Origin of the sequence: Cupriavidus sp. SZY C1 (assembly GCF_032190535.1) — a bacterium.
GTDB lineage: Bacteria > Pseudomonadota > Gammaproteobacteria > Burkholderiales > Burkholderiaceae > Cupriavidus > Cupriavidus pauculus_C.
Map to the genome: position 1 here is coordinate 451090 of NZ_JAUANU010000001.1, position 113548 is coordinate 564637.

Annotated in this window: 104 protein-coding genes, 2 tRNA genes and 1 riboswitch (2 of these 107 running past the window's edge); of the genes, 45 read left to right on the plus strand and 61 right to left on the minus strand. The window is 66.5% G+C overall.

Annotated features, from left to right (window positions below; all coding sequences use genetic code 11):
* The 12 genes from QTN24_RS02145 to ybgC all read right to left on the minus strand — a co-directional run.
* Positions 1–1789 carry the 5' portion of a diguanylate cyclase domain-containing protein gene (locus QTN24_RS02145; RefSeq protein ID WP_313835166.1) on the minus strand. The gene continues 224 nt to the left of window position 1, outside the view, so 1789 of the gene's 2013 nt are visible here — the first part of the coding sequence; its start codon is at positions 1787–1789; its stop codon lies off the left edge, out of view.
* Between the two features lie 121 nt (positions 1790–1910).
* Complete coding sequence (locus QTN24_RS02150; RefSeq protein ID WP_313835167.1) at positions 1911–2738, minus strand: hypothetical protein; 828 nt, start codon at positions 2736–2738, stop codon at positions 1911–1913.
* Positions 2739–2978: 240 nt separating this feature from the next.
* Positions 2979–3054: transfer RNA gene (locus QTN24_RS02155), tRNA-Lys, on the minus strand.
* Between the two features lie 60 nt (positions 3055–3114).
* Positions 3115–4230 (minus strand): YeeE/YedE family protein, encoded by a 1116-nt coding sequence (locus QTN24_RS02160; protein WP_313835168.1) that lies wholly within the window; start codon positions 4228–4230, stop codon positions 3115–3117.
* A gap of 96 nt (positions 4231–4326) precedes the next feature.
* Complete coding sequence (gene queC / locus QTN24_RS02165; RefSeq protein WP_313835169.1) at positions 4327–5010, minus strand: 7-cyano-7-deazaguanine synthase QueC; 684 nt, start codon at positions 5008–5010, stop codon at positions 4327–4329.
* A 226-nt stretch (positions 5011–5236) separates the two neighbouring features.
* Entirely contained in the window at positions 5237–5992 is a 756-nt protein-coding gene (ybgF, locus tag QTN24_RS02170; RefSeq protein ID WP_124683528.1) for a tol-pal system protein YbgF, read from the minus strand.
* Positions 5993–6010: 18 nt separating this feature from the next.
* Positions 6011–6520: a peptidoglycan-associated lipoprotein Pal gene (gene pal, locus QTN24_RS02175; protein WP_172966031.1), complete on the minus strand. Its 510-nt coding sequence runs from the start codon at positions 6518–6520 to the stop codon at positions 6011–6013.
* A gap of 20 nt (positions 6521–6540) precedes the next feature.
* Positions 6541–7881 (minus strand): Tol-Pal system beta propeller repeat protein TolB, encoded by a 1341-nt coding sequence (tolB, locus tag QTN24_RS02180; protein WP_124683527.1) that lies wholly within the window; start codon positions 7879–7881, stop codon positions 6541–6543.
* A gap of 212 nt (positions 7882–8093) precedes the next feature.
* Positions 8094–9137, minus strand: coding sequence for a cell envelope integrity protein TolA (gene tolA, locus QTN24_RS02185; RefSeq protein WP_313835385.1), 1044 nt, complete (start codon positions 9135–9137; stop codon positions 8094–8096).
* Between the two features lie 18 nt (positions 9138–9155).
* Positions 9156–9593: a protein TolR gene (gene tolR / locus QTN24_RS02190; RefSeq protein WP_124683526.1), complete on the minus strand. Its 438-nt coding sequence runs from the start codon at positions 9591–9593 to the stop codon at positions 9156–9158.
* A 20-nt stretch (positions 9594–9613) separates the two neighbouring features.
* Positions 9614–10297, minus strand: a complete 684-nt coding sequence (gene tolQ / locus QTN24_RS02195) for a protein TolQ (RefSeq protein ID WP_061956800.1) — start codon at positions 10295–10297, stop codon at positions 9614–9616.
* On the minus strand, positions 10294–10698 hold the full coding sequence (gene ybgC / locus QTN24_RS02200; RefSeq protein WP_313835170.1) for a tol-pal system-associated acyl-CoA thioesterase: 405 nt from the start codon (positions 10696–10698) through the stop codon (positions 10294–10296). The genes tolQ and ybgC overlap by 4 nt, the downstream gene beginning before the upstream one ends.
* A 168-nt stretch (positions 10699–10866) precedes the next feature.
* Positions 10867–10969: riboswitch (ZMP/ZTP riboswitch) on the plus strand.
* Positions 10970–11148: 179 nt separating this feature from the next.
* Between ybgC and glyA the strand changes: the two genes are divergently transcribed.
* The 16 genes from glyA to QTN24_RS02280 all read left to right on the plus strand — a co-directional run bounded on the left by glyA (position 11149) and on the right by QTN24_RS02280 (position 27258).
* Positions 11149–12396 (plus strand): serine hydroxymethyltransferase, encoded by a 1248-nt coding sequence (glyA, locus tag QTN24_RS02205; protein ID WP_124683524.1) that lies wholly within the window; start codon positions 11149–11151, stop codon positions 12394–12396.
* Positions 12397–12566: 170 nt separating this feature from the next.
* Positions 12567–13034: a transcriptional regulator NrdR gene (gene nrdR / locus QTN24_RS02210; protein ID WP_124683523.1), complete on the plus strand. Its 468-nt coding sequence runs from the start codon at positions 12567–12569 to the stop codon at positions 13032–13034.
* Between the two features lie 238 nt (positions 13035–13272).
* The gene (gene pilV / locus QTN24_RS02215; RefSeq protein ID WP_313835171.1) at positions 13273–13899 is read left to right on the plus strand and encodes a type IV pilus modification protein PilV; all 627 of its coding nucleotides are present in this window, start codon (positions 13273–13275) and stop codon (positions 13897–13899) included.
* A complete protein-coding gene (locus tag QTN24_RS02220) occupies positions 13899–14852 on the plus strand; it encodes a PilW family protein (protein WP_313835172.1) in 954 nt (317 codons plus the stop codon). The genes pilV and QTN24_RS02220 overlap by 1 nt, the downstream gene beginning before the upstream one ends.
* Positions 14843–15484, plus strand: coding sequence for a PilX N-terminal domain-containing pilus assembly protein (locus QTN24_RS02225; protein ID WP_124683520.1), 642 nt, complete (start codon positions 14843–14845; stop codon positions 15482–15484). The genes QTN24_RS02220 and QTN24_RS02225 overlap by 10 nt, the downstream gene beginning before the upstream one ends.
* A 64-nt stretch (positions 15485–15548) precedes the next feature.
* Entirely contained in the window at positions 15549–19427 is a 3879-nt protein-coding gene (locus tag QTN24_RS02230; RefSeq protein ID WP_313835173.1) for a pilus assembly protein, read from the plus strand.
* Positions 19428–19438: 11 nt separating this feature from the next.
* On the plus strand, positions 19439–19903 hold the full coding sequence (locus tag QTN24_RS02235; protein ID WP_124683518.1) for a type IV pilin protein: 465 nt from the start codon (positions 19439–19441) through the stop codon (positions 19901–19903).
* Between the two features lie 5 nt (positions 19904–19908).
* Positions 19909–20466 carry a GspH/FimT family pseudopilin gene (locus QTN24_RS02240; RefSeq protein ID WP_124683517.1) on the plus strand — a complete coding sequence of 186 codons (558 nt, stop codon included), beginning with the start codon at positions 19909–19911 and terminating at the stop codon, positions 20464–20466.
* 227 nt (positions 20467–20693) lie between these two features.
* Positions 20694–21029: a hypothetical protein gene (locus tag QTN24_RS02245; protein ID WP_313835174.1), complete on the plus strand. Its 336-nt coding sequence runs from the start codon at positions 20694–20696 to the stop codon at positions 21027–21029.
* Positions 21026–21955, plus strand: a complete 930-nt coding sequence (locus QTN24_RS02250; protein WP_313835175.1) for a PilW family protein — start codon at positions 21026–21028, stop codon at positions 21953–21955. Before QTN24_RS02245 ends, QTN24_RS02250 begins: the two co-directional genes overlap by 4 nt.
* Positions 21949–22500, plus strand: coding sequence for a pilus assembly protein PilX (locus tag QTN24_RS02255; protein WP_313835176.1), 552 nt, complete (start codon positions 21949–21951; stop codon positions 22498–22500). The genes QTN24_RS02250 and QTN24_RS02255 overlap by 7 nt, the downstream gene beginning before the upstream one ends.
* A complete protein-coding gene (locus tag QTN24_RS02260; RefSeq protein ID WP_313835177.1) occupies positions 22497–24335 on the plus strand; it encodes a PilC/PilY family type IV pilus protein in 1839 nt (612 codons plus the stop codon). Before QTN24_RS02255 ends, QTN24_RS02260 begins: the two co-directional genes overlap by 4 nt.
* The gene (locus QTN24_RS02265; RefSeq protein ID WP_313835178.1) at positions 24332–24793 is read left to right on the plus strand and encodes a type IV pilin protein; all 462 of its coding nucleotides are present in this window, start codon (positions 24332–24334) and stop codon (positions 24791–24793) included. The genes QTN24_RS02260 and QTN24_RS02265 overlap by 4 nt, the downstream gene beginning before the upstream one ends.
* Before the next feature lie 37 nt (positions 24794–24830).
* On the plus strand, positions 24831–25340 hold the full coding sequence (locus QTN24_RS02270; protein WP_313835179.1) for a GspH/FimT family protein: 510 nt from the start codon (positions 24831–24833) through the stop codon (positions 25338–25340).
* A 103-nt stretch (positions 25341–25443) separates the two neighbouring features.
* The gene (gene ribD / locus QTN24_RS02275) at positions 25444–26565 is read left to right on the plus strand and encodes a bifunctional diaminohydroxyphosphoribosylaminopyrimidine deaminase/5-amino-6-(5-phosphoribosylamino)uracil reductase RibD (RefSeq protein WP_313835180.1); all 1122 of its coding nucleotides are present in this window, start codon (positions 25444–25446) and stop codon (positions 26563–26565) included.
* A 66-nt stretch (positions 26566–26631) separates the two neighbouring features.
* A complete protein-coding gene (locus QTN24_RS02280; protein WP_313835181.1) occupies positions 26632–27258 on the plus strand; it encodes a riboflavin synthase in 627 nt (208 codons plus the stop codon).
* Here QTN24_RS02280 and QTN24_RS02285 read toward each other — a convergent pair whose 3' ends face one another.
* Positions 27259–28299: a CaiB/BaiF CoA-transferase family protein gene (locus QTN24_RS02285; RefSeq protein ID WP_313835182.1), complete on the minus strand. Its 1041-nt coding sequence runs from the start codon at positions 28297–28299 to the stop codon at positions 27259–27261.
* A 266-nt stretch (positions 28300–28565) separates the two neighbouring features.
* On the opposite strand from QTN24_RS02285, the gene ribBA reads away from it, so the two are divergent.
* The 4 genes from ribBA to QTN24_RS02305 all read left to right on the plus strand — a co-directional run bounded on the left by ribBA (position 28566) and on the right by QTN24_RS02305 (position 32156).
* Complete coding sequence (ribBA, locus tag QTN24_RS02290) at positions 28566–29681, plus strand: bifunctional 3,4-dihydroxy-2-butanone-4-phosphate synthase/GTP cyclohydrolase II (protein WP_313835183.1); 1116 nt, start codon at positions 28566–28568, stop codon at positions 29679–29681.
* Between the two features lie 104 nt (positions 29682–29785).
* Entirely contained in the window at positions 29786–30295 is a 510-nt protein-coding gene (ribH, locus tag QTN24_RS02295) for a 6,7-dimethyl-8-ribityllumazine synthase (RefSeq protein WP_124685052.1), read from the plus strand.
* A complete protein-coding gene (gene nusB / locus QTN24_RS02300; RefSeq protein ID WP_124685053.1) occupies positions 30288–30803 on the plus strand; it encodes a transcription antitermination factor NusB in 516 nt (171 codons plus the stop codon). Before ribH ends, nusB begins: the two co-directional genes overlap by 8 nt.
* Positions 30804–30974: 171 nt before the next feature.
* Entirely contained in the window at positions 30975–32156 is a 1182-nt protein-coding gene (locus QTN24_RS02305) for a pyridoxal phosphate-dependent aminotransferase (RefSeq protein ID WP_124683507.1), read from the plus strand.
* A gap of 135 nt (positions 32157–32291) precedes the next feature.
* Here QTN24_RS02305 and QTN24_RS02310 read toward each other — a convergent pair whose 3' ends face one another.
* Positions 32292–33389: a lytic transglycosylase domain-containing protein gene (locus QTN24_RS02310; protein ID WP_124683506.1), complete on the minus strand. Its 1098-nt coding sequence runs from the start codon at positions 33387–33389 to the stop codon at positions 32292–32294.
* A 645-nt stretch (positions 33390–34034) separates the two neighbouring features.
* Here QTN24_RS02310 and ubiD point away from each other — a divergent pair.
* A complete protein-coding gene (ubiD, locus tag QTN24_RS02315) occupies positions 34035–35552 on the plus strand; it encodes a 4-hydroxy-3-polyprenylbenzoate decarboxylase (protein ID WP_313835184.1) in 1518 nt (505 codons plus the stop codon).
* Between the two features lie 87 nt (positions 35553–35639).
* The gene (locus tag QTN24_RS02320; RefSeq protein WP_313835185.1) at positions 35640–37640 is read left to right on the plus strand and encodes an acetoacetate--CoA ligase; all 2001 of its coding nucleotides are present in this window, start codon (positions 35640–35642) and stop codon (positions 37638–37640) included.
* A 33-nt stretch (positions 37641–37673) separates the two neighbouring features.
* On the opposite strand, the gene QTN24_RS02325 is transcribed toward QTN24_RS02320, so the two are convergent.
* Positions 37674–38330 carry a glutathione S-transferase family protein gene (locus QTN24_RS02325; protein ID WP_313835186.1) on the minus strand — a complete coding sequence of 219 codons (657 nt, stop codon included), beginning with the start codon at positions 38328–38330 and terminating at the stop codon, positions 37674–37676.
* Positions 38331–38587: 257 nt separating this feature from the next.
* Between QTN24_RS02325 and QTN24_RS02330 the strand changes: the two genes are divergently transcribed.
* The 4 genes from QTN24_RS02330 to trmB all read left to right on the plus strand — a co-directional run bounded on the left by QTN24_RS02330 (position 38588) and on the right by trmB (position 40960).
* A complete protein-coding gene (locus QTN24_RS02330; protein ID WP_313835187.1) occupies positions 38588–39481 on the plus strand; it encodes an aldose epimerase in 894 nt (297 codons plus the stop codon).
* A 101-nt stretch (positions 39482–39582) separates the two neighbouring features.
* The gene (locus QTN24_RS02335; RefSeq protein WP_313835188.1) at positions 39583–39942 is read left to right on the plus strand and encodes a hypothetical protein; all 360 of its coding nucleotides are present in this window, start codon (positions 39583–39585) and stop codon (positions 39940–39942) included.
* An 80-nt stretch (positions 39943–40022) separates the two neighbouring features.
* Positions 40023–40097, plus strand: a tRNA-Gly gene (locus QTN24_RS02340).
* 74 nt (positions 40098–40171) lie between these two features.
* Positions 40172–40960 carry a tRNA (guanosine(46)-N7)-methyltransferase TrmB gene (gene trmB / locus QTN24_RS02345; protein ID WP_313835189.1) on the plus strand — a complete coding sequence of 263 codons (789 nt, stop codon included), beginning with the start codon at positions 40172–40174 and terminating at the stop codon, positions 40958–40960.
* A 52-nt stretch (positions 40961–41012) separates the two neighbouring features.
* On the opposite strand, the gene QTN24_RS02350 is transcribed toward trmB, so the two are convergent.
* The 3 genes from QTN24_RS02350 to QTN24_RS02360 all read right to left on the minus strand — a co-directional run bounded on the left by QTN24_RS02350 (position 41013) and on the right by QTN24_RS02360 (position 42854).
* Positions 41013–41894 (minus strand): undecaprenyl-diphosphate phosphatase, encoded by an 882-nt coding sequence (locus QTN24_RS02350; protein WP_124683499.1) that lies wholly within the window; start codon positions 41892–41894, stop codon positions 41013–41015.
* A 78-nt stretch (positions 41895–41972) separates the two neighbouring features.
* On the minus strand, positions 41973–42539 hold the full coding sequence (locus tag QTN24_RS02355) for a DUF1439 domain-containing protein (protein ID WP_313835190.1): 567 nt from the start codon (positions 42537–42539) through the stop codon (positions 41973–41975).
* A gap of 27 nt (positions 42540–42566) precedes the next feature.
* On the minus strand, positions 42567–42854 hold the full coding sequence (locus tag QTN24_RS02360; protein ID WP_124683497.1) for a YkgJ family cysteine cluster protein: 288 nt from the start codon (positions 42852–42854) through the stop codon (positions 42567–42569).
* 226 nt (positions 42855–43080) lie between these two features.
* On the opposite strand from QTN24_RS02360, the gene QTN24_RS02365 reads away from it, so the two are divergent.
* The 4 genes from QTN24_RS02365 to QTN24_RS02380 all read left to right on the plus strand — a co-directional run bounded on the left by QTN24_RS02365 (position 43081) and on the right by QTN24_RS02380 (position 46752).
* Positions 43081–43863 carry a TetR/AcrR family transcriptional regulator gene (locus tag QTN24_RS02365; RefSeq protein ID WP_313835191.1) on the plus strand — a complete coding sequence of 261 codons (783 nt, stop codon included), beginning with the start codon at positions 43081–43083 and terminating at the stop codon, positions 43861–43863.
* A gap of 236 nt (positions 43864–44099) precedes the next feature.
* The gene (locus tag QTN24_RS02370; RefSeq protein WP_124683495.1) at positions 44100–44753 is read left to right on the plus strand and encodes a protein-L-isoaspartate O-methyltransferase family protein; all 654 of its coding nucleotides are present in this window, start codon (positions 44100–44102) and stop codon (positions 44751–44753) included.
* A gap of 13 nt (positions 44754–44766) precedes the next feature.
* Positions 44767–45090, plus strand: coding sequence for a rhodanese-like domain-containing protein (locus QTN24_RS02375; RefSeq protein ID WP_124683494.1), 324 nt, complete (start codon positions 44767–44769; stop codon positions 45088–45090).
* A 180-nt stretch (positions 45091–45270) separates the two neighbouring features.
* The gene (locus QTN24_RS02380; protein ID WP_313835192.1) at positions 45271–46752 is read left to right on the plus strand and encodes a TolC family outer membrane protein; all 1482 of its coding nucleotides are present in this window, start codon (positions 45271–45273) and stop codon (positions 46750–46752) included.
* Between the two features lie 10 nt (positions 46753–46762).
* Here the strand turns inward: QTN24_RS02380 and QTN24_RS02385 are convergent, their stop codons facing one another.
* From QTN24_RS02385 to QTN24_RS02405, 5 genes are all read right to left on the minus strand, one after another.
* Entirely contained in the window at positions 46763–48070 is a 1308-nt protein-coding gene (locus QTN24_RS02385) for an O-antigen ligase family protein (protein WP_253700010.1), read from the minus strand.
* Between the two features lie 83 nt (positions 48071–48153).
* Positions 48154–48942: an META and DUF4377 domain-containing protein gene (locus QTN24_RS02390; RefSeq protein WP_313835193.1), complete on the minus strand. Its 789-nt coding sequence runs from the start codon at positions 48940–48942 to the stop codon at positions 48154–48156.
* A 172-nt stretch (positions 48943–49114) separates the two neighbouring features.
* Complete coding sequence (gene waaA, locus QTN24_RS02395) at positions 49115–50389, minus strand: lipid IV(A) 3-deoxy-D-manno-octulosonic acid transferase (RefSeq protein WP_313835194.1); 1275 nt, start codon at positions 50387–50389, stop codon at positions 49115–49117.
* Positions 50389–51480 carry a lipopolysaccharide heptosyltransferase I gene (gene waaC / locus QTN24_RS02400; protein WP_313835195.1) on the minus strand — a complete coding sequence of 364 codons (1092 nt, stop codon included), beginning with the start codon at positions 51478–51480 and terminating at the stop codon, positions 50389–50391. Before waaC ends, waaA begins: the two co-directional genes overlap by 1 nt.
* Positions 51461–52846: a phosphomannomutase/phosphoglucomutase gene (locus tag QTN24_RS02405; RefSeq protein ID WP_124683490.1), complete on the minus strand. Its 1386-nt coding sequence runs from the start codon at positions 52844–52846 to the stop codon at positions 51461–51463. Before QTN24_RS02405 ends, waaC begins: the two co-directional genes overlap by 20 nt.
* Positions 52847–53149: 303 nt before the next feature.
* Between QTN24_RS02405 and QTN24_RS02410 the strand changes: the two genes are divergently transcribed.
* The 6 genes from QTN24_RS02410 to QTN24_RS02435 are packed head-to-tail and all read left to right on the plus strand — an operon-like array spanning position 53150 to position 60004.
* A complete protein-coding gene (locus QTN24_RS02410) occupies positions 53150–54277 on the plus strand; it encodes a glycosyltransferase family 4 protein (RefSeq protein ID WP_409558965.1) in 1128 nt (375 codons plus the stop codon).
* On the plus strand, positions 54274–55593 hold the full coding sequence (locus tag QTN24_RS02415) for an exopolysaccharide biosynthesis polyprenyl glycosylphosphotransferase (RefSeq protein ID WP_124683488.1): 1320 nt from the start codon (positions 54274–54276) through the stop codon (positions 55591–55593). The genes QTN24_RS02410 and QTN24_RS02415 overlap by 4 nt, the downstream gene beginning before the upstream one ends.
* A complete protein-coding gene (locus tag QTN24_RS02420; protein ID WP_313835197.1) occupies positions 55593–56747 on the plus strand; it encodes a glycosyltransferase in 1155 nt (384 codons plus the stop codon). Before QTN24_RS02415 ends, QTN24_RS02420 begins: the two co-directional genes overlap by 1 nt.
* The gene (locus tag QTN24_RS02425) at positions 56747–57997 is read left to right on the plus strand and encodes a lipopolysaccharide biosynthesis protein (RefSeq protein WP_313835198.1); all 1251 of its coding nucleotides are present in this window, start codon (positions 56747–56749) and stop codon (positions 57995–57997) included. The genes QTN24_RS02420 and QTN24_RS02425 overlap by 1 nt, the downstream gene beginning before the upstream one ends.
* On the plus strand, positions 57994–59115 hold the full coding sequence (locus QTN24_RS02430; RefSeq protein WP_313835199.1) for a glycosyltransferase family 4 protein: 1122 nt from the start codon (positions 57994–57996) through the stop codon (positions 59113–59115). Before QTN24_RS02425 ends, QTN24_RS02430 begins: the two co-directional genes overlap by 4 nt.
* A gap of 46 nt (positions 59116–59161) precedes the next feature.
* Positions 59162–60004, plus strand: a complete 843-nt coding sequence (locus QTN24_RS02435) for a hypothetical protein (RefSeq protein ID WP_124683485.1) — start codon at positions 59162–59164, stop codon at positions 60002–60004.
* 74 nt (positions 60005–60078) lie between these two features.
* On the opposite strand, the gene QTN24_RS02440 is transcribed toward QTN24_RS02435, so the two are convergent.
* From QTN24_RS02440 to rfbB, 17 genes are all read right to left on the minus strand, one after another.
* Positions 60079–60753, minus strand: a complete 675-nt coding sequence (locus QTN24_RS02440) for an aspartyl/asparaginyl beta-hydroxylase domain-containing protein (protein WP_124683484.1) — start codon at positions 60751–60753, stop codon at positions 60079–60081.
* 55 nt (positions 60754–60808) lie between these two features.
* Entirely contained in the window at positions 60809–62746 is a 1938-nt protein-coding gene (locus QTN24_RS02445) for a nucleoside-diphosphate sugar epimerase/dehydratase (protein WP_313835386.1), read from the minus strand.
* 5 nt (positions 62747–62751) lie between these two features.
* Positions 62752–63927, minus strand: coding sequence for a DegT/DnrJ/EryC1/StrS aminotransferase family protein (locus tag QTN24_RS02450; RefSeq protein ID WP_313835200.1), 1176 nt, complete (start codon positions 63925–63927; stop codon positions 62752–62754).
* A 19-nt stretch (positions 63928–63946) separates the two neighbouring features.
* Positions 63947–64606: an acetyltransferase gene (locus tag QTN24_RS02455; protein ID WP_124683482.1), complete on the minus strand. Its 660-nt coding sequence runs from the start codon at positions 64604–64606 to the stop codon at positions 63947–63949.
* A 16-nt stretch (positions 64607–64622) separates the two neighbouring features.
* Complete coding sequence (locus tag QTN24_RS02460) at positions 64623–65216, minus strand: sugar transferase (RefSeq protein ID WP_313835201.1); 594 nt, start codon at positions 65214–65216, stop codon at positions 64623–64625.
* On the minus strand, positions 65213–66442 hold the full coding sequence (locus QTN24_RS02465; RefSeq protein ID WP_313835202.1) for a glycosyltransferase family 4 protein: 1230 nt from the start codon (positions 66440–66442) through the stop codon (positions 65213–65215). The genes QTN24_RS02460 and QTN24_RS02465 overlap by 4 nt, the downstream gene beginning before the upstream one ends.
* Before the next feature lie 3 nt (positions 66443–66445).
* A complete protein-coding gene (gene wecB / locus QTN24_RS02470; protein ID WP_124683479.1) occupies positions 66446–67576 on the minus strand; it encodes a non-hydrolyzing UDP-N-acetylglucosamine 2-epimerase in 1131 nt (376 codons plus the stop codon).
* A 29-nt stretch (positions 67577–67605) separates the two neighbouring features.
* Positions 67606–68733, minus strand: a complete 1128-nt coding sequence (gene wbjC, locus QTN24_RS02475; RefSeq protein WP_313835203.1) for a UDP-2-acetamido-2,6-beta-L-arabino-hexul-4-ose reductase — start codon at positions 68731–68733, stop codon at positions 67606–67608.
* Positions 68734–68740: 7 nt separating this feature from the next.
* Positions 68741–69784: a polysaccharide biosynthesis protein gene (locus QTN24_RS02480; RefSeq protein WP_124683477.1), complete on the minus strand. Its 1044-nt coding sequence runs from the start codon at positions 69782–69784 to the stop codon at positions 68741–68743.
* Positions 69732–71108 (minus strand): hypothetical protein, encoded by a 1377-nt coding sequence (locus tag QTN24_RS02485; RefSeq protein ID WP_313835204.1) that lies wholly within the window; start codon positions 71106–71108, stop codon positions 69732–69734. Before QTN24_RS02485 ends, QTN24_RS02480 begins: the two co-directional genes overlap by 53 nt.
* A complete protein-coding gene (locus QTN24_RS02490) occupies positions 71109–72317 on the minus strand; it encodes a glycosyltransferase family 4 protein (protein WP_313835205.1) in 1209 nt (402 codons plus the stop codon).
* Entirely contained in the window at positions 72314–73564 is a 1251-nt protein-coding gene (locus QTN24_RS02495; RefSeq protein ID WP_313835206.1) for an O-antigen translocase, read from the minus strand. The genes QTN24_RS02490 and QTN24_RS02495 overlap by 4 nt, the downstream gene beginning before the upstream one ends.
* 384 nt (positions 73565–73948) lie before the next feature.
* Positions 73949–75628: a hypothetical protein gene (locus QTN24_RS02500; RefSeq protein ID WP_313835207.1), complete on the minus strand. Its 1680-nt coding sequence runs from the start codon at positions 75626–75628 to the stop codon at positions 73949–73951.
* Positions 75629–75642: 14 nt separating this feature from the next.
* Positions 75643–76191, minus strand: coding sequence for a dTDP-4-dehydrorhamnose 3,5-epimerase (gene rfbC / locus QTN24_RS02505; protein ID WP_409558966.1), 549 nt, complete (start codon positions 76189–76191; stop codon positions 75643–75645).
* Positions 76188–77078 (minus strand): glucose-1-phosphate thymidylyltransferase RfbA, encoded by an 891-nt coding sequence (gene rfbA / locus QTN24_RS02510; protein ID WP_124683472.1) that lies wholly within the window; start codon positions 77076–77078, stop codon positions 76188–76190. Before rfbA ends, rfbC begins: the two co-directional genes overlap by 4 nt.
* The gene (rfbD, locus tag QTN24_RS02515; RefSeq protein WP_313835208.1) at positions 77071–78003 is read right to left on the minus strand and encodes a dTDP-4-dehydrorhamnose reductase; all 933 of its coding nucleotides are present in this window, start codon (positions 78001–78003) and stop codon (positions 77071–77073) included. Before rfbD ends, rfbA begins: the two co-directional genes overlap by 8 nt.
* Positions 77993–79057: a dTDP-glucose 4,6-dehydratase gene (gene rfbB / locus QTN24_RS02520; protein ID WP_313835209.1), complete on the minus strand. Its 1065-nt coding sequence runs from the start codon at positions 79055–79057 to the stop codon at positions 77993–77995. The genes rfbD and rfbB overlap by 11 nt, the downstream gene beginning before the upstream one ends.
* A gap of 260 nt (positions 79058–79317) precedes the next feature.
* On the opposite strand from rfbB, the gene QTN24_RS02525 reads away from it, so the two are divergent.
* Together QTN24_RS02525 and QTN24_RS02530 are read left to right on the plus strand one after the other, a co-directional pair.
* Positions 79318–80169 (plus strand): symmetrical bis(5'-nucleosyl)-tetraphosphatase, encoded by an 852-nt coding sequence (locus tag QTN24_RS02525; RefSeq protein WP_409558967.1) that lies wholly within the window; start codon positions 79318–79320, stop codon positions 80167–80169.
* A 117-nt stretch (positions 80170–80286) separates the two neighbouring features.
* Positions 80287–81945 carry a hypothetical protein gene (locus QTN24_RS02530; RefSeq protein WP_313835210.1) on the plus strand — a complete coding sequence of 553 codons (1659 nt, stop codon included), beginning with the start codon at positions 80287–80289 and terminating at the stop codon, positions 81943–81945.
* 38 nt (positions 81946–81983) lie between these two features.
* Here the strand turns inward: QTN24_RS02530 and QTN24_RS02535 are convergent, their stop codons facing one another.
* The 14 genes from QTN24_RS02535 to QTN24_RS02600 form a co-directional block, all read right to left on the minus strand.
* Positions 81984–82634: a class I SAM-dependent methyltransferase gene (locus QTN24_RS02535; protein ID WP_313835211.1), complete on the minus strand. Its 651-nt coding sequence runs from the start codon at positions 82632–82634 to the stop codon at positions 81984–81986.
* Positions 82631–83803, minus strand: coding sequence for a dTDP-4-amino-4,6-dideoxygalactose transaminase (gene rffA, locus QTN24_RS02540; RefSeq protein WP_313835212.1), 1173 nt, complete (start codon positions 83801–83803; stop codon positions 82631–82633). The genes QTN24_RS02535 and rffA overlap by 4 nt, the downstream gene beginning before the upstream one ends.
* 5 nt (positions 83804–83808) lie before the next feature.
* Positions 83809–84183 (minus strand): EamA family transporter, encoded by a 375-nt coding sequence (locus QTN24_RS02545; RefSeq protein ID WP_124683466.1) that lies wholly within the window; start codon positions 84181–84183, stop codon positions 83809–83811.
* A 4-nt stretch (positions 84184–84187) separates the two neighbouring features.
* On the minus strand, positions 84188–85036 hold the full coding sequence (locus QTN24_RS02550) for a hypothetical protein (protein WP_253700002.1): 849 nt from the start codon (positions 85034–85036) through the stop codon (positions 84188–84190).
* A 62-nt stretch (positions 85037–85098) separates the two neighbouring features.
* A complete protein-coding gene (locus QTN24_RS02555; RefSeq protein ID WP_313835213.1) occupies positions 85099–85764 on the minus strand; it encodes an acetyltransferase in 666 nt (221 codons plus the stop codon).
* Positions 85761–86747: a glycosyltransferase family 2 protein gene (locus QTN24_RS02560; protein WP_313835214.1), complete on the minus strand. Its 987-nt coding sequence runs from the start codon at positions 86745–86747 to the stop codon at positions 85761–85763. Before QTN24_RS02560 ends, QTN24_RS02555 begins: the two co-directional genes overlap by 4 nt.
* Positions 86744–87442 (minus strand): WbqC family protein, encoded by a 699-nt coding sequence (locus tag QTN24_RS02565; protein WP_313835215.1) that lies wholly within the window; start codon positions 87440–87442, stop codon positions 86744–86746. The genes QTN24_RS02560 and QTN24_RS02565 overlap by 4 nt, the downstream gene beginning before the upstream one ends.
* A gap of 171 nt (positions 87443–87613) precedes the next feature.
* On the minus strand, positions 87614–88429 hold the full coding sequence (locus tag QTN24_RS02570) for a lysophospholipid acyltransferase family protein (protein ID WP_313835389.1): 816 nt from the start codon (positions 88427–88429) through the stop codon (positions 87614–87616).
* Between the two features lie 33 nt (positions 88430–88462).
* Positions 88463–89737, minus strand: coding sequence for a dihydroorotase (locus QTN24_RS02575; protein WP_313835216.1), 1275 nt, complete (start codon positions 89735–89737; stop codon positions 88463–88465).
* A 41-nt stretch (positions 89738–89778) separates the two neighbouring features.
* Entirely contained in the window at positions 89779–90750 is a 972-nt protein-coding gene (locus QTN24_RS02580) for an aspartate carbamoyltransferase catalytic subunit (protein WP_124683460.1), read from the minus strand.
* Between the two features lie 105 nt (positions 90751–90855).
* A complete protein-coding gene (gene pyrR, locus QTN24_RS02585; RefSeq protein ID WP_124683459.1) occupies positions 90856–91380 on the minus strand; it encodes a bifunctional pyr operon transcriptional regulator/uracil phosphoribosyltransferase PyrR in 525 nt (174 codons plus the stop codon).
* Entirely contained in the window at positions 91377–91814 is a 438-nt protein-coding gene (ruvX, locus tag QTN24_RS02590) for a Holliday junction resolvase RuvX (protein ID WP_124683458.1), read from the minus strand. Before ruvX ends, pyrR begins: the two co-directional genes overlap by 4 nt.
* The gene (locus QTN24_RS02595) at positions 91807–92379 is read right to left on the minus strand and encodes a YqgE/AlgH family protein (RefSeq protein WP_092601787.1); all 573 of its coding nucleotides are present in this window, start codon (positions 92377–92379) and stop codon (positions 91807–91809) included. The genes ruvX and QTN24_RS02595 overlap by 8 nt, the downstream gene beginning before the upstream one ends.
* An 84-nt stretch (positions 92380–92463) precedes the next feature.
* Positions 92464–93180, minus strand: coding sequence for a 16S rRNA pseudouridine(516) synthase (locus QTN24_RS02600; RefSeq protein WP_313835217.1), 717 nt, complete (start codon positions 93178–93180; stop codon positions 92464–92466).
* A gap of 56 nt (positions 93181–93236) precedes the next feature.
* Between QTN24_RS02600 and QTN24_RS02605 the strand changes: the two genes are divergently transcribed.
* Positions 93237–94790, plus strand: a complete 1554-nt coding sequence (locus QTN24_RS02605) for a deoxyribodipyrimidine photo-lyase (protein WP_313835218.1) — start codon at positions 93237–93239, stop codon at positions 94788–94790.
* Positions 94791–94816: 26 nt separating this feature from the next.
* On the opposite strand, the gene QTN24_RS02610 is transcribed toward QTN24_RS02605, so the two are convergent.
* Genes QTN24_RS02610 through hemC form a run of 3 tightly spaced genes read right to left on the minus strand, consistent with a single transcriptional unit; the run spans position 94817 to position 99132 of the window.
* Complete coding sequence (locus tag QTN24_RS02610) at positions 94817–96007, minus strand: heme biosynthesis protein HemY (protein ID WP_124683455.1); 1191 nt, start codon at positions 96005–96007, stop codon at positions 94817–94819.
* 4 nt (positions 96008–96011) lie between these two features.
* Complete coding sequence (hemDX, locus tag QTN24_RS02615) at positions 96012–98126, minus strand: fused uroporphyrinogen-III synthase HemD/membrane protein HemX (RefSeq protein WP_313835219.1); 2115 nt, start codon at positions 98124–98126, stop codon at positions 96012–96014.
* Positions 98127–98136: 10 nt separating this feature from the next.
* Positions 98137–99132 carry a hydroxymethylbilane synthase gene (gene hemC / locus QTN24_RS02620; RefSeq protein ID WP_124683453.1) on the minus strand — a complete coding sequence of 332 codons (996 nt, stop codon included), beginning with the start codon at positions 99130–99132 and terminating at the stop codon, positions 98137–98139.
* 150 nt (positions 99133–99282) lie between these two features.
* Here hemC and ppc point away from each other — a divergent pair, with 150 nt between their 5' ends.
* The 4 genes from ppc (at position 99283) to QTN24_RS02640 (ending at position 106482) form a co-directional block, all read left to right on the plus strand.
* Positions 99283–102309, plus strand: a complete 3027-nt coding sequence (gene ppc, locus QTN24_RS02625; protein WP_313835220.1) for a phosphoenolpyruvate carboxylase — start codon at positions 99283–99285, stop codon at positions 102307–102309.
* A gap of 136 nt (positions 102310–102445) precedes the next feature.
* Positions 102446–103861 (plus strand): argininosuccinate lyase, encoded by a 1416-nt coding sequence (gene argH, locus QTN24_RS02630; RefSeq protein ID WP_124683451.1) that lies wholly within the window; start codon positions 102446–102448, stop codon positions 103859–103861.
* A 286-nt stretch (positions 103862–104147) separates the two neighbouring features.
* Positions 104148–104747 (plus strand): TRAP transporter small permease subunit, encoded by a 600-nt coding sequence (locus QTN24_RS02635; RefSeq protein ID WP_124683450.1) that lies wholly within the window; start codon positions 104148–104150, stop codon positions 104745–104747.
* Between the two features lie 10 nt (positions 104748–104757).
* Complete coding sequence (locus QTN24_RS02640) at positions 104758–106482, plus strand: TRAP transporter large permease subunit (RefSeq protein ID WP_313835221.1); 1725 nt, start codon at positions 104758–104760, stop codon at positions 106480–106482.
* Between the two features lie 83 nt (positions 106483–106565).
* On the opposite strand, the gene QTN24_RS02645 is transcribed toward QTN24_RS02640, so the two are convergent.
* The 4 genes from QTN24_RS02645 to apbC form a co-directional block, all read right to left on the minus strand.
* A complete protein-coding gene (locus tag QTN24_RS02645; RefSeq protein WP_124683448.1) occupies positions 106566–108830 on the minus strand; it encodes an arginine/lysine/ornithine decarboxylase in 2265 nt (754 codons plus the stop codon).
* A gap of 175 nt (positions 108831–109005) precedes the next feature.
* The gene (gene dcd / locus QTN24_RS02650; protein ID WP_124683447.1) at positions 109006–109572 is read right to left on the minus strand and encodes a dCTP deaminase; all 567 of its coding nucleotides are present in this window, start codon (positions 109570–109572) and stop codon (positions 109006–109008) included.
* 150 nt (positions 109573–109722) lie between these two features.
* Positions 109723–110298: a superoxide dismutase family protein gene (locus tag QTN24_RS02655; protein ID WP_313835222.1), complete on the minus strand. Its 576-nt coding sequence runs from the start codon at positions 110296–110298 to the stop codon at positions 109723–109725.
* Positions 110299–110431: 133 nt separating this feature from the next.
* Positions 110432–111520, minus strand: coding sequence for an iron-sulfur cluster carrier protein ApbC (gene apbC, locus QTN24_RS02660; RefSeq protein WP_313835223.1), 1089 nt, complete (start codon positions 111518–111520; stop codon positions 110432–110434).
* A gap of 380 nt (positions 111521–111900) precedes the next feature.
* On the opposite strand from apbC, the gene QTN24_RS02665 reads away from it, so the two are divergent.
* Together QTN24_RS02665 and metG are read left to right on the plus strand one after the other, a co-directional pair.
* Positions 111901–112536, plus strand: a complete 636-nt coding sequence (locus QTN24_RS02665; protein ID WP_124683444.1) for an OmpA family protein — start codon at positions 111901–111903, stop codon at positions 112534–112536.
* Between the two features lie 306 nt (positions 112537–112842).
* Positions 112843–113548: the beginning of a methionine--tRNA ligase gene (metG, locus tag QTN24_RS02670; protein WP_313835224.1), read on the plus strand. Its footprint extends 1364 nt past the window's final position; only the first 706 of its 2070 coding nucleotides appear in the window; its start codon is at positions 112843–112845; the stop codon falls past the right edge of the window.

The following is a 113548-nucleotide window of genomic DNA, read 5'->3' on the forward strand; positions in this document are numbered from 1 at the left end:
CCAGCAGTACCGCGAATTCGTCGCCGCCCAGGCGCGCCAGCGTGTCGCTGCGCCGCAGTTGCTGGCGCATGACATCGGCAAGCTGGCAGATCAGCTCGTCGCCGGCCGCGTGGCCGCAGGTGTCGTTGACCACCTTGAACTGGTCCAGATCCAGGTACATCAGCGTGTGGACGCTGCCCGCGTGCTGCGCCCGCGACACTGCCGCATCGAGCCGCCGCTCGAATTCCAGCCGGTTGACCAGCCCGGTCAGCGGGTCATGGCTGGCCTGGTAGGCAAGCTGCGCCGCCTGCGCCCGCTCCAGGCTGACGTCGTGCAGCACCACGACGATGCCGATGGCCTGCCCCGCCTTGTCCCGGATCAGTGCGACCGACAGCTTGACCGCCGTGGTCGCCTCCTGCTCGGCCGCGTCGCGCCGGCGCAGCAGCATGACGACCTGACTGGGCCAGTTGCCGGCCAGCGCGCGCGGCACCAGGTCGTTGGCCGGCGCCTGCGTGGCTTCGTCGTGTAGCTGGCAGACCTGCTGCAGGAAACAGCCGGCGGCCTCGGCGTCGGTCCAGCCCGTCATCGTCTGGGCCACGGGGTTCAGCGACTGGATCCGGCCCCAGACGTCGGTCGTGATGACCGCGTCGGCGATGGCGTGCAGCGTGACCTGCGCGCGCTCCTTTTCGGCGAACAACTGCGCCTCGAAGCGCTTGCGCTCGGAAATGTCGCTCAGCGATCCGGCCATGCGCCGGGCCTTGCCCACGGCGCCGCGCACCATGCGGCCCCGCGCCCGCACCCACAGGTAGCCGCCGTGCTTGCGGCGCAGCCGCATCTCCACGTCGTACGGCATGCCCTTGCGCACATGGCCATCCAGCCGCCGCTCGAATTCCGGCACGTCGTCGGGATGCATCAGCGCCAGCAGCGTCTCGCGCGCGTGCGGCAGTTCGTCGGGCGCGTAGCCGAGCATTTCGGCGCAGCGCGGCGAGAAGTACAGCTCGCCGCGATGGGGATGCCAGTCCCAGAGGCCGTCGGTACTGCCCGCCACGGCAAGCTGCAGCCGCTCCTCGCTGACGGCCAGCGCCTGCTGCAGCAGCCGCTGGCGGCGCATCATCCGCGTCGACAGCCAGTATCCGCACACCAGCAGCAGCGCCGGCAGCGCGCCCGCGCACCAGATCAGCAGCACCCGCACCCGCCGCGACGCCTTGCCCAGCGCGTTCGAGAACGCTTCCTCCATCGGCGTGAGCAGCGCGTCGATGTCGGCGATATCGCGCTGCAGCGGCGCCACGCAGGCGGCGTCGCAGCCGGGCTCGTTCACGCGCGCGCGCAGGCGCCGCGCCAGCGCGTCGAGGCGCGCGATTTCGGCGTCGGCGGTGGTCCAGATCGAGATCGCCTCGTCGATCTCCGGCACCTGCCGGAAATAGCGATAGAGGCGGATCATGGCCGGAATGTCGTCGGGATGGTTGCCGCCCGTCAGCAGGCCCTGCACGGCCACGGCGCGGTCATAGTCGGGTTTTTCGAGTTCCAGGCGGGCGCGGTGATCGCCCAGCGGCACCGCGATGGCGGCCAGGTAGGCCTGGTAGTCGGCCTCGCGCCGGGTTTCGGCGTAGCGCAGCAGGTGCAGCACGGCCGCCTTCTGGCCCTTGGTCCAGAGGCTCTCGCCAGCCACGAAGCCCCGCGCCGCCGATAGCACGTCGACGCTGGCGATGCAGAACAGCGCCAACGCCACCACCACGGGGACAAACGGCCAGACGACACGCAGTACGTGCTCGTTGGCCGGCAGGCGACGCCCGCCACCAGCTTGCTGCATCCGAGACTTCCCGCGCCGGACGCTTTCCGGCTGTCGAAGATTTCACCCCGGTCGCCTGCTGGCGGCCGTGTCTGGTTGCATTGTCAATGAGGCGTTGCGGGGTGTCTCTAACTCAGACTGGTTAATTGATTCCGGGCACGTGTGGGCGCCATCCTCCCAGCAGGAAGACCAGCAGCGCGCCATTGAGCAGCGCCAGGCCGGTCAGGATGAACGCCAGCATCGGCAGGGTCTTGAGCCACGACAGGCCGCTGGCCGCCGACGCGAACGCGGCGTCCAGATAGCGCGACGCCTGCTTGCGGATGACCAGCCAGTAGAACGCGCCGCCGCCCGCCAGCAGCACCAGCACCCAGGCCATCCACGTGAAAGCCGATGCCGGGCCCGGCCGGTCGGGGCGTGGCCCGCGCGGCGGCAGCGGTGGCAGGGAATCGCGCAGCGACAGCGTGGCCGGCTCGAAACTCGGCGTCGCCGGGTCGGACGCCGACGCGGCCAGGTCGATCATCGCAAGGTCGGCATCGGTGTCGACAGCGGGCGTGACAACCGCGTCGCCGTGGACCGTGGCGGGATGGGGCGCCGGCATCGCACGCCGGGGCGCCGGGCGGGTGTCTGCCAGCGTCGGCGGCCTGGCCGGCGCGTCGCGCAGCGCCGGCCCGCGCCGGCCGCTGTGCCAGCTGGCGAACAACTGGTCCAGGCATCGCACCGTCGTGCACGCGTCGCGCTTGCGGCGCCAGGCGTCCAGTTCGGCGCGGCTCAGCGTACCGGCATGGCGGCCGCGCTGCTGGTCGGCGTAGATCGCCTCGTAGCTCTCGTGCAGCATCGCGTATTCGCAGATCAGTTGCCGCCCGTGCGGATGGATCCGCGCGGTGTCCTGGCAGGCCGTGCCGGCCGGCGCCGATACGTCGCAGCGCCCCCGGAACGTGGTCGGGCAGGCGATATCAGACGCCCACGCCACATTGACGCCCCACAGAACCAGGGCAACGAAGAGAGCCAGGCGGCTTGCCATCCGTTTCATGGGATCAACGCTTCGGCCTTTTTCGAACGGGAGCATCCATTCTAGGCAGCGGCGCCGCACGATGCCGGGTCTGTTACGTGCGGTAGCGCATGGACGCCCGGCACGCCACCAAGGCGCCATTTCGCGCGCCAAAAGCAAAAGGGCCCGTGACTTGCGCCACAGGCCCTTTTGAGGAAATGCTGGTGGGTCGTGCGTGACTCGAACACGCGACCAACGGATTAAAAGTCCGCTGCTCTACCGACTGAGCTAACGACCCGGAAAAACTGAATCCGCGATTATAGGGAGGCCCCCTGGGGGTGTCAAGACGCCGCCGGCGTCACGCCATACGCTCCAGGCGCCACATCTGGTACTTGAAGGCGAGCACGGCGCCCACCATGATCGTTGCGAACACGATGAACGAGCCGACCGCCAGCGTCGACACGCCCGACAGCCCCTGGCCGATGGTGCAGCCCAGCGCCGTGACGCCGCCGGCGCCCATCAGGATGCCGCCGACCATGTGGTTGGCCACGTCCTCGGCATTGCCGAAACCTTCCCAGCGGAACGTGCGCGACGCCAGCGCGTAGGCGGCGGCGCCGGCGATCACGCCGATCACGCTGACGATGCCGATGGTCAGCACCTTGCTCTTGTCGCTGAACAGCATCAGCCAGTCCAGCGTGTAGGCGTACGGCGCCACAAAGCTCAGGCTTTCCATGCGGCCGCTGTTGGTGCCGACGAACAGTTCCTCCAGCGTGTTCGGGTCTTCGGACACGTAGCCCAGATGGCCCGACACGTACCACATGCCGACGATGATCAGCCCCACGGCCAGCCCGCCCAGCAGGTTGTCGAACGTGCGGAAGCCGTTGCCGAGCAGCGCCCAGACCACCAGCACGGCGCCGATGGCCCCGCCCAGCACCAGTTGCAGCGTGCCACGCGCCATGCCGCTGGCCTGCGCCACCAGCGACGGCAGGTCCTGCGTCGACGGCAGCGCCACCGCCACCGCGTCGACGGTATTCACGCGCACCACGCCGAACAGGCCGCGCAGCGTCATGTAGGCCGACAGCCCCAGGAACACGAACACCACCAGCGACTTCAGGTTGCCGGCGCCAATGCGCACCAGCGTCTTGCTGCCGCAGCCCGACGCCAGCACCATGCCGAAGCCGAACATCAGCCCGCCCACGGCTGCCGACAGCCACGCCAGCTTCGCCGACGTGTAGATCGTCTTGGTCGGGTCGATCAGGCCGGCCCACGCCAGCACGCCCGTGCCGATCATCGCCACGCCGATGGCCAGAACCCACATCCGCATGCGGCTCCAGTCGCCAATGTTGACGATGTCCGAGATGGCGCCCATCGTGCAGAAATGCGTGCGCTGCAGGACGGCGCCGAACAGGAAGGTCAGGACGAAGGTGCTCAGCAGGACCGTGTGCGTGAGCGCGGGGATGTCGATGTCGGGCATGTCTCGGGGATGGCTCGTGGAACGTCTTGGTGTTCTGGGTACCGCGGTGTGCGGGGGCGCTCGGCGGCGCCCCTTCTTGTCTGGTCAGCCGGCCCGTCAGGCGGCGGTCTGGTAGCGCGTGGGGTCCGCCACGCCGGCCTGCTCGAAACCGGCCCGGCGGATGCGGCACGAATCGCACACGCCGCAGGCGCGGCCTTCGTCGTCGGCCTTGTAGCACGACACGGTCAGGCCGTAGTCGACGCCCAGCTTCACGCCGGCGCGGATGATGTCCGCCTTGGTCATGTCGATGATCGGCGCGTGAACGCGGAACCGGTCGCCCTCGACGCCGGCCTTGGTCGCCAGGTTCGCCAGCGTCTCGTAGGCCGACACGTATTCGGGGCGGCAGTCGGGATAGCCTGAGTAGTCCACGGCATTGGCGCCGAAGAACAGGTCGCGGCCGCCGATGGCCTCGGCCCAGCCGAGCGCCAGCGACAGCATGATCGTGTTGCGGGCCGGCACGTAGGTGATCGGGATGCCGCCCGTTTCGCCCGCGGTGGGCACGTCCAGCGCATCGTCGGTCAGCGCCGAGCCGCCAAAGCGGCGCAGGTCCAGGTCGATGATCTCGTGCCGCTTCGCGCCCAGCGCGGCCGCCACCTTGCGGGCGGCGTCCAGTTCGGACGAATGGCGCTGGCCGTAGCGCATCGACAGCGCGTAGGTTTCAAACCCGGCCGCATTGGCCATGGCGAGCACGGTGGCGGAGTCCAGGCCGCCGGATAACAGGACGATTGCGCGTTGGGTCATGATGTGCGGTGCGCGCGGAACAAGCGCGCTGTAGTCACGCCTCGATGGGCGAATCGCGTATTTTAGCGCGGTTGCCTGGCCTGACTGCTGCCTTGCTCCACTCTCCCGCATGCGGGAGAGGGAAGCCAGCCGCCGGCCGGTCTCCCACCTACCCACCACCCCCCCTAAAAAGAAAAAGCCCGCGAACGTCGCGGGCTTTTCCTGACTGCCTTGCTGCGGATACCGGTTACTTCAGCGTCTTCAGCCGGTTGCTGGCGGCCTGGGCGCCTTCGGTGCCGGGATACTTCGACACCACCGTCTCCAGCGTCTTGCGGGCCTGTGCCTTCTGGCCCGTTTCCAGCTGGTTGTTGGCGATGGCGATCATGGCGTCGGGTACCTTCGCATGCGTCGGGTACTGCTGCACCATGTTCTGCAGCACGAAAGTCGAACCCTTGTAGTCACGCTGCGCGTAGAGCGAATTGCCGAGCCAGAACTGGGCCAGCGGCAGGTACGGGCTCTGCGGATACTTCTTCGCAAACGCCGAGAAGGCGTTGCCCGCGCCCTTGAAATCGCCCGACTGGAACTGCTTCAGCGCGGCGTCGTACTCGGGTTTTTCGGTCGGCTGTGCAAGCCCTTCCTTGCCGTCGACGGTCACCTGCTGCGGCTCGAACTTCTTGAGGCGCGCGTCGAGGTCGGCGTAGTAATCCTTCTGCTGCTTCTGCAGCGTGTCCACCGTGTTCTGCAACACCTCGTTCTGGCCACGCAGCCGTGCCACTTCCTGACGCAGACCCTCAAGCTGGTTCTGCATGTCAAGCTGCTGACGGCTGTTCTGGTCGATCCGCTGCGATGCCGTGGCCTGGAAACCGTTGAACTGGTCCCGGAGCTGGATCACCGCCTTGCGCGCCTCGTCGTCGTCGAACACGCCGGCGTGGGCGGAACTGGCTGCCAGCAGGCCGCCAGATACAGCGGCCAGCCACAGCAGGGTGGAAACGCGAGCATTCATGAAGGATTATTCCGTGGATCAGTAGACGATGTCGGCGCGACGGTTCTCAGCCCACGAGGCTTCGTCGTGGCCGGTGGCCTTCGGCTTTTCCTTGCCTAGGCTCACAGCTTCCATCTGCGACTCGGGCACGCCCAGCGACGCCATCGAACGGCGCACGGCCTCGGCACGCTTCTGGCCCAGGGCCAGGTTGTACTCGCTGGTGCCGCGTTCGTCGGTGTTGCCCTGGATCAGGATCTTGCGGCTCTTGTTGGTGCCCAGGTACTGCGCGTGCGACTGCAGCACGCCCTGGTATTCCGACTTGACCGAGTAGCTGTCGAAGTCGAAGTACACGCTGCGCTTGGCCAGCGGGCTGTTCGGGTCGTTCAGCGGATCGGCGGCCACCACCGGCGCCACGGCGCGCGGATCGGTCTGGGCGCCGCCCGTGCCGGTGCCGGCCTTCGAAGCGTCGTCCAGCTTCACGCCGGAGCTGCAGGCGCCCAGGGCCAGCAGGGCAGCCAGGGCGAGCGATTTGGTCATCATTTGGGACATGGCGAGAGACTCCTCTTTTTCTACTGCATGAAAGGACCCCAGGACGGCTCGCGAACCTCGCCGGACTGGAGCGACAGAACCTGTTTCGTTCGGCCGTCCGTGGAGACCGCCGCCAGAACCGAGCGGCCGCCCACACGGGTGGCATACAGGATGTATTTGCCATTGGCGGCGAAGCTCGGGGCTTCGTCGTTGGACGTATCCGTGAGAGAAGTCACATCACCGTTGGACAGGTCCTGCAGTTGCAGGCGGAAGCCGCCCGAACGCGAGATGTAGGCCAGGTACTTGCCGTCCGGCGACACGCGCGGACTGACGTTGTAGTTGCCCTTGAACGTCACGCGTTGCGCGGCGCCGGATTCCTCGCCAGAGGCCGGCATCCGGTAGATCTGCGGCGCACCGCCGCGATCGCTGGTGAAATAGATGCTGCGGCCGTCCGGCGAGAACTGCGGCTCGGTATCGATCGCGCTGCTGCGCGTGATGCGGCGCAGGCCGGAGCCGTCGGCGTTGACCAGGTAGATCTGCGTGTTGCCGTCGCGCGACAGCGCCACGGCCAGCCGCTGGCCATCGGGCGACCACGACGGGGCGCTGTTGTTGCCCTTCTGGTTCGATACCAGCGTGCGCTTGCCGGTGGCCAGGTCATGCACGTACACCACCGGCTTCTTGGCCTCGAACGAGACGTAGGCCACGCGGCGGCCATCGGGCGACCACGACGGCGAGATGATCGGCTCGCTGCTGGACAGCGCCACCTGGGCGTTCTGGCCGTCCGAATCGGAGATCAGAAGCTGGTAGCGGCTGCCCACCTTCGACACGTACGACAGCCGCGTGGCAAACACGCCGCGCTCGCCCAGCAGCTTTTCGTAGATGTAGTCGGCAATCTTGTGCGCGGTCACGCGAAGCTGGCTCTGCGACACGTTGAACGCCAGGCCGCCAAGGCTCTGGCCCTTGACCGTGTCGTACAGGCGGAAGCGCACCTCGTACTGGCCATTGCCGCTCGGGGTGACGCTGCCGGCCACGAACGCATCGGCGCCCTTGGCCTTCCAGCTACCCAGGTCCACCTGGGCCGATTCGGGCACGGTGGCACCGGCGGGATCGATATTGCGGAAACGGCCGCTATTGACCAGGTCGGCGCGGATGACGGCGGTCAGGTTCTGCGCGCCCTGCCCTTCGCCCTGGAAGTTGGCCGTGGCCACGGGGAACTGGTTCGAACCAACGCCCGTGATTTCCACGTTCAGTTGCGCGTGCGCCGCGCCGGCCGACATCAGCGCCACCGCCAGCCACGCCATCAGCGCGTGGCGGCCCTGGTCGCGGGTGATCGTGGTGGTCTGGCGTCGGGACAGCCAGTTAGGGGCCCAAAGCTTTCGCATGCTGCTCCTCAGTCGATTTCAGGATTCATCGGTACGGCGGGCACAGCAAGCACGTCGGCACGGACGGCATGCAGCTTGGCGCATGTCCGTCGTGCGCGCGTGTTGCACGCTGCCGGCCGCGTCAGGCAACCGTTCATGGTAGCGATCGGACTGGCGGCCAACGATGAAGGTTGCATTATGTTGCAAATCATGGCACTCGACGCTCCGCCCTGTCAGTCCTTCGGACGGAACGTGATGGTGAACTCGAACGACGGCGCCTTGCCGTCTTCGTCGCGCGGCAGCGGGTCAGAGCGCTCCACGGCGCGCAGCACGGCGTTGTCCCAGTCGGTGTCGCCGCTGGACTTGGCCAGCCGCTTGGACAGGATCGACCCGTCCGGCGCCAGCCGCACCGCCACCACGGCGGCCGGATTGCCCTGCACGTCGCCGTTGAAGATGATGTTCGGCTTGACGCGGCGGCGCACGCGGTCCGAATAGCCCGGCGACGCCTTGCCGCCCGAACCCGCGCCCGAGCCCGTGGCGCTGCCGACACCGCCGCCGCTCGACGCGGCGCTGCCGCCGCCGGCCAGCGCCTGCAGCCGCGCCAGTTCCGACTTGCGCTGCGCATTGGCCGCGGCTTCGCGCTTGGCCTTGGCGTCCGCGTCGGCCTTGGTCTTGGCCTTGGCCTGCTTGTCGGCATCGGCGCGCGCCTTGGCCTCGGCGTCCTTGCGCTCCTGCTCGGCCTTTTCCTTCTCGCGCGCGGCCAGGGCGGCCTTGTCAGCCTTTTCCTTGTCAGCCTTCTTCTTCGCGTCTTCCTTGCGCTGCGCCTCCAGTTGCTGCTGGCGCTGTTCTTCCTTGCGCTGCGCTTCCTTCTGTTCCTGTTCCTTGCGCTCGCGCTCGCGGCGCGCGGCTTCCTCGCGGGCGGCGGCCTCCTCGGCCTGCTTGCGCTTCTTCTGTTCCAGCGCGATGTCGGCCTCTTCCTCGACCTTGCTGCGCACGGCCGGCTGCGGCGGCGCGGGCACCGGCTGCTCCACCGGACGCGGCGGCGGCGCCGGCGTGACGTCGGGAATTTCCTCCCACAGCTCGGCCTCGGCGCCGACCGGCGTGCTGCTCTGCCAGTGCACGCCGTAGTACAGCACGATGCCGAGCAACAGGTGCATCAGCAGCGCAAGCAGGAACGACCGCGTCGTGCCGCGTTCCTTGACCGGCTGATACGGATAGGCGGCGGCCTTCGCGCCCGAAGGGCTTGGCTGCGGATGACGTGACGGGATGCTGGCCACTTTGGGACGCAATGACGCTTACTTGGACTTGACCATCAGGCCGACGCGCTTGACGCCATCGGCCTTGAGCACGGACATGACGTCCAGCACGGCTTCGTACTTGACGGCCTTGTCGGCGGCGATCACCACCGGCTGGTCCGGATTCTCGTTCTGGCGCTGGTGCACGAAATCGATCAGGCCGCGCTTGTCGAGCTTGCGCTCGAACGACCCGCCCGAGCTTTCCTTGCCGCGCGCGGTGAGCTGGCCGTCCTCGTGCACGGTGACGATGATCGGCGGCGTCTGCTGCTGCGGCGTGGCGTTGGCCACCGACGGCAGGTCCACGACGGCCGGGTTCACGATCGGTGCCGCCACCATGAAGATGACGAGCAGCACGAGCATCACGTCGATATACGGCACGACATTGATGTCGGCGCTGGCCCGGCGGCGCGAACCGCCCCGGCGCTGGATGGCTGCCATGGCTGTGCTCCCCAGTCGGTTCAGCGGGTCTGCCGCTGCAGGATGTTCAGGAATTCTTCCATGAAGCTTTCGAACCGGATGGCCAGCCGGTCGATCTCGGTGGCATAGCGGTTATAGGCAATCACGGCCGGGATGGCGGCGAACAGGCCGATCGCGGTAGCGACCAGCGCCTCGGCGATGCCGGGGGCCACCGATGCAAGCGTCGCCTGCTGCACATTCGACAGGCCCCGGAACGCGTTCATGATCCCCCAGACGGTGCCGAACAGGCCGATGTACGGGCTGACCGAGCCAACCGACGCCAGGAACGGCAGGTGGGATTCGAGCACGTCCATCTCGCGCTGGTACGCGGCGCGCATGGCGCGGCGGGCGGCGTCGAGCAGCGCGCCGGCATCGTTGCTGCGCTCGCGGGCCTTCAGGAATTCACCCATGCCCGATTCGAAGATGCGTTCCAGCGCGCCGGTGTTGTGGCGGTTGTTGACGGCGCTGTTATAGAGCGCCTGCAGGTCGCCGCCGGCCCAGAAATCGCGCTCGAAGCCCTCGGTCTGGGTGCGCGCCGCGCGCAGCGCCAGATGTTTGCGGAAGATGTAGGTCCACGAGAACAGGGACATCACCAGCAGCAGGGCCATGACGGCCTGTGCCAGCAGGCTGGCGTGAAGGACCAGCGAAATGATCGACAGGTCTTGTGTGACGGTCACCGGATTCATCGAGCGTTTTTAATAGTGGCGAGAACAGGAGCAGGAATCGGGGCCGGACGGAATGTGACTTTATCGACACATCCCACACGGATTTTGCCGCTGGCCAGCATCACGTCCCCTCGCCAGGCTTCCTGGGTGAATTGGACCGATGCCGGCCCGACCCGTTCGACGAGCGTACGGATCTCCAGCTGGTCGTCCAGCCGGGCGGGCGCATTGTATTCCACCGCGGTACTGCGTACGACGAAGACCACGCCGGACGCATCGGCAAGGGTCTGTTGTTCAATGCCGAGCGAGCGCAGCCATTCGGTCCGCGCCCGCTCGAAGAACTTGAGATAGTTGGCGTAGAACACCACGCCGCCAGCGTCGGTGTCTTCCCAGTACACGCGCAGCGGCCACACGAAATTTGGCATGGCCCGCATTGTAACGGAGCGCACTGGTTAACCCGTACGCGACTTTGCAACAGCAAGTTGCGAGCCATGCGCCACAAGCCCTTGGCCGCGCAGGCCGCACGGCGGCCCCGGGCTTGACCTCGCGGGTTGCGGCAAGCGGCCCGTTCGCATAAACTCTGCGGCAACCATTCCACCTTGCGCGACTGGCGAAGTCAGTGGGTACTACCACGAGGAAGCGCAAGATCTTTGGGCGTGAAGTTGCAAGCGCCTGCCGCTCGCCTGGGCAGCGAATGGGAAGCAGGGTGCGCCCTGCATCGGTCAGCCGCGCGTTGCGGCTCACGATGCTGGACGCCAGTGCCTTCCCCGCGCGCCCTATCCGCGAAGTTTCCCGCTTCCATCCGAACGCCGATCCGCAACCGATCTTCATATCGACATTGCCGTCCGCTTTCCTTTTTACAGACGAGTCACGCCATGTTTGAACGCAGCCGTTTCACGATCGAACAGATCGATCCCGAAGTCTTCGCCGCCATCGAGAAAGAAAACCAGCGCCAGGAAGACCATATCGAACTGATTGCTTCCGAGAACTACACCTCGCCGGCCGTGATGGCCGCCCAGGGTTCGCAACTGACCAACAAGTACGCCGAAGGGTATCCGGGCAAGCGCTACTACGGCGGCTGCGAGTACGTGGACGTGGTGGAACAACTGGCCATCGACCGCGTGAAGCAGCTCTTCGGCGCCGAAGCCGCCAACGTGCAGCCCAATTCGGGCTCGCAGGCCAACCAGGGCGTGTTCTTCGCCATGCTCAAGCCGGGCGACACGATCATGGGCATGAGCCTGGCCGAAGGCGGCCACCTGACGCACGGCATGGCACTGAACATGAGCGGCAAGTGGTTCAACGTGGTCAGCTACGGCCTGAACGCCCAGGAAGACATCGACTACGACGCGCTGGAAAAGCAGGCCCACGAGACCAAGCCGAAGATGATCATCGCCGGCGCCTCGGCCTTTGCCCTGCGCATCGACTTCGAACGCATCGCCAAGGTTGCCAAGGCAGTTGGCGCCTACTTCATGGTCGACATGGCGCACTACGCCGGCCTGATCGCCGCGGGCGTCTACCCGAACCCGGTGCCGCACGCCGACTTCGTGACCACCACCACCCACAAGAGCCTGCGCGGCCCGCGCGGCGGCGTGATCCTGATGAAGGCCGAGCACGAGAAGGCCATCAACTCGGCCATCTTCCCGGGTATCCAGGGCGGCCCGCTGATGCACGTGATCGCCGGCAAGGCCGTCGCGTTCAAGGAAGCGCTGCAACCGGAATTCAAGACCTACCAGCAGCAAGTGGTGAAGAACGCCGCCGTGCTGGCCGAGACGCTGATCTCGCGCGGCCTGCGCATCGTGTCGGGCAAGACCGAAAGCCACGTGATGCTGGTGGACCTGCGCGCCAAGCAGATCACCGGCAAGGAAGCCGAGAAGATCCTGGGCGACGCGCATATCACGGTCAACAAGAACGCCATCCCGAACGACCCGGAAAAGCCGTTCGTGACCTCGGGCATCCGCCTGGGCTCGCCGGCCATGACCACGCGCGGCTTCAAGGAAGAAGAAGCACGCCAGGTGGCCAACCTGATCGCCGACGTGCTGGACAACCCGCACGACGCCGCCAACATCGCCCGCGTGCGCGAGCAGGTGTCGGCGCTGACGCGCCGCTTCCCGGTGTACGGCTGATCGGCCTGAACGGGCTGAACGGCCTGGACGGTCCTTCCGCGTACCGATAGTCAGTACGCACCAACAGCGCCGCCGCCTCCGGGCGGCGGCGCCGGTTGACCCGCCGCAATCCCGCAGCAGAATTCGAAGATGCAAAATGCGGGCTGGCACATTTCTTCAGGTGGTCAGGCATGAAATGCCCCTTTTGCGGTCATTCCAATACCCAGGTCCTCGATAGCCGCGTCTCGGAAGACGGCGAAACCGTACGCCGCCGCCGCCGCTGCGAAGCCTGCGACCGCCGCTTCACCACCTACGAACGCATCGAACTGTTCTTCCCGGCCATCGTCAAGAAAAACGGCTCCCGGGTGGACTACACACGCGCCAAGCTCAAGGATTCCATGCGCCTGGCGCTGCGCAAGCGGCCGGTATCGGCCGAGGCCATCGACGAAGCCATCCTGCGCATCGAGGAAAAACTGCTGGCGCTGGGCGAAAAGGAAATTTCGAGCAGCCAGGTGGGCGAGCTGGTCATGCGCGAACTGCGCAAGCTGGACAAGATTGCCTACATCCGCTTTGCCTCGGTCTACCGCAGCTTCGAAGATGTGTCGGAATTCCGCGACGTACTCGACGAGTTTTCAACCCCTACCCCACGAAAGGGGTAGCCACTTGGCCAAAAAAGCTGTCTAATCTGCACTAGCCTCCTTTGGGTAAGGAGGCGGGCGAGCGGGCGCGCGCTCCCGTCGGACCGGATCGGACCAAACCGAACCGGCACGAACGGCAGCGCGGCAACAAACAGCCGCCAGCGGAACCGGTCCCGTCAGAGGCCCGGACGCACACAGAATTCCAGCGCGCCGCGCAAAGAACAAAAAAGAACTGTCGTTTTTTGGACGGGAGTTACAAATGGGTCAATTCCGCTGCCGGGAGGCAGCCGGCTTCACCATGCTTGAAGCATTGGTTGCTATCGTCGTGCTCGCCTTCGGCGTGCTCGGCGTGGCCAACCTGCTCGTCAAGTCTTTCCGCTTCGCCCAGCAATCTTCCTACGACATCGTGGCGCTGCAGATCGCCAACGACATGGCAGATCGCATGCGCGCGAACGACGCGCTGACCCGGGCCGGGGCCTACGACAAGTTCGACACCAGCAATGGCGCGCCCGCCATCGCCGACAACGCCAATCCCTACGTCACGCCGTGCACCGGCGACGCCAAGACCTGCGCCCCCCTGACTGCGGCGTTCGACCAGGCCGAATGGGCTCGCATGATCGCCGCGAACCTGCCCAAGGGCCGCGCGGTGGTCTGCCGCGACGCCACGGCTTTCAACCTCGATACCGGTTACGACTGGGGCTGCGCCGTGGGACCCGGCGGCGCCACGGCTACGCCGCTGGTCGTCAAGATCGGCTGGGTCTCACGCTTTGCCGACACCGGCGGCACAGACGTGCCAGCCGGCTCGAAACTGGCCGATTCCCGCGACGCCAAGGGCGATGCCAAGCCCCAGATCGTGGTCACCATTCTCCCGGGGGTGGAGCAGTGATGCGCCGCACGATTCCAACCACCCGGCGCCGCTCCGGCGGCTACACGCTGGTCGAACTGATGGTCACGCTGGTGCTGTCGCTGCTGCTGCTGTCGGCCGGCCTGGCGTTCTACATGATGAGTCGCAACAGCTACGCGACCATCGATGACAGCGCCAACCTGCAAGAGCGTGGCAACTTCGCCATTTCGGTGGTCACCCGGATGCTGCGGCAAACCGCCTTCACCCCGCCTGCCAGCGGCGGCGGGGGCCTGATGACGGTCGACGACCCGATGATCGACGGCAAGGACCATTGCGCGGCGCCTCAGATCACGCCCGATGCAAACGGACTGCAGCGCGTGACCTGCGGCGGCGGCGTGGCGATCAACAACAGCGACGCAGTGATGATCCGCTTCTTCGGCATCTCGAATCCCGATGGTACGCCGGACGGCTCCGTCGTGGACTGCGCGGGCATAGCCGTCGGCGCTCTCGACGAGAAGAACAAGAACACCGCCGCCAAGCAACGCGGCCTGGCCCTGCTCTACGTCGACACGGGCAGCAACGGCAAGCCGGCGCTGATGTGCAAGTACCCCGAGCGCAAGAACGGCGCGGTGGTGCCAGACAGCTACGTCACTCAGGAACTGGTGCCCGGCGTGGAAGCGTTCCAGGTGCTGTACGGCATTGCTGTCAACGACGACGAAGTCCCGGACAAGTTCGTGACCGCGGACCAGATCGGCACGAACGAATGGGACATGGTCCTGACGGCCAAGGTGGCAATGGTCGTCAGGACCGACAACCTCAACGCCACCGGCACCGACGCCGGCACCTTCAATCTGTTTGGCACGCTGGGTTCGAGCCTGCCGGACGCCTCGTACGTACCGAAGGTCGATACGAAGGCCGCACGCAAGCTCTACACGGCCACTGTGCAGTTGCACAACTACCTCACCTGCTACAAGGGAGACGTCCTATGCTTCTGACGACCCGCGTCAACAGGCTGGCGCCCCGCCGGGAGCAGGGCATCGCACTGATCACGGCCGTGATCATGCTGCTGGTCATCACGATGCTCGCCATCGCCGGCGCCCGGGCCGCGCTCGACACCAAGCGCAGCTCGCGCAACCAGCGCGACTTCGAGATCGCCTTCCAGGCCGCCGAGGCAGCACTGCGCGACGCCGAGAAGGATATCGAATCCGGCAGCCGGGCCGACTCGTTCATCCCCACCGCGCCCAAAGGCTTCATGGTCGGTTGCGGCACGGGCACCAGCAAGGCCGACCCCACGCTGGGACTGTGCGACACCACGGACACCTGGACCACCACGAACATCTGGGACCAGGTCGACTGGACAACCAAGGTTGGCCAACGGACGGTGGAATATGGCACGTTCACCGGCCTGGCCTTCCCTACCGGCGCGGGCCTGACCCCGGCCCGCAAGCCCCGCTACCTGATCGAGATCTTCCAGGACACGGAATTGGGCGAGGATGCCACGGGCACGCAGTCGCCGCCGTCGTTCATCTATCGCGTCACCGCCGTGGGATTCGGGCCGAACGACACCACCCGCGCGGTGGTGCAGACCTACTATCGGCGGGGCCAGCTACAGCCGTCCGCCACGTGATGCGGGCCGCCGGCCCGATCTCCCAACCGCTTCGCTTCTGCCTACACGCAACGGGACCTACGTCATGAAGATCCTGAACCGATTGCTGCCGCTGGTTGCCCTGTGCTGGGCAACGCTCGCCGGCGCCGCCACGACCCCGACCGTCCCGACGGTCGATATCGCCAAGACGCCGCTCTATGGCAAGGTGCAGAACCTGCATCCGAACCTGATGCTGGCGCTGTCCGTGGAGTTTCCGACCACGGGCGCGGCGTACCGCGGCGCATACAGCGCCAACACCGAGTACGTCGGCTACTTCAACAGCGGCAAGTGCTACGCGTACGATGCCACGAACGGCTACTTCACGATCAGCGGCAATGCGTCGGCAACCCGCACCTGCTCTGGCCAGTTCAGCGGCAACTTCATGAACTGGGCGGCCTCGTCGGCCATCGACATGCTGCGCCTGGCCATGACCGGCGGCGACCGCGTGGTCGACACCCGCACCCAGACCGTGCTCCAGCGCGCCGTGCTGCAGGCAGACTTCTTCAAGAGCGGCAGCTATTTCCCGCTGAAGACACTGTCGAAGAATGCCAATGGCGTATCGCCCAGCGAAGTCACGCCATACACGTACTCCACCCTGTACATGGCGTCGTGTGGCAACCATATCTTCTTCGCCAACTCGGATAGCAACGGATTGAACTGCAGCAGCCTGGGCCAGTACGCAGACCAGGTCGACCGACGGGGGAACCTGACGGAACGCCGCTCGTACCGGGTGCAAGTGCAGGTCTGCGACAGCAACGAAGCCACGTCCCGGACCGATCTCTGCTACAGCTACGACGGCACCAACTACAAGCCGGTGGGCGAAATGCAGCGCAACGCCGAGCGCGTGCGCTTTGCGGCGTTCGGCTACCTGAACGACAACTACAACAACGGCAACCTGGCGCAGAACGAACGCTACGGCGGTGTGCTGCGTGCGCCGATGAAGTACCTGGGCAATTCGGCCGTCAACACCGACCTCAAGACCATCACGAACACCGCCAAGGAATGGGATGCCTACGGCGTCTTCGCGGCCAACCCGCTCGGCGACAGCACGGGCAACAGCGGCGTGGTCAATTACCTGAACAAATTTGGCCGAACGACGATTACCAGCCTTGGCAAGCCGACCGACAACCCGACTGGCTCGTACAAGACCTACGACCCGCTGAGCGAACTGTTTTACGAATCCATCCGCTACCTGCAGTTCCACAACAAGGGTCCCACACCGGAAGCGGTCAATAACCTGACCACGGCCAACACCGACAACTTCGCGGTCTACTCGTCCTGGAACGTCGACCCGATGCTGAACAAATGCCAGCGCAACTATGTGCTGACGATCGGCGACATCAACACCCACCAGGACAACTACGTGCCCGGCAACACCTACACCGGGCGCGGCGATCCGACGAGGGCCGTGGACAGCTACAGCGGCTTCGACGTTGTCGACTGGACCAAGCGCGTCCAGGCCATGGAAATGAACAGTCCCGACGTAGGCAACCCGTACGCGGATACCAGCACCACCATCGCCAACATGCTCTCGAGGGGGCACCCGACCTCGTCGAACTCGTCCTACTACATGGCGGGCGTGGCGTACTGGGCGCACACGGCCGCCTTCCGTCCCGACATGCCGGACGCCCGCGTCACCACTTTCGGCATCGACGTGAACGAGGCGGGCAACGGCACGGTAGGCGACGCGCAGCGCCGCAGCCAGATCTACCTGGCGGCCAAGTACGGCGGCTTCCTGAACGCCCTCAAGGACGGCGGCAACAACGATGGCAACCCGTTCCAGACACTGGTCAACGGCAAGCTGACCAAGACCAATACCGAATGGGAAACGGCCCCCGGTTCGAAACTGCCGACCAACTGGTTCCTGGCCAGCCAGCCGGCCGACATGATCCGGTCGATCCGCAAGGTGTTCGACGTGGTGGCCAGTTCCGGCGGCACACTGTCCGGCATCGCGCTGAGCAGCAACACCGTCTTCACCGACCAGACCGTCTACACCCCGGGCTTCGACAGCCAGTGGAACGGCAAGCTGATGGCCTTCCCGCTGGTGCGCGGCACCGACGGCACGGTGAGCGTGTCCGGCACCCAGAAGTGGGAAGCCGGTGCGAAGCTCGCGGGGCGCACTCCGGCCTCGCGCGTCATCTATACGCTGAACAGCCAGACCGGCACCGGCGCGCCGTTCCTGTGGGACAGCCTGTCGAAGGACCAGCAAACGGCGCTGAACCTGAATCCCGAAACCGGCAGCGCCGACGGCCTGGGCAGCAGGCGCGTGGACTACCTGCGCGGCGACCGCAGCCAGGAGAATGACGGCGCCGGCAACGGCGGCTTGTTCCGCCAGCGCCAGACCCGGCTCGGCGACATCATCAACTCGGGCCCCGTGTACGTTGGCGCCCCCGCCCCCCTGCGTCCGGGCACCGGCTACAGCACGTTCTACTCGACCTACCAGTCGCGCACACCGGTGGTCTACGTCGGCGCCAATGACGGCATGCTGCACGGCTTCAATGCCGAGACCGGCGACGAAGTGCTGGCCTACGTGCCCAACGCGCTGTACGGCACCCTGAACCAGCTGACCTCACGCACCTACAACCACCGGCCCTATGTCGATGCCACGCCGACAATCACCGAAGCCCAGATCGGCGACAAGTGGAAGTCGGTGCTGACCGCTGGCTTTGGCGGCGGCGCCCAGGGCGTGTTCGCGCTGGACGTGACCGCCCCGGACAGCTTCGGCGCCGCCAATGTGCTGTGGGAGTTCACCGACCAGCATGACAAGGACATGGGCAACGTCATGGGCCGGCCCCAGATCGCCAAGCTCATGAAGGGCAAGGACAGCAAGGGCGTGCCGCAGTATGGCTGGTACGTGATCGTGGGCAACGGCATCAACGCGAACCTGGAAGACAAGTCCTACGACGCCGACGCCCCCGCGGTGCTGTTCATCCTGTCGCTGGACAAAGCGCCCTCCGAGAACTGGCTGGAAGGCGTCAACTACTGGAAGATCAAGACGCCCGTGCCGGCCGCGGTCCCGCCCTACTCCACCGCCAACGGCCTGAGCACGCCTGCCGTGGTCGCCGGCGCGAACGGTACCGCGCTGGCCGCCTACGCGGGCGACCTGCAGGGCAACCTCTGGAAGTTCGCGCTCTCCGGCACCAGCGACACGTGGAACGCCGGCGAGAAGGGCGCCCTGCCGGCCTATGGCGGCTACCCCGGCAAGCCGATGTTCATTGCCACCGACAAGACCACGGGCACGCGCCAGCCCATCACGATGCAGCCTTCGGTGACCTATGCCCCGGGCGGCTACATGGTGTTGTTCGGTACCGGCAAGTACTACGAACTGGCCGACACCGCACCCAACCCGACGTCGGGCAACGCCTTCTACGGCATCTACGACGACAACACGCTGTCGTATGCCGGCAACCGCAGCGCCCTGAACCCGCTGACGCTGAAGTACAGCGCCGACGGCTCGACGATCCAGTTCACCGGCACGGCGATCGCGCCGGGCTTCGTGGGTCTGCGCAAGCCCGGCTGGGTAATGGACTTCCTGGACAAGACCGAGCGCCAGATCACCTCGGCGGCGCTGTCTGGCGGCCTTGTGTACTTCAACTCGATCTACACGGCCGTCGACGCCTGCAACACCGCCGGCGGCAGCCGCAGCTACACGCTGAACACGCTGACGGGGCTGCCGGTGAACGGCACATCGGGCATCCAGTCGTCCAACGGCCTGCTCGGTGCGCCGACGATCATCGTCGTGACACGCAGCTCGGACCCGCGCGGCTCAGTCGGCGGCTACATCCAGACCACCAAGACGATGGCCCTGAGCTTTGGCGCCGACGGCACCATCTCCACGTCGGGCGGCGGCCCGACCGACCCCGGCCAGAAGAAGCGCCCGGGCCGCCAGAGCTGGCGCGAAGTCCGCAACTTCAAGATTGACTGATGGAGCCCGCGATGCATACTCGACTGCGGGGCCGGCAAGCCGGCTTCACACTGATGGAACTGATGGTGACGGTCACCGTCATCGGCATCCTGGCCGCGATTGCCTACCCGTCCTACCAGGAATTCATCCGCAAGGGTCGGCGCACCGAGGCCAAGGCGGCGCTGATGGAAAATATGCAGCTTTTCGAGCGGCATTTTTCGCAGGTGAATACCTACTACGCCGCCGGCACGACCGTCACCTGGGACGGCTACAAGAAGTACTCGGGCGACAACCCCACCGGCGCGAAGTACACGATCTCGGCGATTCCCTGCACCGGTGCCGGGACACCCAACGATGGGCAGTGCGTGGAGCTGCGTGCAAAGCCGAATGCCGGCTTCGACGATCCCACGTGCGACGCGCTGGTACTGCGCAGCACCAACGAGAAGCTGGTCGCCATCGGCAGCACGGCGCCCAAGTCCGTCCCCAACTGCTGGTGACCGCCATGACCGCTACCCGGCAAAGGCTGCCGCGCCATCGCGGCTTCACGCTGATCGAGTTGATGACCACGATCGCGGTAGCCGCGGTCATCGTCGGCTTCGCCGTGCCCAGCATGGCCACGTTCATGAAGAACCAGCGGCTGCTGACCACGGCGGACAGCCTGAACGCGGCATTGACCAAGGCGCGCACCGTGGCAGCGGCCAGCAACAGCTACATCACGGTGGCGCCGGTCGACGAAGACTGGAAGAAGGGCTGGCAGGTCTTCAACGAGCATGCGTCGCCTGACGGCAAGTACAACGGCACGGACACGCTCATCGCGCAGTACGACCCGCTGCCGGACGGCATGGAGTACGCCTACGACGCCACGAACGGCTACAAGTACATCTCGTTTTCGCCAATCGGCTATTCGCAGTCGGCCAACAAGGCGCAAATGGCGATGGCAATCATGTTCACGCTGGGCGACGCGCGGCGACTCGTCGAAGTCAGTCCCCTCGGGCGGGCCCGAGTCTGCAATCCCGCCGCCGACACGCAGTACTGCGTGATGCCGACGATCAACCAGTAGCCTGGCTGGCGCGGCCCGGGGGCGGGAGCGGCCGCCCCCGGCCAGTTCCGAGCCCGGCTCGGACACACATTGACGCAACCCCGCAACGTCCCGACACGTTTCGACCCCGCTTTCGCCGCTATCTTGGCCATCCGTTCCGACCGAACCGATGCGCCATGTCTTCCGCTGTTTCCTGCCCGCTGCACCGCCCTGCCCTACGGCCGCTTCGCGCTCGCGCGGGCGGTGACGTGCTTGTTGAATCGCTGGTCTGCCTGGCGCTGGTGGGCCTGGGCGCGCTGCCGCTTGCGATGCTCGGCAGCAGTTGGCTACGCTGGAGCGGCGATCTCGAACGGCTGAACGGCACGCTGCGGGTTGTCGCCGAACAGGCGGAAGCCGGCCCGGACCGCTGGACACTGATCGGCGGCGATGCCGGCGGCGTCGCGCTGTGCGGGGCCCCGGCCGCCGGTGACGGTTGCGCGCCGGGAGAGCGGATCGCTGTCGCCCGGCTGCCGTCGGCCCGCGCTGGCTCGACGTTCGACATGGCGGCGCCGGCCACCCACGTCGCGTTGTGGGTGCGGCCATGATCGGACGCCGTCGCGCGGCGGGCTTCACGCTGGCCGGGATGATGGTCGGCGTCGCGCTGGGCATGTTGGCGATGCTGGCCGTGCTGGCCTGCCTGCAGGTCGTGCGCGACGCCTACGCGAGCGTGGTCGACAGCGTGCTGATCGAAGAACGCGGGCAGCGGGCGCTCGCCATCGTGTCGCACGCAATCCGGCAGGCCGGATGGATTCCGGCGCATGTCGCGCTGGCGCCCGCTCACGCCGCGCCGGCGTCGCCCGTCGAAGGGCGGGACGATTGCGCGCAGCCGTGGCTCCAGTCCGGGCTCCAGTGCGGCCGCTCGGGCGTGCATGCCAGCGACGCGTTGCTGGTGCGCGTATCGGGCAGCGGGCTCGCCGCCGATGCCACCCTTCCCGACGGCACGATGACGGACTGCGGCGGGTACCCGCTGCCGGCCCGCGCCGTGGCGGCCGAGGGTAGCCGGCCGCCCTACCACGCATCGGCCAATCTGTTCTATATCGGCACCGGCGGCGACGGCGTGCCGCAACTGCTCTGCCGCTATCCGAGCCGGCAGGGAAACCGGGTGCGGTCCGACGCGCATACCGCCGGGACCCTGGTGCGCGGCGTGGAGACGATGCAACTGCGCTATGGCGTCGACATCGACGGCGACGGCGCGCTCGACCGCTTCGTGCCGGCCGACGCCTGGCACGCCCAGGGCCCGGCTGGCTGGCACCGGGTGCGGGCCGTCCAGGTCGCGCTGGTCGTGCGCGGCGACCGGCCAACGCTCGCGCCAGGTACGGTGCAGACGCTTCGGCTGTTGCCGATGGACGGTACCGATACTGCCGACGCGTACACGTTCCAGCCGACGACCCATCCGCGCCTGCGGCGCCGGGCCTTCCTGACGACCGTGCGGCTGCGGAATCCGTCGCCCTGCCAGGAGTCACTATGTTGACCCGCCACCACAGCCAGGGCACCGCGCTGCTGGCATGCGTCGCCATGCTGCTGCTCCTGATGGGCGGCGTCAGCGTCGCCGCCCTGCACTTCCTGCTGGCCGGGCGGCACCTCACGAGCCAGCCGCTCGACCGCGAGATCGCATTCCGGGCCGCCGAGGCGGCCCTGCGCGATGCCGAGGCGGACCTGCTCGCCGCCATTGCCGCCGACGCGGAGCGAATCGCCACGTGGCCGGCCGCCGGTACCTGCGGCCTGGGCGCCCAGCGCGGTCTCTGCGCGGCCGATGGCGACCGCAGCGCATGGCGCGCATGGCTTGACGGCACCGCGCCGGGCGACCTCGGCATCCCGGTTGGCACCTACACCGGCGCCACGCTGCCGGCGCTGCCCGACGGCGTCATCGGCGCCACTGTCGCACCGCGCTACCTGATCGAGATCATGGACGACCCGCCGGCCTTGGGCATGTGGCCGCGCATGCGAATCGTCGCGCTGGGTCTGGGGCGTGACCCGGATGTCCGCGTGCTGCTGCAGACGGAGTTCCAGCCATGAACGTCTGCCGTCGATTCTTGCGTCTGCTTGTTGGCCTCGCGCTGGCGGCCGGAGCCATCGACAGCGCCGCCGCCATGCCCGGACAGTTGCCGCTCGGCTATCGGATTGCGGCCGGTACCTATCCCTGGACCGGCCAACTGCACGCGCTGGCGTTCCGCACGGCGAACCTGTCTTCGCAGGCGGTGCTGACGCAATGGGAAGCCGGCGCTCAGCTTGACCGACAGGACATTCACGCCAGGCGGGTGTATCTCGGCGGCAGCCGGCTGACGCCGCTGTACTGGACGGCCCTCGACACCGAGACGCAGGCCGTGCTCGACGGCATCGAGCCCAACGGGCTGGGCGCGGCGCGGCTGGCGTGGCTGCGTGGCGACCTGCGCGACCGCACCCTGAGGCGGCGCGACACGCGCCTGGGCAGCGCCGCGGGGTCGCGCGTCCACGTGGTGGCGCCGCCGTCCTGGCAGCCGATGCAGCCCGGCCATGCGGAATTCCGCCAACGCCATGACCGACGCTCGACCATGGTCTGGCTCGGCACCCGTGACGGCTTGCTGCATGGCTTCGACGCCGTGACGGGCCGCGAGCGCGCGGCCTTCCTGCCCCGGGCGATGCTGCCGGAAGCGGCCGCTTTCACCGCCCCCGACGGGGCCATGCCTGCCGCGCCCTGCCCGCGACCGTCGAGCATCGATGCCGATGTCTCGGGCATGTGGCGGACGCTGCTGCTGTGCGCCATCCCCGCAGCCAGGACGACGACGCCCGCGCGCCCGGGCACCGTGTTTGTGCTCGACGTCACCACGCCGGACGCCGACACACCGATCGGCCTGCTATGGGAAGCCGGCCGCAATCCGGCGTTGCCGTTGTCAGGCAGCGGGCCCGTTGGCGCGGTGATGTGGAAACAGGACGGGATACGACGCTGGGCGGCGGTGGCGCTCGTCGCTTCGGACCGGGACGCGGGACAACGGGCCGGCCTTGCGCTGCTGCCGCTAGACCGGCCGCCCCAGCGCTGGTCGGGCACGCATGCGGTGCGTCGCATGGCGCTGCCAGCATCTGGCTGCGGCGCGCCGACCGACGCGACCGAACTGCTGGCTGTCACCGTGCAATCCGCAGCCAGCGGCGTGGCCCGCGCGGCGTATGCGACGGATCGGCAAGGCCGGCTCTGGCGCTTTGCGCTCGACGATCTGGCCAGCCCTGCGCCGGGGCCGGCGGCGACGTGCCTCCATCGGCAGCGCGGCGTGGCCGGGCAGGCCGTGGAAGCGCCAGTCGTGGTGCAGACCGGCCAGGGCGCGCTCATCGTCTATGGCACGTCCGGCGAGTTGACGGCGGTGGCCGATGGCGCAAACCCGGCGGCATCTGGCACGCCCGCACGTATCCAGGCGCTGCCGAGCGGCGACGGCGTCGTGCTGCGCTCGGAACGGTCCGACGCCGCCTCACGTGGAGACGGCTGGACGCTGACGCTGCCGCACGCCGGCGAGCGCATCGAGACGCTATCCAGCGCCACCCCGGTGCACCTTGGCTTTACGACACTGGACGAACACGGGCAAGCGCGCAGCTATCTCGTCGATGCCGGGACCGGCGAATCGGTCGTCGTGGCCGGCACCGATGGCTTGCCGGCCCACGCGGTCACGGGGCTACCGTGGTCCGGTGGCACTGGCGTGCCGATCGGCGTGGTGTCGCCAGTGGCCACGGGCCCGGCCACCGCGCCGGGGACGTCGGTGCGCGACACCTTCTCGCTCGACCAATGGAATGTCCGTGGCGATGTCGCCGAGCCGTTGCAGCAGGCGCGCTGGCATCGGCGCCGGGGCCGGCTGGGCTGGCGCGAACTGATCCGGACCTCGCCATGACCGTGCCACGTGCCAACCCATCGCGCCGGCCCGGGTTCAGCGTCATCGAGCTGCTGATCGTGCTGTGCATCGTCGTAATCCTGACGGCAATGGCCGTACCGGCGTGGCAGCGGCACGTCGAACGGAGCTGGCGGATGCAGGCGCGAGCCGAGCTGCTGTCCGCGATGCTGGCGCTCGAACGCCACGCGCTGCTGACGCTGTCATTCGCGGCCACGCCCGGCGGCGCACACGCCGCTGGCGACTGGCCGAGGCCAGTCCCCCCGCCGCCGGCCCGGGTGCGGCACTGGCTGACGGCGACCAGTTGCGCCGGCATGGACCTGTCGCGTTGCGTCGAAGTCCGCGCAGCGCCGACGCAGCCCGACCCGCGCTGCGGCACGCTGGTGCTCCGCAGTACGGGCGAGTGGCTTTCACTGCCCCCGGCAGGCGATGCGGCAGTGCCAATGCCGGAGGGGTGCTGACATGGCGCGCGCTGACAGGCGACCTTGGCCTCGCGGCATGACGGTCATCGAACTGCTCGTATGCCTGGCGGTGGCCGCGGTGCTGGCCGTCGTGGCGTGGCCATCGGTCGGCGCGATCCTGGCCGAACACCACGCATCCCATGCGGCGGACCGGCTGGCGGCGTCGCTGGCGCTGGCCCGGACCACCGCGTCGGCCCGGCGCATGGAGGTCAGTCTGGCGCCGATTGCCGGCGCCGACACGCTGGACCGGGGCTGGCAGCTGGCCGTGGTCGACCCGGCGGGCGGCGAAGGGGCCGGGCCGGACCCGCCATTCCTCGTGGTGCCGCTGCACGAGCGATGCCTGCACATTGCGTTGCGGGCGCCCGGCGGCGTTGTAGCCAGGCAAAGCCTGCGCTTGACACCTGTGGGATACTCACGGTCTGAGCGGGGCGGCTTTCTGGCGGCCACATTCCAGGTGCGCTGCGGCAACGCGCAGCGCCAGGTCCGGCTGGGCGCGCAGGGGCGCATCCGGATCTGCCGGCCCGGCGCCGATGCCGATTGCCAATGAGATCCAGCGGACGCGACCTGCGTTGCCGCGGACCCATGACCATCCACGCTGTCCCCTGCCCGCCGTTTCACCCGACGCACTTTCAGGCCCGACTCGCCACACCATGTTCTCCGATTCCGACCACACCGCCATGGAGCAGGCCCTCGCACTCGCGGCGCGGGGCATGTTCACCACCACGCCCAACCCGCGCGTCGGCTGTGTCCTGATGAAGGATGGGCAGGTCATCGGCCAGGGCTACACCCAGCCGGCCGGCCAGGACCATGCCGAGATCCAGGCCATGAAGGACGCCATCGCGCATGGCCACGACCCGGCCGGCGCGACGGCCTACGTCACGCTGGAGCCGTGCAGCCACTTCGGGCGCACGCCGCCGTGCGCCGATGCGCTGGTCCGTGCCCGCATCGCGCGCGTGGTGGCGGCCATGGAGGACCCGAATCCGAGCGTGTCCGGGCGTGGCCTGCAGCGGCTGCGCGACGCGGGCATCGACGTCCGCTGCGGCCTGCTGGAAAAGGAAGCGCGCGATCTCAATATCGGCTTTGTCTCGCGGATGACGCGCGGCCTGCCCTGGGTGCGCGTCAAGCTGGCGGCATCGCTGGACGGCGGCACGGCGCTGCACGACGGCACCAGCCAGTGGATCACGGGCCAGGCCGCGCGCGACGACGGGCACTTCTGGCGCGCGCGCGCCTGCGCCATCCTGACCGGCATCGGCACGGTCCGCGACGACAATCCCGCGCTGACCGTGCGGGCAATTCCCACGCCGCGCCAGCCGCAGCGTGTGCTCGTCGATTCCCGGCTCGAAGTGCCGCTGGACGCCCAGATCCTGCATCGCGATACCGGTGAGTTCGCCAAACCCGTCCTGGTGTTCTGCGCCGTGGAAGACCGCGCCCGCCAGCGCGCGCTGGAGGATCGGGGGGCCGATGTCGTGGTGCTGCCCAACCGCCACGGCAAGGTCGAACTGCGCCGCATGCTGGAAGTCCTGGGCCAGCGCGGCATCAACGAACTGCACGTGGAGGCGGGGTTCAAGCTCAACGGTTCGCTGATCCGCGAACGTTGTGCGGACGAACTGCTGCTCTACCTCGCACCGCGGCTGCTCGGCGATGCCCAGGGCATGTTCAACCTGCCGCCGCTGGCCCGGCTGGACGACGCGGTGCCGTTCCGCTGGCACGAGATCCAGCAAATCGGCGACGACCTGCGCCTGATCGCCCGCCGCGAGGACAGCATGGACTGACCCCGGCCGCGCGATCCGCATCGCGCCCCGAATCCAAGCCATCAACGCATTCAGACAAAGGCAAGCATGTTTACAGGCATTGTGGCGGCCGTCGGCCGCATCGAATCCGTTTCCCCGCTCGGCGACGCCGATGCGGGCGTCCGCCTGCGCGTGGCCGCCGGCGACCTGGACCTGTCCGACGTGGGCATCGGCGACAGCATCGCCATCCAGGGCGCCTGCATGACGGTCGTGACGCTCGCGGCTGGCCACTTCGACGTGGACGTGTCCCGCGAATCGCTGGACAAGACCGTCGGGCTCGACCAGCCCGGACGCGTTAATCTGGAGAAAGCGCTACGCCTGGCAGACCGTCTCGGCGGGCACCTCGTGTCCGGTCACGTCGACGGGCTGGGCGAAGTGGTCCGCTTTGCCCCGGTCGGCGAATCGCACGAACTGCGCATCCGCGCTCCGCGCGAGCTGGGTCGCTACCTGGCGTACAAGGGCTCGGTGGTGGTCAATGGCGTGTCACTGACCGTCAACAGCGTCAGCGACGAGGCCGATGGCTGCGAGTTCTCGATCAACCTGATTCCGCATACCGTGGAAGTGACCACGCTCAACGAACTGGCCGCCGGCAAGCGCGTAAACCTGGAGATCGACCTGATCGCGCGCTACGTCGAACGGATGCTGTCGGCCGCGGACGCCGACGCCAAGCGCTGATCAGGCATCGGACGGATCGGTCGGCAAGAACCGCGGCGCCCCGAGGGTGTCGAGCGTACCGTCCGCCTGCTCGACGAACAGCCCGCGCGCCACATTGTGCGGATGCCGGGCGGCTTCGGCGATGCTGAGCACTGGCGCGTAGCAGACGTCCGTGCCACCGAGCAGGCTGTCCCAGTGGGCGCGCGGCTGGCTCAGGAACCGGGCCGCAAAGCGCTGCTTCAGCGCCGGCCAGGCGGCGTGGTCGTACTGGCTGGCCGGGTCGACGTCGTCGAAGCCGAGCTTCTGCAGCAGCAGCGCGTAGAACTGGGGTTCCAGTGCGCCGATGGTGACAAAGCCACCGTCGGCGCAGGCGTAGACATCGTAGAACGGCGAAGCGTGGAACGGGCTCGGCGCCGGGCCGTCGAGCTGGCCATTGTTGCGGACCCACAGCGCGATGCTGCCGAGCATGCCGACCATGTCGACGATGGCCGCGTCCACCACGCGCCCGCGTCCGGTGGCGCGGGCGTCGAGCATCGCGCAGACCATGCCGAAGGCCAGGCCGAGGGCGCCGCCGGCGTCGCCCAGGACCGTCGGCGGGGTGATCGGCGCCTGGCCGGGCCGGGCCGACAGGGACAACATTCCGGTCAGCGCCACGTAGTTCAGATCGTGCCCGGCGGTCTGTGCGAGCGGGCCGGCCTGGCCCCAGCCGGTCATCCGGCCGTAGACCAGCCGAGGGTTCCGGGCGGCGCAATCGGCCGGGCCGAGGCCCAGCCGCTCCATCACGCCGGGCCGGTTGCCTTCGATCAGGCCGTCGGCGGCGGCCACCAGGCACATCGCCTCGGCGTGGTCGGCCGGCTGCTTGAGGTCCAGCAGCACGATGGTCTTGCCGCGCCGCAGCGGGCTGGGCTTGTCGCCGCCGAGCTGGTTGGCCACGGCGCCGCGCTGGGGCCGGGCGACGACTGTCACCTCGGCGCCCATGTCGGCCAGCATCCGGCCGGCCAGCGGTCCGGGCCCCAGGCCCTCGAATTCGACGATGCGGATGCCCTGCAATGGCGGCTTCATGCGCAAACTCCCGGCCGGTCAGTCCCGGCGATGGCTGGCGTGCGGCGACGCGACCCTATCGATATGCCGCCGAATCCACTTGTGCGCAACCCGGGCCAACCCGCCCCCCGGGGCCCGGCGGCACGGCTTGCGAACGGGGCGATGGGGGGCGGCATGTCGTACAATAGCGGCCTTGATTTCGCCGGTATCGCGGCATCCGCGCCGGCCTGCCCGCCTGATTGCTCGCATTCCGCATCCCCGCCTGCCACTGAACGCCGCCCCAAGCCATGACAATCGCCCGTACTGAAGACATCATCGCCGACATCCGCGCCGGCCGCATGGTCATCCTCGTCGACGAGGAAGACCGCGAGAACGAGGGCGACCTGGTGCTGGCAGCCGATTTCGTTACGCCCGAGGCGATCAACTTCATGGCCAAGTACGGCCGCGGCCTGATCTGCCTGACGCTGACCGCCGAACGCTGCCGCCAGCTGGAGCTGTATCCCATGGTGTCGCGCAACGGCACGGTGCACGGCACGAACTTCACGGTGTCGATCGAGGCCGCCGAAGGCGTGACCACCGGCATCTCGGCCGCCGACCGCGCCCGTACCGTGCAGGCGGCGGTGGCGCGCGACGCCAGGGCGTCGGACCTGGTGCAGCCCGGCCACATCTTCCCGCTGACGGCCCAGCCCGGCGGCGTGCTGATCCGCGCCGGCCACACCGAGGCCGGCTGCGACCTGGGCGCGCTGGCCGGCCTGACCCCGGCGGCCGTGATCTGCGAGATCATGAAGGACGACGGCACGATGGCGCGCCTGCCCGACCTGGTCGAGTTCGCGCGCGAGCACGATCTCAAGATCGGCACGATTGCCGACCTGATCCACTACCGCAGCCGCACCGAGAGCATCATCGAACGCATGGGCGAGCGCGACATGCAGACGCCGTGGGGCCAGTTCCGCAGCGTGATGTACCGCGACAAGGCGTCGGGCCGCGCGCACCTGGCCTTCGTGAAGGGCCAGCCGCACCCCGAGCAGGAAACGCTGGTGCGCGTGCACGAGCCGCTGTCGGTGCTGGACCTGCTCGAAGCCAGCCGCACCACCCATTCGTGGAGCGTGCCGGCCGCGCTGGAAGTGCTGCACGGCGCCGAGCGCGGCGTGGTGGTGCTGCTGAACTGCGGCGACGCCCCCGAGCAGTTGTTCGAACAATTCGCGGCGCTGGACGCCCCGCAGGAACGTCCGCGCCGCAAGCCGGACCTGCGCACCTACGGCGTGGGCGCCCAGATCCTGCGCGATGTGGGCGTGGGCAAGATGCGGGTGCTGGGCTCGCCGGGCAAGATGCCCAGCATGACCGGCTACGACCTGGAAATCGTCGGCTGCCAGCCCATGGAAGGCGAGCCGGCCTGCGACTGATCGGCCGGGCGGCCTCTGTCCCGCCCGCCATACGGCATCACACGGCATGACGCGGCATCGGCCCCAACCCGCCGGTGCCTGACCCCAACAACGGAGAAATGACAATGGATCACGGCTTCTACGAGAGCAACCTCGACGGTGAAGGCCTGCGCATCGGTATCGTGCAGGCGCGCTTCAACGAGCCCGTCTGCGACGAACTACGCGAAGCCTGCACGGCCGAGCTGGAAAAGCTGGGCGTCGAGGGCGAGGACACGCTGCTGGTGACCGTGCCGGGCGCGCTGGAAGTGCCGCTGGCCCTGCAGAAGATGGCCGAGAGCGGCCAGTTCGACGCGCTGATCGCGCTGGGCGCCGTGGTGCGCGGCGAGACCTACCACTTCGAACTGGTCTCGAACGAATCGGGCGCCGGCATCACGCGCGTGGGGCTGGATTTCAACGTGCCCATCGCCAACGGCATCCTGACCGTCGACACCGACGCGCAGGCCCATGCCCGCACCCGCGAGAAGGGCCGCGACTGCGCCCGGACCGCCGTGGAAATGGCCAACCTGGTGGTGGCCCTGGATTCGCTGCGCGAGAACGATGGCGACGACGAAGACGACGAGGAAGATGATGAGTAATGCGCCCGACAACGGCGACGCGAACGACGTTGGCGCCAAGCCGGCCGGCGCGAAGCCCCGCACCGAACCGAAGGCCCCGCCCAAGAGCGCGCGCCGCCGGTCCCGGGAACTGGCCCTGCAGGGCCTGTACCAGTGGCTGCTGAATCGCAACGATATTGGTGCGATTCAGGCCCACCTGCATGACGCGCAAGGCTTCAACAAGGCCGACCGCGAGCATTTCGATGCGCTGCTGGGCGGCGCGGTGCGCGAGGAATCGCGCCTGACCGCCGCGTTCGAGCCGTTCCTGGACCGTACGGTCGACGAACTGTCGCCGGTGGAGCGCGCTGCGCTGCTGGTGGGCAGCTACGAACTCGTGCATTGCCTGGACATCCCGTACAAGGTCGTCATCAACGAGGCCGTGGAGCTGACCAAGACCTTTGGCGGCGTCGAGGGCTACAAGTACGTGAACGGCGTGCTGGACAAGCTTGCCGCCCAGGTGCGCGCGGCCGAGGTGGCGGCGCGGCGCTGAGCGTCGTCCTGGCGCCTGCCCGGCCATTGCCCGGCCGTCAGGTTGCCGTCCCGATAGTTGTTGCCTTCCGGCCGATGGCATCCGATGATGCCTGTTGACGCCCGTTGGCCGGCATGACACCCGCCCCGGCGGGTGTTTTCATTTGAACCGCTGATCTTTCGCCCTTCAGTCATGGACTACGCCCGCATTGCCACCGCTTCCCGCCTTGCCAACATCGAGGCCTTCCATGTGATGGAACTGGCCAAGCAGGCGGCCGAGCTGGAGCGGGCTGGCCGGCACATCATCCACATGGGAATCGGCGAGCCCGATTTCACGGCGGCGGCGCCGGTCGTCCACGCGGCCGAGGTGGCCATGCGGCGCGGCGTCACGCAGTACACGGGCGCGCTGGGCATCCACGCGCTGCGCGAGGCCATCGCCGGCTACTACAAGACCGCGTACGGGATCGACATTCCCGAGCGGCGCGTGATCGTGACGGCCGGGGCGTCGGGCGCGCTGCTGCTGGCGTGCGCGGTGCTGGTCGAGATTGGCGCCGAGGTGCTGATGCCCGACCCGAGCTATCCGTGCAACCGGCACTTCGTGGCGGCCTTCGACGGCCACGCCAAGATGATCCCGAGCGGCCCCGCCGAACGCTTTCAGCTCACCGCCGCCCAGGTGGCCGCCAACTGGGGCGAGAAAACGCGCGGCGTGCTGCTGGCGTCGCCCTCGAATCCCACGGGCACATCGATCCTGCCGGACGAACTGAAGGCAATTCTGGCGGAAGTGCGAGAGCGCCGCGGCTTCGCGATCCTGGACGAGATCTACCAGGGCCTGTCGTACGACGCCCCGCCGGTCTCGGCCCTGTCGCTGGACGACAACGTGGTGACCGTCAACAGCTTCTCGAAGTACTTCAACATGACAGGCTGGCGGCTCGGCTGGCTGGTCGTGCCCGATGCGCTGGTCCCGGCCTTCGAGAAAGTGGCGCAGAACCTGTTCATCTGCGCGTCGGCCGTGGCCCAGCACGCGGCAGTGGCCTGCTTCTCGCCGGAGGCACTGGCGATCTACGACGAGCGCAAGGCCGAGTTCCACCGCCGCCGCGACGCCATCCTGCCCGCACTGGAGGCCCTGGGCCTGCGCGTGCCGGTCAAGCCCGACGGCGCGTTCTACGTCTACGCCGACTGCCGCCACGTGAACCACCCCGCCGCCGGCAACGCCGACAAACTGACGCAGGCCATCCTGCACGACGCCGGCGTGGTCATGGTGCCCGGCACCGATTTCGGCCCGCACACGGCCAACGACTACATCCGCATCTCGTATGCGACGTCGATGGCCAATATCGAGGAAGCGATGGACCGGATGCATCATTTCCTGCGATGAGGCGGGTTGGCGGCCCCTGCGGCACCGGCGTCGCCATCGTCATCGCCAAACGAAAAAAGGCACCCCGAGGGGTGCCTTTCCTTTGCCTGCGCACTGGCGCGCTGGCGGGCCAGCCGTGGCGGGCCCGAGCGGGGATCAGGCCGCCTGTGCCGTGTTGCCCGATGCCTCGAGCTTCTCGCCGTTCTGGTGGTGCTCGGCCTGCGTCTTGTCGTCGCCGGCCGCCTTGGCGGTGGCCGTGTCGGCATTCGAGAGGCCCAGCAGGGCCCGCAGCCGCGCACGCTCGGCCAGCACCTTGGCGCCGTAGCCGCCGTCGGTATTGGTCGTGGCGCCCACGTAGTACTTCAGGCCGCCTTCGATCGTACCGGCGCGGGCGATGCAGTCCTTCAGCACCAGCGCGCCGATCTTGATGTTGGCGTACGGGTTCAGGGCCGCGGTCACGCCGCCCACCGCCTCGTACTTGTCCTGGTGGACCTTGGTCATCACCTGCATCAGGCCCTGCGCACCGACACCGCTTTCGGCGTACGGGTTGAAGCTCGACTCGATCGCGATCACGCCCAGGATCAGCAGCGGATCGATGCCGACCTCGCGGCCGGTCATGTAGGCCGCCTTGACCAGTTGCGCGGTCGCCTGCGTCGCCACGCGATACTTGCGGGCGATGTAGTCGGCCACGGCCGCCTGCTCACGGGCGGACCCGAGGGCGCTCGTGTTGCGGGCGTCCAGCGCCACGCGCTGCACCGGAATCTGGGCAGCCAGGTGCGCCACCGACGGTACCTTGCCGGCCGGCGTCTGGCTCCACTCGTCCACGCCCGACACGGTCGGCAGGCCCTTGGCCTTGACCGGGGTCGTGGCCAGCAGGCGCGCGGCGGCCGCATCGGCAGACATCGACGGCACGGGCGTGCTTGCCACGGCGTTGATCGTGCTGACCGCCTGCGCGTTGGCCACGGCGGCGTCCACCAGCACGGCAGGCGCTTCGTTGCCCGCCAGCGCGCCGGCCAGCGAGGTGCGCCATTGCTGGCTGACGGTGAGAGTGACCGCTGCGGCCACCGACAGCACCCCGAGGCTGTTCAGGGTGTACTTCAAGGTTGTGCGGCCGCCGCGCAGCAACGCGCGGCCTGCCACCGGATGGGCCAGACGCACTTGCAGCGCGCGGCTCACACCGGGTACCGGCTGTCTGAAGCGGACCTGCAATGCCCGCCCGATGCCGGGAAGATGAAGGGTTTTCCAACCGCTCATGCTTACCTCCATCCGTCGCCCGCTGCGCGCGCCCGACAACTGCGCGTGCCCGATCTCAACGTATTCAAGTAAGGATGCTGCGCCACCTAGCAGGGGTGTCCAAGCATCTGTTGGCGGGCGCTCCCCATGCGCCCAACGAGAAACAGGGTACAGCTTGGGGAGCCGCACCCTGCCACGAATCACTCAATACGACCCCAGCCTCCCGCCGGGGGACCGCGCGCCGGGCACCTCGGAGGGGCCGCTTGGCTGGCGGTCGATGGGGACATGTCGACGCTGCTTTTTTCGCTGGCACCTCTTGACAGCAGGCGCCCGGCTATGTTGCAACGCAACACCCCACAGAGCAGACCGGATTGTAGGAACGCTTTTATAACCCGTCAAGCATAAGAACTCGAAAAATTACTACTTCAAGCAATATGTAACAATGACTTTTACAGCACCTCGCGACAAGTCAGTTTCCCGGAATCGCAGGCCCGACCTAGCCTCGCAAATGTCTGGACAAAGGCCCGAACTCGTAACTTGCTTACAATTTCCTGGCGCATTTCGACACGATTTTTTTGCGCCGTTGAGGCCGCGTGTGTATCGTCACACACACCGCATCCGCCCGTCCTGCCTTGGCGCGGCGCCACATCCCGAACCAAAATCACCATGCAATACAAAGATTTACGCGATTTCATCGGCCAGCTCGAACAGCGTGGCGACCTGCGCCGCGTGACCGCGCCGGTGTCGCCGAACCTGGAGATGACCGAGATCTGCGACCGACTGCTGCGCGCCAACGGCCCGGCGGTCCTGTTCGAGGCGCCGCGCCGTGACGATGGGGATATCTATAAAGTACCTGTTCTGGCAAATCTGTTCGGGACGACACAAAGAGTGGCACTGGGCATGGGCGCGTCCACGCTGGAGGACCTGCGCGACATCGGCCGCGTGCTGTCCGCGCTCAAGGAGCCCGAGCCGCCGCGCGGCCTGAAGGAAGCCGGCAAGCTGTTCACACTGGCAAAGTCCGTCTGGGACATGGCGCCCAGGCGCGTCAGCAGCCCGGCCTGCCAGGAGATCGTCTGGGAGGGCAACGACGTCGACCTGGCGCGTCTGCCGATCCAGACCTGCTGGCCCGGCGACGCCGCCCCGCTCATCACCTGGGGCCTGGTCGTGACCAAGGGCCCACACAAGAAGCGCCAGAACCTGGGCATCTACCGCCAGCAGGTGATCAGCCGCAACCAGGTGATCATGCGCTGGCTGGCGCATCGGGGCGGCGCGCTCGATTTCCGCGAGCACGCGCTGGCCAACCCCGGTCAGCCGTTTCCGATCGCCGTGGCGCTGGGCGCCGACCCGGCGACGATCCTGGGCGCCGTGACGCCCGTGCCCGACACGCTGTCCGAATACCAGTTCGCCGGCCTGCTGCGCGGCAGCCGCACCGCGCTGGCAAGCTGCCTGACGCCGACGCTTGGCGACCTGTCGGTGCCGGCATCGGCCGAATTCGTGCTCGAAGGCCATATCCAGCCCGATCCGAACCATCCGTCGGGCTACCAGCACGCGCTGGAAGGTCCCTACGGCGACCACACCGGCTACTACAACGAGCAAGACTGGTTCCCGGTCTTCACGATCGACCGCATCACGATGCGGCGCGACCCGATCTACCACTCGACCTACACCGGCAAGCCGCCCGACGAGCCGGCCGTGCTGGGCGTGGCGCTCAACGAGGTGTTCGTCCCGCTGCTGCAGAAGCAATTCCCGGAAATCACCGATTTCTACCTGCCGCCCGAAGGCTGCAGCTATCGCATGGCCGTGGTGCGGATGAAGAAGCAGTACGCCGGCCACGCCAAGCGGGTGATGTTCGGCGTCTGGAGCTTCCTGCGGCAGTTCATGTACACCAAGTTCATTATCGTGGTGGACGACGACATCGACGCTCGCGACTGGAAGGAAGTGATCTGGGCCATCACCACGCGCGTGGACCCGACGCGCGACACCGTGATGGTGGACAACACGCCGATCGACTATCTCGACTTCGCCTCGCCGGTGTCCGGGCTGGGCTCGAAGATGGGCATCGACGCCACCGACAAGTGGCCCGGCGAGACCACCCGCGAATGGGGCACGCCGATCCAGATGGACCCGGCCGTCAAGACCCGCGTCGACGCCATCTGGGGCACGCTGTTCGAAGCCGGCAAGTAGCCCGGCAGCCACTGCGGCGGTCCGCTATCATCTGCGGACCGCCCAACACTCTCATGGCCCGCGTCAGACGGGCTGCGGAGGAGACCCATGACCCAGGCAGGGACACTGATGTGGACGCCGTCCGCGGCGTTCGCCCATGGCAGCCAGCTGGCCGCCTTCATGGCATGGCTGCGCCGCGAGCGCGCGCTGGACTTTGCCGACTACGCCAGCCTCTGGCAGTGGTCGGTGACCGATATCGAGGCGTTCTGGCAGGCCATCGTCGACTATTTCGACGTCCGCTTCGACACGCCGCCCCGCGCCGTGCTTGCCGCGCGCACCATGCCCGGCGCGCGCTGGTTCGAAGGCGCCACGCTGAACTACGTGCAGCAGGTGTTCCGCCATACCGGCACGGGCGCAGACCGCCAGCGCACCGCCATCCGCCATGCCGGCGAGGCGCAGCCGCTGGCCGACATCAGCTGGGCCGCGCTGGAAAGCCAGGTCGCCTCGCTGGCGCATGCGCTGCGGCAGATGGGCGTGGCGCGCGGCGACCGCGTGGCCGGCTATCTGCCCAACATCCCCGCCACGACCATCGCGTTCCTGGCCACCGCCAGCATCGGGGCGATCTGGTCCGGCTGCGCGCCGGACATGGGCCAGGTGGCCGTGATCGACCGGTTCCGGCAGATCGAGCCCAAGGTACTGATCGCCGTGGACGGCTACCGCTACGGCGGCAAGGACTATGACCGCGCGCCGGTGATAGCCGACCTGGTGACCGCCCTGCCCTCGCTGACCGATATCGTGATCGTCCCGTCCATCGGCAGCGACGTCGCCGTGCCGCCGCGCCTGCGCCGCCACGCCTGGGCCGACGCCATCGCCCACGACGTGCCGCTGCAGGTGGACCCTGTACCGTTCGACCACCCGCTGTGGATCGTCTACTCGTCGGGCACCACGGGCATGCCGAAGCCGATCGTCCACGGCCACGGCGGCATCGTGATCGAGCAGTTGAAGCTGATGGCGTTCCACAACAACCTCGGCCCCGACGACGTGTTCCACTGGTACAGCAGCAGCGGCTGGATCATGTGGAACGCCCAGGTGGCCGGCCTGTTGCTCGGCACGACGATTGCGCTGTACGACGGCAACCCCGCCTGGCCCGACGCGGGCGTGCTCTGGCGCTTCGTCGACGACGCCCGCGTGACGATGTTCGGCGCCGGCGCGGCGTTCTTCGCCAACTGCATGAAGGCCGGCGTGGAACCGGCGCGGATTGCCGATGTGTCGCGGCTGCGCGGCATCGGCTCCACGGGCTCGCCGCTGTCCGAGGACGCCTACGCCTGGATCTACGGCCACGTCCGCGACGACGTGTGGCTGGCGCCGATGTCGGGCGGCACGGACTTCGCCGGGTCGTTCGTGGCCGGCTGCCCGATGCTGCCGGTCTACGCGGGCGAGATGCAGTGCCGCTGCCTGGGCGCCAAGGTGGAAGCGTTCGACGACCACGGCCACGCGCTGATCGACGAGGTCGGCGAACTGGTCTGCACCGAGCCGATGCCGTCGATGCCGCTGTTCCTCTGGGGCGACGCCGACGGCAAGCGCTATCGCGACAGCTATTTCGACGTCTACCCGCAGACGTGGCGGCATGGCGACTGGATCCGCATCACGCCGCGCGGCGGCGCGGTGATCTACGGCCGGTCCGACGCCACGATCAACCGCCACGGCATCCGCATGGGCACCAGCGAGCTGTACCGCGTGGTCGAGGAACTGCCCGAGGTGCTCGACAGCATGGTGGTCGACCTGGAATACCTGGGCCGCGAGTCGTACATGCCGCTGTTCGTGGTGCTGCGCGAGGGCCGCGTTCTCGACGACACGCTGCGCGAGACGATGCGGGCGCGCATCCGGGCCGCGCTGTCGTCGCGCCACGTGCCTAACGAGATCGTCCAGGTTCCCGGCGTGCCGCGCACACTGTCCGGCAAGAAGATGGAAGTGCCGGTCAAGAAGCTGCTGCTGGGCCACGCGCCGGACAAGATCGCCAATCCCGACGCGATGGCCAATCCGGACTGCCTGCCGTGGTACTTCGCCTACGCGGCCGACTATCTGGCGCGGCAGCCGCGCGTGGCATGAGGGGCAGGGGTGGCGCGAGTGGCGGCTCGGGGCTCAGCGGTCCACGTCCAGTTCGCTGATCTCGCCGGGCTCGTCGCGCGCGCCGCGAATCCACTCCTGCAGCTCCGGCATGGCCAGGATCGTCTTGCAGAACGCCACCAGCGGCGGCTCCAGCTTCACACCGTAGGTGACAAACCGGGTGACCACTGGCGCGTACATCGCATCGGCCATCGTGCGCTGCTCGCCGAACAGGTACGGCCCGCCGTAGCGGTCGAGGCACTCAGTCCAGATCGTCGAGATCCGGTCGATATCGGCCTGCGCCCGCGACCACACCTTGAGCCCGGGGAAATGCCCCTTCAGGTTCATCGGCAAGGCGGCGCGCATGGCGGCAAACCCCGAATGCATCTCGCCGCAGATGGCGCGGCAGTGCGCGCGGGCGGCCAGATCGGCGGGCAGCAGCCGCGCTTCCGGCCGAATCTCGTTGAGGTATTCGCCGATGGCCAGCGTGTCCCAGACCGTCACGCACTCGTGGCGCAGGCACGGCACCAGGAACGAGGGCGAGAGCAGCAGAATCTCGGCGCGCACCGCGGGATCGTCCGGCGTCACCAGCACCTCCTCGAACTCCAGCCCCGCGAACCTGGCCAGCAGCCAGCCCCGCAGCGACCACGATGAATAGGTCTTGCTGCTGATCGTCAGCGTCGTCTTGGCCATCCTCTCTCCTCCGCCCAGCCCTGGGCGCGATGGTTCGCTTGCAGTATCGGCGGCCCGTCGCCGTTTCGCCAGCTTGCACCGTGGCTGTGCGCGGCGGGTGGTCTGGCGGCTGCCGAAGTGCCGCAAAATTCACACATTGCGCTTGGCTTGGCGCCGCGCAGACATCGGTCGTCCTGCGTTCGCAACCCGCATGCCACCTCGCCGGGCGCTGCCGGATTGCGCTACGCTCCAGCTTTCCCTTTGCGCGCAGGGCCACGATGACCATCACACAGCGTTTCCAGGGCCAGGACCTGCTCCGCGTCGGCCGCGACGACAACTTTCTGCTGCTGGCCCCGGCCCACGGCGGACGCCTGGTCCGCTGGGTCTGCCGCGACGAGGACATCCTCTACTGGCCCGACAACGCCGACTGGTCGCGCGTCGCCAAGGTACGCGGCGGCAACCCGCTGCTGTTCCCGTTCATCGGCCGCCATTTTGTCGACGGCGAGGCCGGCAAATGGCGCGACGGCGCCGGCGCCGTCCACGACCTGCCCCAGCATGGCTTCGCCCGCGACCTGCCCTTCGACGTATCGGCCCTCTCCGATGAAGCGGTCAGCCTGTCGCTACAAGCATCCGACGCCACACAGCCAGGCTACCCCTTCAAATTCGTCTTCACGGTCACCTACCGACTCATACCGGACGGCCTGGCGGTGACGCTGCATACCCGGAACACCGGCAACACCCCGCTCCCCTATTACGCCGGCCACCACTTCTACTTCGCCCTGCCCCACCAGGCGCGCAGCCAGAGCCGCCTCGCGCTGCCGACATCGACGCGCGTCCGCCAGCAAGCTGATGGCAGCCTGACCCCGCCCGAAAGCGGCGAGCCGGGCTACGCCCTGGACGACCCCCGCCTGCAGGACACCTTCCACGTGCTGCAGCACGCGACGGCACCCACACGTCTTGAACTCCCAGGCCGCCGCATCGACCTGGACCTCGACATCGAAGGCTCGACACCATGGTACGCAGTGACCACGTGGACGGAACGAGACGATTCTGATTTTTACTGCGTGGAGCCATGGCTGGGTTTGCCAAATGCGATTCACCATGGCAAGGGGCTGCGGTGGGTGGCGCCAGGGGCGGAGGAGTCGGCGAGCTGCCGGGTGATGGTGGGATAGCGGCACCAGTGCGCCGAGTCACCGCCGACACAAAGCCGCATGTGATCGGACACCTAATTTAACAACGCATCGGGCCAATCCGCGCCACAATCGTGGCTGGCATGAAGCATATGGAGGGTCGCATGCGGTGCGAAGGCAAGTGGATGGACGGCGGTACGACCAGTGGGCGGACGGGCGCGAGTACCGCGGTCTTTGGAGCGCTAGACGCCCTGGACAAGCGCCTCGTCCGGATCGACGCCAACCTCGAAGTCATGGACGATCGGCTGCGCAGCGTCGAGAACCGGGTCGAACGGATCGAGGAGCGCGTGATCTTCACCGCGACCAAGGCGGACGTACTGCAGTGCCAGACCGACGTCTACCGCGCCATCAACATGCAGACCTGGCGGCTGGTGACCTTCGTTTCGGGCTTCGGCGCGCTGCTGACCGCGGCGACGTTCTATATCGCGCGGTCCATCCCTTGACGGCATGGGTGCCGGCGACTTTGCCGCAACTGGCATGAGGCCCCTGGGACCATGCTACAATCCGCCCCCAGTAAGCCATAGCGGGCGTCGTATAATGGCCATTACCTTAGCTTCCCAAGCTAAAGACGTGGGTTCGATTCCCATCGCCCGCTCCAGTTCTCACCTGACAAGCCGCCCTGGCACCCGGTCGAAGGATGACCGGTAGACTGCCCGGCGGTTTTTTGTTGCCATGCTTCCCCAAGACACGCATACCGACACGCTGCCCGGCGACGATGCCGACGGCGCCAGCGGAACTCCCGCAGACGCTTCCAGCGCTCCCACCCAGCCCGGCGAAGGGGTCGCGCACCCGCGCCGCATCCGGTCGTTCGTGCGGCGGGCCGGCCGGACGTCGACCGGACAACAGCGCGCCATCGACGACCTGGGCCCGCAGTTCATCGTGCCCTACCGCCCCGAGCCGCTGGACTGGACGGCCACCTTCGGCCGCCAGGCGCCGTCGATCCTTGAAATTGGCTTTGGGATGGGTGAGACGACCGCGCATATCGCCGGCCTGCGTCCGGATGACAACTTCCTTGGCTGCGAGGTACATGAGCCGGGCGTCGGGGCGCTGCTGAAGCTGATCGGCGAGCGGGACCTGCAGAACGTGCGCATCATGAACCACGATGCCGTCGAGGTGATTGCGCACATGCTGACTGAGCAGTCACTGGACGGCGTGCATATCTTTTTTCCCGACCCGTGGCACAAGAAGCGTCACAACAAGCGCCGGCTGGTGCAGCCGCCGCTGGTCAAGCTGCTGGCCAGCCGACTCAAGCCGGGCGGCTACTTCCATTGCGCCACGGACTGGGAGGAGTACGCGCACCAGATGGTCGAGGTGCTGTCGGGCGAGCCCACGCTGGTGAATACGTCGCAGGCGCCGGGCGGCTTTGCCGAACGGCCGGACTACCGTCCGGTGACGAAGTTCGAGAAGCGCGGCTTGCGGCTGGGCCACGGGGTCTGGGACGTCGTGTTCCGCAAGGCGTAAAAAAAGGGGCCGGATCGGCCCCTTTTTCATGGGTGGTGCGTTCCGGCACGCCTCAAGCGTGCCACGACACCAGCCCGGTCCACGCCGTCAGCAGCACGATAATCCCGAAAGCAATCCGGTACCACGCAAACGGCTTGAAATCGTGCGTGGCGACGAATCGCAGCAGCCAGCGCACGCACAGGAACGCCGACAGGAACGCGAACACGAAGCCGATCGCAAAAACGCCAAGATCGTCGGCCGACAGCACGGCGCGCGCCTTGTAGAGTTCGTACACCGTGGCGCCGAAGATCACGGGGATGGCCAGGAAGAACGAAAACTCGGTCGCCACTTGCCGCGACAGACCGAACAGCATCCCGCCGATGATGGTCGCGCCCGACCGCGACGTGCCGGGCACTAGCGCAAAGCACTGGGCGGCGCCCACCTTGAGCGCATCGCGCCACGTCAGGTCGTCGATCGACTCGATGCGCGGCGCGCCGGCCTTGGCCGCTTCCAGCAGCGCGTTGCCCTGCGGATGCGACACCATGCCCCGCCGCGCCTCGCGCCATTCGGCCCAGAGGATCACCACGCCGCCGACGATGAATGCCATCGCCACCGAGATCGGGTTGAACAGATGGGCCTTGATCCATTTACCGAACACGAACGCCAGCACGATGGCCGGCAGCGTGGCCACGATCACGTTGATGGCAAACCGTTGCTGCTTCGGGTCGGACGCCAGGCCGCCCAGCGCCGCGCCGATGCGGCGGCGGAATTCCCAGCAGACCGCCAGGATGGCGCCGAACTGGATCACGATCTCGAAGATCTTGCCCTTCTCGTCGTTGAAATCGAGCAGTTGCCCGGCGAGGATCAGGTGCCCGGTGCTGGAAATGGGAAGAAACTCGGTCAGTCCTTCGACGATGCCGAGAATGACGGCCTTGAGGGCAAGTGCAATATCCATATGGACTCGAAAAAGTACGCGCGAAAGGCGGTCTGACCCGCCCGCGATGCCGGGCACCGCAATATTGTTGATCTGGATTTACGGCCGATTGATCTTGACGTTGATACCGTCGGGCAGGACCGTGATTGTACCGGGCTCCACGCTCGTGCCGGCCAGCCGCAGTTGCTCCGGCTTGAACGTATAGAGCGGATATCCCTGCAGCAGCTGCTCGGACAACAACCCGCCCAGCGCATTGAGTTGCCGCGAGAACTGGCCCGGCAGCCCCTGCACGTCGAACTGCTTGACCTCGGGGTCCTGCAGGACCAGCGAGTGCGTGGGCGGGTCGTAGCGCAGCGCGCTGTCCAGCGCAAAGCGGCCGGTCAGCGGCTGGCGGAAGAACAGCCGGTTGTCGATGGTCGCGTCGAAGCTCACCAGCACCCGGTTGCGGGGGCTATCGAGCACCAGTTGCGGATTGGCCAACTGGATGTCGAACACTTCCATATAGCGCTTGTTGAACGGAAACTTCCGCGCCAGCGCATCCTGCAACTGGCTCTGCGAGAACGTGTACTCGCTGCGGAAGACGCTGCAGCCGGCCAGCCATCCCGCGCCGGCCAGCGCGGCCATGCCCGTTGCGGCCAGCCAGCGCCGGCGCGTCATTGCGATCATGCATGCTTCTCCATCTGGGGCGGGACGTCAGGCGGCCAGCGCACCGGGCGCCGTCGCCTGCTCCAGCCGGGTCAGCCACACCAGGGCCGCTTCCCGCGAATCGCCACACATCTCGGCCGACGGCCGCAGGCCGCCGCAAAACGCCGGGCGCTCGGGACGGCCGAAGACCGCGCAGCGCATGTCCGGCATCAACTGGACGCACCGCTGCCCGGCCGGCTTGCCATCGGGCATGCCCGGCAGGGGCGACGTGATGGACGGGGCGATGCAACACGCGCCACAGCCATCGCGGCAGGTCGGTTCAGACTGGCAGGACATGGTGAAGGTTTCAGTGGCGGATGCCGACAATAGCGGCAGCGCAGTCGCGCGGCCGAGGCGCCATTGTGCCTGAGCGGGCGCGGCCGACCTGCAACAAAGGGCAACATGCGTGCGATACCGCACTTTCACCGTTCGTCGCACGCCGCTTGACGCGCCCAGATCGGCCCCCTACATTACTGACCGACAAGTTATTTAATGCCGCGGCAACCCGTGCGCCGCCTGTCCCGTGACCCCTGCCCTGCCCAAGAAAGACGCCGACACCCGCCGATGGAGCCGCCGCAAGGCCGCGCGCCCGCAAGAACTGGTGGCCGCCGCGCTGACACTGTTCGTCGAGCGCGGCTATGCCGCGACGCGGCTCGAAGACGTGGCGGCCGCGGCCGGGGTGTCCAAGGGTACCGTCTACCTGTACTTCGCCAACAAGGAAGAGCTGTTCAAGACCGTGGTGCGCGAAAACATGGTGCCGGCGCTGGCCAAGGGCACCGAGGTCGTCGACACGTTCCAGGGCTCCACGCCCGAACTGCTGCGCGAGTTGCTGCTGGGATGGTGGGGCCTGATCGGCGCCACGCCGGTGGCCGGGCTGACCAAGCTGATCATCGCCGAATCGGGCAATTTCCCCGACATCGCCCAGTTCTACCAGGACGAGGTCATGGGCCCGGGCGACGAACTGTTCGCCCGCGTGCTGGCGCGCGGCGTGGCGCGCGGCGAGTTCCGCGAAGTGCCCGCTAACCCGACCACGACGCTGCTCTGCGCCCCGCTGGTGTTCCTGATGCTGTGGCGCAACGCGTTCAGCCAGTTGAACGTGCCGGCCATCGACCCGGATGCCTTTGTCGACCAGTTGCTGCAGGTGCTGCTGTTCGGCCTGACCACCGGCACGTCGCGCGATACCCCGCTGCCGGCGCCGCAAGGCCCGTTCATCTGGGAGAAGATCCGCGACGAACTGAACGCCGAGCGGGCGGCCACGGCATTGCAGGACACCGCCGAAGACGACACCGACCCCACCCGGCCATGAAGACCCCCCTCGCCCGCCCCGCCCCCGCGTGCCGCCACGCAACGATAACGGTTTGTAAACATGCCAGCCGGGTCCGCAGGGGTAAAATAGCGGGCTTTTGCGTAACATCCCGGCCAGCCGCGGCAGCGCGCCCGGCCGGGACACGGCAAACCCGGCATCACTCGACACAACAGCGCTGACGGCAAGGCTTACCGGCCGGCCGCGCCACCCCGCAAGCATCTGGAAGGAAAGGCAAGATGGATCTCGAAAAAGCCCGATTCAACATGATCGAACAGCAAATCCGCCCGTGGGACGTGCTGGACCAGGAAATCCTGGACCTGCTGGCCGTGGTCAAGCGGGAAGCGTTCGTGCCGCAGGCGTACGCCGCGCTGGCTTTCGTCGACATGGAAATCCCGCTGCCGGGCGGCGAGAACATGATGCCCCCGCGCGTGGAAGCCCGTGTCCTGCAGGACCTGAACGTGCGCAAGCACGAGAACGTGCTGGAAATCGGCGCCGGGTCGGGCTACATGGCCGCGCTGCTGGCCAACCGCGCCCGCCACGTGCTGACCGTCGACATCCGCCCCGAACTGGTGGCCCTGGCGCGCCAGAACCTGGCCAACGCCGGCGTGACCAACGTGGAAGTGGCCGAAGGCAACGCCGCCGACGGCTGGGCCGTGGCCGCGCCGTACGACGTGATCTGCATCTCCGGCTCGATGCCCGAGCTGCCGCAGTCGATCCTGTCGCAGGTCAAGGTGGGCGGCCGTATCGCCGCCATCGTCGGCACGGCGCCGGTCATGGAAGCGCGGATCATCACGCGCGTGTCCGAGACCGCGTACCAGGTGGTGAACGTGTTCGAGACGCTGGCCAAGCCGCTGCAAGGCGCCGCGCAGCCGTCGCGCTTCAAGTTCTGAACCGGAGCCAGCCATGCAGGTGATTACCGCCCCCGAACTGGCGCAGTGGCTGGCCGATGCCAGCCGCGCCAAGCCGGTGCTGCTGGACGTGCGCGAGGATCTGGAGATCCGCACGGCCGCCATGCCCGGCATCACGCATATCCCGATGGGCCAGATTCCGGCCCGTCTGAATGATCTCGACGAAGACGCCGAGATCGTCTGCATCTGCCACCACGGCGCGCGCAGCATGCAGGTCGCCAGCTTTCTGGAGCGCCAGGGCTACGCGAAGGTCTACAACTTGACCGGCGGCATCCACGCCTGGTCGACCCAGGTCGATCCGTCCGTTCCGCAGTACTGATCCGGACCCGGTGCCGGCCCGTTCCGGGGCGGGACCGGGCCACCGCGCCGCATCCCGCCTGTCCGCAGTACCCGCCGTACCCGCAGTTCCTGCAGCACGCCGTACCCCGCCCTGGCTGCCCTATCCGTCGCACTGAACCGAACGTTGGCCGCGCGCGCCGCAGGCCGAGCTGGAGATGTCATGAGTTTTGCGCTTTCCGCCGTGCCCGTTGCGGCCAGGAAACCCCTGGTGCTCGCGGCTGCCCTGCTCACCTGGCTGCACGTGCCGTCCGCGCTCGCGGCCGACCTGCTGCAGGTGTACCGCGACGCGCAAGCCAATGACGCCCAGTTCGCCAGCGCCCGCTCCCAGTTGCTGGCCACGCGCGAGAAGCTGCCGCAGGGGCTGTCCGGCCTGCTGCCGCAGGTAGCCGGCACGGCCGGCGCGCAGCGGACCATGGCCGACTACAGCTCGCCGGTGGAAGTCACGCGCTATTTCAACGCCAATACGTGGGCGCTGCAGCTTACCCAGCCGCTGTTCCGCTGGGACCGCTGGGAGACGTACAAGCAGGGCGAACTGGCGGCGATGGCGGGCGAGGTGTCGTTCCAGCAGGCCCAGCTCGACCTGATCACGCGGGCATCCCAAGCCTATTTCGACGTGCTGGCCGCGCAGGACAACCTGTACCTGGCCGGCGCCCAGAAAAAGGCGATCGCCGAGCAACTGGAGCAGGCCAAGCGCAATTTCGAGGTAGGCACGGCGACGATCACCGACGCCAACGACGCCCAGGCCCGTTACGACCTGGCCACGTCGACCGAGATCGCCGCGCAGAACGCGCTGGAGATCACGCGCGCCACGCTGCAGCAGGTGACCGGCAAGCCCGTCGACGAACTGATGGGATTGCGTCCCGAAGCGCAGATCCCCGGCCCGCTGCCGGCCGACGTCAACGCGTGGGCGGCGCAGGCCGAGCAGAGCAATCCGCAGGTCAACCTGGCCAACTACAACCTGGAGACCGCCCAGCGCGAGACGAACAAGGCCAAGGCGGGCCACCTGCCGTCCGTGGATCTGGTGGCCTCCTACGGCTACACCAACGCCCAGGGCACGGCCACGCAGCTCAGCAACGTCGGCAGCCGCTACAACTCCGGCGTGGTCGGCGTGCAGCTCAATATCCCGATCTTCACCGGCGGCTTCACCCAGTCCCGCGTGCGCGAGACGCTGGCCCTGGCCGACAAGGCCGCCAGCGACCTGGAATTCGCCCGCCGCACGGCTGCCCAACAGGCCCGGCAGACCTACTCGGGCGTGTTCAACGGCTTGGCACAGGTCAAGGCCCTGGAAGCGGCCGAACGCTCGGCGCAGAGCGCGGTGGAGTCGAACCAGCTGGGCTACGAGGTGGGCGTGCGGATCAATATCGACGTGCTGAACGCCGAGGCGCAACTGTTCTCGACCCGACGCGACCTGGCCAAGGCCCGCTACGACACGATCATGAACGGGATGCGGCTCAAGGCATCGACCGGCACGCTGTCCGAGGCCGATGTGGTGCAGATCAATACGCTGCTGACGCAGTTGCCGGGGGCGATGTACCGGTTGCCGGAAAAGGCGCGGGTGGGGGCGGTGCCGCAGTCGGCGCCGGCACGCCGCGCGGGCGGCCGGCGCGACAGCCTGGCGCCGGTCCCGGCGCCACGCTCCTGAGCGGACCGATTCAGACGGCGCCGACCGCGGCCATCCGGATCGCGTTGGGCGATACGCTGGCGCTGGCCGCCGGCGTGGCCTGATGGCGCTGCGCCAGGCGCGCTTCCCGCGCCGCCAGTCCCAGCAGCATGCCAGTCAATCCCGCATAGAAAACGACATTGGCCTGATGTGCCAGGGTCACCTGCGTCAATCCGCAGATCAACGCCGATAGCACCACGCCCAGCCCACCGCCGCCCAGGCTCACCCCCTTCGGGCAAACGTTGGCGCGGCACGCACGCATCACGCGCGCGAAGAGGACGGCGGGGACGATGAACAGGCCAAGGAAGACGATCAGACCGGGGATGCCGGTGGTCGATGCGGCTTCCACGAAATCGTTGTGCGCATGTTCGAGCACGCAGGCCGTCGACTCGTTCTGCTGGCAGAACGTTGAGGCGTGGAGAATGCGGGCGAACTGGCCGACACCGATCCCGGTCCAGGGATGCTCGGCGAAATACTGCATGCCCAGGTGCCAGATCTTCAGCCGCACGCCTACCGACGTCTCGATCTGGCCGTGCTGGTACTGCTGCACCTCTCTCACCGCGTCGTCGACCCGGGCCGAGACCGGGCTGTCCGGCACGAAATAGGCGGCGGTGCCCAGCAGGGCGGCGCCGGCCAGCGCCACGACAAACATCCGGAAACTGAGCCGGCGGTAGCGCACCATCAGCATCGGCACCACGGCCACGAGCATCGCCACCACCGCCCCGCGCGTGCCATTGAGCATCAGGATCATCGTGCCGAGGATGACGTTGAGCCACGCTTCGGCATGGGCGAACCGGCTGGTACCCGGCCGGGCAAAACCGACCAGCGACAGCGCCGCGACCATGTTGGCAAAGGCAATGGCCTGGACCCAAGCACCGGGGCGCGGGATGCCCATCACGAACTTCTGATAGATCACGATCATCAGCGCGCCGGCCAGCGCCACCGTGATGCCGCGCCAGAGATGGGTCGGATCCGACGCCGTGCGCACCATCACCCAGCACGCGAGGATTGCCAGCAACGCACGAGATGGATTATCGATCACATTCCAGGGCGTGTCGTGGTAGAACTTTGAGAACACGAAGACCGCCAGGAACAGCCCGACCGACACCGCCAGCGGCACCAGGAAATCGGCATGTTCACGCCACGCCCGCCCCATGCCACGCCAGCCCAGCAGGATCAACAGGCCGACGCCGGCCAGGAAAACGCCCGCGCCGCGCGGCACGCACAGAACGAGGATGGGAAACGCAAAGACCAGAACATCTGCGAGCGTCGAGATCCCGTGTTTGCTGAAGTTCATCATAGCTAGAGGTTTCGAATGCCTGTCAGCGACCACTTCGTCACTTGCCCGTTTGAGCCGACCCGGCATTCTAATCGATCCCCCTTTCACCTCCCTTGACGCCGTTCCACCACCTCCAGCAACTGCCACCGGATGGCCGATGCATCGGCCGGCGGGTTGGGCACCTGGTATTCGCGCACGCGCAGCTTGTAGCCGACGCCCGGCTCGAAATCGAGCCCCTCGATCGGGCCGTACCAGAGCTGCCACGGGGCGTCCGGCGATTCGCGCCAGCGGTAGCACTGCATCTTGCCGACCCCGGTGCATTCCACGCGCTGGGAGTCCAGGTAGACGATCTTCTCGCGGCCCGGCACGGCGCCGGTGGCCGGGTCGACCTTGTCGCCGCGCCGGCCCACGCCCTCGCGCTCCACAAACTGCAGCAGCTCGCCGTCGGCCGTCTTCCAGATGATCTGGCGCCCGGTGGTGCCCGCCGAGGGCTGGGTGCCGACGGTCGTGAACGGCGACTGCATCGCCTTGAGCAGCGCCGATTCGATTTCCATCCGCGTGCCGGGGCAGGCCATGCGCGTGCCGGCCACGCGGTCGAACTTGATGCCGCTGCTGGTCTTGCCATAGCCGCCCGTGAACCGGTTGCAGCCGCTGGTGCCGCTGACGGTGCCTTGCGACGAATCGATGCCGTCGCTGAAGTTGAAGACGATGGGTTCGCCGTTGTCGCCATGCGGGATGTCCCGCAGGCTGCCGTCCTCGCGCTGCCAGCGCACCAGTTCCCAGCGGCTCGGGCCGCCTGAGCGGGTTTCGTTCAGGGTGGGGCTGGCGGACGGGTTGTCGGGCATCGGGCCGGTGGCGCAGGCGGACAGCAGGGCGGCTGTCGCGGCTGCCATCAGGGCTGCGGCAGCAGTACGAAACATCGGACGATTCGGCATGGGGGCTCCTCGGCGGCTCTGGAAGCGAACGGGCCCTGTGCGCCAACCGCCACCCACAGCGTTTGGGCGGCGCCAAGCGGCGCAAGGACCACTACCGGATCAGTCTAGCCCCCGGCGCACGCTTTGTATGTCAGCGCAACACCGGCGCGAGCGCGCCAAGTGTACGGGCCGTCGCACCGCGATGCAGGCCCGCGAAGGTCAGCGCGTTGGACCGCATCTCGGCCAGCCGCGCCGGATCGTCCAGCACGCCGGCCGCCGCCGCCATCAGTTCGTCGGCATTGGCCACGCGCAGGCAGGCGCCCGCCGCGATGGCGTCTTCCGTCGCCTGGGCGAAGTTGAAGGTGTGCAGCCCCATCAGCACCGGCGTGCCCACGGCGCACGCTTCGATCAGATTCTGGCCGCCCAGCGGGATCAGGCTGCCGCCGATATAGGACATGTCCGATGCCGCGTAGTACATCGCCATCTCGCCCATCGAGTCGCCGAGCACGATGTCGGCCGTGATCGGTTCCGCCGCCTGGTCGATGTCGAGTGCGCTGCGGCGCTGGACCGAGAACCCGGCGCGCATGGCCATCGCGGCAACCTCGTCGAACCGCTGCGGATGGCGCGGCACCAGCAGCAGCGCCGGCCGCCGGGCGCCCGGCCAGCGCGAGAACGCCTCCAGGATCAGCGGCTCCTCACCCTCGCGCGTGCTTGCGGCGGCCAGCACTTGCCGCCCGCCAAAGGCCCGCCGCAACTGCGCGCCGCGCGCCAGCCCGGCCTCGGGCGGCTGCATGTCGAACTTGAGGTTGCCGGTGATCTGCACCGCGCGCACGCCGAGCGCGCGATAGCGTTCAGCATCGCCGGCCGTCTGCGCCAGCACCATCGTGAAATCGTTGTACAGCGCCGCCGCGGCACCGCCAAAGCGCGCGGTCCGCCGGAAGCTGCGCGGCGACAGCCGGGCGTTGACCAGAAACAGCGGCACGCCGGCACGCCGGGTCACGTGGACGAGGTTCGGCCAGACTTCGGTCTCCATGATCATTCCCGCCTCGGGCCGGAAATGGGCCAGGAAGCGGCGGACCATGTAGGGCACGTCGTACGGCAGGTAGCACTGCTGCACGCGCGGGTTGTCGCCATAGAGCTGCGCGCCGGTCTGGCGGCCGGTGGGCGTCATGTGCGTCAGCAACAGCCGGTGGTCCGGGTAGCTGGCCAGCAGCGCATCGATCAGCGGCTGCGCGGCCCGGGTTTCCCCGACCGACACGGCATGGACCCAGAGCCACGGGCCGTCGGCCGGCACGTCGTCATAGCGGCCCAGCCGCTCGCCCACGTGCTGCACGTAGCCCGGCTCCTTGCGCGACCGCCAGGCCAGGCGCAGCAGCGCCAGTGGCAGGATGACCAGCCACAGCAAGGTATAAATGATTCGAAGCATCAGAGACTGACTCCGCGCACGCGCCGCGCGGCGGCATGGACCTCGTCGACGTCCGGCACGATGCCGTCGTCGCCCACGTTGGCGATGCGGTCCGACCAGTAGCCCTCGGTCTTCCAGCGCCACGTGGCGGTATAGATTTCGACGGTCGGCCGGCACAGCGCCGCCGCGATATGGACCAGCCCGGTATCGACGCCGATCACGACCTCGGCCCGGTTGATCAGCCCGAACCCCTGCATGACCGAGAAGCGCGGCAGCACCTGCGCGCGGGGGATGCCCGCGGCCAGCGCCTCGGCATCGCGCTTCTCCGCTTCGCTGCCCCAGGGCAGCAGCACGGTCAGCCCTTCGGCGTGGAGCTTTTGGCCCAGCGCATGCCAGTTCGCCACCGGCCAGCGCTTTTTGGCGCCCGCCGTGGCGTGGAAGCACACGGCATAGCGGGCCGGCAGGCCGGCCCAGAGCGGATCATCGACATGGAGCGTGCTGGCGGCCGGACCGAAGAAACGCGGCGGCTCCGGCGGCGTCACGCCGGTCAGCGCCGCGCCCAGCAGGCGCGAGCGGCGGACCGAGTGGGTCTGCCGGGGCACCTTGACCGGCGCCGTGTAGAACAGCCGCGCGGCCGGCTCGTAGCCCGAGCCCTGCGTGGCGTTGCCCAGGCCGATCACCGGCGCGCCATCGGCGCGCGTGGCCGTGCGTGCCACGATGGCGGTCTTGAGCAGGCCCTGGGTTTCGAGCACGGCATCGTAGTCGTGGGCGCGGATGGCCGCTCGCAGCGCCGCCACCTCGGCCCAGGTCTCGCCCTGCCAGAACCGCTTGCGCCAGCGCCGCAGCGCGAACGGGATCACGCGGCGCACTTCGGGCAGCAGCCTGACCAGGTCGACATAGCCCTCCTCCACCACCCAGTCGATCTCGGCGTCGGGCCAGCGGGCGCGCAGGTCATGCACGAGCGGCATGTTGTGCACCACGTCGCCCAGCGACGACACCTTGACGATCAGGATGCGCGGCCGCGCCGGCAGCGCAAAGGCCCCCACGGCCGCCAGGGGCTGCGGGGGCGTGCCGGGCTGCGCCTGCACGGCCTCAGAACGGGAGCTTTGCATCCGGTTTTTCCGCCAGGATCACGCGCTTGAACTCGGCCTGGATGCGCGCCAGCGCGGCATCGTTGTCGGCTTCGAAGCGCATCACCACGACGGGCGTGGTGTTGGACGGCCGGGCCAGGCCGAAGCCGTCGGGGTATTCCACGCGGACGCCGTCGATGGTGATCACTTCCTTCGCACCCTCGAACTTCGCATTCGCGCGGATCTTGTCGAGCAGCGTGAACGCCTCGCCTTCGGCGACCTTCAGTTGCAGTTCCGGCGTGCAGTTGGAATTCGGCAGCGCGTTCAGCACGGCGCTCGGGTCGGCGTGGCGCGACAGGATCTCCAGCAGGCGCGCGCCCGTGTACAGGCCGTCGTCAAAGCCGTACCAGCGGTCCTTGAAGAACACGTGGCCGCTCATCTCGCCCGCGATCGGCGCGCCGGTTTCCTTGAGCTTGGCCTTGACCAGCGAATGGCCGGTCTTCCACATCAGCGGCTCGCCGCCGTGCTGGCGGATCCACGGCGCCAGCTTGCCCGTGCACTTGACGTCGTAGATGACCTGCTGGCCCGGGTTGCGCGACAGGATTTCCTCGGCGAACAGCATCAACTGGCGGTCCGGGAAGATAACCTGCCCGTCCTTGGTGACCACGCCCAGCCGGTCGCCGTCGCCATCGAAGGCCAGGCCCAGCTCGCAGTCGGTCTCGCGCAGGCACTTCATCAGGTCCTGCAGGTTCTCGACGTGGGCGGGATCGGGATGGTGGTTTGGGAAGTGGCCGTCCACGTCGCAGAACAGTTCGACCACTTCGCAGCCGAGTCCGCGGAACAGGTCGCCCACGAAGGCGCCGGCCACGCCATTGCCGGCGTCCAGCGCGATCTTCATCGGCCGGGCCAGCTTGACGTCGCCGATGATGCGGTCCAGGTACTGCTGGCGGACGTCGACGAGCTTGTAGCTGCCGCCGCCCTCGGTGAACTTGCCGGCGTCGATGCGCTGGCGCAGCGCCTGGATCTGGTCGCCATAGATGGCCTTGCCGCCCAGCACCATCTTGAAACCGTTGTAGTCGGGCGGATTGTGGCTGCCCGTGACCATGATGCCCGACGTGGCGCGACGGCCGTCGAGCTCGATATTCGTGCCGAAGTACACCATCGGCGTGGCGACCATGCCAAGATCAATGACATCGAGCCCGGCGGCGCGCAGCCCTTCGACGAGCCCGCCCAGCAGGTCGGGACCCGACAGTCGGCCGTCCCGGCCCACCACGATGGCTTTTTCGCCAAGTTCGACGGCTGCCGAACCGAAGGACAGGCCGATGTAACGGGCCACTTCCGGGGTCAGCGTCTTGCCGACGATGCCGCGGATGTCATAGGCCTTGAAGATCGAGGGATCAATTTGCATGTGGCTTCCTGGAGACAAGGTTCATCGTGCGTATCCCTCCGGTGTTCCGGCCTGCCGGAGGGGGCGCGGGCAGGGCGCCAAAAAGACGTATTGTGCCGGATTGCGCGTGGCGCAGGCGCTATAATCGCCGTCACCGCCCACTCAGGGGAATTGTTGGGCCCTTTTCGGGTAGATTCGGTCCGCCGGCGCACGTAGCGGCGGCGCTCCAGTCCAACCAGGCAGGCGGTGCTCGCGGCGCCCCCACATCGACATCGCCGCGCCATTTGCGCCGTTGCCCCTTTGATCCAGCTCACGTTGCCAGATTTGCCGCAAGACCGGCCGCGCATCGCCTATCTGATCACGAATTCCGAGATCGGCGGCGCCCAGACCCACGTAGCCGACCTGCTGCGCGCCATGCGCGGGCAGGTGGATGCCGTGCTGCTGGCGGGTGGCGACGGCCCCTTGTTCGATCTGGCGCGGGAATCCGGCATTCCATCGATCCGGCTCGCGGCGATGGACAATGCCCTGTCGCCGGTCAAGGCCATCGGCGCGCTGCGCGAGGTCATGCGGGCGCTGCGGCAGGCCGCGCCGGACGTCATCCATACCCATAGTGCCAAGGCCAGCGCGCTGGGCCGGCTTGCCGGGCGGCTGCTCGGCATCCCGGTCGTCTATACCGTCCATGGCTTTGCCTTCAAGCCGGCGGCGCCGTGGAAGCAGCGGTCGGTCGCCCGCCTCGCCGAATGGCTGCTGGCCCCGCTGACCACGCGCCTGATCTGCGTGGCCGACGCCGAGCGCGCCCTGGCGGCACGGCTGCCGATGCCGGCGCAGCATATCCGCGTGATTCCGAACGGCATTGCCGACGTGGCGGCGCGGGCAAAGCCGGCCGAGCCGCTGCGCCGGATCGTGGCCGTCATGCGACTGGCCGCGCCCAAGCGTGCCGATGTGCTGATCCAGGCATTCGCGCAGGCCAACCTGCCCGCGTGCGAACTGGTGATCGCGGGCGATGGTCCGCAGCGCGACGCGCTGGAGTCCCTTGCCAGGCAGGTGGCGCCGGGCCGCGTGCGTCTGGCCGGCAACATCGACGACATCCCGACATTGCTCGCGGGCGCACAAGTCTTCATGCTGGCTTCCGACCACGAAGGATTTCCGCTGTCGGTCCTCGAAGCCATGCGGGCCGGGCTGCCGGTGGTGGCCAGCGATCTGCCGGGTATCAGGCACCAGCTGGATGACGGCGAATGCGGCGTGCTCGTGGCCAACGACGCGGCAGCCTTCGCCAACGCCCTGCGCGCGCTGGCCGATCATCCGGACCGGCGGGCCACGCTGGGCACGGCCGCACGCCAGCGATGGGAAGCCCGCTTCGGGATCGAGCCGATGGTGCGCGCCACGCTGGCGGTCTATCGCGAGGCGGTCTCGGCCACGCGCCCCGTGGGCACGCGGGTGTCGGCATCATGAATTCCACCCACACCGACGCCCTGCGGCGCAATGGCACCGGCGCCCCCGCACGGTCGGAGACCACCCGGCGCGCCAGCCGCATGATCGGATGGGCCGCCATCGGGCTGGTCCTGTTCGGCATCAACGCCGCCCTGTCTGAAGTGGCCCACCAGGCCGGGCTTGTTACCTATGTCTTCCCGCGCACGCTGCTCTGGTCGATCGTGCCCTACCTGGCTGCCTTCCTGCTGCTGCACCGGGCGCTGCATCTGCCGGCCATGGAAGGCGCCAGCATCGTCGGGGTGGCCACCACCCTGCCCTTCGCGCTGCTGCTGATCGTCTATGCCGGCTTCCATATCGAATACTCGCGCGGGGCGGTGCTGGTGGGCTACGGCACGACGCTGGCGTGGATCTGGTTCGGCTATCGGCGCTACGTCCAGAACTACGTGCCGCTGTTTGGCTATCTCGATCCGCAGACGCTCCAGCATCTGAACCGGATCATCGAGATGCCCGGCGCCACGCCGCCGGCCAAGACGCGCTTCGAGCAGATCGGCTCGATCGAGGAGGCCCTGCACTGCGACGGCATCCTGGTCGAGCGCGGCCTGACCGCCGACCCGGATCGCACGCGGCTGCTGACGCAATACCGGCTGGGCCACCTGCGCATGTATTCGGTCGAGCGGATCGGCGAGATGCTGACCGGCCGCGTGGGGCTGGACCATATCGACGAGAACTTCTTCGACGACTACGCCGACCACTACCTGTTCGACTACATCAAGCGGCTGATCGACATCGTGGCCGTGGTGGTCCTGGCGCCGCTGGCCGTGCCGGTGGGGCTGGCCGTGGCATTGGCCGTCAGCCTGGAGACCGAAGGCGGCGCGCTGTTCCGGCAACGGCGCGTGGGCCTGTTCGGCAAGCCGTTCACGATGCTGAAGTTCCGCAGCATGGGTGTGGACCGGCACGCGCCGGCCCAGTTTGCGCTGCGCCAGGACCCGCGCGTGACCCGCGTGGGCCGGGTTATCCGCAAGTACCGGCTGGACGAGATTCCGCAGCTCTGGAACGTGCTGGTCGGCGACATGAGCTTCATCGGCCCCCGGCCAGAGCAGGTGCCGATGGTCGAGGAGTTTTCGGAAACCATCGCCTACTACCCGTACCGGCATCTGGTGCGCCCCGGCCTGTCGGGCTGGGCGCAGGTGCAGCAGGGTTACGTCGGCACCCATGCCGAGACGGTCACCAAGCTCAGCTATGACCTGTACTACGTCAAGCATTGCTCGTTCGCGCTGGACCTGCTGATTGCAGTGAAGACCGTGCGGACGCTGCTGACGGGGTATGGGGCGCGGTGATGGCATCGAACGATGGGGCGGGACGCGCACCGATGCGCATCATGCTGGTCACCACCGGCCTGAAAGTCGGCGGAGCGGAACACCAGGTGGTGGCGCTGGCGCACGCCTTCCTGGCCATGGGGCATGCCGTTGCCATCGTCAGCCTGTCGCCGGGACGCGAGATCGAAGTACCGGCGGGCGCGTACGTGGTGGAGATGGACATGCGCAAGTCCGTGGCAGGAATGGCCCGCGCCTTGTGGCAGGCCCGCCGGCTCGTCAAGTCGTGGCGGCCCGACGTCCTCCACGCCCACATGATTCACGCCAACATCTTTGCGCGGCTGCTGACGCGGGTGGCGAGCTGTCCGCCGCTGGTTTGCACGGCCCACAGCTTCCGTGAGGGCGGGCGGCTGCGCATGGCGGCCTATCGGCTGACCGATCGCTGGCATGCACTGACTACCCATGTGAGCGAGGACGGCCGCGCGGGCATGGTCGCGGCCCGTGCGGTGCGCGCCGACCGGATCGTCGTGGTGCCGAACGGCATCGACGTCGACCGGTTCCGGCCCGCGCCGGCGTTGCGCGGCGCGATGCGCGCGCGGCTGGGCATCAGTGCCGGCACGCGGCTGGCGCTGAACGTCGGACGGCTGGTGCCCGAGAAGGCGCAGGCGCTGCTGCTGCAGGCGTTTGCGCGCATCGACCCCGTCACCCTGCCCGTCCATCTGCTGATTGCCGGCGGTGGTCCGCTGCAGCAGGCACTGGCGGACCAGATCGCGTCGCTGGGCCTGGCGTCGCGCGTGACGCTGCTCGGCCCGCGCCACGACGTGCCTGCCCTGCTGAACGCGGCCGATACCTTCGTGCTGTCATCGGATATCGAAGGACTGCCCATGGTCCTCGTCGAAGCGCTGGCCAGCGGCTGCCCCGTGGTGGCGACCGACGCGCCGGGCGTCCGCGAAGTGCTGGCCGACCAGGGCACCCTCGTGCCGCGCGGCGATGCGGGCGCCTTGTCGGCGGCCATGGATGCAGCGCTGCGGCAAGGGCGCGGATCGCCATCGGACGAAGCCTCGCGCCGGGCCCACGTGATGGCCAGGTTCTCGATCGACGCCGTGGCGCGGCGCTGGCTGGCGATCTACGCTGGCCTGGCCGGCACCGTGGCCGCGCACCAAGCGGAGATTGCCTGATGCGGACGCGGGTGGCGGGCAATCTCCTGTGGATGCTGGTCGAGCGGGGCCTGCAGGTAAGCGCGGGGATTGGCGTCGTCGCCATGCTCGCGCGCGGACTGGGGCCGGAGGGGTTTGCCCACTTCCAGTACGCCCAGGCGGTGGTGCTGATCGCCGCGTCGCTGGCCCTGGTCTGCAGCGGCGAGGTCGTGGTGCCCCGGCTGGTGGCCAACCCCGCGCCGGCCGCCCAGCATCAACTGCTGACCCAGGCGTTTCTGTTGCGATTCGTCGGCGCCGCCATCGGCTATGGGCTGCTGTGCGTCTATCTGGCCGCCACGTCGGCGGTGACCGAGATCTGGCTGGCCGCGCTGTGGCTGGGCACTGCCATCTTCCTGCGCGAGCCATTCGGCGTGGTGACGGCCTGGATGCAGGCCCACACGAACAATCGTCCCGGCACGCTGTTCAGCCTGGCCGCGCTGACGGTGAAGGTCGTGATCGTCGCCGTGCTCTACGCCAGCCATGTGCGGGAGGTGTCCGGCTACGCCGTCGCCTTCGCCCTGGAAGCGCTGATCGTGGCCGCGCTGCTGGCCGCCTATTACTTCCGGGAGCGTCCACTGGGAGGCATCGGCTGGCAGCCGGCGCTGGCGCGCGAGCTGGTGGGCGCCGGTACGCTGTTCTGGGTCAGCTTCATCCTGATGATGGGCGCGCGCCGCGTCGACCAGTTGATCCTGCAGCCGTCGGTGCCGACCGCGGAGTTTGGCGCCTATGCCGCCTGCATGCAGATCCTCGACAACTTCACGATGGTCGCGACGATCCTGGCCGCCGGCATCGCGCCGAGCTACGTGTACGCCCGCGCGCGGTTCGAGGACGCGCACGCGAATATCGGCCGGATCGTGCTCGGCATGGGCGCCGTCGGGCTGGCCGGGGGGGTGGCCATTGCGGTCTGCGCGCCCTGGATCGTCAAGCTGCTCTATGGCCAGGCGTTCGAGGCCACGGTGGGACTACTGCGCATGGCGGCCGTCATCTCGGCGCTGGTGTTCGCCGACGTGGCGCTCACCCTGCTGATGGTGCACCTGCGCAAGCCGCGCTGGATCGCCATCAAATGGGCGCTGGTGCTGGCCACGATCCTGGCATGCGACCTCGTCCTGATTCCCCGCTTCGGCAGTTGGGGCGCGATTGCCGGCTATGCCTTCGGCAACGGGGTGGCCGTGCTGTTCGGGGCGGCGCTCTGGTGGCGGTTCCGGCCCGTTTCCGAGATGGCATCGGCATGACTTCGCGCCCGACCGTCTGCTTTCTGACCGGTACGCTCAATGCCTTTGCCGGTGCGGAGCGAATGACTGCCGTCATCGCCAACGCGCTGGCCGAACGCGGTTATCGCGTCAGGATCCTGAGCCTCTGGGACCAGGCGTCCGTGTTTCCGCTGCACCGCGACATTGTCCACGACGCCCTGTTCGCGTCACGGCCGTCATTCAAGCGGCAGTACTTCGCCACGGTGGCGGGGATTCGCCGCTTTGTCGGCCAGCAGCAGATCGACGTGCTGGTCGAAGTAGACACGATGCTGACACTGTTCACGGTGCCGGCCACGCTGGGCATGACCGTGCGCCGGATCGCCTGGGAGCATTGCCATTTTGACGAGGATCTGGGCCGGCGGGCGCGGCGGGTGGCGCGGTGGGTAGCCGGCCGATTCAATCAGGCGATCGTGGTGCTTACCCAACGGGACCAGCAAGTCTGGCTGGCCCGCGTCCGGCCGCGGGGCCGCGTGGAAGTGATTGCCAACCCGCTGCCTTTCCCCTTCCCTGCCGCGCCGTCGCCCGGTACGGAGCACTGCGTGCTGGCGGTGGGCCGGCTGACCCGCGCCAAGGGCTTCGACGTGCTGCTGCAGGCGTGGTCAATGGTCGCGCCCTCTGCGCCCGGCTGGGTGCTGAAGATCGTTGGCGAAGGCGAGGAACGTGCCGCCCTGGAGCGGATGGCCCTCGCTCTGAACCTTGGCGACGCCGTGACGATGCCGGGCGTGCAGCATCGCGTCGAAGACTGCTATCGCGATGCAGCAATCTTTTGCCTGAGCTCGCGCTACGAAGGGTTCGGACTGGTCCTGATCGAAGCCATGTCTTTCGGGCTTGGCATCGTATCGACCGATTGCGAGGCAGGCCCGCGCGAGATCCTTCGGCACGGGGACAATGCCCTGGTCAGTGCCAACGGAAATCCCCGGGCATTGGCCGAGGCGTTGAAGCAGTTGATCAAGGACGAGGCATGTCGCCGACGGCTTGGCCAGGCGGCACGCGCCGATGCCATGGCCTATTCGCTCGACAGGGTCGTCGGCCAATGGATCGACGTGCTTGCCATCGATGCGGACGAGGCAGGCCAGCGCAGCCTTCAGGCTGAGTCGTGAAGCAAAAGCGCTACAATACCGCCTCCCGGAACGAGCGTCTCACCCCATGCAAGATCGCCCCCGCACACAAAACACTATATTTGCAGACTTGCGCCTGGCCTACGCGCGCTCGATCAGAATCGTCGTCGTCACCGCGATTATTGGCGCGATTGTTGGCTTCGCGCTCTTCCAGCTTCATGAGCCGCGCTGGACGGCAAAGATGCTGGTCAAGCTGGGGCAAGTAACCGCTTTCGTCGATGCCGGCGTCGCCATCAAGCCGCTGGATTCCCAGCTGACGACCGTGGAGCTGGTCAACCAGCCGAACTACCGCTTCGGCGTGCTGGACGCCGTGGGCCTGCCCAAGCCCTATGAGGGCCATGCGGAGTCCACGCTGGTGTTCGAATCGCTGCGTGCCACGCCCGGCCGCGGTGCGGATCTGGTGGCAGTCCAGGTCAATGCCAACTCGCCCGAGCAGGCAAAGAAGGTCCTGAGTGCTTCGTACGCGCTGCTGACGCGCGAACACACGAACATGTTCAACGATGCGGTCGACAGGATGAAGAAGGACCTGGCGGACACCAACGCCCGGCTGGCCGCAGCGGAAGAGGAATATGCGAAGGTGTTCGATGCCATGAAGACGTCGCAGGCACGGGAAGGCACGGCGATGCGTGACCTGTTCGCGACCAACATCGCGGCGACCGTGTCGCGCCAGGTGCTGGACCTGCAACGGCGCAAGACGCAGCTCGAGTACAGCCTGGAGCCGGTCCGCACCTACCCGAGCCGGCTGGTCGACGCACCGTACGTGCCGACCGCACCCACATCGCCGGGCCGGACGGTCTATATCGGCCTCGGCGCGCTGGTCGGGATCATCTTCGGGATCGCGCTGACCGTTCTCTCGCGCCTCCGGTCCTGATCGCCGGGCGCAAGCCCCGCCTGAAAAGACAATGCCGCGGCATCGGATTCCGATGCCGCGGCATTTTTTTTGTTTCAGATGTCCTTGCGGCTCTGACCCAAAAACCGCCAGCCCACGAACTTGGCGATCATGCGAAGCTGGTTGACGAAGTAGCTCGGGTTCTTCCATGAATTGATCACCATGGCCTTGGCGAACGCCCAGCCCAGGATCGAGAAGAAATGCAGGTCGTGGATGCGCGAGGCGACGGTCTTCGGCGGCAGGTGCCGCATCACGTTCTCGTCGATATCGCACTCGATCACGATATGGACGCGCGTTTGGTCGCTGCGATTTTCCACGCTGTGCAGGTACGACGTGTCGAGCGACCACAGTTGGCCCGGCAGCATCCTGACACGCTTGCGCGAGACCTCGAAGAACACGTTGTCGTTGGTGATCACGGGCACGTGAAAGCGGATCCGCGCGTTCGACGACGCACCCGTGAGGTCGCGGTGCGGATGCAGCATCGCACCCGGCGACAGGTAATAGAACACGCACAAGCCGTCCCGCTTGGCACCAAGGAAATCGTAGATCTTGCCGAGAAACGGATGCTCCTCGGCTACCAGATCCACCTTGTGCCACTGCAAGTCCTTGTAGCGGCCGGCTTCATGCACATTGCTTTTCTGCTTGTCTAGCTGCAGGCAAAGCTGCCTGATGGGCTCCAATTCCTCGGGCGAGAAGAAATTGTCGCGGATAAGAAACGACCCGTGATTCATTTTTTTTATCACTCCCTGAAACCCGGCACCCCGGGCGCAAAACAGTTACTTCCGTTCAGGCCAGCGTGGTATCGCCGCAGGCCAGCTCCCGCTGGCCGTAGCCCTGAACATACTCGCCAAAAATACCTCTCAGCACTGCATCGTTGCTCTGTTCGGCGGCAAGGCGCATCGACGCCAGCACCCTGACGAACGACTCCCACTCCACGTATTCCTCGCGCGCCTTCATGATGCGCTCGTGCGCAGTCGGCTCGGGATTGTCGCCAATCAACAGCTCTTCATAGAGCTTTTCGCCGGGCCGCAGGCCGGTGACCTTGATCTCGATATCGCCGGCCGGATTCGACTCGTCGCGCACCGTCAGGCCGGACAACTGGACCATGCGCCGGGCCAGATCCATGATCCGAACCGGCTGGCCCATGTCGAGCACGAACACTTCGCCGCCGTGGGCCATGGCCCCTGCCTGCAGCACCAGTTGAGCCGCCTCGGGAATCGTCATGAAGTAGCGCGTCACTTCCTCATGCGTGACGGTCAGCGGTCCGCCATCCTGCAACTGGCGGCGGAACAGCGGCACGACGCTGCCGCTGCTGCCCAGCACATTGCCGAAACGGACCATGGCGAAGACGGTGCGCGTGCGCGACACCACGCAGGGACGGTTATCGAGCGGCTCGAAATCCAGCGTCTGCGTACCGGCCATCGCCTGGAGCACCAGCTCCGCCATGCGCTTGGTCGCGCCCATGACGTTGGTCGGGCGAACGGCCTTGTCGGTCGAGATCAGGACGAAGTATTCGACTTCGCTCTCCAGCGCGGCGCGCGCCATGTTGAGCGTGCCGAAGATGTTGTTCAGCACGCCTTCGGACGGATTGCACTCCACCAGCGGCACATGCTTGTACGCGGCAGCGTGATAGACCGTCGCCGGGCGGTATTTCTGGCAGATCTCGCGCAGGCGGCCCAGCTTCGACACGCTCGCCAGCAGCGGAATGATGTCGACGGCGAGATTGTTTTCCCTGCACAGCGCCTCGAGTTCGCTATGGATCGTGTACAGGCCGAACTCGTTATGTTCGACCAGCAAGATCCGGCGCGGCTTTTCCAGCACGATCTGCCGGCACAGTTCGCTGCCGATGCTGCCGCCTGCGCCGGTGACCAGCACGCACTTGTCAGCCAGGTTCCTGGCCAGCAGCGCCTGGTCCGGTGGCACCGGGGCGCGGCCCAGCAGATCCTCGACGTCGAGTTCCTGGAAGTCGCGGATGGTGACCCGGCCAGCCGCCAGATCCGCCATGCCGGGCAGCGTGCGCACGTGCACCGGCAGTTCGCGCAGCCTGGCGATGATCTCGTTACGCCGGGTACGGCCCAGCGAGGGAACGGCAAGCAGGATGTCGGTCACACCCATGCTCTCCACCGCGTCCTGCACCTCGCCCGGACCGATGATGTCGAGGCCATTGATGGTGCGGCCGATCTTCGCGGGATCGTCGTCGACAAACCCGAGCAGTGCAAACTGGCACCCCAGCGCAAGGGCTGACGCGGTCTGCACGCCCGCATCGCCAGCACCGTAGATCAGGAGCCGCCCTTCCCACTGGCGGCTGCGCGCGATATTGCCGGCCAGCCAGATACGCGCCAGCGCGCGGCTGGCCCCGACCAGCAGCAGGAAGAGGATAGGCTGGATCAGGCCCACGCTTCGCGGCACGCCGTCCCATTTGACGAGCAGCAGCGCCGCGAAGAACAACACGCCGTAGATGCCCACCGCCTTGGCCGTCGTTGCCAGGGCCGCCATGCCCGTGTAGCGGAAAATGGCCCGGTAGAGGCCAAAGCGGACAAACAGCGGGAACGCCAGGATCGGTGCAAGCAGATAGACATACTTCTGCTGCAGCACGGGCAGGCCGGTCTGATCTATCCGCAGATAGAACGCCAGCCAGACCGATGCGACAGACAGGACCAGGTCGACGGCCACCACCACGCATCGCTTTGCAGGACGCGGCAATCCCAACAAGAGAGCGATCAGTTTGTTCACCGGGTGGCCTGTTCCAGTACGTTGGCGATCACCGCGCAGGTCTTCTCGATTTCGGCGCTGGTCAGCGTCGGATGCACCAGGAACATCAGGCTCGTCTCGCCCAGTTCCCGAGCCACCGGCAGCCGCTCGGCCGGACGCCAGCCCGTGTTGTCGAAGGCCTTCTCCAGGTACACCTCCGAGCAGGAGCCCTGGTAGCACGGCACGCCGGCGGCGTTGATGGCTTCGGCGATACCGTCGCGCGTCCAGCCGGCCGCAAGGTGCTCGGGCTTCACGTAGACGTAGCACTTGTAGTGCGCGTGCTCCACGCCCTGCGGCACCTCGGGCACGCGAATCGACGCGAACGGGCGGCAGGCATTCCAGATGGCTTCGGCATTGGCGGTACGGCGAGCCGTCCAGTCGCGCATGCGCCGCAACTGGATCCGGCCGATGACCGCCTGCATCTCCAGCATGCGCCAGTTCGTGCCGAAGCTCTCGTGCAGCCACCGGAAGCCGGGCGGATGCTGGCGCTCGTACACCGCCTCGTAGCTCTTGCCGTGGTCCTTGAAGGACCACATCGTCCGCCACAGGGCCTCGTCGTCGGTGGTCACCATGCCACCTTCGCCGCCCGTGGTCATGATCTTGTCCTGGCAGAAGCTCCACGCGCCGATGTGGCCGATCGATCCGACCGCTCGGCCGCGATAGCGGGCGCCATGGGCCTGCGCGCAGTCTTCTATCACCTTGAACCCGTGCTTGGCCGCAAGCGCCATGATCGGGTCCATGTCGCAGGGCCAGCCGCCCAGATGGACGCAGATGACCGCGCGCGTGCGCGGCGTGAGCACCCTGGCGATCGTCTCTGCCGACAGGTTGCCGCTATCGGGCTCGACGTCGGCGAACACGGGCGTCGCGCCGGCGTTCACCACGCAGGAAATGCTGGCGATGAACGTGCGCGGGGTGACGACGACTTCATCACCGGGCCCGATATCGAGCGCCTTGAGCGCGACATCGAGGGCCAGCGTGCCGTTCGCCAGCGACAGTGCGCGGCGCGTGCCGGTCCACTCAGCGAATTCCTTCTCGAACTCGCGGCACTCGGTGCCGGTCCAGTAATTGACCTTGTTGGACAGCAGTACGCGCTGGACGGCTTCGGCCTCTTCCGCGGTAAAGCTGGGCCATTGGGAAAACGGGGTATTCAGCATGGCGTCTCCGACCGGCAGCTTAATTCGTACGGCGTTCGAGCGGTTTGGCAGGATTGCCCACCACCGTCACACCAGGAGGTACGTTCTTCGTCACCACCGCGCCCATGCCGACCACCGCGCCACGACCGATGACAAGGGGCTCTCCCGGCTTGCCCTGCTTGAGGATGGCGCCGGTGCCAATGTACGCGTGATCCTCAATCACGACATTTCCATTGCATTTCACGCCCGGTGCAAGCGTGACATAGTCGCCGACCACGCAGTCGTGGGCCACATAACTATAGATATTTGCGTGGAACTGGCGACCAATGCGCACGTTGCTGGTCAGCATCACGAACGCGCACAGGATGGCGCCCTCGCCCACGGTCACGTCGTCCATCGTCACCACGTTGGCGGCGCGCGGCTCGACGAACGCCACGCCGTCCTGCACGCATCGCGCCGCCAGCTTCTCGCGAACCGCACTGTTCGCGATGGCCAGGCTGATGCCACGATAGCTCGCCGGCTCGGCCAGCCACTGCGCGTAGGTCAGCACACGATGACCATTCAGGCTTTCGGCGCCGGGGTTGTCATCGACGAACACGAGGTCCCACGGTTCCGACTCGGTGCGCTCCAGCTGTTCACGAAGCACCGGCATGACTTCACGGCCGAACCCGCTGGCTCCAAAAATCGCAAATCTCTTCATAGTTATCGTGGTCGCATTAATGTTTCGAACCGGTGAACCGGGACATCGTGGCTTCTCCCGCTGCGCTGACGCCCTCTCGGACCAGCACCTTGCGTACCGTCAGCCACAGGATCCTGATGTCCAGCCAGAACGACCGGTGATCGACGTACCAGACGTCCAGCGCAAACTTCTCTTCCCAACTCAGCGCGTTGCGCCCGTTGACCTGGGCCCAGCCGGTCACGCCCGGCCGCACTTCGTGGCGTCGCGCCTGCTCCGCCGAGTACAGCGGCAAGTACTCCATCAGCAGCGGACGCGGGCCCACCAGGCTCATGTCGCCCTTGAGCACGTTCCACAGCTCCGGCAGCTCGTCGAGGCTGGTGGAGCGCAACAGGCGGCCAAATGGCGTCAGCCGGTCGGCATCGGGCAGCAATTTACCATCGCTGCCCCGGGCGTCGGTCATCGTGCGGAACTTGACCATCCGGAACGGCTTGCCGTCCTTGCCCGGCCGCGTCTGGGCAAACAGGACCGGGCTGCCGAGCTTGACACGCACCAGCACCGCCAGGCAGCACAAGGGGATGGCCAGCACCACAAGCGCCGAAAAGGCGACGCAAACATCGAAAAAGCGCTTCATGCCGAGGGATCCCGTGCCAGCTTCCTGAAAATATCCCCGAACCGGGACGTGCCGACTTCCAGACTAAGGTGTTGACGATAATACGCCTGGGCACGGCTGCCCATGGCGTCCCGCTCGGCGGGCGGCATTGCCGCCAGGCGCTCCGCGGCATCCGCCAGCGACACGGCATCTTCCGATTCCGCGACCACGCCACAATCCGCCGCCTGGACAAGGTCGGCGGCATCGCCGTCGACCGCCATCAGCAGGGGCTTCCCCTGCGTCATGTAGGCCTGCGTCTTGGACGGGATCGTGATCCGGAACAGCGGATCACGACGCAAATGCACCAGCAAGGCGTCCGCCGCATTGAGCAGCGTCCCGACTTCCCGCATCGGCACCGGCGGCAGGAATGTCACGTTATCGAGCCCTCTTTCGATGGCCAGTTTCGATAGCCGCTCCGCGTCGAGGCCTCCGCCGACCAGGACAAAGTTCACCGGCGCGCCGCGCGTCTTCAGCAGCGCGGCGGCGTCCAGCACGACGTCCAGCGCCTGCGCCCGGCCCATGTTGCCCGCGTAGACGATACGGAAGCGTTCCGGCCCCGGGAAACCCTGTGGCAAGACCCCCGACGGCTGTGCCAGCGACGCCTCGTCAGCCCAGTTGCAAATGATGTCGATCTTGCTCGCCGGGACGCCGCGTTCCACCAGGAGCTGCTTGAAGCCCGGCGACAGCACGACGATGTGGTCGACGCGCCGGTAAACCCACGCGCAGACCTTGCCCACGATATCGAGCACCCGCGGATTGCCGATCATGCCGGTGGCGCGCAGCGTGTCGGGCCACATGTCCTGGATATCGTAGACCACCGGTGTACGGCGGACGAGCCGCAGGATCGACGCGGCGATGCCGACCGTCAGCGGTGGATGATAGGCATAGACCACGTCACACGGCCGGGCTGACAACCCGTGCAACAGTGCGGCCGCCGCGAAGCTGACATAGTTCAGCACGCGCTGGATCGCGGAGTTGTCGTGACTGGGGTACAACGGAACGCGGGTCACCCGCACACCGTCGATCAGTTCCCGCTGGCGCCATCGCATGCGATACCCGGGGTACAGCCGGCCCCCGGGGTAGTTCGGGAACCCGGTCAGCACATCCACCTCGAAACCCTGCCGCACGAGTTCGCGCGCGAAGACGAGTCCCTTGAAGGTGGGTTCCGGATCGAACCACTGTGTCAGGAGAAGAACGCGAGGCGCCATGGATCAATACTTCTTCCAGACGATACGGTTCACGTAGTCGGTATAGCTCTGGATAATGCGAAGCACCTTGTCCGAGACGTTCGGCATGCTGTAGTCCGCAACCTGGCGCAGCAGGCGCTGCTCGCCGCGCGGCTGGTCTTCGAGGATCGCAAGACCCTGCATGACGCGGTCCACTTCCAGGCCCACCATCATCACGGCGGCCTCTTCCATGCCTTCGGGGCGCTCGTGCGCCTCGCGCAGGTTCAGCGCCGGGAAATTCATGATCGACGATTCCTCGTTGATCGTGCCGCTGTCGGACAGGACGGCGCGGGCGCTCACCTGAAGCTTGTTGTAATCCGTGAACCCGAGCGGCTTCAGCAGCCTGACGTTGCCGTGGAAGCGCGCGCCCATGGCATCCACGCGCTTCTGGGTGCGCGGATGGGTGGACACGATGACCGGCAGGTTGTAGTGCTCGGCGACAGCGTTCAGCGACTGCACCAGCTTGCCAAAGTTGGCGTCCGAGTCGATGTTCTCCTCGCGGTGCGCGCTCACGACGAAATACTGGTGTTCCTGCAGGCCCAGCCGCGTCAGCACGTCGGAGGCCATGATGCCCGGGCGGTAATGTGCCAGCACCTCGGCCATCGGGCTGCCGGTCTTGATCACCATGTCGGGCGGCAAGCCTTCGCGCAGCAGGTATTCGCGCGCGATCGAGCTGTAGGTCAGGTTGATGTCGGCCGTATGGTCGACGATCCGCCGGTTGGTTTCTTCCGGAACGCGCAAGTCGAAGCATCGATTGCCGGCTTCCATGTGGAAGATGGGGATCTTGCGGCGCTTGGCCGGAATCACGGACAGGCAGCTATTCGTGTCGCCCAGCACCAGCAGCGCCTCGGGCTTCTCGCGGCCCAGCACCTCGTCCATCGCAATGATGATCTTGCCGATGGTTTCCGCCGCGTTGCCACCGGCCGCGTTCAGGAAGTGGTCCGGCTTGCGGATGCCGAGATCGTCGAAGAAGATCTGGTTCAGCTCGTAATCGTAGTTCTGGCCGGTGTGGACCAGCACGTGGTCGCAGTACTCGTCCAGGCGCGCCAGGACACGGGACAGGCGAATGATCTCGGGTCGGGTGCCGACCACGGTCATGACTTTGAGTTTCTTCATCGTAGATTGCTTCTGTCTGAGAGGTCCCGTCACAGCGGGCAGGCGAAGGTGTCCGGGCGAGCCCGATCGAAGACTTCGTTCGCCCACAGCATGACCACCATTTCGTCTTGCCCGATGTTCGTGATGTCGTGCGTCCAGCCGGGCACGGTCTCGACGATCTCGGCCTTGTCGCCACTGGTCACCAGCTCGTGGGTCTCGCCGGTCTGCATGTGGCGGAACTTGAAACGGGCCTGGCCCTTGATGACGAGGAATTTCTCGGTCTTGGTGTGGTGGTAGTGGCCGCCACGGGTGATGCCGGCATGGGCCGTGAAATACGAGAACTGCCCGCAGTCGGGCGTCTTCAGCATTTCGACGAACACGCCGCGCGCATCGCCATACTGGGGTACGGGATAGGCAAACGACTCCACCGGCAGATAGCTCACGTAGGTCGCGTAGAGCGCGCGCATCAGCCCGGTGCCGACACGATCGGTCATCAGCGTGTTGCGGCTTTCGCGGAACGCCCGGATGCTGTCGGCGAGTTCGCCCACCGTGGTGGAGTACTGGGGCGTCACCGTGGCAAAGCCGCGGGCGTCGACCTGGGCATCTGCGCCGTCCATCAGCTGCACGAACCGCTGCACGACGTCGTCGACATACACCAGCGTCACCGGCGCCGCGGGGTCGTTGACCTGGATCGGCAGATCACGGGCGATGTTGTGGCAGAACGTAGCCACCGCCGAGTTGTAGTTCGGCTTGCACCACTTGCCGAACACGTTGGGCAGGCGGAACACATGCACCGGCACCTGGTGGCTTTCCTGCAGGTCGAACAGGACCTGCTCGGCGTCGCGCTTGCTCGCGCCGTAAGCATTGCCAAGTTCGGCCTGCGTGGACGACGTGTAGATGACGGGCACGCGCCGCTGATTGGCCACGGCTTCCTGCCGCAGCGCATCGGCAAGCGCCTGGGTCAGGCCCGCGTTACCCGACACAAACTCGGCCGGGTCCTTGGGACGGTTCACGCCCGCCAGGTGAAACACGAAATCGACCGCGCCCACCCGCGCCGGCAGCGTGGCCGGATCGTCCGCGCGCGTGAAGACACTGACCTCGACATCTTTGCGCTCGGCCAGGACGAGCCGGAGGTTCTTGCCGACGAAGCCGTCGGCGCCAGTGATCAGGACTCGCATGACGGACTCACTCCTCCGCGACGGCATGCTCGCCACGCGCAATGCGCTGCATGAAGTCTAGCTTGAGCAGAAGCGTCTTCATGCCTTCCACGTCCAGACGCGTCGTATTGTGGGAGTTGTAGTCCTCGCCATGCAGGCTTTGCGTAATGCGCTGCTCGCCCTTCTCGAAGAACTTCTCGTAGTTCAGGTCGCGGCCATCGGGCGGGACCCGGAAGTATTCGCCCATGTCCTCGGCGCACGCCATCTCCTCGCGGCTGAGCAGCGCTTCGTACAGCTTTTCGCCGTGACGCGTGCCGATGACATTGACGGTGTGCTCGGGCTTCTTCATCAGATCGAGGATGGCCTTGGCCAGCACTTCCACGGTGGCGGCCGGCGCCTTCTGGACGAAGATGTCGCCGTTGTTGCCGTGCTCGAACGCGTAGAGCACTAGATCCACTGCATCGGCCAGCGTCATCATGAAGCGGGTCATCGTCGGATCGGTGATCGTAATCGGGCGACCGGCCAGCACCTGGTCCACGAACAGCGGAATGACCGAACCGCGGGACGCCATGACGTTGCCATAGCGCGTGCCGCAAATGACGGTGCCAGTGCCTTCCAGATTGCGGCTGGCCGCCACCATGACCTTTTCCATCATCGCCTTGCTGATGCCCATGGCGTTGATGGGGTACACGGCCTTGTCGGTGCTCAGGCATACCACGCGCTTGACGCCGGCATTCACGGCCGCTTCAAGCACGTTTTCCGTGCCGAGCACGTTGGTACGTACCGCCTGCATCGGGTGGAACTCGCAGGACGGCACCTGCTTCAGTGCGGCGGCATGAAATACGTAGTCGACGCCGCGCATCGCAGCGGCAACGCTGCTGATGTCGCGCACATCGCCAATGTAGAACTTGAGCTTCGGATCGGCATAGCGCTTGCGCATGTCGTCCTGCTTCTTTTCATCGCGGCTGAAGATGCGGATTTCGCCGATGTCCGAATTCAGGAAACGGCGCAGCACTGCGTTACCGAACGAGCCGGTTCCGCCCGTGATCAACAAAGTCTTTCCGAGAAACATTTCGCACACCCTCAAGTACAAAGATAGCTAACCAAACGACTGTCGCGACGTAATAATCTGGACTCTGTGCCAGTTGATTATTCGCGGGCAAATAGACGATGAATATCGACAGCAACGCAAATACCATGATCCCGGACAGGCTCCGCCATGCGATGGCGGCCATCCACGCGCGCGAATAAATAGCGCCGATCAGGAACATGAGGGGCGGTACGCCCCAGAAAGTCAGGTCCGATGCCAGCCACGGAAACGCCGAGGACCAGACATAGCGGTCATCCCATCCGGATGCCCGCAGGGCATACATCAAACCGTCCTTGTAGATCGCGTCCGTGTCGATAAACGAACTGAAGAATGACACCAGGAACGACGAGTGGCCGATACCGTAGGTCCAATTGTAATCGGTATTCAATGCCAGACTCAGGCCGTAATAGCCCTGGCTCAGATACGCGGTCAGCATGCCGAACGCAAAACGGACCAGATTGATAATGTCTGAGCCGCTATCGACCGTGAAACACGCGACGTCGTTGTATAGGCAAAACGACAGCGCGCCCTGCATGCGGGCGGCCTTGCGCAGTGTAAACAGGGTCACGAAGACCAATACCACGCCGACGGCTAGCAGGTTGCCGCGCCGGAATGCCCGGACATTCATCTGGATGCCACGAATCGCCCGATATCCCGCGGCAATACCGAGGCCGACAAAGAAGAAGACCAGCAAGTCCCCCATTTCCTTGTCAGTGCCCCGAAACAGGGAAAACAACAGGAAACATGCCACGACGCCAAGCACTGCACGGCGGGCCAGACGATCGAGATCCGGCCAGTAGACCGCCGCCGTGGGCAGGACCAGGAGCACGATAGGCGCCGCGAGCCCCCGCAACGCCGACATCAGCTTGCGCAAGGGCGATGACTGCTCAAGGCCCGTAAGCAACTGCAGATAGACCTCGCGCTGGTTCAGCACGGATTCCACCTGCCAGACATGCTTGCCGGTGTACGCATAGATCGACGGCTCGATCAGAATGACGGAAAGCAGGCAGGCGCCAAGAAACAGGCGATTGATCCAGGGATGCGGGGCCGGCGCCAGCTCGACACGCGGCGCGGCGGTCGAGGCAAACAGGACATAGCCCATCGCAAATGCCAGGACACACGCGAAGATGAAGCCCACCAGCGCGTCCGGCTGGCTGAGCCGAAAATCAAAGGGGCCCCAGAAAATCAGGAACAGGGGCAACAGGGTCCAGCCGCAAAAGAAAACGAGCGGCGCAAAGCGGACGCCCACCGAAGTGGCGCGCCATGCTTGCTCGGAAGCCAAAAACCCTGATACCCCGGTTTGCATTCAGTGGCACCCTACCGTTTCCAGCAGATGGTCGGACACCCGATCCACCTGAAAACGCTGCTTGGTCTCTGCAAATGCCCGCGCATCCTTCCAGGGAGCGGACGGTCCGGCAGAAATCATTCGGTCAATGGCGTCGACAAATGCCTGGGCATTCCCGGCGGGCACCGACAGTCCGATCCCGCTGGCCTCCACGAACTCGCCAAAATCGGTCGCCTCTTCCACCGAAGCCAGCACCGGCAGACCGATATTGATGTAATCCAGCGTCTTCGAAGGGAAAGTCGGGACATCGACGCCGCGCACCGTGCTGACAATACCAATGTCGCACGCCGACAGCAGGGCAAGGTACTTCTGGCGCGTCAGGCCGGCCATGTGCATGACATTATGGGCACCTGCGTTGATGGCATCCTTGATCATCCCTTCCTGCTCACCATTGCCGACAATCAAAAAGATACACGGAAGCGCCCGCTCCGCTGCCGCCTGGGCCGCACTCAGGATGTCCTCGATGCCCCGTCCCTTGGACAGTTGTCCACCGAATACCAGAATGGTGGCGTCGAGCGGCAAACCGAACGCCTGCCGCGCGGCATCCCGCGCCTCGCTCGAAGACGCGGGAAATGACGACCAAATTGGCAATTCTACAATTTTCTGCGTTGGCGACAGATCGTAGTTGTCGCGCAGGTACGCAATATTCCTGGGCGACATGCAGCCGATCACTTCGAAGCGCCGCATTAGCCAGGTTTCGAGTTTTTTCAGACCGCGCACGAGCGCCTTGCCGTTGAGCAGACCAATCTGGGCGTGATGGTTGGGAAAGAAATCCCACTGCACAAGAAAAGTCCGCGCCCGAGTAAATGCCGTCATGACGATAATCGGCACCAGCATGGCGGTGGCAGGAGAAAACCCGATGACGACGTCCGCGCGGTTTTCGCGCCGGAACTTCAGCAATTGCCCGGCAACGCTGACCGAAGACAGCGTCCACTTCGCGATTTTCCTGATCAGCGGCGGACCAAAGCTGAGCTGGAATGGGTCGGCGATAAAGACGCTCAGTCGCCCGTTGCGCACGGAAACCGGTTTGCCGTACGGCCGCTTCGACCAGTTCACGACGAAGACACTGACGTCGTGGCCCTTGCGAACGAACGCCTCGGCCATTTCATCCGACAGCGAAGGAGTTTCCGCATCCAGCGAATAGCCGGTGCTTAGCAGCACGATCTTCATTCCGCGGACATCCTGAATCGCAATCGGTACATCAGCATCATACCCACCATGAGTCCGAAATAGGTTGCGCCATAGGCATAAACCGGGGCGCGGCCACCAAAGTGATCCACCAACAGGGCCGTGCCAGCAAACAGCAGCACCCCCTGCAGGATTTCGTACACCAGGGAGACCCGCACCGTGCCACGCGCCATGAACAGCGTGGAAATACTTACTGCCACGACCCGAAAGGCATCCCCGATCAACTGCGGCACCAGCAGTGTGCTGGCCCCGACAAATTCCGCCGAATACAGCAGGCGATAAAGTTCATGACGGACAAGCCACAGGAACAGTCCGCCCAGAAAGAACAGCACAAGGACCTTGCCCTGAATCCCTACAAAAGCCCGGCGAATCTGCCGGTCTTCCATGCCAGCCAGCTTCGGCATCGCATAACTCAGCAGGAAAACGCTGACGAACTGCATGTAGACGTCCGAAATCCGGATCGTCGATTGCCAAAATCCGACCTGGTCCCAGCCCGAGACCGCGCCGACGAGATCCCGCACCGCCATCTGCCCCAGCGTAATGCTGGCCGCACCCGCAAGCGTAATGGCCGAGAACGAGAACATATGGCGCACCTTGGCCATGTCCACGCGCCTGTAGTCCACGGCTACGCGCGACCGCACGCTCCGGAACTTCATGACCAGGAGGGTTGCGCCAGGCATAGCAGGCAACAACACGACGCCCAACGCCGCCCCGGCATACCCGCCGTAGTGAGTCAGCGCCGCCAGCAGGGCGATGCCGATAACGGCGCCCGCAGCGTTTGACGCCAGAATGACGCCATACCGTCCATAAGCCGACGCGAACGCCTGGTAAAGGGCACAAAAACCGACCAAGGCCTGGGTGACACCGAGCAGCGCGACAATCCACCGATAATCCTGCGCTCCGAACACCAGCGTCGAAAGTGCCGACGAGCAAACGAGGACGGCCACGGCCATGACAACCGTGGTTGCCACGTAAATCTGCGTGATGACGTCGATCCAGTCCTGCTCCCGCTCGCTACCCTTGTGCGCCGCGATGGCCCTGGTGACGCCCGGCGCGATACCGCCTGCCGCGAGCATCCCGGCAAAGGCAGTAAGGGCCATGAACTGGGAAAGCTGACCAAATTGACCCAGGCTTACCGACGTGGCAATGATTTTTGCGGTAGCCAGTCCGGCCAGCGCCTTGACCAGCGTAGCACCGGCAAGCAAGCCGATTACTCTGAAGTCACGCATGAGCCAGGTTGTGGAGGCCGGTTCTGTTCATAGTTATAGAGTTGCCATTCCGTTGGTATCGCCTCGACCAAGGCCGGGCGAATGACGGGAATCACCGGCAGCCAGGCTACTGCCACCTTGTTGCTGCGAAGCAGCATTTCTCGTCCACCAGCGGACCGAAAGCGTGGCGCCGCCCGTTTTAAGTGGCTTATAAGCAACTTGCAAACGACAACTTCGTTCTCGCCACGTCACGCCAATGTCATGTCGGGCGACATTCTATCCGACGTGGTGCACCGCTTCCGACCAAAATCGGACATTTGTAGCGGGGTGTTACTGACCACCCCATAAGCCGTCACAAAGCCACATTCAGCAACAACTTTTCACGATCCACACCGTAGCTGGTCGTCATTGCCCGTTCGAAAGGTCGACGCAGCAGAGATTGCCTTCGCGTCGCATACGCGGGGCGAAGACCGTGGGGAACATGGTGCACTGGGCGATGATCCCCGGCGCCCCCAGGCGTTTCAGCAACGCCGGCAGCGCATCGCCCTTCAGGTCGACGCCGAAGCCCTGCTCGTAGAGATAGTCAGACTGCAACGGCTCGCGGAGATCGTCGAAGGCAAAGTACGTGAGGTTGTCGACGACCAGATGGCGCGCGCCGTCGCCCTGGATGTTGCATTGGCGTGCAAATGCGCGTATCCCGGGTCGCTGTTTCGCGTAGTCGAGCGCCGGGATGGACAGGCCCTGCCTGGGCAAGCCGAAGCCTGCCGACCGCGACGATTCGATGGTCGGCGGTAACGCCCGAAGCACCAGGACGGCTGCACTGGCGAGGAACAAGACCAGCACCGGAGACAGTACGGCGGCGACAACATGGCCGGTACGCGCGGTATCCGCCGCACGCCAGCGGTCGAGCAGCGTAGCGATGGCGAAGACAAGGCACCACAACGCGATCGGCAGCAGCAGCGATGCGGCATAGAAATTCCACGTCTTGAACAGTGCGGCGTGCCCCACCAGGGCGAGCCAGAACGCTGCCATCCACCACACTGCACCCGCCGGCGCCCGCCGAATGGCCTGGACGACGATCAGCACGGGCGGGAACAGTAGCGCGGCCCAGTAGGTGCCGCGCACGACATAGCCGATGCAGGCGTTAATCGATGCCACCGGCTGCCATTGCTCCAGCCCGGGCACCGAAGCCAGCCAGGCCGACTGATAGTTGTCGGCAAACACGATATGCCGCAACATCGCTTCAGGCGCGGCCTGGACGTTTGCGATCAGCGTTTGCACGAAGGCGCCAGGCGCAGCCCAGGCACCGCCGAGCGATACCGTGTTTCCGGCGAGGATCGCCGACATCTGGGGCGCGCCCGGACACGAGGACACCTGGGCCGCGAACTTCAGCGTCTGCCAGGCCGCGCCGAGGACCACCGTGGTGACAATCGCCGTCCAATACCGGCTTCGCGGTCCAAACGTCGCCACCCCCGAGAGCAGTACCAGCGGAATGAAGAAAACAGCCTTGGGGTGGGTATAGAAGAACAGGCTGGTAACAAGGCAGAACGCCGCGGCCAGCCCTGCCGTGGTGCCCTGATGGCCGGCCGCTCCGTCCCGCCTGAGAACGAGCGGCAGGACGAGCAGCACCGACAGCAGGAACAGCATCATCTGTTCTCCGCGCATCATCACCAGCGTCAGCGGCAGCACACCCACACCCAGCACCGCGACGAACCCCGCAAAGAGCCAGATCCTCAAGACATCGGAACGGATCAGCGCCCGGAACACCATCCATGTCGCCAGGAGCCAGGCGAAACCGATCGCGAGACCACGCACCCGGACCCCCAGCGGTGTGCCGGCATGCATGATCAGATCGGATACAAGTGCGCCCGGCAGATGCAGCCATTGCACGGACTGCAAGAAGCCCGGACCGCATTGCGGCATCAGCGTGTTCAGGCGCCAATCATTGGCGAGGAACATGCCGCGCATCAGCACACCGGCGGCTTCGTCCGCGTAGACCGGTACGAAAATGCCCGTGGCGAGCACCACCCCGAAGACCGCAACAATTGCCCACGCCGGCCACGCCCAACGGTTGCCTGTTTTCACGATATGCAAAGTGGTCAGAAAAGCTGCGCTTGAGAGAGGGGGACGCCCAGGCGCGTTGTTGCCATGATGAGCGGGACACCCGGATCCGGCCATGCCACGCCGATGTTTGGGTCATCCCAGCGAATGCAGTGCTCCGTTTCGGGATGGTAGTAATCGGTCGTCTTGTACAACACGTCGGCGCCATCGGAAGTCACGACGAAACCATGCGCGAATCCTTCGGGCACCCACATCTGGCGATGGTTGTCACCGGAAAGCGTCGCGCCCACCCATTGCCCGAAAGTCGGCGAACCTCTGCGAATATCCACGGCAACATCGAAAATCTCGCCGGACACCACGCGTACGAGCTTGCCCTGGGGATAGGGCAACTGGTAGTGCAAGCCCCTCAGCACACCCCGCCGCGACCGCGAATGATTATCCTGTACGAATTCGCGTTGCAGCCCCGTGGCTTTGGCGAAGTCCGCCGCATTGAACGCTTCGAAAACAAACCCGCGCGGGTCGTGATAAACCTGCGGCTCGATCAACATCACCTCGGGCAATGCCAGCCGCGTCGCCGTGATCTTCAAGGCCGCATCTCGCCGGAAAGTTCATTGATGACGCGCAGCAGATACTGGCCGTAGGCCACCTTGCGCAGGGGCTCCGCCAACTCGACCACCTGCTCGGCGGTAATCCAGCCACTCCGGTAGGCAATCTCCTCCGGGCACGACACCATCAGCCCCTGCCGGTTCTGCAGCGTCGCAATGAAACTGGCTGCCGTCAGCAGCGATTCGTGGGTGCCCGTATCCAGCCACGCATGTCCGCGGCCAAAAATCGTGACGTCCAGTTGGCCCGCTTCCAGATAGCGCTTGTTGACATCGGTGATTTCAAGTTCGCCACGCGCTGACGGCTTGACGTCCGCCGCGATGTCGCAAACCTGGTCATCGTAGAAATACAAGCCGGTCACGGCGTAGTGCGAACGCGGATGAGCGGGTTTTTCCTCTAGCGAGATGGCGCGGTACTCGTCGTCAAACTCCACGACACCGTAGCGATGCGGATCCTGCACGTGATAGGCGAAAACCGTGGCTCCGGCTTCCTTGGCCGAGATGGCGCGCAGCTGGCGAGCCAGATCATGACCATAGAAAATATTGTCGCCAAGCACGAGTGCGCACGGCTGGCCGGCGATGAAATCACGACCGATCAGGAACGCCTGCGCGAGTCCGTCCGGCGAAGGCTGCACTGCATAGGAAAGATTGAGCCCCCAACGCGAGCCGTCACCGAGCAGTTCAACGAAACGCGACGACTCTTCAGGCGTCGTGATGATCAGAATATCCCTGATACCAGCCAGCATCAGCGTGGTCAGCGGATAGTAGATCATCGGCTTGTCGTATACCGGCAGCAACTGTTTGGAAACGCTCCGTGTCACCGGATAAAGACGCGTCCCGGATCCACCGGCAAGAATGATGCCCTTACGCATGGGTGCTTTTTCCCCAGATGATTTGTTCCAGCAGCCAGTGGACGCCCTGCTCCCACGGAGGCAGGTGCAATCCAAAGGTTTCACGCAGGCGGTCGGTATTCAGCACGGCATGGGCGGGGCGTGACGCCTTGCCGCCAACCTCCCCCGCCGTACAGGGCTCCACGTCTGTGGGTCCCGATTGCAGATTCGCGCCACAGGCCAGGGCGTACCGGAGGATCTCGCATGCGTAGCCGTGCCGGGAGACCTCGCCGCCCGCGGCGACATGGTACAGACCGGTCGGAAACGCGGCACGTGCGGCGCCCCCCAGCCAGTGCCGGGCCACGATCTGCGCAGTGACATCGGCGACCAGCGCGGCCGATGTCGGCGTGCCGATCTGATCCGTCACGACGCGCAGCCGATCGCCGGCAAGCGCGCGCGCGAGAATCGTCTTCAGGAAGTTTGTCCCGTGCAGACCAGCAAGCCACGCCGTGCGCAGCACGAGCGCCGGCCCGCCGGCAGCCATCACCGCCCGCTCCCCTTCGAGCTTTGTCGCGCCGTAGACTGACAGGGGCGCCGGGACGTCCGCTTCCGTGTAGGGGCGTCCGCTGCGGCCCTCGAACACGAAATCGGTCGAATAGTGGACAAACAGCGCGCCGGCATCGCGCGCGGCTTCCGACAGCCAGCCCGGCGCCGCAGCGTTGATCAGGAAAGCCGCGTCCCGATCTCGTTCCGCCTGCTCGACATCCGTGTAGGCAGCCGCATTGACGACGACGCTCGGCCGGTGCTGCGCAAGCACTGCGCGGCAGCGGTCGGGTTCGGCGATATCGCAACCGGAACGGTCGAGTGCCACCACCTCGCCCAGGCAGGCCAGGCTACGGCGCAGTTCAAAGCCAAGCTGTCCGTTGGCGCCCAGTACAAGAAGGGTTGGCCGCTCTCTACGCTGCATAGTGCCGCGCAATCCATTGGCGATACTCGCCCGACGCCACCGAATCCACCCAAGCCTGATTGTCCAGATACCAGCGGACGGTCTTGCGCAGCCCGCTCTCGAAGGTCTCCAGCGGGGCCCACCGCAGCTCGCGGGTCAGCTTGCCGGCATCGATCGCATAGCGTCGATCGTGTCCGGGCCGGTCCGGCACGAAAGTCATCAGGCGCCGTCGCGGTCCCTCTGCATCCGGGCGCATCTCGTCAAGCAGGTCGCAGATGGTGTGAACGACATCGAGATTGGTCCGTTCATTCAGGCCGCCAATGTTGTAAGTCTGGCCAGGAACGCCGCGCGCAAGCACCTCGCGCACCGCGCGACAATGGTCCGAGACGTGCAGCCAGTCCCGCACATTGAGACCATCGCCGTAGACCGGCAGCGATTTACCGGCCAGCGCGTTGGCGATAATCAACGGGATAAGCTTCTCGGGAAACTGGTAAGGACCGTAGTTATTCGAGCAATTGGTCGTCAGGACCGGCAGGCCATAGGTGTGGAAATACGCCCGGACCAGATGATCGGATGCAGCCTTGGAGGCGGAATACGGGCTATTCGGCGCGTATGCGGTGGTCTCGGAGAACGGGGCATCGTCAGGCCCCAACGATCCGAAGACTTCGTCGGTGGACACATGCAGCATCCGGAACGCCTGTCGCGCATTTGCATCCAGCGTCCCCCAATAGGCGCGGACCGCCTCCAGCAGCGTGAAGGTGCCTACGATATTGGTCTCGATAAAGTCGGCTGGCCCGTGGATCGACCTGTCGACATGGCTCTCCGCAGCAAAATGGACCACCGCGCGGGGCCGGTGCGTCGCCAGCAGGCTATCGAGCGCGGCGCGATCGCAGATATCCACGCGCGCGAACACATGCCGGGCATCGCCATCGAGAGGTGCCAGCGTCTGGAGATTGGCCGCGTACGTCAGCTTGTCAACATTCACCACGCCGTCGGCTTGCGGATCCGCCAGCCAGTCGAGCACGAAGTTGGCTCCGATGAAACCGGCTCCCCCGGTGACGAGAATATTGGGCAATTGCTGTGGCTCCGTACTGGGTCTCGAAATCCTACCGGTCCGGCACGCGAGCGCCGCACAGCGACATTTCTGCTGACGGGAGAAGGACGGTAGTGGCGGCGCTACCTCGATATGGCTTCCGGTTTACACCGGTTGAATGGCAAAATTGGCGCGTCCGCTTTGAGGTGCCGCATATTCTATCCGAAGTCCGGACCCGATCCGGGCGCGCCGCGTCCGGCCTCGCATGACCCCACCAGCCCCCGGCCTGCCCGGGCGACGCCATGCCAATGACTGCAAACTCCCCGGAAACCGGCCTGTACGCCATCGGCGACCTGCAGGGATGCCACCCTTCCCTTCAGGCGCTTCTAGATCGGGTGCCGGCCGACGCCGGATTGTGCTTCGTCGGTGATCTCGTCAATCGCGGGCCCGATTCGCTGGCAACCGTGCGCACTATTCGTGACATGGGTGCCCGGGCGCGGTCGGTGCTGGGCAATCACGATATCCACTTGCTTGCGGTGGGCGCAGGCGTCCGCAAGGCCGGCAAGTCGGACACGCTGGACGCAATCCTCGCGGCGCCCGATCGCGACGCGCTGCTCGACTGGCTGCGGTGCCGTCCGCTGGCCGTACGTATCGACGATTTTCTCGTTGTCCACGCCGGTGTGTTGCCGCAATGGAGCGCGGCACAGGTAATGGACCTCGCCGCCGAAGTGGAAGACCAGCTCCGTGGCGCCAACTGGCATGGCTTTCTTGCCGATGTGTTCGGCAACGCGGCCGACCGCTGGCATGATGGCCTGCGGGGCATTGAACGCCATCGCGTGATCGTGAACGCGCTGACGCGGCTGCGCTACTGCAATGCGGATGGGGTGATGGATCTGAAGACCAAGGAAGGCCTGGGCAGCGCGCCCGATGGCTTCATGCCCTGGTTCGACGTTCCGGGACGTCGTACTGCCGATGTGACCATGGTGGTGGGCCACTGGTCGACGCTGGGGCTCGTGATGCGTCCCGACTTGATGGCACTGGACACCGGCTGCGTCTGGGGCGGCCAACTGACGGCAGCCCGGCTCTCACCGGACCCCGCCCGCCGCGATGTGATTCAGGTCGATTGCCCCGCTTATCGCGATCCGCTGGCGTAATCGCAGGCGATGAGTTGTCCGTCGCAAAGACCGTGACAACCATCCCCGTGCCGCGCAACGTAGAATGGCCGCCGGCTGAGCCCCCGATCAATCAGAAGGCCACGGAATATTCCTTCGATGTACAAGAATCACTACGAGAACAGTGTTGGCGTGCCGCGGACCCGCGGGCACCAGCATCTCCTGCTGGCAGTTGGCACTGCAGTTGCGCTGGTTTTCCTGCTTTCGGCATGGTTCATGCCCATGTGGGAAACCAACGATGACGTTGGCATGTCGATGATCGCCCATGGCTACGGATTTGTTGCCGAAAGCTCGCCCAACCTAATTTTCTCCAACGTCATCTGGGGCCGTATCGTGCGGGCCATGCCGCAGTTCGGCGGCGTCGTTGGCTACACTGTCGCGTCGACGCTTGTCATCGTGCTGGCGGGCGCCGCCATCCTGTATTTCATGATGCGCCTGGGGGTGGCACGCCTCCATGCAGTCCTTGCCGTCGCGCTGATATTCCTCTGGCCGGTGCTGTTTCCCCAGTTCACGCTGAACGCGGGCTTGCTGGCGGTGGCGGCGGTGCTGGGCTGGCGAACGTTCGCCGAGACTGGCGAGATGTCGAGCCTGGCCGTGGCCAGCCTGCTCGGCTTTTTCGCCTACCTGATACGGGACCAGGAGTTCTGGCTCGTGCTGGCCGTCGGCCTGCCATTCCTGCCATGGAAAGCGCTCGCCCGTCAGCGGGCCATGCAGGCTTCCGTCGTCCTTCTGGCCGTGATGATCGGTGGCGCCGCGTACCTGAACAAGGCTGCCTACGACACCGAAGCCTGGAAGAGTTTCCACGCATTCAACATCGCCCGCGCGCCTTACACCGATTTTCGCGCCGGCGTCCAGGTGAAGGGGCGGCCGGATGTCCTGGCCCGGCACGGTTTCTCGGCCAACGATATCGATCTTGTCAGCGACTGGTTCTTTGTCGACCCGCACCTGATGGACCCGGCCAAGCTTAACGGCATGCTCGACGACATCAAGCTGCACGAGTGGGTGCAGCGTGGCTTCGGTTTGGGTATCGAGTCGCTACGCCAACTGCTGGTGGACCAAATGTGGCCCTTGCTGGCTTGCGCCTGCCTGATCGCGTTCGTCAGCCCGTCGCGCGTCGTGATCATGCTTGGCGTGCTGGTGGTGGCCGCGGTGTTTGCGCTCGGCGCCATTGGAAGGCCCGGCGTGACTCGCGTCTACTATCCGCTCGCGGCGTTCCTGCTCGTTGCCGCCATCTGCGCATTGCCAGCACGCCCTGCACGGTCACGCGGCATTGCTACGCTGGCGCTCGTTCTGGCAGGCGCGGCCGCCCTCCATGCCGCCTGGCCCCACCAAGTGGAAGCCAGATCGCGCGTGGCGCAGACCCGGCTGCAACTGGAAGGCGTTCCCAAAGGAACCCTGTTTGTCTGGGGGCCGGCATTCCCCTACGAGGCCGCGTTCACGCCGTTTCACGGCATTCCTGACGCCCGGTCGGTACAGATCTATCCGATGGGTGTTTCGACGCTTGCACCGTTCTCCGTAGCCATGCAGGAAGAACAGGCCGGACGGGGCTTTCTGGCGCGCCTGACGACGGAAGCGGGGTTGAATATCAGCATGCCCTACGGGCGGCTTGAGCGCCTGCGCACCTATTGCCGGGAACACCTGCAATCGACGCTCGACGACAAGGTGATTCATGAACGCCCGGGCTTCGTCATCCATCACGTGCGTTGCCTGCGCCCCGGGTCTACGCGCGGCACGCAGGCTGCGGTGGACAAACACTGAGTTGGCGCGGCATCCCCGGATACCGCCCACCTGGGCGACTACGCCGGGCCTGCGCCGCCCTTCCTGACGACGATGGTGAATTCGTAGAGTCCGTAGTCGTGCAACAGCGCGACGTTGCGCGAATAGCGCCGCTTGCAATGGTCGAATAGCGCGCAAGGGTCCGCGTAATAAAGCGTGTCGCGCATCTTGTCGGCATCGGAGTACGAGGTCAGGCAATTAAACGCGAAACCCAGGCGGCTGGTCCTGTCCATGATGTCCAGCACGCCTTTGATGTAATCCAGCCACTCCGCGTCTCCACGAGCCATCCGCACGTTGAAGATACCGCTGGCGATTCCGAAATCGGCTACCGCATCGGGTTCGCTTCCCACGATGAACCGCGTGGACGGATCGCCGCCCAGGCGCCGGGATGCAGCCTGGATCATCTCCTCCGCCACATCGATGCCGGTATATCTGAGCTGCGGGTAGCTTTTGCCGAGGTATTCCCTGAGTGCGCCGTAGCCACATCCCAGGTCATTTACGCTGAACGGCTCGGTTCTGTCGCCAATGACCCTGCTCAGTTGCGCAAAGCGAAGAAACTGGCTTTCCTCTCCATTCCAGTCCACGCCTTGCGCGGTCTCGCCGTGCTCCGCAAGTCGTGCGGAGTAGTATCCGGCCACCTCGCCCAGCAGGTCTGTGCGTTCCTGGTTCATTCCCGGCCCTTCGTATCGTTACCCATCGTTTGTGCGATCGTCTGCGCCATGGCGTGCGCGATCTTGCCCGGCATGTCGGCATCCATGCCCACCCATAGCGGCAGACGGATCAGTCGCTCGGATTGACGATTGGTGACGGCCAGCGCGCCATGCGCCCGGCCGTACCGCTGGCCCCCCGGCGACGTATGCAGCGGCACATAGTGAAAGACAGACGAGATACCCGATGCCTTGAGTTTTTCAAGCACGGCTTGTCGATCGATGCCGTCAGGCAGCAGCACGTAATACATATGGGCGTTGTGCTCACAGTGCGTCGGTACGATCGGTCTGCGCAGCCATTCGCGGCTCTCCAGCTCGGAGAATGCCGCGTGATAACGGTCCCAGCTCGCCATGCGATCGGCGGTCACCGCATCGGCATGTTCCAACTGGGCCCGAAGGAATGCTGCAATCAGTTCACTGGGAAGGAATGAAGAGCCCACTTCCTGCCACGTGTACTTGTCGATTTCGCCGCGAAAGAAGCGGCTGCGGTCCGTACCCTTCTCCCGAATGATCTCGGCACGCGCAACCAGAGCCGGATCATTGACGAGCAACGCGCCGCCCTCTCCGGATATCACGTTCTTGGTTTCGTGGAAACTGAACGCGCCCATATCGCCGAGCGTTCCCAGCGGACGGCCGCGATAGCTTGCCAGCACGCCCTGCGCGGCATCCTCCACGACCTTCAGGCCGTGACGGCGCGCGATCTCGTTGATCGTGTCCATCTCGCACGCCACGCCCGCGTAGTGCACCGGAACAATTGCGCGCGTCCGCGGCGTAATCGCTTCCTCAAGCAGGCGCTCATCGAGATTCAGCGTGTCCTCTCGAATATCCACGAACACCGGCACACCGCCACGCAATACGAATGCGTTGGCAGTCGAGACAAAGGTGTAGGACGGCATGATGATTTCATCGCCCGGCTCGATATCGAGCAGCAGCGCCGCCATCTCCAGCGCCGCCGTACAGGAATGCGTCAGGAGAGCCCGCGCGCAACCCGTGCGCCGCTCTATCCAGTCGCTGCACCACTTCGTGAATTGCCCATCGCCGGCCAGCTTGCGCGTGCGGGCAAGTTCGGCCACGTACGAAAACTCATCCCCAGTGAGATGAGGCGCGTTGAATGGAATTTTTTGATCGTTCATTGAATTTACCCGCGTGCCGCGACTACGGTGCCCAGCATGATCAGTGCCACACCGGCCAATTTAGGTCCGGAGAACGGCTCGCCCAGGAACCAGATGCTCAGGCACAGCACGATGGCGAAATTCAGGCTCATGAAAGGGTAGGCCTGACTGAGGTCGAACTTCGTCATGGCGGCCATCCAGGCCAGCGACGCCAGAAAGGCAGCAAAGAATCCCGAGAAAATAAGCGGATCCAGCAGCAGCAACACCAGGAAGCGCAGCTTCTCCAAAGGGGCCTGCGGCATGGCGCCGAACTTGCCGATGCGCCATTTCAGGATGAGCTGACCGTACGTCGTCAGCAAAATCGTGGCGAGAATGTAAAGATAATCGAGAGCGCGTGTCATTTTCTCAATCCAGCACGGCAAGACCAAAACCGGTCGCACCGTAACCGTTGCCGTTGTAGAGCATATAACGCCGCCCGGCATGGTCGAACACGAAAGGATACTCGATCATGTCGGCATCCCACCCGCTCTCCGATACCTCGATACCGCTCTCTTCGTCTTTCCGGACCCAATGGATGCCGTCGTCCGACTCCGCATAACCGATGCGGTAACGATCGATGCGGTGGGAGTACCACATGCGCCAGCAATCCGGGTCCCGGATCACCGAAGGCCGGGAGATCGCCACCTCGGCGTCGCTGGCATAGTCGATCGCCACGGTTCCGTCGCGTTGCCAGTGGATACCATCATCGGACGTCGCGTACCTGATGTGATAGCGATGCTCCGGCCCTTTTGCCGTCTGCCGCCATTCCGTACAGGCGAGATACCACATGCGCCATCCCGTCTCGTCGCGCAACACGCAGCAGCTTGCGCAGAAGTGAGGTTCGCTGGCGGTCCGATCCACAATGGGACCGCGCGCATAGCGCTCGAATGCATTCGGGTTACGCGCCACCGCCAGGCCGATGGCGTTCCGGAATGGCACCGTCACCCCGAGGTTCCAGCCAATGTAATAAAGCCGGTCGCCATCGGGCGCCTGCGTCAGCCAAGTGGCCATGGCGCCGCTGTCGTCGAACGCGCCGAGTTCGCCAGGGGATAACACCGGTTCCTTGCCACACGCGAGAATAATTTCAGGTCGCGTGATATCGATATCGACATAACCGGTATGGCTTCGGCTGGCAGCGTCCCGCGCACTGAAGTAGATGCGATACAGATCGCCACCGAGCGGTTGCGCGATAGGCACCGCCGCATGGGTGCGCATCCATTCAACCGAGCCGTCCGGACAAAAGATCCGACCCAGTTTGCGCCATTGCCCGGTCCTTCTCATATTTTCCGCAGCCTCGAACTGGGTACGGCAGAGCGTGGCGTGGCCTGCTCGACATAGACGCCTTCGCTTTCGGCGTCCGCGAGCATCAGCGTGCCCGCGCCGATCACACATCGTTCGCCAATGGTGATGTGATCGCGTAGCGTGGCATTGACGCCGATAAAGCACTGGGGCGCGATGGTTACCCCACCCGACACCACGACGTGCGACGCCAGAAAGCAATGGTCCCCGATCGTCGAATGATGGCCGATGTGATTGCCGCTCCAGAGCGTGACGTTGTTGCCAATTGTCACGAACGGCTGGATCACGTTGTTTTCCAGGATGAAGCAGTTCTCGCCGATCTGCCCATCATTGAGCACTGTGGCGCGCGAACTGACGTAGCTGGCGAGGCGATAGCCCTTTTCCCGCACGGCTTCGTATTTTGCCCTGCGTACGCCATTGACCTTTGCGTAGCTCATCGCCACGAACATGGCATGACGGTCGGCCGGAAAACGGGCGTCCACGTCCTCGAAGGGCACCACAGGCAGGCCGCAGAATGTCTCTTCCTTCAGGAAGGCCGCATCGACACAGAAAGCCACCACCTCGTACTCTGAATCATGGCCAAAGTAGTAGTGGGCCAACTGCGCGATATCACCCGCTCCGAAGATAACCAAGGGTGTTTTCATTCGCCGATCTCCCTGTTTGCGCACGGTGACGATGACATGACAGGCGCGCGTGCCATTTCCCCACGTCTGCCATAGATTTTCCTCACGATCGTATAGGGCCGGCGCTTTGTCTCGGAAAAGACCTTCGACAGGTACAGGCCGACCACGCCGATGAACGAGATAATCAGTCCACCGAGCAGCCAGATCGAGGCCATGACGGAAGTCCAACCGCTCATGGGATGCGAAAGGAACATCCAGTTCAGGATCAGGTACGCAATATAGACGAGGGCGACCGCGGAAATGGCCAGCCCGAAATAGAAGATACCAACGAGTGGAGCGTTGCTGAACGACGTGACCGAGTTCACCAGCAGCGACATCTTCCGGCGCAACGTATAGGTCGTCTCGCTGGTACTGTGCTTGCGGACGGTCTGCGGGCACTGGGCAAATCCAGTGATATGCCACAGCCCTGCCATGAAGACTTCCCGTTCTTCATGAGAAATCAGTGCATCGACATAACGCCGGCTCATCAGCCGCGCGGTGACGACATTCTCGGGCAGCGACAGGCCGGTCAGCAAACGCACCAGGCGATAGAACCACTGACCGCTCCACCGTTCAAACCATCCACCCTTGCGGGCTTCCTGCACGCCGTACACGACATCACATGCCTGCGCCTGGCGTTGGGCGGCAAACGTCAGCAGCCATTCGGGCTCCTCCTCCAGATCTACGTCGAGAAGGAAAACCTCGTCGCCGCGCGCATGGGCGAGCCCGGTCATCATTGCCTTGTGGTGCCCGAAATTGCGCGACAAGTCCACGACGACGACATGCGCATCGCGCTCGGCGCGTTCCACCGCAATTTGCAGGCTATTGTCGGGCGAACCATCGTTGACGAGAACGATCTCGAAATCCTCGCCGACCAGTTCTCGCGCGCCCGCACTTGCCCGGGTACAGAATTCCTCGATATACGGCGCCGACTGGTAAAGCGTGGCAACAATCGACAGCTTCATGGCTGGACGTATTTCATATAGCGACGCGCGTCGGCGCCACAGTTGAACAGCAGGTCGAGAATGGATACCCCATGCGTGAATTCGCCCCAGAGCTGCGGGTATTCCGCATAACCGCCGTAATCGAACCAGTGGAGCTCAATACCGCGATCGGCAAAAACGGCTTCGTCGACATAATCTCGCGCGGCAGGTCCGGACACGTATCTCGTGCCCCCCGCCTGGGCACAAAGGTCTGCCAGCCGCTCGGTCTTGCCATCGGTGAGCACGTAATCCCAGGAGTTCGAGATCCTGGTGTCGATCCGAAGGTACGCGCAAATGGCCTCGATAAAGACGCGATTCATCTCGGACAAATTGCCGTAGACCGCGTCGCAATACAGCGGGGCCACCCATTTCGCCACTTCGTCGAAGTGAGCGGCACGCCGATAGTTCTGTTCCAGCGTACGCCAGTGTGTCCGGGCCCATTCCGTCGACGTGTCGATTTCAGTGTCGCGGATCTTCTGGTCGTAACGGCCCTTGACCTGAACAGGCACCGTCAGCCACTGCACACCCTGGGGCGTCTTGATCTGATTTCGGTTACGCCAGTCCCGACGCGTGTATTGCATGTCGTCGTAGAGAATGAACTCGTCGACGCTGGCAATCATATCGAAATAGCCCTTCCACGGAATGTAGTTGGACTGGACGATAGCCACGGATTTCATGTCGTTCCCTTTCGTGACGCCTTACGTGCGGCGCAGGCGGTGTCGGTCTTGCCAGTCATACCGTTATGGGGAATCGATTGCGCAAGCAAACTGCAACGCTTGCGATAAAGCCGGGTAGTTTACCCGAAGCGGAATCGCTGGCCGCGCGTGCCCTGGCCGCGCTGCGACCTGTCAGGATGTGGCGGCCGCCGCCGTGGGCGCGTCGTCCTTCGCGGCATGGTGCAACCGTTCGGCCACACTCCCAGCCGCCTCCGGCATCCCCCCCACCAGATGCACCACCACCTCGCGCGCCGCCTCCGCCAGCTCCCTGCGGCTTGCCGACTGCGCCAGCAATTGCGGCCCCAGCGTCAGCCGTACCGTGATGGGTGGCGAGCGCAGGATGGCGTCGAGGCATTGGCCTAGCGAGATATCGTCGATATACGCCGGGGCCAGCGTCGGTTGGCCCGTTGCGGCGTCCAGGTAGCTCAGGCCCACCGGCTGCACGGGCAGTCCGCCGGACACCGGCGCCTGCATCAGGTTGGCGTGGAAGGGCAGCACCTTGCTGCCGTCGGTGGTCGTGCCTTCGGGGAACACGCAGACCAGGTCGCCCTGCCGCATCACGTCGGTGATGTGGTGCAGCACCCGGTGGGCGTCGCGCTTGCTGGCGCGTTCGATGAAAATTGTGCCGGTTTTGTCACAAAGCCAGCCGATCACCGGCCAGCTGCGGATTTCCGACTTGGCGACGAACCGCACCGGCTGCCAGCTATGGATGACGTAGATGTCCAGCCACGAGATATGGTTGGCCACCAGCATTGCCCCGCGCGGGGCGCCGCCCGGTGGCAGCCCGTGCACTTCCACGGTGATGCCGCAGATGGCCAGCAGCTTGCGCGACCAGCCGCGGATCAGCCGCTCCCGTACGTGAGCGCTCGCCCACGGGAAGACCGTTGCGCAGACGAAAATGCCGCGCAGCAAATGGAATCCCAGCCGCAGCTTGCGTAGCCAGATCATCATCGAATCCTGGAGCCTGCCGGCAACCGGCGATCAGCGCTGCTCGTACACCACCTGGCCGTCGACCAGCGTGGTGCGCACGCGCCCTTCCATTTCGTAGCCCAGCCACGGCGAATTCTTGCCCTGGCTTTTCAGCGCGGCGCGTTCCACCTTCCACACGTGCTTCGGATCGAACACGCAGACGTCGGCGGCGCTGCCCGTGGTCAGCGACCCTGCGTGCAGGCCGATCACCCGGGCCGGCTCGCTGGTGATGCGGGCCAGCGCCTTCACCAGCGGCACCTTGTGCTCGCCGGCCCAGCGCAGGGTCAGCGGCAGCAGCAGTTCCAGGCCGGTGGCGCCCGGCGTGGCTTCGGCGAAGGGCAACAGCTTCTCGTCGTCGTCGACCGGTGTGTGGTCGGAACACAACGCATCGATGGTGCCGTCGGCCAGGGCGGCGACGATGGCGTCCCGGTCGCGCGCGCCGCGCAGCGGCGGCGTGAAGCGCATCTGGCTGTTGAAGAAGCCGATGTCCATGTCGGTCAGCGAGACGTGGTGGATATTCACGTCGCAGGTCACCGGCAGCCCTTCCTTGCGGGCCTGGCGCACCAGCTCCAGCCCGGCCGCCGACGACAGCCGGCACAGGTGCACGCGCGCGCCGGTGGCGCGCATCAGTTCGAAGATGGTGTGCAGCCGCACCGTCTCGGCGATCACGGACACGCCCGACAGGCCCAGCCGCGACGCCACCGCGCCGCTGGCGGCCACGCCGCCGCCCAGGAACGGGTCCTCGGGCCGCAGCCACAGCGTGAAGCCGAACGTCTGCGCGTACTGCATCGCGCGTTGCAGCACCTTGGTGTCCTGGATCGGCATCTCGGCCTGGCTGAAGCCCACGCATCCGGCCTCGGTCAGTTGCCCCATCTCGGTCAGCGCCGCGCCCTTCAGGCCGACGGTCAGCGCGCCCAGCGGATAGACGTGCGTCTGGTTCAGCTTGCGGGCGCGGAACTTGAGCATTTCCACCAGGCCCGGCTCGTCGAGCACGGGGTCGGTATCGGGCGGGCAGACCAGGCTCGTGACGCCGCCCGCGGTGGCCGCGGCCACCTCGGATTCCAGCGTCGCCTTGTACTCGTAGCCCGGCTCGCGCAGGCGCGCGGACAGGTCCACCAGACCCGGGCACACGATCAGGCCACGCGCGTCGATGGTCTTGTTGGCGTTGAAATCGGCCGGCGCCTGGCCCACGCCCACGATCTTGCCGGCGGCGATGTACAGGTCCTGCTCGGCGTCGACGTTTGCGGCCGGATCGATCAGGCGGCCACCCTGGATGCGGATCTTCATGTCTTCCTGCGATGTGCGGTTCGTTGTACCCAAGGTGCTGCTCAGTCGTTGTTGCCGGCGACGATGCCCATCACGGCCATGCGGACCGCGATGCCGAACGTCACCTGGTTCAGGATCACCGACTGCGGACCGTCGGCCACGGCGGAGTCGATCTCCACGCCGCGGTTCATCGGTCCCGGGTGCATCACGATGGCGTCGGGCCTGGCCAGCGCCAGGCGCTCGGGCGTCAGGCCGTACGCCTTGAAGTATTCCTGCGCGGACGGCAGCAGCGCCCCGCTCATCCGCTCGTTCTGCAGGCGCAGCATGATCACCACGTCCACGCCCTTCAGGCCCTCTTCCATGTTGTGGAAGACGCGCACGCCCATCTGCTCCAGCCCCGACGGCAGCAGCGTGCGCGGGCCAATCGCCCGCACTTCCGGCACGCCCAGCGTGGTCAGCGCGTGGATGTCCGAGCGGGCCACGCGCGAGTGCAGGATGTCGCCGACGATGGCCACCGTCAGGTTCGTGAAGTCCTTCTTGAAGTGCCGGATCGTATACATATCCAGCAGCCCCTGCGTCGGGTGCGCATGGCGGCCGTCGCCGGCGTTGATCACGTGCACATGCGGCGCCACGTGCTGGGCAATCAGGTACGGCGCGCCCGAGCTGGCGTGGCGCACCACGAACATGTCGGCCGACATCGCCGACAGGTTGTTGATGGTGTCCAGCAGCGACTCGCCCTTGCTGGTCGAAGACGCGTTGATGTTCAGGTTCAGCACGTCGGCGGACAGCCGCTTGGCGGCAATCTCGAACGTGGTGCGCGTGCGCGTGGAGTTCTCGAAGAACAGGTTGAACACGCTCTTGCCGCGCAGCAGCGGCACCTTCTTGACGTCGCGGTCCGAGTCGGACAGCGAGACGAACTGGCTGGCGGTGTCGAGGATGTGCGTGATCATGTCACGCGACAGCCCCTCGATCGACAACAGGTGCTTGAGCTCGCCGTTCCGGGTGAGCTGCGGGTTGCGGAACATCTTGGTCATGGCAGGTGGGTCGGGGCGCGATTCGGTCTGGCGGGTTCGGTCGGGCGGATACGGTCTGGGTACGGCTTCGGTGCTTGACGTTCAGGCGGCGGCGCGGGTTGACACTCAGGCACGGGCCTCGGTGGCAAACGCAAAGCGCGTGGCGGCGCCCTCGCCCTGGCGCGACAGCACCAGCGTCCTGTCCTGCGGCAGTTCAAGGGTCGCCGCGGCGTAGTCGGCGGCAAACGGCAACTGGCGGCCGCCGCGGTCGGCCAGCACGGCCAGCGCCACGCGCGCGGGGCGACCGTAGTCGAACAGCTCGTTCACGGCGGCGCGGATCGTGCGGCCCGTGGCCAGCACGTCGTCGATCAGCAGGATGTTGCGGTCTTCCACCGAAAACGGCAGCGTGGTCGGCTGCGCCTGGCTGTGCAGGCCCTTCTTGGCGTAGTCGTCACGGTGGAAGGCGACGTTGATCACGCCGTGCTCGCCCAGCTTCAGGTCGGCCGCCAGCCGCTCGGCAATCCAGGCGCCGCCGGAGTGGATGCCGGCCACCGACCAGCGGGCGCGGTCCGCAGACGGCATCAGGGCCTGGGCCTGGTCGCGCAGCGCGTGGTAGAGCGCCTCGGCATCGGGAGTCGAAGTCTGGGTCATAGCGGGATTTCGTCGAAATACTGTTGCAGGATGATCCGGGCGGCTTCGGCGTCCAGCGCCCCGCGCCGCGCCCCGGCCATCGAGGCCGCACGCGACGAGTAGCGCTCGTCCACCCATTCCACGGGCAGGTTGAAGCGCCCGTTGAGCTGGTTGCCAAAGCGGCGCGCCAGCCGCATCGACGCCTGTTCCGCGTCGTCAGGCCCGGCTTCCGGGTTGACCGGCATGCCGACCACCAGCCGCACCGGCGTCCATTCCCGGATCAGCGCGCCCACGGCCTCGAAACGGCCTTCGACCGTCACATTGGGCAGGATGGTCAGCGCCGAGGCTTGCCGCGTGATGAAATTTCCCAGCGCCACGCCGATTTTCTTCTCGCCGTAGTCGAACGCGAGCACCGTGCCGTCGCGGGGCGTCTCGCGCCCCGGCAGCTCAGGCATGCCCGGCCTCGCCGGACAGCATCGTCACGTCGATGCCGAGCAGGCGCACGGCCGCCGCGAAGCGTTCCTCGGGCGGCACACTGAAGATGATTTCGGGATCGGCCTGGACGGTCAGCCAGCCATTGCGGCTCAGCTCTTCCTCCAGCTGCCCGGCGCCCCAGCCCGCGTAGCCGAGCGTCAGCAGGAACCGGTGCGGGCCGCTGCCGTTGGCCACGGCCTCCAGCACGTCCTTGGAGGTGGTCATTTCCAGCCCGCCGGGCACCGCCAGCGACGACACGTAGATGCCGACCGGATCATGCAGCACAAAGCCGCGCTCGGTCTGCACCGGGCCGCCGAAGTAGACCGGCTGGTGGGCAACAGGCTGGATTTCGAGCTTGAGATCGATCTTGTCGAAGAGCGTGGCCATGTCGATGTCGATCGGCCGGTTGATCACCAGGCCAAGCGCGCCGCGCTCGTTATGCTCGCAGAGGTAGACAACGGAACCCGAAAACGTCGGATCTGCCATGCCTGGCATGGCAATCAGGAACTGATTGGTGAGATTGATGGAAGCTTCGGGCGTCGCCATGGCTTGCATTCTACCAAATCACACCCCGGCTGCCGCGGAAAACTTCTGCCGCCGCCGTCACCCGCCGGGCACGCCGGCCGGGCTTCAGTCGCCCGCCGACTTCAGCGCCACCATGTCCTCAGGCGTCAGCCAGCGCCACTCGCCGGGCGCCAGCGCGGGGTCCAGCCGCAGGCCGCCGATGGCGCTGCGATGCAGGGCCGTCACATGGTTCCCGGCCGCAGCCACCATGCGCTTGACTTGGTGGTACTTGCCCTGCAGCAGCGCCAGCCGCAGGCTGCGCTCGCCAGTGGCCTCGCAGGCATGGGCGGCGATGGGCGCCGGCTCGTCGTCAAGCTGCACGCCGTCGCGCAGGGCCTGGACCTGCTCCGGCGTGACCGGATCGAAGGTCGCCACCTCGTACACCTTGGGCACCTGTTTTTTGGGCGACGTCTGCGCATGGATGAACTGGCCGTCGTCGGTCAGCAGCAACAGGCCGGTCGTGTCGTGATCGAGCCGGCCCACGGCCTGCACCTCGCGCTGGCGCAGCGGCACCGGCAGCAGGTTGTACACACTGGGATGGTGGCGCGGCTTCTGCGAGCACTCGTAGCCGGTGGGCTTGTGCAGCATCAGGTACGCCTTGGTGCACGCCAGCCATTCCTCGCCGTCCACGGTCAGGCGCAGGCCGTCCACCTCGAAGCGTGCACCCGGGTCTTCGCACAGCTCGCCATTGACCTCGACCAGCCCGGCCTCCACCAGGTCGCCGCAATAGCGGCGGGTGCCGAAGCCTTGGGATTGCAGGATGCGGTCGAGTGTCGTGGCCATGGATGAACTGCGTGTCGGTGATGTGAAGGGTATGCGGGCTATGTTAGGTTATGGCGATGCCAAGATCACCTTCTCCCGTCGCCCCCGCGGGCGCGCGCCTGCCCTACCGGATCGACCGTCGGTACGCGCGCGGCCTGGTCTGGTTTCGGCGCGACCTGCGCGCCGACGACCACGCGGCGCTGCATTATGCCCTCAAGCACTGCGAGCAGGTGTGGTGCGTATTCGTGTTCGACCGCGAAATTCTCGATCCGCTGCTGGAACGGGGCCTGAAGGCCGACCGGCGCGTCGAGTTCATCCTCGCATCGCTGGCGCCGCTGCGGCAGGCGCTAGCCGCGGCCGGCGGCGGCCTGATCGTGCTCGACGACCGGGCACGCGACGCCATCCCCCGACTTGCGGCAGCCCTTGACGCCGAGGCCGTCTTTGCCAACCACGACTACGAACCGGCCGCCAACGACCGCGACGCGGCCGTGCGCCAGGCGCTGGAAGCCGAATCGCGCACGCTGCTGACGTTCAAGGACCAGGTCATCTTCGAGGGCGACGAGATCCTGACCGGCCAGGGCCGGCCGTTCAGCGTCTTCACGCCGTACAAGAACGCCTGGCTGCGCGAGGTGACGCCGTTCGACCTGCGCGCCTACCCGGTCACCGCGTACCGGAAGGCGCTGGCGCCCGTGCCGTCGCGGCTCGACAAGCCGCTGCCGACGCTCGCGTCGCTGGGCTTCGCGCCGAGCAACCTGCCCGACCTTGCGCTGCCCACCGGCACCGACGGCGCGCAGGCCCTGTTCGACGACTTCCTGACCCGCATCGGCGAATACGACCGCCGCCGCGACTACCCCGCGCTGCGCGGCCCGAGCTACCTGTCGGTCCACCTGCGCTTCGGCACCATCTCGATCCGCACGCTCGCCCGCACCGCCCACCAGGCCATGGAGACCGGCGGCGCAGGCGCCACTGGCGCAGCCGTCTGGCTGTCCGAGCTGATCTGGCGTGATTTCTACTTCATGATCCTGCACCACCATCCGCACCTGGCGGACGGCAAGTCGTACCACCCGGAATACGACGGGCTGCGCTGGGTCGACGACCACACCGGCGACGGCTACTTCGACGCCTGGTGCCGGGGCCAGACCGGCTACCCGCTGGTCGATGCCGCGATGCTGCAGATCAACCAGAGCGGCTACATGCACAACCGGCTGCGCATGGTCACGGCCAGCTTCCTGATCAAGGACCTGGGCGTGGACTGGCGGCGCGGCGAGCAGTACTTCGCCGACCAGCTCAACGATTTCGATTTCTCGGCCAACAATGGCGGCTGGCAGTGGGCGGCGTCCACCGGTTGCGACGCGCAGCCCTACTTCCGCATCTTCAATCCGGTCACCCAGTCCGAAAAGTTCGACCCGCAGGGCCGCTTCATCCGCAAGTACCTGCCCGTGCTGGAACGGCTGCCGGACCGCTACCTCCACGCCCCATGGACCGCGCCGGCCGACGTGCTGGCCGCAGCCGGCGTGAAGCTGGGCGAGAACTATCCGCACCCGATCGTGCAGCACAAGGTGGCGCGCATGGAAGCGCTGGAGCGCTACGGCGCGGTGAAAGGCGCGAAGGCGAAGGCGGTGGAGGACTAAGACGCCAGGCACGGCCCGGGTTTGCTTCAAGCCGCCAGCATCGCACTTTCCCGATAGTGCTTCTGCGCATCCTCGGGGCGGTCGGTTTCCTCGAACATCCGCGCCAGCGCCAGGTGGCTGCGCACGCAGATCGGCCGCTGGCTTTCGCGGTTGGCGTAGCGCAGCGCCCGTTCAAAGTTCGACTGGGCCTTGCCCCAGAGCTGCTCGCCCAGGCACAGCACGCCCAGCGTGTAGTACAGGTCGGCATCGTTCGGATGTTCGACCAGCCATTTCTCGGCCTGCTGGATCTGCGGCAGCGCCTTGCCCGGTTCCGCGCAGTCGGCGTAGCGTTGCACCAGCCGGCTGTCCCAGTTCACCTTCAGGGCTTCCTCGACGATCCGGCGCGCTTCGTTCTGCCGGTTCAGCGCCGAGAAATAGCGCGCGGCCTGTTCGGCGATGCGCACCGCGTGCCGCTCGTCGGCCGACAGCGACCGCCAGAAGTGGTACAGCGATTCCGCGTCGTGGCGGCGCTCTTCCAGCATCGCCTCCACCGCCATCTGCTTGAGCCGCAGCGCCAGCACCGGATGCAGCGCGTTGCGCTTTTCCAGCGTGCGCGCCAGCCGCAGCACCTCGCTCCAGTTCTTCAGGTGCTGGTGCGCGCGCAGCGCGATCCGCTGCACGTGAATCTGGCGCCCGCCCTTTTCCTGCAACTGGGCGATGGTCTCCAGCGCCCCCTCGGGGTCCCGCGCGTCGACCAGCAGTTCGGCCATCGACACCAGGCGGGCCTGCTCGCGCTCGGGATCGGTGACCTGCGACATCCAGGCGTCGCGCCGTTCCGATTCCTGCATCCGATGCGCGGCCCGCGCGCCCACCAGCGCCGCCGTCTGCGCCTGCTCGGGCCACGACTGGGCCTCTTTGGCGGCCCGCTCGGCGCGCGCAAAGCGCCCGGCAAACAGGTTCTCGATCGACTCGCGCAGCGCGGCCTGCGCCTTGCTCATGCGGCTGCGTTCGCGGTACGCGGCGGCCCGGCGCGGCATTTCCGACAGGTGGCGCACCGTGGACATCACGGTCCAGACAACGAAGAACATCAGCAGCAGCAGCGCCAGCGCCAGGTTCAGCGACATCTCCACCCGGTACGGCGGATAGAACAGCACCACGTTGCTGTGATTGAACTGCGTGAACAGCGCCAGCCCGACCGCGCCGCCAAACAGTACGGCTACCCAGAAAAGCAGTCGCATGCGGCTACTCCTTCTTCAGCGCGCGCAGCGCACCCAGGCTCTCGGCCATGGTCGGCAGCGACACGCTCACGGCGCTGGCCTGCGCCTGCTTCAGCAGCGTCAGCACGCCCTGCACGCGGCGCGAGCGGGTGTCGAAATAGCGGCCGATCATCGCCTGGGCGGCGGCCAGGTCGTTGCGGAAGACCGGCTCGTTGCGCGACAGCAGCGCCAGCCGGGCGTTCAGCAGCCGCAGCTTGACGTTCTCGCGCAGGAACCAGCCCTGGTCGCCCGACAGCAGCAGTGCGTTGGCGTCTTCCACCTTGCGCACGCGGATCACCTGGCCCAGCTCCGCCAGCACGTAGTCCCAGGTGCGGGTCAGCACGTTGCCGCCGCTGGCCGATCCGGCCGCGGCCGGCGCCGAGGCCCCCTTGGCGCCGGGGCCCACCGCGCGGTCGGTCTCGCCCGGCACGCGGTCCAGCATGCGCTCGCCGGACAGCAGCGGCAGCGCGTCGATCTGGTTGATCGATTCGTCGAGCTTGATCGCGGCGCCGGTCAGGTCCGTGTCGGGCACGGCCTTCATGCGCGCGATGTCGCGGGCCAGCGCGCGGCGCAATTGGTTGTACTGCGGCTTGTCCGCGCGCGCCAGCCGGGCGTCGGCGCTCTGCAGCGCGGCCAGCGCCACCTGGACGTTGCCGGTCAGCTGGAGCTGCTGGCCGGCATTGGTCAGCAACTGCTGGATCTCGGCGATTTCCCAGTCGTCGCGGTTGCGCATCAGGTCCTGGTAGACCTGTTCCAGCGCCGCCTGCTTGTCGCGGGCTTCCACCACCTGGCCGTCCAGCGCGCCAACCTTGGCCTGCAGTTCCTTGACGATGTCCTGCGCGTTCCTGGACAGCACGCGCGTTTCCTGCACCAGCGCGTCGTTGCTCTGCTGGCGGCGCGCCAGCTCTTCGGTCAGGTGCTCCACGCGCATCTGCAGCCAGAAGAAGCCGCCGGCAATGGCCAGCAGCAACACGGCGGCGATGACCCACCAGGCCGCCATGTTGCGGCGGGCGGCCGGTCCAGCCGCGTGGGACGTGTGGGTAGCGCCGGCGGCACCGGACGGCGCGGCATGGCTCGACGAGGGGGACGTGGTGTCTGGCGTCACGCGTTCGACCTTCGTTGTCGTGGGTCCGGGGGACCCTGTTGGTTCTGTATCGGTTGGGGCGGATGCCGGCGCGGCGGCCGGTTCGGGCTGCGGCACGGGCACCGGCACCGGATCGGCCATCGCCACAGGCGCCGCCGGGCCCGCATGTGCGTTGCCCCACTGCGTGCACGTGGCCAGCAGGCCGGCATCGCCGGGCGCGGCGGGCAGCACGTGCGCGAAGCCCAGCGCCTGGGCCTGCGCGGCAATTCTCGCATGCGGCGCAATGCACTGCATCTGCTTCAGACGCTCGTGTTCCTGCGGCGACAGGTGCAGCCGCGCCAGCGCGTCGAGGTTGCGTACCGCTTCGGAACTGGTCAGCAACCACGCATACGGCGGCGCGCCGGGCCGCAGGCTGTCGCGCACGGCCTGCCATTGCATCGTGGTGGGCTCGGGCAGCGTCCGGCTGTAGGCTTCCACGGCCTCGACCGTGGCGCCCGCCTCGCGCAGCCGGTCACCCAGCCAGTCGCGCCCGCCGTTGCCGCGGATGATCAGCACCTGCCGGCCGGAAAACGCGCCGGGCGCGGTGTCGAGCTGGGACCAGAGCGCCTCGGAGTCGAAACGCGGGGTATCGGGGGCCGCGTCGGTGCCGTCCTGCGCGCCGGCCGGGGCGATCACGCGATGGGTGGGCGGCGCGATGCCGCGCTCGGCCAGCGCCGCCACGCTCGACGGCCCGACCACGGCCACCGGCACGCCGGCGGGCCACTGGGCGGCGCCGGCCGTGTTCTGGACCTGGGCCAGCGCATCGAGCGCGAACGACACCGCGTTGGGGCTGACAAAGACGACCAGGGCATAGGTATCGAGCCGGGCCAGCGCCGCGCGCAGCGGCGCGTCGTCGGCGGCCGGGCCGATGGCCAGCAGCGGAAAACCAAGCACGTCGAGGCCCGCGTTGTGCAGGGCCTCGGTCAGTTGCCGGGACTGCCCGGCAGGTCGCGTGACTACGACGGTCGGGCGGGGCATCGGGCGATCCTCAGGCGGGTCCGGCGGTCGACAGGGCGGCCAGTACCGCGTCGGCACCCTGCCCCAGCAGGTCGCCGGCCACGGCGGCGCCGAGCTGTTCGGCGGCCTGGACCGAATCCACCGGCGCGGTGGCGTGGGCCCGCACGTTGCGGCTGCCGTCGGGCAGCGCGACGAATGCATCCAGTTGCAGTGTCGTGCCGTGCCAGCGCGCATGCGCGGCCAGCGGCACCTGGCAGGACCCGCCCAGCCGGCGCGACACGGCGCGCTCGGCCGAGACGGCCAGCAGCGTCGGCACATCGTTGAGCGGCGCCAGCCACTGGGCCACCTCGGGCCGGTCGGCGCGGATCTCGATGCCCAGCGCACCCTGTCCGGCGGCCGGCAGCGAGCTTTCGGGCTCGATCAGCGCGCGGATGCGTTCGCCCAGCCCCAGCCGCTTCAGGCCGGCCGCGGCCAGGATGATCGCGCCGTATTCACCACGGTCCAGCTTGCCCAGCCGGGTGTCCAGGTTGCCGCGCAGCGGCTTGATGACCAGATGCGGATAACGGCTGCGCAGGGCGGCCTCGCGGCGCAGGCTCGACGTGCCGACCACGGTGCCCGGCGGCATCTCGTCGAGCGAGGCAAACTGGGCGGACACCAGCGCATCGCGCGGGTCCTCGCGCTCCATGACGGCGGTCAGCGCAAAGCCCTCGGGCAGCTCCATCGGCACGTCCTTGAGCGAATGGACGGCCAGGTCCGCGCGCCCTTCCGCCATGGCCACTTCCAGCTCCTTCACGAACAGCCCCTTGCCGCCTACCTTGGACAGGGTCCTGTCGAGAATCTGATCACCCCTTGTCGTCATGCCGAGAATGGACACATCGCACTGGGGATAGTATTGTTGCAACGCAGCACGGACATGTTCGGCCTGCCACATCGCCAGCCGGCTTTCGCGCGACGCGATGACGAGCTTTTGTGGCAGGCTGCGTGACGTAGCAGCGGACGAAGACGACGGGTGGGCGGGTGCTTGCATGCGCGCATGTTAGCACGCACCCCCTCGCAAAACCGCCACAATGGCCGGCCCGAAAGTGACTTTCCGGACGGTTGTTGATGCCGGTTGGCCCGGGGCACCTGTCCGGGGTTCGATACATATATAAGACGTACCGAGAAGAGGAGATAGTGAATGACGCAGCCTGCTGCGCGCCCCACCGGCCGTACCCGTTCCACCAGCCGCAAGCCCACCTCGCCCGCATCGCCCGCCTCGGGCCAGCATGACGCGCCGGGCGCCGCCCCGGACGCCACCCCCCGCAAAGCCCCGTCCCGCAACGCCGCCCCGCGCGCCAAGCCCACGCTGTCCGTGGTGACCGCCGAAGGCAACACCGTCGCCCCGGCCCGCCGCACCGCCGACAAGGACGTGCCGCTGCGCGAGGACATCCGCTTTCTGGGCCGCCTGCTGGGCGACTGCGTGCGCGAGCAGGAAGGCGATGCCGCGTTCGACCTCGTGGAAACCATCCGCCAGACGGCCGTGCGCTTCCGCCGCGAGAACGACCGCGCCGCGGGCGCCGAGCTGGACCGCCTGCTCAAGCGGCTGTCGCGCGACCAGACCAATTCCGTGGTGCGGGCGTTCAGCTACTTCTCGCACCTGGCCAACATCGCCGAGGACCAGCACCACAACCGGCGCCGCCGCGTGCACGCGCTGGCCGGATCGCCGCCGCAGCCGGGCAGCCTGGCCCGCGCGCTGGAAGCCATCGACGCGGCCGGCGTGACCGGCAAGCAGGTGCGGGACTTCCTCAACGACGCGCTGATCATGCCGGTGCTGACCGCGCACCCCACCGAGGTGCAGCGCAAGTCGATCCTGGACGCCGAGCGCGAGATTGCCCGCCTGCTGGCCGAGCGCGACCTGCCGATGACGGCCCGCGAGCGCGACCACAACACCGCGCAGCTGCGCGCCCGCGTGACCACGCTCTGGCAGACCCGCATGCTGCGCAACACGCGCCTGATGGTGGTCGACGAGATCGAGAACGCGCTGTCCTACTACCGCACCACGTTCCTGCAGGGCATTCCCCGGCTGATGGCCGACCTGGAGGAAGACCTGGCCCAGGTGTTCCCGCGCCGCAGCAAGGCCGGCGCCGTGCCCGAGCCGCTGGCGCCGTTCCTGCAGATGGGGTCCTGGATCGGCGGCGACCGCGACGGCAATCCGAATGTGACGGCCGAGACGCTCCAGCACGCGGCCCAGCAGCAGTCGTCGCTGATCATGCAGTGGTATCTGGACGAAGTGCACGCGCTGGGGGCGGAACTGCCGCTGTCGTCGCTGATGGTCGACGCCAGCGCCGAGCTGCTGGCGCTGGCCGATGCCTCGCCGGACCACTCCGACCATCGCGCCGACGAGCCGTACCGCCGCGCGCTGATCGGCATCTATGCGCGGCTGGCCGCCACCACCGAGCGCCTGACCGGCCACGTGGCCCCGCGCCATCCGGTGGCCGACGTGGCGCCGTACGACAACGCCGAGGCGTTCGCGGCCGACATCCGCATCGTGCTCGATTCGCTGCGCCAGCATCACGGCGAGGCGCTGGCCCGGGGCCGGATCGACGCGCTGGTGCGCGCGATTGCGATCTTCGGCTTCCACCTGGCGTCGGTGGACATGCGCCAGGTGTCGGACGTGCACGAGGCCGTCATCGCCGAACTGTTCAAGGCGGCCGGCATCGCGCCCGACTACGCGGCGCTGCCCGAGGCCCGCAAGCTGGAACTGCTGCTGGCCGAACTGCGCCAGCCGCGCCTGCTGATGCTACCGTGGCACGATTATTCCGAGCAGACGCGCAAGGAACTGGCCATCTTCGCCATGGCGCGCGACCTGCGCGCCCGCTACGGCAACCGCGTGGCGCGCAACTACATCATTTCGCATACCGAGACGCTGTCCGACCTCGTGGAAGTGATGCTGCTGCAGAAGGAAACCGGGCTGCTGCGCGGCACGCTGGGCAGCAAGACCGATCCGGCCCGCATGGAGCTGATGGTCATCCCGCTGTTCGAAACGATCGAGGATCTGCGCAACGCGGCCGGCATCATGGAATCGCTGCTGGACCTGCCCGGCTTCGACGCGGTGATCCGCCACCATGGCGTGGAGCAGGAAGTGATGCTCGGCTACTCGGACTCGAACAAGGACGGCGGCTTCCTGACGTCGAACTGGGAGCTGTACAAGGCCGAACTGGCGCTGGTAAAGCTGTTCGAGGCGCGCCGCGTGAAGCTGCGGCTGTTCCACGGCCGCGGCGGCACCGTGGGGCGCGGCGGCGGCCCGACCTACGAGGCCATCCTGTCGCAGCCGCCGGGCACCGTGAACGGTCAGATCCGGCTGACCGAGCAGGGCGAGATCATCAATAGCAAGTTCGCCAATGCGGAAATCGGCCGGCGCAACCTGGAAACGGTGATCGCGGCCACGCTGGAGGCGTCGCTGCTGCCCACGCAGAACGCGCCGGCCGGGCTGGCCACGTTCGAGGGCATCATGCAGCAGTTGTCGGATCGGGCCTTCCGCGCCTACCGCCACCTGGTCTACGAGACGCCCGGCTTCAAGGACTACTTCTTCGCCACCACGCCGATCACCGAGATTGCCGACCTGAACCTGGGCTCGCGCCCGGCCTCGCGCAAGCTGATGGACAAGAAGCACCGCAAGATCGAGGACCTGCGCGCCATTCCGTGGGGCTTCTCGTGGGGCCAGTGCCGGCTGCTGCTGCCGGGCTGGTACGGCTTCGGCAGCGCGGTCAAGGCGCTGCTGGACGAGGCGCCGGACGAGAAATCGCGCAAGGCATGCGTGGCCACGTTGAAGCGCATGGTCAAGACGTGGCCGTTCTTCCGCACGCTGATGTCGAACATGGACATGGTGCTGGCCAAGACCGACCTGGCCGTGGCGTCGCGCTACGCGGCGCTGTGCGACGACGCCGCGCTGCGCAAGACCGTGTTCTCGCGCATCAGCGCCGAATGGCACCTGACCTGCGACATGCTGAGCCTGATCACGGGCCGCACCGAGCGCCTGGCCGAGAACCCGCTGCTGGCGCGGTCGATCAAGAACCGCTTTGCCTACCTGGACCCGCTGAACCACCTGCAGGTGGAACTGCTCAAGCGCTACCGCGCCGGCAAGGACGCCGACGACGTCCGCGTGCGACGCGGGATTCACTTGACGATCAACGGCGTGGCGGCGGGGTTGCGCAACAGCGGGTGAATCGTCGCTGATGCGTGCCGTAGCCGGCGGTTTTCTCCTCTCGCCCGCGCAGCGGGAGAGGGGAGCCAGCCGCCAGCGTTTGTCCCCCTCCCAGGCGATATAATCGCCGTTTCCGATTTTCCGCCCTGCCCCTGCCATGACCTCCCAACTTGCCAAGAAAGGCGAAGCCTGGTCCGCCCGCTTCTCCGAACCGATGTCCGACCTCGTCAAGCGCTACACCGCGTCGGTCTTCTTCGACAAGCGCCTGGCGCTGTTCGACATCCAGGGCTCGCTGGCCCACGCGGCCATGCTGGCCAGGCAGGGCATCATCGCCGAGGCCGACCGCGCCGAGATCGAGCGCGGCATGACGCAGATCCGGGGCGAGATCGAGGCCGGCCAGTTCGAGTGGAAGCTCGACCTGGAGGACGTCCACCTGAACATCGAGGCCCGCCTGACCGCGCTGGTCGGCGACGCCGGCAAGCGGCTGCACACGGGCCGGTCGCGCAACGACCAGGTGGCCACCGACATCCGCCTGTGGCTGCGCAGCGAGATCGACAACATCATCGGCCTGCTGGGCGACCTGCGCGGCGCGCTGCTGGACCTGGCCGAAAAGAACGCCGACACAATCCTGCCCGGCTTCACCCACCTGCAGGTGGCCCAGCCGGTCACGTTCGGCCACCACCTGCTGGCCTACGTCGAAATGTTCACGCGCGACGCCGAGCGCATGGCCGACTGCCGCCGCCGCGTGAACCGCCTGCCGCTGGGCGCCGCCGCGCTGGCCGGCACCAGCTATCCGATCGACCGCGAGTTCGTGGCGCAGCAGCTCGGCTTTGACGGCGTGTGCCGCAATTCGCTGGACGCCGTGTCGGATCGTGATTTCGCCATCGAGTTCGTCGCGGCGGCGTCGCTGGTGATGACGCACGTCTCGCGCTTCTCCGAGGAACTGGTGATCTGGATGAGCCCGCGCGTCGGCTTCATCGACATCGCCGACCGCTTCTGCACGGGCAGCTCGATCATGCCGCAGAAGAAGAACCCGGACGTGCCCGAGCTGGCGCGCGGCAAGACCGGCCGCGTGTTCGGCCACCTGAGCGGCCTGCTGGTGCTGATGAAGGGCCAGCCGCTGGCGTACAACAAGGACAACCAGGAAGACAAGGAACCGCTGTTCGACACCGTGGACACGATCGTCGACACGCTGCGGATCTTTGCCGACATGGTGCCCGGCATCAGCGTCAAGCCCGACGCGATGCGCGCCGCCGCGCTGCAGGGCTACGCCACGGCGACCGACCTGGCCGACTACCTGGTCAAGCGCGGCCTGCCGTTCCGCGATGCCCACGAGGCCGTGGCCCATGCCGTGCGCGCCTGCGACGACCGCCGCTGCGACCTGGCCGACCTCTCCGTCGACGAACTGCGCCAGGCGTCCGGCCTGGGCGACAAGGCGTCGCTGATCGGTGACGACGTGCACGCCGTGCTGACGCTGGAAGGCTCGGTGGCCGCGCGCAACCACATCGGCGGCACCGCGCCGGACCAGGTGCGCGCCGCCATTGCCGCGGCCCGCGCCACGCTGGCCGGCTGACCGCCGCGCCACACCCTGCCGGGGCGGCGCATCCGCCGCCCCGCGCCCCCCCGGCTGACGCCACCTCTTCCCCTGCTTTCCCGCTGCTGTCCCGCTCGTTTCCCGCTCGTTTCCCGCCTACCTTACGCGGACCTTACGCCGGTCTGAAAGCCGCTCGCCACGCCACGCGCGCCCTGTCCCGCCGATGCAAAAAAGTGACGCACTGGGGATTCACCCTAGCGTCGCCCCGCGCCGAAACCCGTAGACTGACGCGCCACCTTTTTGTATCTCCACCTGGGACGATCACATGTCTTTCCTCATGAAAATCTCGCGGCTTATCGACGCCGTGAACGATTTCATCGGGCAGTGGGCGAAATGGCTGATCCTGCTGGCCGTGCTGATCTGCGCCGGGAACGCCATCATCCGCTACGCTTTCAGCATCAGCTCCAATGCCTGGCTCGAATTGCAGTGGTACCTCTTTGCGGGGGTGTTCCTGCTGGGGGCGCCGTACACGCTGCGGCGCGACGAGCATGTGCGCATCGACGTGGTGGCCGGCCACCTGTCCGAGCGCAAGCAGGTCTGGATCGACATCTTCGGCATCCTGTTCTTCCTGCTGCCGATCTGCTCGATCATCCTCTGGCTGTCGATCCCGTACTTCTGGCTGTCGTACGCCGGCCACGAGATGTCGGGCAACGCGGGCGGGCTGATCCGCTGGCCGGCCAAGTTCCTGATCGTGGCGGGCTTCTTCCTGATCATCCTGCAGGGCCTGTCCGAGCTGATCAAGCGCGTGGCCTACCTGAAGGGCCTGCTGCCGTTCTCGGCGTTCCGCAAGCACGCCACCGACCCGGCCGAGGAGATTGCCGCCATCGCGCAGGCCAACTCGCTGCCGCCGACACCAAAACAATAAGGGACGCGCCATGATGTCATTTGTCGCCGCGAACATGGCGCCGATCATGTTCGCCAGCCTGGTGGTATTCCTGCTGTCGGGCTTCCCGATCGCGTTTGCGCTGGCCGCCAACGGGCTGCTGTTCGCCTTCATCGGGATCGAGCTGGGCATGCTGCCGCCCGAGCTGCTGCAGGCGCTGCCCAGCCGCCTGTTCGGCATCATCGAGAACGACACGCTGCTGGCCATTCCGTTCTTCACGTTCATGGGACTGGTGCTGGAACGCTCCGGCATGGCCGAGGACCTGCTGGACACGATCGGCCAGCTCTTCGGCCCCATCCGGGGCGGCCTGGCCTACGCCGTGATCTTCGTCGGCGCGCTGCTGGCGGCCACGACCGGCGTGGTGGCCGCGTCGGTGATCTCGATGGGCCTGATCTCGCTGCCGCTGATGCTGAAGTACAAGTACGACAAGCGGCTGGCGTCGGGCGTGATCGCGGCGTCGGGCACGCTGGCGCAGATCATCCCGCCGTCGCTGGTGCTGATCGTGCTGGCCGACCAGCTTGGCCGCTCGGTCGGCGACATGTACAAGGGCGCCTTCGTGCCCGGCCTGGTGCTGACCGGCCTGTACATGCTCTACGTGCTGCTGGTGACGCTGATCCGCCCGAACGCCGCGCCCGCGCTGCCCCTGGAGGCGCGCACGTTCCGTGAGCCCGGCGGGCAGACCGGCAGCCGGTCGGTGCTGGTGCTGACCGTGTTGTCGGTGGCCGTGGCGGTTGCCGTGGACAAGCTCTACAAGCCGGAAGCCCCGCTGGACGAGCGCCTGGTCATCAGCGTCGGCGCCGGCATCACGTTCGCCTTCCTGGTGGCCGTGATCAACAAGGGCCTGAAGCTGAACCTGCTGTCGCACATGGCCGAGAAGGTCACCTTTGTGCTGATTCCGCCGCTCGCGCTGATCTTCCTGGTGCTGGGCACGATCTTCATCGGCGTGGCCACGCCGACCGAAGGCGGCGGCATGGGCGCGCTGGGCGCGCTGGTCCTGGCGCTGATCAAGGGCCGGTTGAACCTGAGTCTGACCAAGCAGGCGATGGAATCGACGCTGAAGCTGTCGGCGTTCGTGATCTTCATCCTGATCGGCGCGCGCGTGTTCTCGCTGACGTTCTACGGCGTGGACGGCCATATCTGGGTGGAGCACCTGCTGACCGCGCTGCCCGGCGGCCAGCTCGGCTTCCTGATCGCCGTCAACGTGCTGTTCTTCCTGCTGGCGTTCTTCCTGGACTTCTTCGAGCTGGCGTTCATCCTGGTGCCGCTGGTGGGCCCGGTGGCCGACAAGCTCGGCATCGACCTGATCTGGTTCGGCGTCCTGCTGGCCGTGAACATGCAGACGTCGTTCATGCACCCGCCGTTCGGTTTCTCGCTGTTCTACCTTCGCTCGGTGGCGCCGCGCGAAGTGAAGACCACCGACATCTACTGGGGCGCGGTGCCGTTCGTCGTGATCCAGCTTGTCATGGTGGGCCTGATCATCGCCTTCCCGGGCATCGTCAGCACCGGCACCGGCCCGAAGCAGGACCGCAGCATCACGCGCGACCTCAGCATCGACCTGCAGCAGTCCGCGCCGGCCCCCGCCACGCCGTCCGGGCCCGCGCCCGAGGCGCCGTCGCTGGGTGGCGGCGCGGAAGGCAAGGGCCAGCCCGAGCTGCCGTCGGCCCCGCAGGAAAGCGAGCCGGCCGCGCCGCAGTTCCAGTTCGAGAAGTCGAAGTAACCCGCCAGCCAGAACAAAAAACCCCCGCGCCGCGAGGCCGGGGGTTTTTTCTTTGTCCGCCCAGAACTGGCGAAACCGCTACGTCACTGCTTCACGCAATCGACGAAGTACGCCTTCTGGCCGTCGACCTCGTCTTCCACCAGGCCGTGGATGTCGGTCTCGAAGCCCGGGAACAGCTTGTTGAACTCGCGGGCGAACTTCAGGTATTGGACGATCGTCCGGTTGAAGCGCTCGCCCGGGATCAGCAGCGGGATGCCCGGCGGGTACGGCGTCAGCAGGATGGCCGTGACGCGCCCTTCCAGCTCGTCCACGGGCACGCGCTCGATCTCGCGGTGCGCCATCATCGCCCAGGCGTCCGACGGCTTCATCGCCGGTTCCATGTCCGACAGGTACATCTCGGTGGTCACGCGGGCCACGTCGTTGGCCTTGTAGACGCTGTGGATCGCGTCGCACAGGTCGCGCAGGCCCATCCGCTCGTACTGCGGGTACTTGCCGACGAACTCGGGCAGCACGCGCCAGAGCGGCTGGTTCTGGTCGTAGTCGTCCTTGAACTGCTGCAGCTCCGTGACCAGCGAGTTCCAGCGGCCCTTGGTGATGCCGATCGTGAACATGATGAAGAACGAGTACAAACCCGTCTTCTCGATGATGATGCCGTGCTCGGCCAGGTACTTGGTGACGATGGCCGCCGGGATGCCGCGCTCGCTGAACTCGCCGTCCACGTCCAGCCCCGGGGTGATGATCGTGGCCTTGATCGGGTCCAGCAGGTTGAAGCCGTCGGCCAGGTCGCCAAAGCCGTGCCAGCGCTCGTTGGCCTTGAGCAGCCAGTCGTCGCGCTCGGCCATGCCTTCCTCGGACAGCGAGTCCGGGCCCCAGACCTTGAACCACCAGTCGCCATTGTTGACCACGTCGTAGTCGGCCTCGACCTTGCGCACGGCACGGCGGAAGTCCAGCGCCTCGGCAATGCTTTCCTCGACCAGCGCGGTGCCGCCCGGCGCTTCCATCATCGCCGCGGCCACGTCGCACGAGGCGATGATCGAGTACTGCGGGCTGGTCGACGTATGCATCAGGTACGCCTCGTTGAAGCGGTACCGGTCCAGCTTGCGCGACTCGGAATCCTGCACCAGGATCTGGGACGCCTGCGACAGCCCGGCCAGCAGCTTGTGCGTGGACTGCGTGGCAAACACCAGCGCGTCCTTGCTGCGCGGCCGGTCGCGGCCAATCGCGTGCATGTTGCGGTAGAAGTCGTGGAACGCCGCGTGCGGCAGCCAGGCTTCGTCGAAATGGAGCGTGTCGATCTCGGACGCCAGCATCTCCTTGATCTGCTCGGCGTTGTACAGCACGCCGTCGTACGTGCCCTGCGTGATCGTCAGGATGCGCGGCTTCTGGTTCTTGGCCTTGCTGGCGAACGGGTGGTTGGCGATCTTGCGGCGGATGGTCTCCGGGTCGAACTCGCTCTTCGGGATCGGGCCGATGATGCCGTAGTGGTTGCGCGTCGGCATCAGGAACACCGGGATCGCGCCGGTCATCATGATCGCGTGCAGGATCGACTTGTGGCAGTTGCGGTCCACCACCACGATGTCGCCCGGCGCCACGTTGGCGTGCCAGACCATCTTGTTCGACGTCGACGTGCCGTTGGTCACGAAGAACATGTGGTCGGAATTGAAGATCCGGGCCGCATTGCGCTCGGACGCCGCCACCGGGCCAGTATGGTCCAGCAGCTGGCCCAGTTCCTCCACGGCGTTGCAGACGTCGGCGCGCAGCATGTTCTCGCCGAAGAACTGGTGGAAAACCTGGCCCACCGGGCTCTTCAGGAACGCCACGCCGCCCGAGTGGCCCGGGCAGTGCCACGAGTAAGAGCTGTCCTGCGCGTAGTCGATCAGCGCCTTGAAGAACGGCGGGGCCAGCGTGTCCAGGTAGACCTTGGCCTCGCGGATGATGTGGCGCGCCACGAATTCGGGGGTGTCCTCGAACATGTGGATGAAGCCGTGCAGCTCGCGCAGGATGTCGTTCGGAATGTGACGCGAAGTGCGCGTCTCGCCATACAGGAAGATCGGCAGGTCGGTGTTGCGGCGGCGCACCTCGTTGACGAACGCGCGCAGCTTCTCGATCGCGGCGGCCTCGGGCTGGTCGTCGGCGCGGACGAACTCGTCGTCGTCGATCGACACAATGAACGTGGATGCCCGGCTGGCTTGCTGCGCGAACGACGTCAGGTCGCCATAGCTGGTCAGGCCCATCACTTCCATGCCCTCGCGCTCGATGGCCTCGGCCAGCGCGCGGATGCCCGAGCCGGAAATGTTCTCGGAGCGGAAGTCTTCATCGATGATGATGACGGGGAAGCGGAATTTCATCGGGCAATCCTTGATGAGGTGCTTGTAAAGACTTGAGCCACATGGCCCGCGGCCTTGCTGTGCGGCGGCGGCATGTGGCTCGTGGGTCAGGTCCGGCGCCGGGCCGGTTCATGGCCGGCGGCGCCCCCGGCGGCGTCGGGCCGCCGGCATTCTAGTCCGGGAAGATGACAGGCCGTCAGGTCTTGGGCAGCGTCACCCCGTGCTGGCCCTGGTACTTGCCGCCCCGGTCGCGGTACGACGTCTCGCAGACCTCGTCGGACTCGAAGAACAGCACCTGCGCGCAGCCCTCGCCCGCGTAGATCTTGGCCGGCAGCGGCGTGGTGTTCGAGAACTCCAGCGTCACGTAGCCTTCCCACTCGGGCTCGAACGGCGTCACGTTGACGATGATGCCGCAACGCGCGTAGGTGCTCTTGCCCAGGCAGATCGTCAGCACGCTGCGCGGGATGCGGAAGTACTCCATCGTCCGGGCCAGCGCGAACGAGTTCGGCGGGATGATGCAGACGTCGCCCTTGAAGTCGACGAACGACTTCTCGTCGAAGTTCTTCGGATCGACGATCGTGCTGTTGATGTTCGTGAAGATCTTGAATTCGTCGGCGCACCGGATGTCGTAGCCGTAGCTTGAGGTGCCGTAGGAAACGATCTTGCGCCCCGCCGACTCCCGTACCTGGCCGGGCTCGAACGGTTCGATCATGCCGTGCTGCTCCGCCATGCGGCGGATCCACTTGTCGGATTTGATGCTCATATAGACGTGGCAGGGTGGACGGGCGGCGGGCCGGCCCAGCCGGGCGCCGCACGCGAATTGGGGCGCATTGTACAACCATATGGCCCGTCTCCCCCGCGGGGCGGCCCCCTCCCCCGCGCGGCGGGAGAAGGGTCGCGCGGGCATGCCCGGCTACGAGGCGGCGATGACCCCGCACGCGATCCGCCCGCCCGCGTTGCCCGTGGGCTGGGTGCGGTAGTCGTCCGGGTCCTTGTGGACGATCACGGCCTTGCCGATCACGCTGTTCGGGCCGGGGCCCACCGTCACGTCGGACATCATGAACTGGGCGCGGGCGTTGCCGGCCGAATCGGCGGTCAGGTTGTTCATGTCGCCGGCGTGGTGGTCGGCCATCGACATCTGGCCATGCGGCTTGCCGCCCGGGTTGAAGTGGCCGCCCGCGCTCATGGCGTCCGGCGCCGAGCAGTCGCCCTTCTCGTGGATATGGAAGCCGTGCGTGGTGCCCGGCGGCAGGCCGGTCACGGCCACCACGACCATCACCCCGCCTTGCTGCTGGTCAAACGTGACACGGCCCGACGTGTTCGTGCCGCTCTTGGGCGTCAGCGGCGCCGCGGCGCGCGTGGCACCCGGCGCGGCGGCGGCGGCCGTGGCGGCCATCGGCGCGGCGGACGGGCTCTTGCCCGGCTGCGAGCATCCCGCTGCCAGCACGGCGGCGGCGCCCATGGTCAATCCGAAAAGTACCCGTTTCATGCGTTCCTCCTCTTCTTGCTTGTGAGCGCGATCGATGCGCGTGGTTGCGACGCCCTGCCGGGTGGATTGTAGGACAGCCGCCCGGCACGACAATGTCGGACGGCGTCCCATTTTGGCCCGGCCGGCTCGGTGCTCAGGTGTTCTGGACGACGATGCTCGGGAACTTGTTGCTCATGTCGCGCGCCTTGTCGGCCACCTTGATCGCCACCTTGCGGGCCATCTCGCGGTAGATGGCGGCAATCTGGCCGTCGGGGTCGGCCACCACGGTCGGGCGGCCCGAATCGGCCTGCTCGCGGATCGACAGGTTCAGCGGCAGGCTGCCCAGCACGTCCACGTCGTAGTCCTTGCTCATTTTTTCAGCACCGCCGGCGCCGAAGATGTGCTCGGTGTGGCCGCAGTTCGGGCAGCAGTAGACGGCCATGTTCTCGACGATGCCCAGGATGGGGATGCCCACCTTTTCGAACATCTTCAGGCCCTTGCGGGCGTCCAGCAGCGCGATGTCCTGCGGGGTGGTCACGATCACGGCGCCCGTGACCGGCACCTTCTGGGACAGCGTGAGCTGGATGTCGCCGGTGCCCGGCGGCATGTCGACGATCAGGTAGTCCAGGTCGTTCCAGTTGGTCTGGCGCAGCAGTTGCTCCAGCGCCGACGTCACCATCGGGCCGCGCCACACCATCGGGTTGTCCTGCTCGATCAGGAAGCCGATCGAGTTGGCCTGCAGGCCGTGGCCCTGCAGCGGCATCATGGTCTGGCCGTCGGTCGATTCCGGGCGGCCGGAGATGCCCAGCATCATCGGCAGGCTCGGGCCGTAGATGTCGGCGTCTAGCATGCCCACGCGGGCGCCCTCGGCGGCCAGCGCCAGCGCCAGGTTCACCGCCGTGGTGGACTTGCCCACCCCGCCCTTGCCGGACGCCACGGCAATCACGTTGCGCACGCCGGGCAGCAGCTTCACGCCGCGCTGCACCGCGTGGGCCACGATCTTCATCGACACCGTCACGTTGACGGCCGCCACGCCGTCGAGCTTGCGCACGGCGTCGGTGACAAGCCCGCGGATCAGGTCGAACTGGCTCTTGCCCGGGTAGCCCAGCTCCACTTCCAGTGACACGTTGCCGCCGTCGACCCGCACGTTGCGCGCGGCGCGCGTGGAGACAAGGTCCTTGCCCGTGTTGGGATCGATGACGGTACGCAGGGCTTCGGTTACCTGTTCAATGGTGGCAGTCAAGACGGACTCCGCTCTGTATTGGAATAGTGGGGATTCAATGGGTACGGCAGGCGCGCCATGCCGGCACGCCGGGACAGCGGCCAAGGTAGCAGGTCCGGCCGCCGTGCGGGGCATCGCCCCGTTTTAACCTTGGCTTAAGTGGGGGATTACAGACATTTACATCTCTCACATTCTCAGGCTTGTGCCTGGCACGCCATGTGCCTATTGTAGTGCCGCCAGCCTGACTGCAAGGCCGCCCGACGTGTCGGCGCGGCCCGGGTCTTGAGCGTTTTCATACGCAATGTTGAATCTTGTCGCGGGATGGCCGCCGATGCGCGGCCCGCGTTACCATGCGGCAGGCCGTTGGCAAAAATTTCACGGGAAACTCAGAAGGAGAAAGCATGAACTTCAAGCTCGTCACCGTTTCGATCGTCGCGGCGGCCGCCCTTGCGGGTTGCGCCACGGAGCAGCAGACCAACACCGCGGTGGGTACCGGCGTTGGCGCGGCGGTCGGCGCAGGGCTGGGCAACCTGATCGGCGGCAACACCACCGGCACGCTGGTGGGCGCGGCCGTGGGCGGCGCGCTGGGCGGCGCCACCGGGTACAACTGGAACGCCATCCGCGGCAAGCTGAACAAGGACACGGCCGGCACGGGCACGCAGATCACCGAGCAGCCGGACGGGTCGCTCAAGGTCAACATCCCGAGCCAGGTGACCTTCGATACGGACAGCGCCACGATCAAGCCGTCGTTCCGCAGCGTGCTGGACCAGGTGTCGCAGACGCTGAGCCAGCACCAGGATGTGGCGGCCAACGTCGTCGGCCATACCGACAGCACCGGCAACCCGAGCTACAACATGCAGCTTTCGCAACGTCGCGCCCAGAGCGTGGCGTCGTACCTGGGTGACCACGGCGTCTCGCGCAACCGCCTGACCGCCGAAGGCCGGGGCCAGACGCAGCCCGTGGCCGACAACGGCACCGAGGCCGGCCGGGCCCAGAATCGCCGTGTCGAAATTTTCTTGAAACCAATTTCGGGGTGACCAGTCATAGAGTTCAGGTACCGCTTGCCACCGTTGCTGGCTCGCGATGGGTGGCTGACCTCCCGGGCGGTACCTGATTTCTCCTCCTTTTCCGTTGTGGAAAGCTGCGCCGGTGACTAACCGGCGCTTTTTTTTGGCCGTTCGCCGCCGAATCGGCCAGTTCTGGCCCGATTCCCGCCCCTGGCGGCCCGATTGTGCCGCCCCGGCCGCCATCCCGAGCAATCCGGCGTCGCAGTTGCTAAAATAGCCGGTTCCTTCGTCCGGCAGCCGCCGGGCGCGCACCGATCCCCACTGAACGGCCACTTCATGACCGCACGCCGCATCCTTGTTACCTCCGCCCTGCCGTACGCCAACGGCCAGATCCACATCGGCCACCTGGTGGAATACATCCAGACCGACATCTGGGTGCGCTTCCAGCGCATGATGGGCAACGAGGTCTACTACGTCGGCGCCGACGATACCCACGGCACCCCGGTCATGCTGCGCGCGGAAAAGGAAGGCATCACGCCCAAGCAGCTCATCGACCGCGTCTGGACCGAGCACAAGCGCGATTTCGACAGCTTCCTGGTGTCGTTCGACAACTACCACAGCACCGACGCCGACGAGAACCGCGAACTCTGCGAGAAGATCTACCTGGCGTTGAAGGACCAGGACCTGATTGCCGAGCGCGAGGTCGAGCAGTTCTTCGACCCGGTCAAGAACATGTTCCTGCCGGACCGCTTCATCAAGGGCGAATGCCCGAAATGCGGCGCGAAGGACCAGTACGGCGATTCATGTGAAGTTTGCGGCACAACCTACGTGCCGACCGACCTGAAAAACCCGTACTCGGTGGTGTCCGGCGCCACGCCGGTGCGCAAGTCGTCGACTCACTTCTTCTTCAAGCTGTCCGATCCGCGCTGCGAGTCGTTCCTGCGCGAATGGGTGGCCGACCTGGCGCAGCCCGAGGCCAGCAACAAGATGCAGGAGTGGCTGGGCGCCGAGGGCGAGGCATCGACGCTGTCCGACTGGGACA

What these genes read in the sequence shown, in the direction of transcription:
- QTN24_RS02160 (WP_313835168.1), bottom strand. Translation starts at nt 4,230, where the DNA reads ATGCCCGACATCGACATCCCCGCGCTCACGCACACGGTCCTGCTGAGC.
- queC (WP_313835169.1), bottom strand. Translation starts at nt 5,010, where the DNA reads ATGACCCAACGCGCAATCGTCCTGTTATCCGGCGGCCTGGACTCCGCC.
- ybgF (WP_124683528.1), bottom strand. Translation starts at nt 5,992, where the DNA reads ATGAATGCTCGCGTTTCCACCCTGCTGTGGCTGGCCGCTGTATCTGGC.
- pal (WP_172966031.1), bottom strand. Translation starts at nt 6,520, where the DNA reads ATGTCCCAAATGATGACCAAATCGCTCGCCCTGGCTGCCCTGCTGGCC.
- tolB (WP_124683527.1), bottom strand. Translation starts at nt 7,881, where the DNA reads ATGCGAAAGCTTTGGGCCCCTAACTGGCTGTCCCGACGCCAGACCACC.
- tolR (WP_124683526.1), bottom strand. Translation starts at nt 9,593, where the DNA reads ATGGCAGCCATCCAGCGCCGGGGCGGTTCGCGCCGCCGGGCCAGCGCC.
- tolQ (WP_061956800.1), bottom strand. Translation starts at nt 10,297, where the DNA reads ATGAATCCGGTGACCGTCACACAAGACCTGTCGATCATTTCGCTGGTC.
- ybgC (WP_313835170.1), bottom strand. Translation starts at nt 10,698, where the DNA reads ATGCCAAATTTCGTGTGGCCGCTGCGCGTGTACTGGGAAGACACCGAC.
- glyA (WP_124683524.1), top strand. Translation starts at nt 11,149, where the DNA reads ATGTTTGAACGCAGCCGTTTCACGATCGAACAGATCGATCCCGAAGTC.
- nrdR (WP_124683523.1), top strand. Translation starts at nt 12,567, where the DNA reads ATGAAATGCCCCTTTTGCGGTCATTCCAATACCCAGGTCCTCGATAGC.
- pilV (WP_313835171.1), top strand. Translation starts at nt 13,273, where the DNA reads ATGGGTCAATTCCGCTGCCGGGAGGCAGCCGGCTTCACCATGCTTGAA.
- QTN24_RS02220 (WP_313835172.1), top strand. Translation starts at nt 13,899, where the DNA reads ATGCGCCGCACGATTCCAACCACCCGGCGCCGCTCCGGCGGCTACACG.
- QTN24_RS02225 (WP_124683520.1), top strand. Translation starts at nt 14,843, where the DNA reads ATGCTTCTGACGACCCGCGTCAACAGGCTGGCGCCCCGCCGGGAGCAG.
- QTN24_RS02230 (WP_313835173.1), top strand. Translation starts at nt 15,549, where the DNA reads ATGAAGATCCTGAACCGATTGCTGCCGCTGGTTGCCCTGTGCTGGGCA.
- QTN24_RS02235 (WP_124683518.1), top strand. Translation starts at nt 19,439, where the DNA reads ATGCATACTCGACTGCGGGGCCGGCAAGCCGGCTTCACACTGATGGAA.
- QTN24_RS02240 (WP_124683517.1), top strand. Translation starts at nt 19,909, where the DNA reads ATGACCGCTACCCGGCAAAGGCTGCCGCGCCATCGCGGCTTCACGCTG.
- QTN24_RS02250 (WP_313835175.1), top strand. Translation starts at nt 21,026, where the DNA reads ATGATCGGACGCCGTCGCGCGGCGGGCTTCACGCTGGCCGGGATGATG.
- QTN24_RS02255 (WP_313835176.1), top strand. Translation starts at nt 21,949, where the DNA reads ATGTTGACCCGCCACCACAGCCAGGGCACCGCGCTGCTGGCATGCGTC.
- QTN24_RS02260 (WP_313835177.1), top strand. Translation starts at nt 22,497, where the DNA reads ATGAACGTCTGCCGTCGATTCTTGCGTCTGCTTGTTGGCCTCGCGCTG.
- QTN24_RS02265 (WP_313835178.1), top strand. Translation starts at nt 24,332, where the DNA reads ATGACCGTGCCACGTGCCAACCCATCGCGCCGGCCCGGGTTCAGCGTC.
- QTN24_RS02270 (WP_313835179.1), top strand. Translation starts at nt 24,831, where the DNA reads ATGACGGTCATCGAACTGCTCGTATGCCTGGCGGTGGCCGCGGTGCTG.
- ribD (WP_313835180.1), top strand. Translation starts at nt 25,444, where the DNA reads ATGTTCTCCGATTCCGACCACACCGCCATGGAGCAGGCCCTCGCACTC.
- QTN24_RS02280 (WP_313835181.1), top strand. Translation starts at nt 26,632, where the DNA reads ATGTTTACAGGCATTGTGGCGGCCGTCGGCCGCATCGAATCCGTTTCC.
- QTN24_RS02285 (WP_313835182.1), bottom strand. Translation starts at nt 28,299, where the DNA reads ATGAAGCCGCCATTGCAGGGCATCCGCATCGTCGAATTCGAGGGCCTG.
- ribBA (WP_313835183.1), top strand. Translation starts at nt 28,566, where the DNA reads ATGACAATCGCCCGTACTGAAGACATCATCGCCGACATCCGCGCCGGC.
- ribH (WP_124685052.1), top strand. Translation starts at nt 29,786, where the DNA reads ATGGATCACGGCTTCTACGAGAGCAACCTCGACGGTGAAGGCCTGCGC.
- nusB (WP_124685053.1), top strand. Translation starts at nt 30,288, where the DNA reads ATGAGTAATGCGCCCGACAACGGCGACGCGAACGACGTTGGCGCCAAG.
- QTN24_RS02305 (WP_124683507.1), top strand. Translation starts at nt 30,975, where the DNA reads ATGGACTACGCCCGCATTGCCACCGCTTCCCGCCTTGCCAACATCGAG.
- QTN24_RS02310 (WP_124683506.1), bottom strand. Translation starts at nt 33,389, where the DNA reads ATGAGCGGTTGGAAAACCCTTCATCTTCCCGGCATCGGGCGGGCATTG.
- ubiD (WP_313835184.1), top strand. Translation starts at nt 34,035, where the DNA reads ATGCAATACAAAGATTTACGCGATTTCATCGGCCAGCTCGAACAGCGT.
- QTN24_RS02320 (WP_313835185.1), top strand. Translation starts at nt 35,640, where the DNA reads ATGACCCAGGCAGGGACACTGATGTGGACGCCGTCCGCGGCGTTCGCC.
- QTN24_RS02325 (WP_313835186.1), bottom strand. Translation starts at nt 38,330, where the DNA reads ATGGCCAAGACGACGCTGACGATCAGCAGCAAGACCTATTCATCGTGG.
- QTN24_RS02330 (WP_313835187.1), top strand. Translation starts at nt 38,588, where the DNA reads ATGACCATCACACAGCGTTTCCAGGGCCAGGACCTGCTCCGCGTCGGC.
- QTN24_RS02335 (WP_313835188.1), top strand. Translation starts at nt 39,583, where the DNA reads ATGAAGCATATGGAGGGTCGCATGCGGTGCGAAGGCAAGTGGATGGAC.
- trmB (WP_313835189.1), top strand. Translation starts at nt 40,172, where the DNA reads ATGCTTCCCCAAGACACGCATACCGACACGCTGCCCGGCGACGATGCC.
- QTN24_RS02350 (WP_124683499.1), bottom strand. Translation starts at nt 41,894, where the DNA reads ATGGATATTGCACTTGCCCTCAAGGCCGTCATTCTCGGCATCGTCGAA.
- QTN24_RS02355 (WP_313835190.1), bottom strand. Translation starts at nt 42,539, where the DNA reads ATGATCGCAATGACGCGCCGGCGCTGGCTGGCCGCAACGGGCATGGCC.
- QTN24_RS02360 (WP_124683497.1), bottom strand. Translation starts at nt 42,854, where the DNA reads ATGTCCTGCCAGTCTGAACCGACCTGCCGCGATGGCTGTGGCGCGTGT.
- QTN24_RS02370 (WP_124683495.1), top strand. Translation starts at nt 44,100, where the DNA reads ATGGATCTCGAAAAAGCCCGATTCAACATGATCGAACAGCAAATCCGC.
- QTN24_RS02375 (WP_124683494.1), top strand. Translation starts at nt 44,767, where the DNA reads ATGCAGGTGATTACCGCCCCCGAACTGGCGCAGTGGCTGGCCGATGCC.
- QTN24_RS02380 (WP_313835192.1), top strand. Translation starts at nt 45,271, where the DNA reads ATGAGTTTTGCGCTTTCCGCCGTGCCCGTTGCGGCCAGGAAACCCCTG.
- QTN24_RS02385 (WP_253700010.1), bottom strand. Translation starts at nt 48,070, where the DNA reads ATGATGAACTTCAGCAAACACGGGATCTCGACGCTCGCAGATGTTCTG.
- QTN24_RS02390 (WP_313835193.1), bottom strand. Translation starts at nt 48,942, where the DNA reads ATGGCAGCCGCGACAGCCGCCCTGCTGTCCGCCTGCGCCACCGGCCCG.
- waaA (WP_313835194.1), bottom strand. Translation starts at nt 50,389, where the DNA reads ATGCTTCGAATCATTTATACCTTGCTGTGGCTGGTCATCCTGCCACTG.
- waaC (WP_313835195.1), bottom strand. Translation starts at nt 51,480, where the DNA reads ATGCAAAGCTCCCGTTCTGAGGCCGTGCAGGCGCAGCCCGGCACGCCC.
- QTN24_RS02405 (WP_124683490.1), bottom strand. Translation starts at nt 52,846, where the DNA reads ATGCAAATTGATCCCTCGATCTTCAAGGCCTATGACATCCGCGGCATC.
- QTN24_RS02415 (WP_124683488.1), top strand. Translation starts at nt 54,274, where the DNA reads ATGAATTCCACCCACACCGACGCCCTGCGGCGCAATGGCACCGGCGCC.
- QTN24_RS02420 (WP_313835197.1), top strand. Translation starts at nt 55,593, where the DNA reads ATGGCATCGAACGATGGGGCGGGACGCGCACCGATGCGCATCATGCTG.
- QTN24_RS02425 (WP_313835198.1), top strand. Translation starts at nt 56,747, where the DNA reads ATGCGGACGCGGGTGGCGGGCAATCTCCTGTGGATGCTGGTCGAGCGG.
- QTN24_RS02430 (WP_313835199.1), top strand. Translation starts at nt 57,994, where the DNA reads ATGACTTCGCGCCCGACCGTCTGCTTTCTGACCGGTACGCTCAATGCC.
- QTN24_RS02435 (WP_124683485.1), top strand. Translation starts at nt 59,162, where the DNA reads ATGCAAGATCGCCCCCGCACACAAAACACTATATTTGCAGACTTGCGC.
- QTN24_RS02440 (WP_124683484.1), bottom strand. Translation starts at nt 60,753, where the DNA reads ATGAATCACGGGTCGTTTCTTATCCGCGACAATTTCTTCTCGCCCGAG.
- QTN24_RS02450 (WP_313835200.1), bottom strand. Translation starts at nt 63,927, where the DNA reads ATGCTGAATACCCCGTTTTCCCAATGGCCCAGCTTTACCGCGGAAGAG.
- QTN24_RS02455 (WP_124683482.1), bottom strand. Translation starts at nt 64,606, where the DNA reads ATGAAGAGATTTGCGATTTTTGGAGCCAGCGGGTTCGGCCGTGAAGTC.
- QTN24_RS02460 (WP_313835201.1), bottom strand. Translation starts at nt 65,216, where the DNA reads ATGAAGCGCTTTTTCGATGTTTGCGTCGCCTTTTCGGCGCTTGTGGTG.
- QTN24_RS02465 (WP_313835202.1), bottom strand. Translation starts at nt 66,442, where the DNA reads ATGGCGCCTCGCGTTCTTCTCCTGACACAGTGGTTCGATCCGGAACCC.
- wecB (WP_124683479.1), bottom strand. Translation starts at nt 67,576, where the DNA reads ATGAAGAAACTCAAAGTCATGACCGTGGTCGGCACCCGACCCGAGATC.
- wbjC (WP_313835203.1), bottom strand. Translation starts at nt 68,733, where the DNA reads ATGCGAGTCCTGATCACTGGCGCCGACGGCTTCGTCGGCAAGAACCTC.
- QTN24_RS02480 (WP_124683477.1), bottom strand. Translation starts at nt 69,784, where the DNA reads ATGTTTCTCGGAAAGACTTTGTTGATCACGGGCGGAACCGGCTCGTTC.
- QTN24_RS02485 (WP_313835204.1), bottom strand. Translation starts at nt 71,108, where the DNA reads ATGCAAACCGGGGTATCAGGGTTTTTGGCTTCCGAGCAAGCATGGCGC.
- QTN24_RS02490 (WP_313835205.1), bottom strand. Translation starts at nt 72,317, where the DNA reads ATGAAGATCGTGCTGCTAAGCACCGGCTATTCGCTGGATGCGGAAACT.
- QTN24_RS02495 (WP_313835206.1), bottom strand. Translation starts at nt 73,564, where the DNA reads ATGCGTGACTTCAGAGTAATCGGCTTGCTTGCCGGTGCTACGCTGGTC.
- rfbA (WP_124683472.1), bottom strand. Translation starts at nt 77,078, where the DNA reads ATGCGTAAGGGCATCATTCTTGCCGGTGGATCCGGGACGCGTCTTTAT.
- rfbD (WP_313835208.1), bottom strand. Translation starts at nt 78,003, where the DNA reads ATGCAGCGTAGAGAGCGGCCAACCCTTCTTGTACTGGGCGCCAACGGA.
- QTN24_RS02525 (WP_409558967.1), top strand. Translation starts at nt 79,318, where the DNA reads ATGCCAATGACTGCAAACTCCCCGGAAACCGGCCTGTACGCCATCGGC.
- QTN24_RS02530 (WP_313835210.1), top strand. Translation starts at nt 80,287, where the DNA reads ATGTACAAGAATCACTACGAGAACAGTGTTGGCGTGCCGCGGACCCGC.
- QTN24_RS02535 (WP_313835211.1), bottom strand. Translation starts at nt 82,634, where the DNA reads ATGAACCAGGAACGCACAGACCTGCTGGGCGAGGTGGCCGGATACTAC.
- rffA (WP_313835212.1), bottom strand. Translation starts at nt 83,803, where the DNA reads ATGAACGATCAAAAAATTCCATTCAACGCGCCTCATCTCACTGGGGAT.
- QTN24_RS02545 (WP_124683466.1), bottom strand. Translation starts at nt 84,183, where the DNA reads ATGACACGCGCTCTCGATTATCTTTACATTCTCGCCACGATTTTGCTG.
- QTN24_RS02550 (WP_253700002.1), bottom strand. Translation starts at nt 85,036, where the DNA reads ATGCGCACCCATGCGGCGGTGCCTATCGCGCAACCGCTCGGTGGCGAT.
- QTN24_RS02555 (WP_313835213.1), bottom strand. Translation starts at nt 85,764, where the DNA reads ATGAAAACACCCTTGGTTATCTTCGGAGCGGGTGATATCGCGCAGTTG.
- QTN24_RS02560 (WP_313835214.1), bottom strand. Translation starts at nt 86,747, where the DNA reads ATGAAGCTGTCGATTGTTGCCACGCTTTACCAGTCGGCGCCGTATATC.
- QTN24_RS02565 (WP_313835215.1), bottom strand. Translation starts at nt 87,442, where the DNA reads ATGAAATCCGTGGCTATCGTCCAGTCCAACTACATTCCGTGGAAGGGC.
- QTN24_RS02570 (WP_313835389.1), bottom strand. Translation starts at nt 88,429, where the DNA reads ATGATCTGGCTACGCAAGCTGCGGCTGGGATTCCATTTGCTGCGCGGC.
- QTN24_RS02575 (WP_313835216.1), bottom strand. Translation starts at nt 89,737, where the DNA reads ATGAAGATCCGCATCCAGGGTGGCCGCCTGATCGATCCGGCCGCAAAC.
- QTN24_RS02580 (WP_124683460.1), bottom strand. Translation starts at nt 90,750, where the DNA reads ATGACCAAGATGTTCCGCAACCCGCAGCTCACCCGGAACGGCGAGCTC.
- pyrR (WP_124683459.1), bottom strand. Translation starts at nt 91,380, where the DNA reads ATGACCCAGACTTCGACTCCCGATGCCGAGGCGCTCTACCACGCGCTG.
- ruvX (WP_124683458.1), bottom strand. Translation starts at nt 91,814, where the DNA reads ATGCCTGAGCTGCCGGGGCGCGAGACGCCCCGCGACGGCACGGTGCTC.
- QTN24_RS02595 (WP_092601787.1), bottom strand. Translation starts at nt 92,379, where the DNA reads ATGGCGACGCCCGAAGCTTCCATCAATCTCACCAATCAGTTCCTGATT.
- QTN24_RS02600 (WP_313835217.1), bottom strand. Translation starts at nt 93,180, where the DNA reads ATGGCCACGACACTCGACCGCATCCTGCAATCCCAAGGCTTCGGCACC.
- QTN24_RS02605 (WP_313835218.1), top strand. Translation starts at nt 93,237, where the DNA reads ATGCCAAGATCACCTTCTCCCGTCGCCCCCGCGGGCGCGCGCCTGCCC.
- QTN24_RS02610 (WP_124683455.1), bottom strand. Translation starts at nt 96,007, where the DNA reads ATGCGACTGCTTTTCTGGGTAGCCGTACTGTTTGGCGGCGCGGTCGGG.
- hemDX (WP_313835219.1), bottom strand. Translation starts at nt 98,126, where the DNA reads ATGCCCCGCCCGACCGTCGTAGTCACGCGACCTGCCGGGCAGTCCCGG.
- hemC (WP_124683453.1), bottom strand. Translation starts at nt 99,132, where the DNA reads ATGCAAGCACCCGCCCACCCGTCGTCTTCGTCCGCTGCTACGTCACGC.
- ppc (WP_313835220.1), top strand. Translation starts at nt 99,283, where the DNA reads ATGACGCAGCCTGCTGCGCGCCCCACCGGCCGTACCCGTTCCACCAGC.
- argH (WP_124683451.1), top strand. Translation starts at nt 102,446, where the DNA reads ATGACCTCCCAACTTGCCAAGAAAGGCGAAGCCTGGTCCGCCCGCTTC.
- QTN24_RS02635 (WP_124683450.1), top strand. Translation starts at nt 104,148, where the DNA reads ATGTCTTTCCTCATGAAAATCTCGCGGCTTATCGACGCCGTGAACGAT.
- QTN24_RS02640 (WP_313835221.1), top strand. Translation starts at nt 104,758, where the DNA reads ATGATGTCATTTGTCGCCGCGAACATGGCGCCGATCATGTTCGCCAGC.
- QTN24_RS02645 (WP_124683448.1), bottom strand. Translation starts at nt 108,830, where the DNA reads ATGAAATTCCGCTTCCCCGTCATCATCATCGATGAAGACTTCCGCTCC.
- dcd (WP_124683447.1), bottom strand. Translation starts at nt 109,572, where the DNA reads ATGAGCATCAAATCCGACAAGTGGATCCGCCGCATGGCGGAGCAGCAC.
- QTN24_RS02655 (WP_313835222.1), bottom strand. Translation starts at nt 110,298, where the DNA reads ATGAAACGGGTACTTTTCGGATTGACCATGGGCGCCGCCGCCGTGCTG.
- QTN24_RS02665 (WP_124683444.1), top strand. Translation starts at nt 111,901, where the DNA reads ATGAACTTCAAGCTCGTCACCGTTTCGATCGTCGCGGCGGCCGCCCTT.